Genomic DNA, 115,343 nt, shown 5'->3' on the forward strand with positions numbered 1-115,343 from the left:
TCAAAGTTTCAATTTGTCTTCTCATATTGGTATTCCGGTTAATGGAATTATAGGTCATAAATTCTTTAGAAATAATTTAGTCGAAATCAATTATCAAAAAAAGCGAATTATTGTCCATTCTAAAAATGCTAAATTTCAAGGAAAATTAGATAAGAAATTTAAAATGGTTCCGATAACTATAGAAAGATCAAAGCCTTATATTGTAACTACTGCAACGGTTAATAATGAGAAGATTGAGGCAAAACTTTTAATAGATATTGGTAATAGTGATGCTTTCTGGATTTTTGAAAACGACAAAATCAAACTTCCAGATAAAAATTTTCCCGATTTTTTAGGAAAAGGATTTAGCGGAGATATTGAAGGACATCGTGCTAAAATTGATCAGTTCTCTATTGACGAATTTGATTTCAAAAAACCTATTGTTTCTTTTCCCGATTCACTTTCTATTAGAAATGTTAAGATGGTTCCAGGACGTATAGGTTCTGTTGGGGGAGAAGTACTTAAAAGGTTTACACTGGTTATAAATTATAAGGATAAAGAACTCTATTTGAGAAAAAACTCCAAATTCAGTGAGCCATTCACCTATAATAAAAGTGGAATCTCTATTCAACATAACGGACTGCAGTGGGTGCAAGAAACTGTTCATTTGGAAACAGTTAGAGTTGCCAATACTATGGACGAACTTCAAGATAAAAATAATAACAATTTTAAGTACAAATTTGCTCTCAAGCCTGTTTATGAAATTGTAAATGTTCGCAGAAATTCAGCTGCAGAAAAATGTGGACTTCGTAAGGGGGATATTATTGTGAGTATTAATAAAATCCAGCCTTACCGATATACTTTGCAGCAAATAAACAATCTTTTGAAATCTGAAGATGATGTATGGATTAATCTGGAAGTGGAAAGAAATAGTGTTGTTTTAAAATTCAGATTTAAACTAGAAGATGAGCTTTAGTGACTAGATTATAAATTGTCTTGATTGAAAACTGTTTTTATTGTTAGATTTTATCTCGTTTTTTGTTTTTGTGAAAAAATGTTTGTTAAAAATATTCATATCCTTAGATATTTTATTATGTTTAACAAAAATTTAATCTATGGCCAAAAACTACTTTAATTTCTTACATTTTGTACTGTTTTTTATTTTTTTTACCATTCTTCCTACCCAAATCAACGCACAATGTGCAGGAACAGATGCACAAAAAATAATTTGTGATATTGAAAATCCTGCAAACGAAACTTTGTCTTTGTTTTCTTTACTTGGTGGTTCTCCAACACCTGGAGGAACGTGGTCGGGTGAAAGTAACTTGAAAATTTTGGATCCTACTACAGGAATTTTACATCCTCAACTTATCACTAGAGGAGGAACTTATCGTTATACATATACGGTTCCTGCCACATCAGGTTGTACAAATAATAAAGCCGTTGTAACACTTACAATTGGTGCCTTCCAAGGTGTTGGATCGCAGGCTACTGTTTGTAATGATAGTAATTTTTTTAATCTTTTTACTGCATTTGATAGCAACTCAATGAGTCCACATTCCAACGGAAGATGGACAGATGTTAATGGAAGAACTCTTACTAATCCGTCTATATATATAGGTGATATCACTGAAAAAACAACACTTCAATACACCTATACTGTTCCTCCGGTTTTGGCATGTTCTACAGCAGAAAAATCTACGACTGTATTTGTTACGATTCTTATAGCACCTAAACCAGGAACTCCTGAAAATTTAGATTTGTGTGGAACAACTGATTTGGCAGGATATACAAATTTAGATTTAGATGGCCAACTTACTGATCAAGACAAAGGTGGAATTTGGACAGGTCCAGGTTTAACCTCAGATACAGATCACAATGTCAATCTTAAAGAATTATTTGACATATCAGGACCAGGAGAATATACTTTTACTTATAAAGTTTTGGCTGTCCCTGATAACTATATATGTAAAGATAAAAGTTCAGATGTAGTAATCACGCTCGAAAAGAGAATTGATTTTACAGGTTCTAAAATCGTAGCCACTAAAGATATATGTGAATCAGAGATTTCTACTGCAACATATTCTGCTAAAATAACAGAAGGTCCAGACGGTATTCCAAATGGAGAATACATAGTTACTTTTAATGTAAATGGCCCTGTTTCAGGATCCGAAGACGTAAGGGTGATTTGTGTCAATGGAGAACTCAATTTTCATATAAGATCGGCATATTTTCAGCAAGTAGGCAAATCTACTATAACTGTTACTAATATCGTTCAAGTTGCAGGGAAGAAATTATGTACCAATATATTTAGTCCATTTTCGACCGATTTGAACGTTTATCCATTACCACGATTAAATGGAGCAACTATAACATCAACTCCCACCTGTCAGAACAAAGCTGGGTTAATGCAAATTAATGCGCCACAATTACTTGACGGAAATTACCGAATTACATATAATATTAATGGAGATAATATTGCAACAGGTGAAACGGCAATTATAAAGGCAGAATCAGGAAAAGCATCTTTTGAGGTTCCAAGAAATTTAAATGTAAAAAGCGGATTATCAGTGATAACAATTCTTAATATAGTTAACATAACAAATCCATCACCGCAGTGTAGTAATACGGCAAATGTAGCTGGAAATCTAATCATAAATCCTCTTCCAAATGCCACAACGGTAAGTGTTGCAGTTAATAATTATTGTTTGAATGACCCTGTTTCGGTTGCAGTTTCTGGACTAGGCAATTTGACAAATGTTAAGATTTCTTATACACTTTCAGATAGTAATTCCGCTGCATTACAAACTGTTACTCAGGTAGTAACAAACGGAAGAATCGATTTTATAATTCCAGCGGGCTTACTTTTAAATTCTGGAAATACAAAAATTACTTTGTTGAACTTAACGAATATGGTAACAGATTGTGATAGCGATCTAATTAATGTATCGGATGATTTCATCATTAACCCTATTCCGGTAGCGCCAATTGCTACTGATCAGAAATTTTGTAAAGTAGACGAGGCAGCGATTGCTAATTTAGAACCAAAAGGATCTCAATATAAATGGTATAACTCTGCGACTTCAACAACGCCACTTGCAGCTACTTATATCTTAAAAACAGAAGATTATTATCTAAGAGAAACTTCTGCGGCAGGATGTATTTCAGAAGCAACAAAAATTTCTGTAATAGTATATGATACTGCTGCACCAGTTATGAATGATACTCCAGATTTCTGCGGATTAGCAAATCCGACAGTTCAGGATTTATCAAACAAAACCAATGTTGCTGGAACAGTCGCGTGGTATGATGCTGTAAATGGTAATTTGCTCCCATCGAGCACTCCTTTAGTTCATCATGTAACGTATTATGGATACGATTTAGATGGAAATACCAATTGTCTTTCTGTAAATCATATTGAAGTGGTGGTGTCATTGCAAGATTGTGATACATCGCAATATGATTTCTTTGTTCCAGATGGTTTTTCACCAAACGGAGATAATGTGAATGATACTTTTAGAATTCCTGATATTGAATTTCTATACCCTAACTATACGCTTGAAATTTATAATAGATATGGAAATGGTATGTATAAAGGAGATAAAAACAAACCAGCCTGGGATGGTATGAACTATGAACAGAGCGGAATTGCCGGTGGAATAGCACCCAACGGAGTTTATTTTTATGTACTTCATTTTAATAAAGACAACAAACCTCCTCAACAAGGACGTCTTTACTTAAATCGATAAATCTCTTTTTATATTTTTAATATAATTTCTAATGAAAAAAATACTACTCTTTATAAATTTCCTTTTCTATTTATCAGCCTTTGCTCAGCAAGATCCGGAGTATACACATTATATGTATAATATGAGCGTTGTGAATCCAGCGTATGCGACAGGAGTACCTGCGATGATGAATTTTGGAGGATTGTACAGAACACAATGGGTTGGAGCTTACGGTGCTCCAAAGACCTTTACATTTTTTGGACATAGTGCCATTTCAGAAAAAATAGAAGCAGGAATCTCATTTATCTCAGACGATATTGGAGATGGTGCAAAAAAAGAAAATAATGTCTACGCTGATTTTGCCTACGTTTTAAAATTAGGAGGAAAAAACAAACTTTCACTTGGTTTAAAAGCAGGTTTTTCTTCGATGCAGACTAATTTCAACGGATTTCGTTTTACAGATCCGCAAACTGATATCGCTTTTTCAGAAAATATAAATGCTACAAAACCAAACATTGGAGTTGGAGCTTACTATTTTAGAGATAATCTTTATGTTGGATTGTCGGCTCCTAATTTACTTAAATCAAAATATATTGAAGAAAAGTCTGGGGTAAATGCTTTTGGATCTGAAGAAATCCATACATTTTTAACAGCAGGTTACGTTTTTCAAGTAAATGATAGGTTGAAATTAAAACCTGCATTTATGTCAAAATTCGTAAAAGGTGCGCCCATAACTTTAGATGTAACAGCAAATGTTTTGTACAACGAAAAATTTGAATTAGGTGCTGCCTACAGAATAGACGATTCTGTAAGTGCTATGTTTAACATCAATGTTACACCTACTTTGAGAGTTGGGTATGCATACGATTATACACTTACAAACTTCGGACAGTTTAATTCTGGAACACATGAGATTATGCTGTTGTTCGATTTAGACCTATTAGGAAAAGGATTTGATAAATCACCAAGATTCTTCTAAGATGAAAAATATGAAAAAACTACTTGTTATTATATTCGTATTTTCAATACAGTTTATAAATGCTCAAGATCAGGAATTGATACGAGCAAAGAAATTTTTTGACAGAACTTATTATACTGAAGCTATAATTTTATACCAAAAATTGGCAGACGAAAGACCTTCGCAAGAAGTCATTAAAAACTTAGCCGATTCGTATTATTACACTAATGATTTAATAAAAGCACAGCGCTACTATCGTCTTTTGGTAAAAAACTACAGTAATAATCTAGATAGCGAATATTATTTCAGATATGCGCAGACTTTAAAAGCGACTAATAGTTATGACGATGCAAATGCTGTTTTAAAAGAATATTATTCAAAATCAGCAAATACTGAAGCTGTTGTTAATTTTGAAAAAGACGTTAAAACGTTAGAAAATGTTTCAGCAATTGGAAAACGTTTCGAAATTAAAAACTTGGCTATCAATACTCCAAACTCTGAATTTGGTGCTGTAAAATACAATGATAATTTAGTTTTTGCAGGAGTAAAATTAAAACCAGGATTATTTGATAAAAAGTACAAATGGGATAATGAGACCTATTTGAATTTGGTGTCAATTCCATTAAAAAATATTAATTCAGGAGATTCTATTGTGAATTATTTTGCCAAAGAATTAAAAACGGGAATGCACGAATCGAATGCGGTTTTTACCAAAGACGGTAAAACGATTTATTTTACAAGAAACAATTCAAAAAACGGAAAGAAAAAGAAAGACGAAAAGAAAATATCCAATCTTCAAATCTTTAAAGCAGAGCTGGTAAATGGAAAATGGACCAATATTACATCACTTCCATTCAATAGTCCGAACTATTCTGTAGAGCATCCAGCTTTAAGTGCCGACGAAAAAGTATTGTATTTTGCTTCTGATATGCCGGGTTCATTAGGTTCTTTTGATATCTATTCGGTTAATATTAATAAAGGAGCATTTGATAATCCGAAGAATTTGGGGCCAAATATCAATACTGATAAAAGAGAACAGTTTCCTTTTGTCTCTTCAGATAATAAACTTTATTTTTCTTCAGATGGTCATTTAGGATATGGTTCTTTAGATGTTTTTGTTTCCGAAATCAATGGTTCAGAGTTTGGAAAAGCAGTAAATGTCGGATTGCCTCTAAACTCCAATTTAGATGATTTTGCCTTTAATATAGATTCCAAAACCAAAGAAGGATTTTTTGCATCTAATAGAGAAGGAGGAAAGGGAAGCGACGATATTTATCAATTTAAAGAAATAAAAGATCTGATTGTCGAAGATTGCAAACAATTTATTGCAGGAACAATTACAGATATTGATACCAAATTGGTTCTGGAAAATGCAACAGTTATGGTGCAAGATTCGGATAAAAAAACTTTAAATACAGTTACAACTGGAGTTGACGGAAAATTTAGTTTTACAGTTCCTTGTGAAGCTTCGTATAAGATTTCGGCTTTTAAAGAAAATTACACAAATGCTTCTAAAACGTTGACTTTAGGCAAAACAAGAGATGCTGTAAATGACGGTTCTTTAGAATTGAAATCTTTGGAAGCTATTAGACAAGAAGAGAAAATACTTGCCGAAAATAAAAGAAAGCAGGAGATTATTATAGAAGAAAATAATAAGAAGAAAGAAGCTTTGGCTGCAATCGAATTGAAAGAAAAAGAAAAGAAAGCCAAAGAAGCTGCCATTGTTGCTGCTGAAGTTAGAAAAAATGAAAAAGTAAAAGAGATTCTAGCGCAAGAAAAAGATGTTGTAAAAGACAAAGATCGATTGATCATTAAAACAGATCCGATTTACTTTGATTACAATATGTGGTATATCCGTAAGGAATCGAAAGTGGTTTTAGGAAGGGTTGTGGAGTTGATGAAGAAATATCCTGAAATGAAAATCGAAATAGGTTCGCATACCGATTCTAGAGGAAATGCTAAGTTCAATGAAGATTTGTCACAGAAAAGAGCCAATTCTACCAGAGAATTTATCATTCAGTCCGGGATTGATGCTAAACGTGTGACAGCAAAAGGTTATGGAGAATCTGTGCCAATCATCAAATGCAAAACAGACGAATCTTGTTCTGAGGAAGAACATGAGCTCAATAGAAGATCCGAATTTGTAATCAAAAATTTGTAAAATTATTTAAGAAAGAAAACCTTTTTATTTAACTTTATAAGATATCAACGAAATAAAAATAATTATGAGAAATCTAACCTTATCTTGTTTGCTTTTATCCTTTATCGGATTGCATAGTTGTAAAAATGAAGAAAAACAAAAAGCTGATGAAGCTGCAAAAGCAGAAGGAGAGAAAGTTGTAAGTACTGCATGTTACAAGGCGATTTATGAGAAAGATACCCTAGATTTAAAATTAAATACTTTAAAAAACGGAAAATTATCTGGAGACATGATCATGAGAGTTGCTCCATCTACAGTGAGAACTGGTGAAGTTGCCGGCGAATTTCATGGTGATACTTTATTTGTGGACTATACTTTTAAAGACAATGTAAATAAAGACAAGACATTCAAAAATCCGATGGCACTTCTAAAACGAAATAATCAGCTTATTTTAGGAAACGGAGTTATGCAGACCACAATGGGAGTAACGTATTTAGTAAAAGACCAGCCAATAGATTTTGAAACGGTAAAATATAAATTTGATACGGCAGAATGTGCTGAGTAGAAATAAAAGAAAAAAGATTGGAGAAGCAAGATTGCTTCTTGTTAAAAAAACAAAGCCGTTTCTAAATTTAGAAACGGCTTTTATTATTTTAGAAATTTAATCCTTATTGAACTTCTCCCTTAATTTTAAGAGCAACTCGTCCGTCAGGATAGTTTACTGCATTGGTTTCAACAGTAATGGTTTTACGAATAGGTCCTGCGACCATATTATATTTTACATCGATTTTTCCTTTTTTGCCCGGCTGAATTGCTGCCGCTGGTTTGGTTACAATGATAGAGCTTACTGTAGATTCGGCACCTGTAATTAATAAAGGAGCGTCTCCGGTGTTTGTAAACTCAAAGGAACGAAGTCCGTTGTCACCTTTAGAAATTTTTCCATAATCAATTGTATTGTCTGGGGCTGCAAATTCAATTTTTGGGCCATTTTGTGCAAAACCTATTGCGCTAAACAATAAGATTGCAATAAAAGAGGCTGCATTTTTCATATGAAATTAGTTTTTAATTGTAAGTAAATATACATTCTTTTAATTAACACACAAATTATTAATTCGCTTTTTATAGTCTACTTAATTATTTACTTTTGCTGTGAGTTATAATTACAAAAATTGAACCAAAGTTTCGTTTATTTGTTTAACTGTTTAATCGTTTAATCGATCTGCCTGAATGCATTTCAAAAAAATAAAACGATTAAACGACTTAACGATTAAACGAATAAACAAAAAAATAAACGATTAAACATATATAAATGACAATTCCAGCACAATTTGACGCTAAGACGATTGAGAGTAAATGGTATGATTACTGGATGAAAAACAACTATTTTCATTCAGAACCAGATCATAGAACACCGTACACTATTGTAATCCCTCCGCCAAACGTCACTGGAGTCCTTCACATGGGACATATGTTGAATAATACGATTCAGGATGTTTTAATTCGTCGCGCGCGTCTTAAAGGATTCAACGCTTGTTGGGTTCCTGGAACAGACCATGCATCTATTGCTACTGAAGCAAAAGTTGTGGCAAAATTAAAAGCTGAAGGAATCAACAAAAACGATTTGACTCGCGAAGAATTCCTAAAACATGCTTGGGAATGGACAGATAAATACGGTGGAACAATCTTAGAACAGCTTAAGAAATTAGGTGCTTCTTGCGATTGGGAACGTACTAAATTTACAATGGATCCAGATATGTCTGCTTCTGTAATTAAATCGTTTGTAGACTTATACAACAAAGGATTAATCTACAGAGGATACCGAATGGTAAACTGGGATCCAGAAGCAAAAACGACTTTGTCTGACGAAGAAGTAATTTACGAAGAACAACAAGGAAAATTATTTTTCTTAAAATATAAAATCGAAGGTTCAGAAGATTTCTTGACTATTGCTACAACACGTCCTGAAACTATCTTTGGAGATACTGCCATCTGTATCAATCCGAATGATGAGCGTTTTACACATTTAAAAGGTAAAAAAGCGATCGTTCCAATTTGTGGCAGAGTAATTCCGATTATCGAAGACGAATATGTAGATGTAGAATTCGGAACAGGATGTTTGAAAGTAACGCCTGCGCACGATATGAACGATAAAACGCTGGGTGAAAAACACAACTTAGAAATCGTTGATATTTTTAATGAAGATGCAACTCTAAACAGTTTCGGTTTACATTATCAAGGAAAAGATCGTTTTGTAGTTCGTACGGAAATTGAAAAAGAACTTGAAGAAATTGGCGCTTTAGCAAAAACAGAAGTGCACTTAAATAAAGTAGGAACTTCTGAAAGAACAAAAGCGGTAATCGAACCAAGATTATCAGACCAATGGTTCTTGAAAATGGAAGAATTAGTAAAACCAGCAATTAAGTCGGTTTTAGAAACTGGAGATATTAAATTACATCCAAAACGTTTCGAAAACACTTATGCGCACTGGTTAAACAACATTCGCGATTGGAATATTTCTCGTCAATTATGGTGGGGACAACAAATTCCGGCGTACTATTATGGAGACGGAAAAGAAGATTTCGTAGTTGCTGAAAACATTGAAGATGCATTAAAATTAGCACAAGAAAAAACTAACAATTCACAATTAACCATTAACAATTTAACTCAAGATGTTGATGCATTAGATACTTGGTTTTCATCTTGGTTATGGCCAATGTCAGTTTTTGGTGGAATTATGGATCCAGAAAGTCCAGATTTTAAATACTATTATCCAACAAATGATTTAGTAACGGGTCCGGATATTTTATTCTTCTGGGTAGCGAGAATGATCATTGCAGGTTATGAATATGCAGGCGAAAAACCATTTACAAATGTATATTTGACTGGTTTGGTTCGTGATAAACAACGTCGTAAAATGTCTAAATCATTAGGAAACTCTCCTGATCCTTTAGATTTGATCGATAAATTCAGTGCAGACGGAGTTCGTGTAGGATTGCTTTTAAGTGCTTCTGCAGGAAACGATATCATGTTTGACGAAGAATTATGCAGTCAAGGAAAAGCGTTCTCAAACAAAATTTGGAATGCCTTCAAATTGATTAAAGGTTGGGAAGTTTCAGAAACTATTCCGCAACCAGAATCATCAAAAGTGGCGATCGAATGGTACGAAGCGAAATTGCAACAGACATTAGTTGATATTGAAGATAATTTCGAGAAATACAGAATTTCTGATTCTCTTATGGCCATCTATAAATTGGTTTGGGATGATTTCTGTTCTTGGTTTTTAGAAATGATCAAACCAGCGTACCAACAGCCAATTGACAGCGTAACTTTCGCGAAAGCGATCGAAATGTTAGAAAACAACTTGAAATTACTTCATCCATTTATGCCTTTCTTGACAGAGGAAATTTGGCAGTTAATTGCTGAAAGAACTCCAGAAGAAGCTTTAATTGTTTCAACTTGGCCAGAAGTAAAACCATTTGATGCAAAATTAATTGCTGATTTTGAAAATTCAATTGAAGTAATTTCTGGAATTAGAACGATTCGTAAAGACAAAAATATTCCGTTTAAAGATGCAATCGAATTAAAAGGAATTAACAGCGAAAATGTTTCGACTTATTTTGATTCAATCATAACAAAATTAGGAAACGTTTCTGCTTTCGAATATGTTTCTGAAAAAGTAGACGGTGCCTTGTCTTTCCGTGTAAAATCAAATGAATATTTCATTCCGATTACAGGAAACATCGACGTTGAAGCTGAAATCGCAAAACTAACAGAAGAATTGAATTACACAAAAGGATTCTTGAAATCTGTAGAAGCAAAACTTTCAAACGAGAAATTCGTAAACGGAGCTCCAGAGAAAGTTCTTAATTTAGAAAAACAAAAACAAGCCGATGCATTAGCAAAAATCGCTACAATCGAGCAAAGTTTAGCAGGTTTGAAATAAGAAATCAAACTTAGTATTACAAAACCCGACAGATTTTTAAAATTTGTCGGGTTTTATTTTGCATTAAAATAAGCTGATTTTTAGCAAAAAAATATATGTGCCTTTTATGATTTTGTATTTTAAAATGATATAAATTTAATACGATTTTACACTATCTAAATTTTGTTTTTCTAATGAAAAAAATTTTGTTTTCCGCCTTTATTTTTTGCCTGTTTCTGTCCTGTTCCGATAAAGTTGAAAAGGTTGAAAAATCCGTTTATTACTGGAAAAGTAATAGGTGGGAATTGAATTTAGAAGAAAATAATATTTTAAATGATTTAAAAATTAGAAAGCTTTACATTAAGTTTTTTGAGATAGATCATAATGAGGTATATGGAGATTTTCCTATCTCTAAAACATCTTTACGTATTTATCAACAGGACAGTCTTGATATTGTTCCGACCGTATATATTAAAAATGAGGTTTTTAAAAATACAAGCAGAGAAAGATTAGATACACTTGCTAATAATGTTGCTTTTTTGATTGATAAATATGCCAAAGACAGATTTGCAAGAGTCAATCCGATTAAGGAATATCAGATGGATTGCGATTGGACTTTGACAACAAAAGATAATTATTTTTACTTTTTGAAAAAATTAAAATTAATTTCAGTAAAAACAATCAGTTGTACCTTAAGACTTTATCCGTACAAATATCCTGAAAAAATGGGCATTCCTCCAGTTGATAAAGCGACTTTAATGTGTTATAACTTGATAAATCCGTTAGAAAATCATTCCAAGAACTCTATTTTGGATATTGAGGAATTAAAGTTGTATCTCAATAAAAAACGAAAATATCCATTACATTTAGATATTGCGCTACCTACTTATTCTTGGATGCAGGTCTATAAAAATGATCACTTTTATAAAGTAATTTATGATGGACAGGAAAAGATTGCCAAATCTTTAAAAGAAATAAAACCACTATGGTATGAGGTTACAAAAGATACTGTAGTTGACAACTTTTATCTAAGAATTGGAGACAAGATTAAATATGAAAATTTAACTGCTGCAAAAATTAATGAAGCAATAGAAGTCATCAAAAAAAATGTTGATTTTGATGCCAATACTACCGTTACATTATTCCATTTAGACGACGAACAATTAAGCAATTATAGTAATGAAGAACTTTCTGGTTTTTATCGCAATTTTAGCAAGTAATAGCTTTTTTGCCTGCGGGTTTTATCCGTTTGGGGAAGAAATTAGATATTCATTTTTAAATCCGCTCAACTTTAATTATTATTCTTATTCTGAATTTAATTATTCGTACAATTCGTTTTATCCAAATGGAAAAGGAGTGTATCCGCAAGGCACAATTGACGAAAATGAAAGCCTTTGGGTAAAATATTGTCACAATAAAGTTCCTGTAGAAGCAATTAGAAATGTTCTGTATGACTTTAAAGAAGAAGATATTAATGAAAAATCTTCGAATGAAATGCTTCTGTATTTTTATAAAACTAAAAATACTGATGCTATAAATTATTTAAAATTTGCTAAAATCTGCGAATTTTTTAACGGAATTTATGATGATCCTTGGGAAAGAAATCAAAGTGCAACAATGCCTAAAAGAAGAAATCTTATCGATAAAGCCATTGCGATTTCAAACAAAACCAAAGATAAGGAAATCCAACTTCGATATACATTTTTAGCTATTAGATTGGCATATTATAATAGTGATTTTGAAGAAATTAAATCCTTGTACGATACTGTTTTTAAAATTCAAAACAAGAAAAATATTTTAAATTATTGGAGTTTGTATTTTCGAACTTTAGCAGAGACAGATAAGGCTTTGGCTAATTTTTATGCTGCACAAGTTTTTGTAAATGCGCCAGATAAGCGTTTTATGATTTCGCAGCGATTTGATTCTACAATTTCTTTGGATGCTGTTTTAAAATACGCCAAAAGTAATGAGGAAAGAGCCAATGTTTATTTTTTGGCTGGAATAAAAAAAAGTGATCAAGCCCTATTTTATTTGGAAAAAGTATACCAATACAATCCACAATTTGAAGGTCTTTCATTTTTGTTATTGAGAGAAATCAATAAAATTGAAGACTGGGTTTTTACGCCTTACTATTCTTTGTTTAATCCAGCTGTTTCAAAATATGATTATTGGTCAGATGAGAAAAATTCAATAAAAGATATTTTAAATAGAGTAGAAAATGATAGGGTTTATGCTGGTAAGGTATTGCAGTTTGTAAATAACGTAAAACTTAAAAAAACGAATGATCCTCTTTTATGGAAAATAGGGAAGTTTTATTTGTCATTTATAACAAAAGATAATCAAAGCTGTTTGAATGAAATTGCGCTTCTAGAGAGGGAAATTCCTAAAAAAGATTCTCTTTACAATCAAATTGAAATTATAAAAGCATTGGCGTTGACTGCAAATCAGGAAAAAGGAAAAGCTGTGATTTTGGAGAAAGTGAAGCCAATTCTTCTTCAAAATCAAAAAAATAGGAAGTTTATTTTCGCTATTGGAAGAGAATTAGAATACAAAGAGAATAGGACTGAAGCTGCTTTTTTATATTCAAAGCTTAATAGTGTAGAAACAACATACAGCAGTGTTAATGATTATGAGTACAATTATGTTACTTGGAAAAGCCTTAAAAATAAAAGTAATTCGTACAGAGATTATTTTTCTGATTATTTCGATTATATAGATGTGAGCTATTCTCCAGAGCAAGTTCAAAAGATAGTTGAAGAAGTAGAAAATGTAAAAAGCAATTTAGATTCTTTTTCTAAATGGAAGCAAAGTTATATTAAATCCCAAATTCCGAGATTGTATGACTTGATAGGAACAAAATACATTCGCCAAAATAAGCTAAAAATGGCTGCAGAGTATTTTAAAAAACTTGATGTTGATGAGTTTGCGAATTATACAGATTGTTTGTGGGAAAAGCCAAATTGTGAGGGTAAAGACAAGTATAATTCAAATCCGTTTTTTGTTCTTAAATATACGCCTGAGTTTATAAAACAGGAAAAACTTTTTAAATTGAATAAAAGAAGTATTACGGAACATTTGATTTTATATCTGAAAAAAGCTTCTAACCCGAAAGAACAAAATAAGGATTATTACTATTTTTTAGTAGCCAACGCTTATTATAATATGACACAAAATGGAAACTCCTGGATGATGCGTCGTTACGACTGGCATAGTTATGCGAGTGATGCACCTTTTGAAGATGAAAAAGAATATTACGAAAGTAATTTGGCACAGAAGTATTATTTGTTGTCACTAAAAAACGCAAAAACAGACCAATTTAAAGCTTTATGTTTACGAATGATTGGTCGATGTGAAAAAAATAAGCTGGAATATCAACATCCAAATGATTACAATAATAGAATTGAGAACTATGATGCTTTTCTGTGGAGTAAAAATAAATACTACCAAGACTTGAAATCTAAGTATTCAGACGATTATGAAAATTTAATGTCTGATTGCAGTTCTTTTGAAGAATATTTTAAAGCGAGAAGATAATCGTTTTTTTTACTAATTATAAACCCGACAGGTTTCAAAAGCTTGTCAGGTTTGTTATTTTTTTTTCGCCACGAATTCACAAATTTTAATTTTCACAATCTATATGTGTAGCAATTCACGAATTATTTGTTTTGCTCAAAGATTGGAAATAAAAAATTCGTGGCTATCTTTTCTTCTTCAAAACCAAAAACAAAGGATAAGAGACAATCGTAATTCCAACAATAGTTGCAAAACCAATAGGATCGCTGTAAATAAACCCTAATAATAATCCAACAGAAACAATGATGGCAATTATAGTGCTCCACGGATACCAAAAAGAACGATATGGTCTTGTCATATCAGGTTCTGATTTTCTTAATTTTATAAGAGAATAATAGGCAAGTCCCCAGACAATAATAGAAATAAAGGCAGCAAAAGAAAATAAAACCTCAAATGAACCCACAAATATTATTAAAAGCAAACTAAAAAGCGATGATATTAAAAGTGCCACGATTGGTGTTCCGCCTTTATTTACAGTTGTTCCTTTTTCAATAAAAAATCCATCACGGCTAAGTCCATAAAGAATTCTTGGCGGAATCATCATAAAAGCATTCAAAATACTGATTAAAGAAAAAATTGAAATTACGGTTACGATTTTTGCGCCGCTTTCGCCGAAAAGAATTTTGGCAACATCGGCAGCAGCCAAATTTGATTTAGCTAAGGTTTCAATAGGTAAAACATGAAAAAAGGCCGCATTTACCAAAATATAAATTGCAACAACGAGCAAAACTCCGCTGTATAAAGATTTCGGAATATTTTTACTCGGATTGTCATTTTCTTCAGCAAAAAAGCAAACAGCATTCCAGCCATTATAAGTTCCGATGATAAGTTGTAGTGACTTAAAAAATCCAAAAATAAGTCCGATTTGAAAGATAGAATTGTCTGTTTTTATTGGCGGAACTTCAACTCCAGAATACAAAAAACAAGCTAAAACTAAAGCCACGAAACAAATTACTTTAAGAAAACTGGTAATCTGCTGGATTACGCTTCCGTTTTTGACACCGCTTAAATGAAGTAAAACAAATGCAATCAATAAAGAAATTGAAATTACAGTTGAATAATTGGCTAATTGCGGAAATAAAATAATAGTGTATTCGCTGATAACAATACAGTAAAACGCTGGAGGAATAGCATTAACAATATAATCATACCAGCCAGATAAAAATCCTGCATATTCGCCCAAAGCTCTTTTTATGTAATTATAAGAACCTCCCGCTTTTGGAAGCATTGTTGCCAATTCTGAATAAGAATTAGCACCAAGCAAAACATACAAACCGCCAAATAACCAGCAGGCAAGAATAAGCCAGTAATTGTTAAGCATTTCGGCGATAGTGCCCGGAGTTCTTAAAATACCAACTCCAATTGTTCCTCCGATGAGTACGGCAATATTAAAGCTAAGTCCTAAAGTTTTTTTTAATTGGTTTTTTGTAGAATCTGACATATTTAGAATGTAGGTTTAAAATGCTATTTGATGACAAAAGTACTTATAATAAGAGATATTTTAGCAAAATAAAAAACCTCACCTTTTGCAAGATGAGGTTTGATTTTCCGAATACTTCGAAAAAATAAAACTAATTCATTTTTTTTAGAATTTATAACGTAAGCTTGTCATAACCTGACGAGGCGCGATTGGGTTTACACTATAATTTTCGTGAACGGTATAATTTAATTCGTTTGTAATGTTTGATAATCTACACAAGATCGAGAACTTTCTCCATTCATAACCAAGAGAAGCGTCTACAGTTACATATCCTTCTAATGGAATATCACGATCTCTGATAGTAATAATGTAAGCTGGATCTGGTTTTGGATTAGTTGGAGTTGGAGTAACTGCTGTCCAAAGATAATCATCATTCCAGCCACCAGTACGATCACCAATATAATTTCCGATTGCTCCAAAAGTTACTCCTTTAAAGAAACCACTTGGTAATTTATAGAAAAAACTCAAATTGGCAGTATTTCTAGGTGTTCTTGCCAGAACATCTCCAACAACAAGACTTCCATTTGTTCCTGATGATTTTGATACTTTGGTTTCGTTAAAACTATAACCAGCCATTATGTTAAGCCCTTCAACAGGATAAGCAGTAATATCAATTTCTACACCTTTTCCTTTAGTTGCTCCAACTAATTCTTTAATCGAAGTGTTGGCATTTTGTGTAACACCGTCTGCTAAAAAAGGAGCGGTTTGAGCTAAATTATTATTTGTAATTTGATAAACCGTAACGTTTGTACTCAAAAGACCTCCCCAGAAATCTTTCTTTACACCCGCTTCATATTGATCTATAATAGATGGATCTAAAGGTTTTGAATCGACTGTTGTTCCTGTGTTTGGAGAAAACGAGTTAGAATAACTTGCAAACAATGATAAATCTTTAGTAGGCTGTACAACCAATCCAGCTTTAGGCGAAAAAGCTTTATTTATTGCTTTTGCTCCGTCTACTGTTTCTGCATTTTCAAGCGAAGTAGTGATAACTCCTTGTTTTACAGTTTCTTTTGCAGTTGCAACATAACTTTCTTGCCATGACCAGCGTAATCCTGCTAAAACTTTGATATGTTTTGTAACTGAAATCAAATCCTGAGCATAAGCACCAAAACGCTGTGTATTGGTAGTGGCTAATTGTGTTGCTCTGGTTGGGTATGGAATATCACGACTTTGCGTGCTGTAATCGTACGTATAAAGATTTATTGCCGTAGCTTCTGTTGTAATAGCAGTTGTACCATTTGGCGTTGCATAAAAACCATAAGTATAATTAGGAGCAATAGAGTTCTCATAATCTACTCCAGTAAATATCTGATGTTTTATTTTTCCAGTATTGAAAGTTCCCTGTAAACTTAACTGATCGCCAAAAATGTTCTCAGCAGCATCGGCTTTTGTTAAGCCACGTTTCCAGTTTCCATAAGCATCAATTGTACTTAATTGTGCAGTTGAAGTTTGTGTTCTTCTATAATATTGATAAGAAGAATTGAAGTTTAATTTCCAGTTTTTGTTGAAATCATGGTTAAATAACATCGAAGCGCTCGAAGATTTAGTATTTGCAGTTGACCAAAGTGCTCCGAAGAACTCGTTGCGAGGCAGGTCTAAAATTGTTTTTCCATAAATTCCGGTACCAAAATCAGGAGTCCAATCGGCACTTAAATAATCTCCCTGCAAGGTAATTTGAGTTTTATCTGATAGATGAAACAAAAGAGAAGGATTAACATAAATACGTTCGTTTTTTACAAAATCCCTGAAGCTTTCAGAGTTTTCATAAGACCCTGTAATACGGTAAGCAATAGATTTATTTAAAGGACCGTAAAAATCAATAGCAGGTTTGTAGTAAGAATAACTACCAATTTGCATCGATACTTCACCACCTTTAGTGAATTTAGGCGTTTTGGTAACTAAATTCATAATTCCACCTGGCGCAACATTTCCGTACAATAAAGCCGAACCCCCTTTTAAGAATTCTACTTTTTCTAAAGAAGAAACTTCTGGAATAGAACCCGCATTATAACGAAAACCATTTTTAAACATATTGTTGGCACTCATATCATAACCTCTCGAAAAGAAAGATTCTTGTGCACCACCACGAGCAGATCCGACATAAACCCCGTTTAGGTTCTTTACTACTTCACTCAATCTTATTGCTTGTTGCTGTTCTATAATTTCATTGCCAACAATTTGAACACTTTGTGGTAAGTCCATTACTTTAATTCCTGAACGAGCGGCTTCAACTGGTTTTTTAGGTTTATTTGTTGTGACTAAAACTTCATTCAGAATTTCGCCTTTTTTATTTTTTACAGTGTCGTTAACTGTAGAGGTACTTTCGTTGCTTGAATAGTCTTGCCCATAAGATGCAAAACTTAATAATCCTAGTGCAAATAGTAAATTGTATTTCATGGTCTTTATTTAGATTCAATAAAAATTATTGAGTGCAAATATAAATACACATGTTCTTTAACATGAAATTATGACGTGGTTTTCTTACTTAAAACTTGCTTAGTTCTTTCTTAAGATTTGCTTAAGATTTTTCTAATGTTATTTTAATTTTGTATTAATGTTGCCTTTCAAGAATAAAAAAACCTCGCTGTAAAAGCGAGGTTTTCTCAATTGAAATTAAATCTAAGAATGAAGTCTTCTAAAATTATTTTACTGTAATTTGGTATGTAGCCATTTTCCAGATTTCATCGTATTTTTTACCGTTATGTTCTCCGGCTGCTTTTTCTGTATGAGCATATTCAACCATGTAATTTCCAGACCAGATAGGAGTAAAAGAGAATTCACCTTTATCATTTGTCCACAATTCTTTTTCCCAGCCGTTTGGAGCAATAACTTTAATTTTTGCTTCTTTTGCAGAAACACCATCGTATAAAGCAAATCCAGTTATTTTAGCATCTTTTTTTGCTACGTCGGCATTTTCAGAAAATAAACCAATTTGATTCTTATTTGCTGTAGCATAATTTCCAGCTGTTTTATTCCCAACAACTACAGTTGCGCTTGAGTTGTAATCTAATACCATAGTTCCGTAAACATCTTTTACTTTATGGTGCATTACTACAGTATAAACACCATCTTCATCTGGAGTAAAAAAAGCTTGATATTTATTGTCTAAAGCTTTAGAAGTTAATTTGGTTTCTTTTTTAGAAGGAGAGATTAATACTAAAGAAAAATCTTTTAAGTCAGAGAACCATTTGTCCGCTTTTGTGATGTCGTTATCAGAGAATTCTCCAAAGTAAATAGAAATTTCCTGTGGCTTTCCTTTTGTACCAGTTGCTTTTGTATCTATCCAAAGCGCATGAGCAAAGATTTGGGGAGCAGCAAAAAGCATTAAAAATAAAAAAGATAATGTTTTTAAAGTATTTGATTTCATAAGATCAAGTTTAAAATTGTTAGAACGATATTTTTTACAAACATAAGGCTTATTTAGAATAATTAAAAATTAAAAACAATAAAAAAGCCTCGAAATCCCATATTTTAATGGACTTTCGAGACTTTTATAATCTGTTTTAACTAATGTTAGAATTTGTAAGCAAAACTTGCTACAACATTTCTAGGCTTTTGCGGATTTACGGTTGACCATCCTCCATTAAAATAATCTTTATTCGCAATATTATTTACATTTAAACTTACGCGATATTTTGTAGTGTTGTAAAATAACGCACCATTGATAACAGTGTAGGCAGGTAGAATAAATTTACCAGTTACATCACTATCTAAAATTGCATTATCACTAGCATAATTTCCTCCAAAGCCAATACCGAAATTTTCTAATGCTCCTTGGTCAAATTTATAAGTTGCCCAAAGGTTTACTAAGTTTTTAGGTCCAGCCCAAAAAGGTCTTTTTCCTTGATCTAACCAAACATTAGCTTCATCTCCTTTTGTAATTTTACTATCATTGTAACTATATCCAGCAATAATACTTAAACCTTTTAACGGTGCAGCATTCAAATCAAATTCGAAACCTTTGCTTCTTGCTTCTCCACCTTGAGAGCTATACATTGGATTGCTTGTAACTAGATTGGCAACATTAATGTCATAATAACTCATAGTTGCGGTTAGTTTGTCTGAAAACAAATTTGCTTTAATTCCAGTTTCTAATTGGTTAGCATGTTCAGGCTCAAAAGTTTGAGAACCTACAAAATCGCCATTATTGTCATAAATTGCAGTTGGAGCAATGTTTCTAAAACCGTTCATGTAATTTGCAAAAACAGATAATTGATCTTCAATTGGCTGATAAACAACTCCAAATTTTGGAGAAAATGCTGTCTGTGTGTAATTATCATCATCGGTTTTAATGTTTCCTTCAGTGTCAAAATAATCAACTCTTAAACTTGCCATTACCAATAATTTTCGTGTAATGTTCAATACGTCAGAAGCATATGCACTGTAAGTAGCATCTTTAGAATTGTAATTTGGACCAGGTTCTGAAGCTAATAGCTTATCTACAGAAGTTTGTGTTAGATTGTATGGATTTGCTGGATCTAATTGTCTTACATCTCCTTGCGCTGTAACGTTATACAAATGACCATAACCAGAACCTCCAAACATCACATTTCTTTCAAAATAATCTAGACCAACTACAAGACGATTTCTCATTTTTCCAATTTTAAAATCTCCTATGAAATTTTGCTGAATATCTGTTGTACTGGTTTGAGAATTTTCTTTTGTGATCCATAAAGCGAAATCACGATTTCCGTCTTCATTATCGTAGATATAAGAATAATATCCTTTTGATTTTGATGAAGTTCTTGATAAAACCGTTTGAGAAGTCCACTGATCTGAAATTTTATACATCATTTGTCCCTGCAAATTAAATCTCGGATTTTTCATTGGAAGATCGTTGCTGTAAAAAGACAAGTCTGTTTTATAATTTAAGTCGGCTAAATCGGTAAATTGTAGTGGAGTATCTCTTCCTAAGAATAACATAGATGGCGTTGTTTTTTCTTCTGCCATGAATTCGGTGTTAATTAAGAAAGATAATTTTTCGTTTACTTTATAAGAAAGGGAAGGAGCAACGAAGATCGAAGTACGGAATCCGGCATCCTGAAAACTGTTTTCTGTTTGGTAAGCCGCATTGATTCTGAAAGCTACATTATCAGCATCATCCAAAGGAGTGTTGATGTCGGCTGTTACTCTGTTCAAGCCAAAGCTTCCCGCAAGGTACGATACTTCGCCGCCAAAACCACTATAAGGTTTTTTAGTAACAGTATTAATTAGTCCACCGTAACTTACTAAACTACTTCCGAACAAAGTTCCTGATGGTCCTTTAATAACTTCTACACGTTCGATATTTGCAGGATCTAAAGTACCGCTTGTTACGCCAGGTAATCCGTTAACAATATTAGCCTGAACTTCAAAACCACGTAGCGAATAATAAGAGCCACCGTCGCCGCCGCGACCTGTAGATTCCCATAATTTCTGAATTCCAGGAACATTTTTTAATGCATCTTCGTAATTCGTAATCGCTTGTTCTTTCATTAATTCTGAAGAAACGATATTATAAACCTGTGGATTTTCAATATTTTTAAGAGGCATTTTAGAAACATATGTACTTTGTTTCGGGAATGCTTTTCCTCTGTTATTGGTTATGATTACCTCTTTTAATTGTTTATTTGAAACTGTCAATTGCAAACTAAGAGTAGTAATCTCATTAGCCGTAACTGTTACTTGTTGTTCTAATGTTTCATAACCTGATAAAGAAACCTGTAATGTGTAAGTATTTGGTTTTACTCTATTAAATTCAAAAGCACCGTCTTCATTACTTATTGTGCCATATTTTGAACTTTTTAGGATAATGTTGACTCCAACAGCCAGTTCTCCGTCGGAGGTTGTAATGGTTCCTTTAATTTTTCCGAAGTTTTGCTGAGCAAAGAGATTGCCGCAGAATAAGAATAGCAGGCAGAATATGGTACTTATCTGCTTAATGCTATGATTTGAATAATTCATGGTAATTTTTTTTTGGATTAATTTTGCTTTATTATTTAGAATAATTAAAAACAAGGCAAAAATATAAATTATAATTTCCTTAACAAAAAAATAGACCACTAGAAACGTTATTAAATTAAAAAGAAACCAATTGTCATTAAACTGGTTTCGATGTTGTTTTCTTCTTTTTATTTCTTCCCCACCAAATTAGAAAGCCTGTAATGGGTAAACTGGCGGCTACTAGACTGGCAAAAAAGGCCAAAACTTTTCCGGGAAAACCAAGAATGCTTCCAACGTGTAAATCATAATTTATGAATCGAAATTTCTCGCCATTATTTTGATCTTGATATCTGGTGACTTTCAGGTTTTTTCCAGTGTATCGGTCAAATTCCATGGAAATATCATTAAAACGATTTTCATATCGAATGAAGGTTCGAAAAGTGGCTAAAGAATCTTTTTCTTCTGGTAAAAATAAAAAATAGCTTTTAGCTTCAGGATTAGCTTTTAGAGTTGCTGTATATATTTTATCTGTAGCTATAGTTTTGGTGTAATGAGTTGTATCTGAAACAATTCTTTTTTCTTCGGGAAATGTTTTTCCTCCATTAAAAAGTGCTTGAACTCCTTTGTCATACCATTGAAAAGCCCAAACCAATCCCGTTAAAGCAATTATTAAAGTAAAAAGCATCGTATAAAATCCTATAATATTATGCAAATCATAGTTTTTGCGTTTCCATTTTGTGGTGTTTTTCCATTGAAACCAAAAACGTTGTTTGGCAGCGCTTTTGTTTTTCGGCCACCAAAGTATTAAACCCGTAAGTAACGAAATAATAAATATTATGGTTGCAGTTCCTGTAATCGGATCGCCAATTTCACTTTTAAAACAAAGCGTCTGATGCAGCGCTCGCACAAACACAAAAAACTCAAAATTATAGTCTTCTATTTTTGTAACTTTTCCTGTGTATGGATCGACATAGACATAATTGGTTTTATATTGATTCCAGTACCAAATCGCATCTTTATCAGCTTCTTCATAAAACCAGGTTTCAATGGTACGTTTATCATCCTTGAATGTTTTACATCCAGAGAATTCTTGTTTTGGAGCCACTTTTTTATTGGCTTCTTTTGCAATTTTAATCAATTGACTGATAGGTAGTTTTTTGTCTTTGACTTGCTCGACATAATAATAGTCATGAATTATGGGACGTAACTCTTCTTCAAAAGCATACAAACAGCCTGTAATTCCGAGTATAACCACGATTAAACCAGAAGCTAATCCTAGCCATAAGTGTACTTTTTTTATAAAATTTTTAAATGTCATCTTTAAAAAGCTCCTTGTTATCAAAAAAGCACCTCATGATTTTTTATAGAGGTGCTTTTTATATTTAATGTTGAATTTTTAGTCTTAGAATTTGATTGTCAAATTAGCAAGAATGTTTGTAGGAGCTTGAGATGTTCCCCAGAAATCCCAGTATTTTTCGTTTGTTATATTGTTGAATTTTAAACCGATTCTCCATGAAGAATGATCATAATATACCGATGCGTTATAGGTAGTGTAAGAAGGCATGTAAAAAGTATTATCTGCGGTAAAATAATTGTCATCAATATAATTAGCACCAAAACCTAATCCTAAACCTTTTAGTTTATTTTGGAAAGTATATGAAGTCCAGAAGTTAACAACATTTTCAGGCGAACTTGTAGCTTTGTTTCCTTCAATAGTAGCATCAGTAGCTTTTACGATTCTATTATCATTGTAACCATAACCAGCCACAATATTTAATCCGTTGATTGGATTTGCAATTAATTCAAAATCAAATCCTTTACTCACTTGTTTTCCATCTTGTTCTGTAAATCCAGTAGCATTCAATCTTGTAGCATTGTCAATTGTAATATTGTAATAACTTACCGAACCGCTTAATTTTTTATTAAAAGCATCAGCTTTGATTCCAAATTCATATTGCGAAGCATAAATAGGATCTAAAACTAAGATTGAAGCGTCAGGTTGTGTAACCGGCTGCATATTTTGGAAACCATTCATGTAATTTCCAAATACCGAAACCTGATCTTTAACTAATTCGTAAACTAATCCAAGTTTTGGAGCCAATGCATTTTGGTGATATCCTTCTACAGTACCTACTTTTTCACGATCAAAATTGTCAAAACGTAAACTCAGCATAGCCGAAAGACGATCCGTAAAATTGATTACATCACATGCATAAGCGCTGAATGTTTTTTGATCTGCAACTGGAGATGTTGTAAGTACAAGACCAGCATCAACCGCTTTTCTTCTAATAGGAGCGAAGTTGGTCGTAACATCAATATTATCAAGAGTAAAAGTAGTTCCTCCAGAAAATGCAGAGCTATAAAGTCTGTAGTTGATACCCGCTAAAAATTTATGTTTGATGCTTCCAGTTGAGAATTTTCCGTTAAGGTTTTCCTGAATGTTAGTATAGTTATTGTAGATAGGTCCCCAAAGTCCAACTCTTCTGGCAACTTGAGTTGGTGAACTCCAAACGGCATAACTTTGATAACTGCGTTCTACATCTTCGCCAACAAATGAAAATACGGTTGTCGATTTCCAGTTTTCTGATATTTCATATTCTGCTTGCGCGAAAAACTTAGTAGCAGAGGTTTTAGCATCATTGTCATCATGGAACATCGATTTTCTGTAATCAATTTTTAAATCATTTGGATTTGTAATTCCAGAAGTTGCAGCATAAGTATTGTAAGTACGTCTTGTATTATTAACGTTATAAAGCTCAGCATCAAAGTTAAAAGTAAGTTTGTCAGACGCTTTGTAAGTAAGACTTGGTGCAAAAAGTAATGCATTATTAAAACCGTAGTTTAGGAAGCTTTTTTCTCTGTTAACAGCCATGTTTATTCTAAACAATACCGTTTTATCTTTGTTTAAAGGCGTATTTACATCTGCAGTAAGTCTGTTTAAACTGTAGCTACCACCAGTGTACGAAATCTCAGCAGCAGTGGTTTCGTGAGGTTTTTTAGTTACTAAATTGACAACTCCACCAAATGATGAAACAGATGAACCAAATAAAGTTCCAGAAGGCCCTTTCATAATTTCAATTCTTTCCACATTTCCAAGATCTACAGAAGAACGTCCAGAAGCAGTTTCCATTCCGTTTCTAGCATTTACACCTACAGAAAATCCTCTGAAAATGACACCAACTCCTCCTGATGGATAGCTGATAGAAACAACTCCAGGAGAATTTTGTACCGCACTTCTAATATCTACAGCAACTTGTTCCTGTAAAAGTTCTTTTTGAATAACGCTGTAAACTTGCGGATTTTCCAGATTTTTAAGTGGCATTCTGGCAACGTAGTCTGTTTTTTTAGAAAGAATGCTTTTTTTACCGCTAATTACCACTTCTTTTAATTCTTTATTCGAAACTTTAAGTTGCAAATTAAGTGTAGTAGTTTCATTTTCTGTAACGGTAACTTGGGTTTCTAAAGTTTCGTAACCCGTTAAAGAGATTTGAAGCGTATAAGAATTCGCTCTTACTCTGTTAAAATCAAAAGTACCATCGTCGTTTGAAACGGTACCGTATTTAGTGTTTTTAAGAATAATATTTACTCCCGCTGCTGCGTCGCCGTCAGAAGTGGTAATGGTTCCTTTAATTTTTCCGTTATTCTGTTGTGCAAAAATGGATAAGAACGAAAATAAAAAACTGACTGAAAATAGAAAACGAAGCGTTTTCTGGTTGTGGTAATTCATTGTATTTTTTTTATTGGTTTGTAAATTGTTTTTATTTAGAATTAATAAAAACAGTGCAAATGTAAAAATTAATTTTTCTTTGACAAACATTATCTTAAGGATTTATTTAGCTAATTTTAAGATTGTTTTAAGAAAGTAAGAGCTTTCGTATTTGAACTATTTGAAAATAAATTCGAGTTTTTGTGAAAAAAGTAGAAACAAACCTGCTTACCCTAAAAAAAGCCGTAATTTTGCAGTCTGAAAAACAACTTCATGATTTTATCTTTCTTTAAAAAAATTCAAAATACTCCTAGAGGTTATCGAATAGCCAATACAGTTTTCTTTTTTCTTTCAGGTTTTGGTTATTCTTCTTGGGTATCAAGAATTCCACATATACAAGCACAATTACATTTAAGTGAAGCACAGTTTGGAGCTGTTTTATTTGCTTTTCCGATTGGTTTAATGCTGACAATGCCGTTTACAGGAAAATTGTTAAATAAATACAGCAGCCGATATATCATGCTTTTAGGAGCTATTATGTTTAATATTGTGCTGTCTCTGCCTGGTTTAGTAGCATTTGTTTGGCAATTAGTTTGCGTACTTTTGGTCTTTGGAGCGTCTCGTAATATCTTCAATTTGTCAATTAATGCACAGTCTCTGGAAGTGCAAAAATTATATCCAAAATCAATTATAACGCGTTTTCATGCGGTTTGGAGTATTGCGGTTTTTTCTGGAGCTGGTTTAGGATATGTTATGGTGACACAAAAAATTGCGCCATCTCACCATTTACTTGGAGTAAGTGTTTTTATGCTGGCGCTGACGGCTTGTTTTTATCCAATGAGTATTCATAACGAACCTGTTCCTGTTAAAAAGAAGTTTTTCTCGATGCCCGAAAAAAACTTGGTAAAATTTGCCTTGATTTGTTTCGTTTCTATGGCTTGCGAAAATACGATGTACGATTGGAGCGGAATTTACTTTGAAAATATCTTAAAAGCTTCTCCAAAATTAACCAGTGCCGCGTTTGTATTCTTCGCATCTGCAGTTACTTTAGGACGTATTTTTGGTGATTATGGGGTAATGAAATTTGGAACTAAAAAAATATTACTTTACAGTGGTATATTGATTACACTTGGTTTCGGAATCTGTTTTATCTTGCCTTATGCATATCCAACTATTTTCGGCTATGTTTTAATCGGATTTGGAGTTTCTTGTGTCGTTCCGTTGGTGTTTAGTATTGCTGGAAGATCTTCTAAATTGAGCAGTGGTTCTGCTTTAACTTCTATCTCAACAATTGGTTATTTAGGATTTTTATTGGTTCCGCCAATGGTTGGTTTTATCTCTGAATATTTAAGTATGAAATGGGCGTTTTTGGTAATGGCGATTTTGGGAATACTGATGATTTTTATGGTGAATAAAATAGGGGAGAATGAGTAGGTTTTTTAATGATATCTAGGGCTCTAAGATTTTTTATTCAAAACAACTTATCATTTTAGTTATCTTTTTTCAGTGTTAATCCTTTTAGATTAATTTTTCTTTTTTTATCCTTATGTAAATCGTATGATTCAAGGAAAAAATTATTTGTATCTGGAAAATTATCTACTAATAGATGAATCTCATTTAAATTCATTAGTTCTTTCGTACTATCGCGCTCAGTAATTTGATATAATATGCCATTTAACTTTTCATTTTTATAATTTTTAAATTCAAAATTTAATGTACTGGCATTTTTTGAGGTAATATAATTTATATATAGACTATCTTTATTGAGATTACAATAACCAAACTCTATTGTACGCCTGTTGTTCTTATTTAGTTTTAAATTTTCATATTTGCTATGAAGTGTTATTGTTCCAGAATAAAAATTAGGTTTATCTGTTTTAGATATTTTTAAATCATAATAGCAACTTTCAATAGTATCTAATTTATTGTTTTTTAAAACTTTAATTTGATTTGAAATAGTATCGTTTTTTTTGATAACATATATTTCTATTTCTTCCGTTCGATCTTTAAAATTAAGTCTCATAATACTTCTCAAATATCTTTTACTATTATCTAATTTTTTAGAATCGGATTTTTTTGAGACGTATTTTTTTTCTTCCTTTTGACAAGAAATAGAAAAAAAACAGATTGTAAAGATTAAAAGTAAATTTCTCATGTTACTTCTTCGTCATGACAAACTTCTCAGAACTTGGTTTTCCATTCAAATTCCCTGAAATTTCAGCAGTTAAAGTATTGTTTGCACCTTTTGTATAGGTAATTTTTTGAGGATAATCGTGTTTTGCATTTTCAAAAACCAATTGCTGATCTGTTTCTGAAGTAGAAGGGAAGAAGACCGGTTTATCGTCGTTTTGACCTTTTACAGTTGCTTTATACGTCAATGTTTCGCCTAATTGCGCCAAAACAATTGTTTCAAAATGAAGCGTGTCTTTTCCTTTTATAAAATAAGAAGAAGCGCTAAAAGTACTGTCGTTTAATTTTTGCCAGTTTTCAGATAATATGCCTTCTGGAGAAGTGTTTTCCCAATTTCCAATTAACCAGTCGGCTAATTTGATTTTATCTTTCTCAACCGTTTCTTTTTTCTGGCAAGAAACGAAAGCTATTATAAGTGCAATAAGAGTAATTTTCTGAAACATATTTATGAGATTTTGGGTTCGTAATAGAGTACTAAAGTATGAAATTTTTTTTCTCCACGAATTCACGAATTTTTTATTGATAAACGGGGTGTTTAGTTTGCCATTAATTACACGAATTATTTATTGAAATATTTTGCCACAGATTTAATGGATTAAAAATGATTTTATTTCACGCAGATTGTACAGATCTGAGCAGATTTATTTTGATTTGTTTAAATAAAATCTGCGAATATCAGCTTAAATCATTTTAAATCTGCGTCAAACAAATATAAATTCGTGAAAATTCGTGCAATTTGTGGCGGAAAAAAAACTTAAACGCTGGTACTCAAAATCGAATAAACCAATTCTTTGGTAGGTTTTTGATCTTGAAGTTTTGCGCGAACTTCATCAAAAGTTACTTTAAAATCACAGCCCGATTTATATTCGGTGCAACCATAAGCGGTTTTGCCTTTTAAAATTGTTCCTTTTTTACATTTTGGACAAACCAAAGCATCCGAACTTTCTTCTTTAGGAGCAGTCTTTTTATCTGTTTTTTTAGGTTCTAATTTCAATTTGTAATTTTCTTCAAAACGAATCAAACCTTCTACGGTTCCAGAATCTGTTTTGAAACCTTTTATATTGACAGTTGAACCTTTCTGAACCAATCGCAAATACTGACTTTCCGTGATTTTTTTATCATGAAAAACAAAAGGTAAAACAAAATCACAGCCTGATTTGTATTCGCTACAGCCAAAAGCTGATTTTCCTTTTATTAGATTTCCTTTTTGACATTTGGGACAAGTTTCTGCCGTAATTCCAGAGGCTTTCTTTTTCTCTTTTTCTGCTTTTACAACTGGTTTCTGAATTGAAGCGGCATGCGAAATATTAGCGTGTTTGGTTTCGCTTCGAACTTCATAAACCAAAGCTTCCACCATGCTTTTCATGTTTCTAATGAATGCTGCAGCGGTAAAAGTTCCCTTTTCGATGTCTTTCAGTTGTTTTTCCCAAGTTCCAGTAAGTTCTGCCGATTTGACCAATTCGTTCTGAATCGTATCAATCAACTGAATTCCAGTTAAAGTGGGTAAAACCTGTTTTTTGTTTCGAACAATATATTGGCGTTTGAAAAGTGTTTCAATAATATTCGCACGAGTAGAAGGACGACCGATTCCGTTTTCTTTCATCAATTCACGTAAATCCTCGTCATCGACCTGTTTTCCTGCGGTCTCCATCGCACGCAACAAAGTAGCTTCCGTAAACTGATTCGGCGGTTTAGTTTCTTTTTGAAGAAACGAAGGCTCGTGCGGACCTTTTTCACCCACAGTAAAACTTGGCAGTAAATCGGGTTCTTTTTCCTTAGCGTTTGGATCTTCAAAAACAACACGAAAACCTTTTTTCAAGATTTCTTTTCCGGTTGCTTTAAAAGTAACGTCGGCAGCTTTTCCGATAACTGTGGTATTGGCAACCAAACAATCATCATAAAAAACAGCAATAAAACGTCTGGTAATAATATCGTAAACCTGCTGTTGATTGAACGGCAGATTATTTTGAACTCCAGTTGGAATAATCGCATGGTGATCGGTTACTTTTTTATCGTTGAAAACCTTTGGCGATTTCTTGATTTTTTTCTCCAAAATAGGCTGCGTCAATTCGGCATAATTGCTTAATTTCTGTAGAATTCCAGGTACTTTGGGGTAAATATCTCCAGGTAAAAATGTGGTGTCAACTCTGGGATACGTAATGACTTTTTGTTCGTATAATGTCTGTGCAATCTTCAATGTTTCTTCTGCCGAAAAGCCAAATTTTTGGTTGCAATAAACTTGTAAACCTGTTAAGTCGAAAAGCTTTGGAGCGTATTCGTTTCCGTTCTTTTTCTCAACAGAAACAATTTCGAAATCACTTTCTTTTACTTTTGCAGCTACAATTTCTCCATCTTCTTTGTTTAAGAAACGACCTTCTTCATAACTAAAAAGTGTTTCTCTGTATAAAGTCTGTAATTCCCAATACGGTTGAGGTTTAAAGTTTTCGATTTCTCTGAAACGATCTACAACCATCGCCAAAGTTGGCGTCTGCACACGACCAATAGACAAAACTTGTTTGTAACCGCCATGTTTTACGGTGTACAAACGAGTTGCATTCATTCCTAGAAGCCAATCTCCAATCGCTCTCGAAAATCCAGCGTAAAATAAATTATCGTAATTAGAAGAGGGTTTTAAGTTTTCAAAACCTTCTTTAATCGCTTCTGTAGTCAAAGATGAAATCCATAAACGCTGAATTTCTCCTTTATAATGCGCTTCATTCATCACCCAACGCTGAATCAATTCTCCTTCTTGTCCAGCATCCCCGCAGTTGATGACCACTTCGGCTTTGTCAAAAAGACTTTTTATGATTTTAAACTGTTTCTGGATTCCCGAATTTTGAACCACTTTGGTTTCAAACTTTTCAGGAAGCATCGGGAGATTGTTCAAATCCCAACTTTTCCAGTGCGGACGGTAATCGTTGGGTTCTTTTAAAGTGCATAAATGCCCGAAAGTGTAGGTTACTGCATAGCCATTGCCTTCATAATAACCATCGTGTTTGGTATTGGCACCCAAAACAGATGCTATTTCTCGTGCTACACTTGGTTTCTCGGCAATACAGACCTTCATTTTCTCCTTTCTTGATTAATAAGCGAAATTAGGGAATTTTCTTTGAAGAGGCAAAGAAGCAAAGGTTCAGAGTTACAAAGGTTTTTTGTTTAGCTCTCGCAAAGTCACAAAGACGCAAAGTTTTTGTTTTTATGATTATTTATAAAACCTACTAATTATTCCGGAATTATTTTTCCCTCAACAAATTCTTTTTTTTCTGTAAGCTTTCCATTTTCATCGTACGATTTGAAAACGCCATTTTCAACATCATTTTTATAAAATCCTTCGGCTTGAAGTTTTCCATTTTCATGATATTTCACTGCTTTTCCATTTTTTTTGCCAAAAGAAAAATTCATTTCGGCTCTTAAATTGCCATTAGGATGCCATAGTATGTAAATTCCATCTATTAAATCTGATTTATAAAAATGAATACCTTTTTTCTGTCCATTGTTATACCAAGATTCGCTTTTACCTTCGGCTTTGCCATTAATCCAGTTTGTTCTTTCTTCAGGTTTACCATTTTCGTAGAAAGATTCATAAAGCCCATTTTGTTTTCCATTAGACCAGTTTGATATTTCTTTTCTTTGTCCATTTTTATACCAGCTTTCATTTTTACCATCTAATTTATCTTTAATATATTCTGTAACGTGAGATAATTGACCGTTTTCAAAATACCATTGTTTTATGCCAGTTCCATTAATTAGATTATTATCCCATTCTATATTTCCATTGCCATAATATCTTGTCCATTGACCATTAATTTTATGATTTTTCACAACTGCTTTTTCAAAGATTTTTCCATCTTGAAAATATGAAATATAAGGTCCATCATTAACATAATATTGAATAAATTTATCAGACTTAACTAAGGCATAATGTATTAGTTTTTCATTTTGATCGTACCAGTAAATTGTGTCGATATTTTTGCCGTTTTTTAGTTTTCCTTTTTCGTAAACGCTGCCTGCAGAATAAAATGAAGTGTATTTTCCATCTTTTACTGTAGTTTGGTCACTTACTGGAATCCATGATGATTTACCAGTTTCTGAATCTTGCCAGTATACCCAATTTTCATTTCTTTTTTCTTTATTATTTATATCAGCGTTACAACTATAAATTAGTATCAAAAGAAATGGTATTAGTTTTTTAGCCATATTAATGTATTTGATTTGGAAAGAAATTGTATAAAAAAGTAAGGTCTATTTCGGCTATTGATCATGAGAATTGGTATTAACAGAAAAATTGCTTTTATCAATAAGCGCTCTCGGCGAATGTCCGAATAATTTTTTAAAAGCAAACGAAAAATGCGAAAAGTTCTCAAAACCTAAATCCAAATAAATGTCAGATGGTTTCTTATTCTTTTTATCAATTAAATGGTACGCTTCTTCGAGACGTTTTTGCACTAACCAATGACTTGGAGTGGCGTTGAATATCTTTTCAAAATCTCTTTTAAAAGCAGATAAACTTCTTCCTGTCAAATAGGCAAAACGTTCGATGCTGACATTAAATCTGAAATTACGAATCATGAAAGCTTCTAAATCTATTTTTTCAGGATTACTAAAATCAAATAAAATATTGGCGAGTTCAGGATTTACTTTCAATAAGATCAAAAGTAATTCGGTTCGTTTTACATTTAGAAATTGTTCTTCGATAGTTCCTTTTTCGGTAAAATAGGGCGTAAGCGACTGAATGAAGTTTTTAACCAACACATTTTTATTCAATTCAATAATACCGCCTGTTGTTTTTTTATTTTCTATTTTAAAATGATACGTTTCATTAAAAGTCCTTAAAAAATCCTGTTCAAATAAAATATAGATTTTTTTAAATTCGCCGTTTTCAGGTTGTTTGGTATATTTTGCCAAATGATTTCGTCTTGCAATGCCGTAATCTCCGGGTTTAATTTTATATTCTTTATTCCCATCATAACCCAGCATTGAACCTTTAATTAAATACATAAAACAATGGTCTGGCACGAATTGTTCCGCATTAAGAGAAGGCGTTACATAACAGGCAGATATAGCAGTTTCTTTCATTTTATGAGTGCGTTATTGTTTTGCCAATTCTTCAATATCATCGACTTCCAGAATTTGTTTTGGATAACCTTTCAAAACAGCATTAATCATCGCAAGTCCGACTTGTTTGAGCGTTAGTGTTTTTTGAGGAAAAAAAGGTGCAATCAGCGGGCCTAATATTTTATAAATTGTTTTTACATTGACTTGACCTTTAGTTCCTTTCATGATTGCTGGACGAAAATTGTATTGGTTTTTACCAAATAATTTCATCAAAGCATTTTCTGTTCGGCCTTTTACTCTGGCCCACATCACTTTTCCGTTTTCCGAACTATCGGTTCTGTTTCCCGAAACAAAATTGAAAACCAAATCAGGATTCAACTGCAATAGTTTTTCTGCAAAAGCAATTGTTGTATCGTAAGTTATAAACGAATATTGCTCTTCTTTCATGCCAACAGAACTAATTCCAGCGCAATAAAAACAAGCGTCGTAGCCTTTTAGCTGTTCGGTGAAATCTTCTAATTGGAGAAAATTTGGGACAAGAAGTTCTTTTAATTTCGGGTGAGTCAGTTCGTAATGTTTGCGGTTTACAATTAGCACTTGGCTCACATTTTTGTTTTCTAAACATTCCAATAAAACGCCTTCGCCTACCATTCCTGTAGCTCCTGTTATAATAACTTTCATGTTTTTATTTTTTTATTAGACCTAATTTGAATAAACTTTCTGCCGTTGCCACAATCGAATCTTCATTAGAACGAGGATACCAATTTAATGATTTTTTTGCTTTTTCTCCGCTTGCCTGCATGTATTGTCCAATCAAAGTAGCAATCATTCTAAGCGACGGATTTTTTAAAGCACTCAATTTTAAGATCCAGTTAGGCAGTTCTCTAGTGGGTACTTTTAATGCTTTATTGCCTAATCTTCGTTTTAAAATTTTAGCGACATCAAGCATAGATAAAACATTTCCTGTTGTGGCTAAAAATCGTTCTCCGTTTGCATTTGGATGTGTCATGGCCAATAAATGTAAATCGGCTACATCGCGTACGTCTATATAGCAGGAATAGATTTTCGGACAAGCTTTGATTTCGCCTTCCAGCATCTGTTTGATCATTCTGTGGGAATGCGAAAAATCGGCACCTAAAATTGGCCCCATAACGGCTACCGGATTTATAGCTGAAAGTTCAAGATTGCCACCTTCATTTTTAATGAATTCCCAAGCGGTTTGTTCTGCAATGGTTTTCGATTTTTGATACGCATGGATGTTGCTGTCAATATTCGTCCAGTCTTCTTCGGTATAAGGTGTTCTACGATTTTTATGTCCCATGCCGACTGCGCCGAAAGCAGAAGTTAAAACGACTCTTTTTACGTTAGCATCTCTAGAAGCTTTTAAAACACGTAAAACTCCTTCTTTGGCAGGATTAATCAATTCATCTTCATGAGTAAACTGAATCGCTGGAGTAGGCGAGGCCACGTGCAATACATATTCGCAACCTTTAACGGCTTCATCCCAATTGTTGTCGCTGGAAAGATTGGCTTCGATAAACGAAAGTTTTTCAAACGAATTAAAGCCGCCTACTTTAAGCATTTGCTGTACTTCTTCTTTTCTGCTTAACGAACGAAGTGTTGTTCGAACCGAATAGCCTTCTTGTAATAATTTTAAAATACAATGCACGGCAATAAAACCTGAACCTCCTGTAACTAAAACTGTTTTGTCTTTTGAATTTGTCATTTCTTTTAAATTTTAATACTGCAAAGTTCAGTTTAAAAGCAATGACTCATTTTGTTGTAAAGTCCAAATTTGCTGTGTTGAAAAGTCCAGATTTTTTAATCAAAAAACAATAGAATATCCCAAAAGAGTTATAATGGAATACGTTGTAAAAGCTATTCCGACTAAAAATAAAATAATAAAGAGGAAATAGTACGATTTGCCTTTTATTATAAAAATTTCAGGACTTTCAGCATTGTAAAGTATTTTAATTTTAGTGTTTATTTTATTGTTATAAGATCGAAATTTATCTAAATCAGAAGAGGCATGGATAAACGGTTGTCCTATAAAATTCTTTCCCTCAGAAGTAGTAAATTCAATAACGGGTGTTTTATGACCGTGTTCATCTGATTTGTAAGAAACAATTTTGCCAAAAACTTCGATTCCGTTAGTATTTATTTTATCTAATAATACCAATGCAACGGTTGAAAAAATGGATAATACAAATCCAAATAATGATAAAGAAATCATTGCATTGTAAAACATTGAAACGACAAATGCAACAACGAAGAGACCAAAAAAATAGAGGCCATATTTTTTATAAAATAGCAATTGAAATAATTTTAGTTAAAGATGTAATTTCCAGTTTTCATTGACTTTAAAACCATATTCAGGTTTAGCATATTGTTTTACTTCTTTTCCTTCTTTTATATTCGAGGCAAATAAAGTAAGTTGTTTTTGTTTTATATAATCGATTTTACTACCGTTTATTTGATCGTTCCATGGCACATTTTGGCATACAAGGCAATGGTTTTCTTTTACAGCAACAATACCGCAAATATCGCAAGGCTGTAGGCTTTTCATGAAATCGGATACATAATCAAAATCGAAATTTGTGAATTTTGAAGGAACGTTTTGAATAAATTCATACCAACCCATAAAATTGTTTTTTAAAACAAACTCTTTCTTTAAACTTTGAATGATGACTTGTTTTTTGTCTTCCGAAAAATATACGTTTTCTACATTTTTCCAATCTAAGATTATTGGTTTTACACCGAAAGGTTCTTGCATAGAAAAACCATTTTCAAGAAGATTGATTTCAGTAAGTTCTGAAGTCAGGTTTTTATAAAATACTTTACGCATTAAAAAAGATACGATCATGGCTAGCCTATTCTAATTATTAATCATAGGATTCAAATTACCATCCTTATTTCTCAAATCCAACCCGCCTTCGTAAACCGATTTAAGATTGGTCATATAAAAATGCCAACCATTAGAACAACCTAATCTAATGTATTGTTTAGAAGAATCATCAGTTGGAATATTATGATGACGAAGTTCGACAATCGTATAATCGCCTTTTTCGCTTAGATTGATATCTACGAGACAGTTTCCTTCAAAAGTAAATTGGAGATAGTCTTTTCCATTGGCAGAATTAATTTTTCCAGACATTGAATCTTTATATAAAAACCAAAGCCATTCATAAGTATTTCTTTCTGAGACATTTTCATCTTTGCTTAAAGGTTCTTGATTAGCATCAAAAAAAGACACTTTTTCTAGAAACCATTTTTCCAGTTCACTGGCTTTTGTCCAAGCATTGTAAATATCTGCAAGTTCAGCTTTGACGGCTATTTTTTTTGTGAATGAAGTCCAATCGAAATTTTCCATTTTATATTTTTTATAACTAAAAGCAGTAAACTGGTTTTAATAAACTTAAAGTTTTTTTTAAAAGTAATGCATTGTAAACTCAAAAAACGTAATGTAAATATATTTATTTAAAATGATATTTATTGTTTTGTGATTAAGTTACTTAGCTTTTGTTAATTGTCAAAAATGCTTGAGTTTTTCAGCTAATTACAATTGTGTTTTTGTAGAAAAAATACTATATTTGCGTCGCAATAAGAATTATAAAAATGGTAACTGCAAATTTTTACTTACTAAACAGCTGTTTGATGTGCCTGATGTACACCTTATTGTATTTGCATGATGATACTTTCTTAAGAAACTCAAAAGAGTTTATTCCATTTGCCCTGTCACAACTCTAGACAGGGATTTATCCATTTTATTGCTCATTTATTAATCTTCAATTTTCATTCAGGATAAGATATCATTGAATCAGTTTGGAGCTGCTAGATATTCAGTGAAGAGTTATATGTCGTATTGGATGTAAAATGAAGCAAACAAGAAAGTCATGTCACAAAATATTATTTTAACAACAGGAATATACGATTTAATTAAAGATCACGTAAGAAGAAAAAAAGTAACGATACAAGAAGAAGAATTATTACTAAACCAATTGAAACATGCCACTCAGGTATTGAGAAAAAATCTGCCTGAAGATATTGTTTCAATCAACAAAAGGGTAACATACAAAGATCATTTCAATGATGTGGAGAAAACAATTCTTTTGGTTGGTCCAGAAAAAGTTAAAGTAAGCAAAAACAGAATCTCGGTTCTTTCAGACGAAGGAATTGCAATGGTAGGGTATAAAGAAGGCGATATTGTAGAATGGCCTGCTAAAAAAGGAAATCTAAAACTAGAGATTCTAAAAGTAGAAGAAGTAGCTTAAATATTAGCCCCTGCACGCATTACGCTCATGTTGGCAGGATTTGTTTTTTTCGTAAAAAGTAAAAAAGCCGTAAGATTGGTTTCTTACGGCTTTTATGTAAAGAGTGTTTGTCTTAAAAATTTTGTGATAAAGGCAAATTCTCTGTACTTGTCGTAATTTAGAATTTGCTTTTAGCGTTATACAAATCTTTTGGGATTTTGGACATTATTTGAAACCCATAGTCTTTGTCTTGAATATTATATTTTTTGATCAACTCTTCTTTAGGGATAAATTGTATCGATTTGAAGATTTTGTCATCAATCGTTGCTAAATCTCCAGCAGATTTGTCGGTTAAAACTCTGTCATTTATAATATATTGAACGTTTGTGTCCTGCTCAGGCGAACTAACCAGTTCTTTATATTTAGAAGATTTTGAAGTAAAATATTTCCAATATCTTTTTTTACAAAATAAGGTAGTTTCAATATAAACGGCACCATCTTTTCCATCTTCGCCAAGCAATTCTACAGCTTCTTTTCCTTTAAAAACAGTTACAGAACTAATGTCTTCTGGAGCATATTTTTCTAGATCGCTTCTTTGTACACTTACACTATCAATAAAAAATACAGGGTCGCTCCCTAATTTTTTTATTACTTGCTTCGGAGATTGTGCGAATGAAATAGATAAAGTAAAAAAAGTAAATAATAGGTATTTCATATTTTGTTTCTTAAGTTAATTATTTTAAAAATGGTTCTCTTGAAGAATGTATCAATCCCAAGGTCAAGATAAAAAGTCTATAACACATTTTCGTTAGTTTAGTACAAAACAAAAGTCTTGCTGCAAACGCGTTTATTGTCTATGAAAATATTCATTTCCCAATTGCCTTTAACCATTTCGTAAGGTTCATCTAAACTGTAAGACGACGCTGATACAATATTAGTTGGTCTTTTTGTAGTATAACGAATACTTTTAAATTTTTCGCCTTTATCGTTTGTTATTTTGGAAGGATAAATCCATTCGATATCAATATTAATGTCAACCGTATCTTTGGCAGTTACGATATAAACCAGACCAAAATTTGCCTTTTTTACTGCCTGAACCGAATCTGTTTTTTTTATGATTTGAAAATCTTCCAACCAACCTTGAGTTCCTGTTGGAGAGCTGCTAAGTGCTAGAGTTTCCCCGCTTTTGACTTTTGCCTGGCCATAAGTCAGTTCTTTAAAAACTAAATCTCCGTAGGCTTTAGATTTAATAGTTGTTTGAGAAAATAGAGTTTGTAAAATAAAAAAGGAAAGAAAAGTGTAAAGGATTTTCATGTTCTAATGGGTTGGTTATGGTTAATAATTATTTTTGGTCTGTATAAAATTGTTTCTTTTTTAACAAAAAGAATGAACGTTATTGATGTTCCCAATTGACATCAAATTTTTCCTCTTTTAAATGCGGGAGAGTAATTTTAGAATGAAGCATTGGAGGATTGTCAATTACTGTTTTTAAATAATCGGGATCTAGTTTGCTTTTAAGAAAATATCTAATATCAATAATTGTTCTGTCTTTTTCAGATTTATAAACATACAAATTGATGTCATGTATCAAATCGTAAATTTCTTTTAGATCAGCAATGGCTTCCTTAAAGCTTTTGGGGGTTTTATTCGCATTGATTTTATTCCTATTGAGTTGTTGCGTAAAAAAATCGTCGCCTTTTACTTCTGAAATATTAGATAAAATAAAAACTAGATTTTTCGAAATTGTATTCCAACATTTTAGATTTACCAATTCTAGTAATTGTGTGGTTTGATTTTCTATTTCATTTTCAATACTCTTTTTCATTTTATCTGAATTTTGAAGGTTTTTAAACTTAAGGAATGTTTTGATTCAGATAATCAGACAGCATTTTATAATCTTTAGAATCTTTTTCAAATAGACTGATTTTATTTCCATCAGATGTTTTTAAAACTATTTGTCGTTTAGTTTTTATTCCAAACAACTCATATTGATTTTCGTTCCAATCGACAACAGTTTTTAGATTAAGTTGCTTTTGTTTCGATACGATTCGATTTATAATCAAGCTATCACCAAGCAAAGTGTAATACATAACTCTGTTGGAGTTTGTAATAGCTAATAGTATCGTAGCCATAACGACAAATAGGAAAGTTGGTTTTTCCCAGGATTCTTCCAGTTTGTCAAAATAATAAAAAGCTAATAATCCAATACATAAGATGTAAGCAAGGAGCAATATTTTGTTTTTGGTTATTGGTTTCATAAAAATTGCTTTTTATTTTAATGGGTTAGGCTTTCGATTTAATCGCTTTTATTAGCTTTCTGTTACGTTTATCGGCTCTTGCATTCTGTAGCGAAATAACAGCCCAAATTGCAGCCGGAATCCAACCTATTAAAGTGATTTGCAAAATGAGACAAAGAATCGAAGTCAATATTTTTCCTCTCAAAAAGAAAGAAACACAAGGAAAGAAAATTGCAATTAGTGTCATCATCTTGATTTGTTTTTGGGTTTTGATTTGGACTAAAGTAAATCCTATTTGAGATTTATATAATTTGTATGTGTTTTATTCTTAATGTTACATTTTTGATTGAATATACTTTTTCATGATTTAATCTAGATATTCATCGCTAGCGCTAGCGTCCCGCTCGTGAACGCAACGTTAGTAAAGCGTTTCGTACCAGCAGATTATTTATTTAATTCATATAAACTTTCTAAAAACATTACCTTTTTGGCTTCATCCCAAATATTGGTGTAAACAAGTAAATTTAGGAAATTATCTTTCGCTGAACCGAATAGAAATACATTGTCAAGTTTGCCGTCATTGTATTTCCAGATGATATATTCTGATTTAGAATTTTCTTTAATCTTGTCTATTTTTAATTTATTTTCTTTCATATAATCAGAATCCCATGCGTAGAATAATTTTACGTTTTCGAAATCTGATTTATTGCTTTTGAAAAAAGAATATGCTTTTTTAGGATTTTGAGCAATGGCAATTATTACACCTTCACTATTTTTTAAATACGTCTGACCAGAGTCGTTCTCTGTATTTAATTGTTGCCAGTTTCCTGGAATTTTCACATCACCAGTTTGTGTTTTTACACTTGAAAATTCTGAAGTAGTTTGAGCATTTGTATTTATAATAAATGCAATACAAAGTAAAAATATAATTTTTTTAATCATTGTTTTGTCTGAGATTTGGTTTTAAAAAGGATTGGTCTATTATGTGTAAATATAAAGAAGTTAGATTGTTTTTGTAGGTTTTTTGTGTTGATTTGTATTGTATTTCATTGTTGCGCGCACGGATTGCAAATCCACGCTATCGGGTTTTATAAAGTTCTTCTACACAGTTTGTCATTTCGAGGAACGAGAAATCTTCGCGAGTAGCTCCACAAAGATTAGACGCTTGCGCCAGCAAAGGATTACTATTGTAAGCAATAATCCGTAAATGAAGAATGTCAAGAAGAAAATTAAAAAGAAGTCCCATTCTATTTTTCTCTGAAATAAATTGATTAGAATTACAATTACACTAAAAAATAAGGTAAAGAAAAGACTATTAGCCAAGAGCATTGCAAAGCTGTTTTTACATTGTTTAAAAATAAAATTTCCAACAAGAATTTGATAAAAACTACAAAAAACGATGAGAATCAATGCAGAGACCAAATAAGTTGTATTGCTTAGCTGATACGTTTCGCAAGAGATATCGGGTTCTATAAAAAGAAGTTGATCAATGAAAAAATAACCAATAAAAATAAAAGTTACAATCGTTATTGGAAGAATAGTTTCTAGTAAAACTCTCGAGATTTTCATTAATTTTCTATTATTGGTTACAAATCTTTTATTAATTAACTCTGATGAATTTTTAAAGCTTACGTAATTCAAGCAAAATTTTCGGTTTTATGCGCTACTTTATCTCTGATGGCAACAATAAGTTCCGGATAATTCTCAAAATGATCAGGACTAATTAATATTTCTTCACCATTTTCAAGATATATTGTGCTTTCAAAATATCCTGTACTTATTTGTCCTCCACGTGAATAAGATCCTTGAATACGTGCTATTTCAACTCTTAAAATAGAAGAATAAGCGATAAATTCTACTTTAGACGAAGCTAAAGTTGTTCTTTTTATTCCTTTTTCTGAAACAATAATTTCATTAACCGAACTAAGTTTATTAATATGAAAAAAGATACTCACTGCTAAAAAGACAACTGATGCTAAAGCTATTTTATAGTCCTCAGTACGAAAACTACCAAAAAACTTAGATAAACAAAAGAAATCAAATAGGATAAAAAGTATGTTTATTCTAATCAAATATAAGGTTCGAAATTTTGAATGTATTTTCATTTTGGCCAACGGCTTTATTTATAATAAAATCAGGATTATGACTTACTAGCTTTCATAGCCTTTACTTTCTTAGTTTTGTTATCATTAAGAAAATTTTGGTATTGTTCAGTCTCCATTCCAAAAATAGCTATTTTTCCATTTTGGTCGTTATGAATTCCAAAACCATAGGTTTTGGAAAGAGGTGAAGCACGCAAACAAGCTTGTCCTTTCGAGAAAAATTGTTCTCTGGACTTTTCATATTCATTTTGAGTTAAATCATTACGATCCGCAAAAACCTGAAAAAGAACATCATCAGAAGTATATTTGTACGGATTTTTAGCAATTAGTTCGTATTGCATTTCAGCAACTGTTTTTTTGTCTTTGCTAGGCGGTTTTGTTCCTTGATTTATTTTAGTGTCCTCTGCAACTTCTATAAAAGTATTAAAGTAGTTTGTAGTATGTGTTTTCATTTTTTTAAATTTCGAAATCTAAATATAATGATTTTTGTGTTATTTGGTTGGTTTTTAATTGTATAGAGTTTTGCTGAAAATGAAAAAAGCTACAAGACTTATTGTAGCTTTTGTGTTGATTTTTATTGGGTTTAATTGTTGTGAGCTCGAATTGTAAATTTGCGCTAACGGGTGGATACGCTCGCTTTTGAGAAACAAAATACTAATATATTTAATTAAATTTTTTTCATTAAATTAGATAATAAATCTTTAATAATTCCAGTCTCTTCCTTAGATAAATTTAGTTGATCATCGTTATCTTCGAATTTATATAGATCTATAAATTTTTGTATTACTATTTTTCGCTCATCATTATTCTTATCAGTATTTTTTAATCCGATATAAAATTTTCTGACGCCTAACTCATCATTTTCAGTTTGAACCATTAAATTATAGTTATTAGTATAAAGTTTACTGGTGTATCTTAAAATAGCTAAGAAAAAAGAAATTATAACAATACTTAAAATAAGACGTTTTAGTAATTCATGTAATTCATTTTGAGGTTTAGCTAATTCATTTTCAATTTTTGGAATCAATCTTAACATGTTATTTGCCGAAGATCTATAATTTGCATCAGCGAATCTTGTTGAGTTAGCAAATTCAATAATTTGTGGTTTCAATTTTGAAATTAAACTAATATACTTTATATCCCCATTTTCATTTATGGAATCATATTTATTATTGAAACTTGTGTAGAAATCTTCAAAGTTTTTATCTATCGAAAATGAAATATAGCTTTTTTTTAAAGATTCTAAATTTTTATAATTCAAATCGTTTTTCTTTAATTGAACTCGTTCAATTTTTTGAAATTCAGTTTCTTTATTAAAAGCATCTAAAAGATCAACTGCTTTAATAATTTGAAAATTTGCATTTGCTTGTCGGATTTCAGTTTTTAAATCTGAAATATTTTTTGAAATTCCCGCAGAAGAATCATTAAGTAATATATAGCCAAAATAAATAACAATTGCTATAAACGAAATGCCCAATACTAATGTTGCAGTTAAGAATCTATCTGAGTAAAGTTTAAATCTTTTTCTTCTCTTTTCTAAACTCAAAAGTATAAAAGGAATATAGTCTAAACCAAGCTTTTTGTCATCTTTACCTACAGGTAAACGAGTTGAGAAGGCAGTAGCGAAATCCTCGCTTGTCAAAACTTTTTCTATGAAATCTTCAACTTTTTCTTCTGGATTAAAATTTAGATTATTTTTACTTGAAATAATTTTATAAAGAATATATGAACAAGTAAAAACAGGTAGTAAAACTTGAATGATTGAAACTATACCCATAGCAACAGCAGGATCTATAAAATATGCACGACTATTTCTATACAGTATTTCTTCATTATTTAAATTTAATAAAATGCTAATAGTTAAAAGAAAAAGTGTAATTGTTAGCTCCTTAGGATTCAAATATTTTTTTCTATTAATTTTAAAGATTAATAGTCCAAGACATCCGATCGATAATATCAAGCCTATTAATATAATTAACAATTGATAAATTGAATAAATTTGGTACGTCATATTTAATTGTTTAATTATTGGTTTTATTGGGGTTTCATGATTTAATTAATAGTATAAATAACTAGTGGCTTTTTCGATGTAAATGCTACAATACTTTTGTAGCTTTTATATCTTGAAGATTTGTATTGTGTCTAGTTTGCGGGCACGGATTGCAAATCCGCGCTAACGTTGCGAAGATATATCTTTGCGATCGGGTTTTTTGGACAAAAAAGTTTGGACTAGAAATAAATCTTTTTTATTATAATAAATACATCATTTATATATTCGAAAATAAATTTATTTTACCAAATGTATTATTAGAATCAATAATATTTTGATAGATAGTCTCTGAGAATTGAATTTCCCTTAGGTCAAATTTAGGATGGAAAAAAAATATTTCGGATGTAGGTTTAGGATAGGCGACAACATGAAATAACTTATCATATGGATCGTTGATATCTGATTTGTCAAAACTTACAAAACCCTTACGGGCTTTATCTACAAAGTCTTCAATATAAAGTTGACGATGAAAAGATGATTTAAAAAACTTTATTTCATCTAAATTTGGATTTATTATATATTCAAATTGTTGTTTGTAAGATCTAAATTGTTTTGCATTATAGTTTAGTATTTTGTCTAAGTTCATAAGCTTTTCAGGTAAAACCCCACCTGCAGTAGCTACATGTAATCTAAATAAACCGTTACATGGAAAAAAAATATCCATGTCTGAGCATAGTTGTTCTTCAATAGTAAATGCCATCAATTAAAAACGTTTTGACAATTTAGACAAGTCTCAATTATTTCTGATGTTCTTGGTCTATAAGGATTAGTAAAATTTATTTCAGAAAGGTTAGCCTTTTTTCGTAATAACAAATAATTTGAAGAATTTACTTCAGCGCATTTTCCCACAACATTTATGCCGTTATGTTTCCCAATTTTTCCAATTGTATTTAGTTTCGCTTCCAGTTTTTTTGCAATTGGATCTTCCAAATAACGAGTAACGTCTATCTTGAATTTATTGCCTAAAACTGCACCAATAATTACAGGAGGTAACAGCATTGCTTCCTTATCGGAAATATTGTTTTTTTTTATAAAACTTTTTATTGGCTTACAACGTAAAAAGAGTTCTCTATCAAGAGTTTTTATGTTACGAAATTTTTTTATTAAAATTGCTCGTCGCAATAATTTGTTAAGATTTTTCATTTCCAATTTAATATAGTAGAAGTAATTTTTTTAAATTCATTATTAAATATAACTTTTTCAGATTTTGGAAATTCTTTTATTAAATAATCTAAAGCTTCTAAAAATTTATCATTAACAATATTTTTTCTTACCATTACAAGTAGCTCGATTCCTTGTAGCCTGCCAATTTCTCTGCTTAGTTTCTGTTGGACTTCTAATCTCATCAATTCTACTAGAAGATGGGGAATAAGCTCTTCTCCTAAAATAGTAAAGAATTGATCATAATATGGTTTTCCTCCTTGGGATATACCATTGTCATATTTCATTCCTTTACCAATTCGACACATCAATATGCTTTTAATAAGTTTGCTTGCTACTTCTTTTGGAATGTCTGATGATTTTTCTATGTAAGTTGAAATTTTTTCAATTATTGGGACTTCGTGGTAAAAGTTATCCCATGCATAATGAGCATCGCGAAGTCTATCTGCTAAATGGTCTAATGCAGCTACACGCTCTGATGTAGTTCTGAAATTGTTTCCTTTGACGGTGTTAAAAAATTCCTCGCCTAGTGTATATTTTATTTTATGTAAATTATTATTATAACCTAAAAGGATAACTCCTAATCTATATTTTTCATCATCAGCACAACAATTCCAGACTATAGGAGAAATTAATGAAATATTTTTTCTTACCACTTGTTCTGTATCAGGAGTTACATAGATGCCAAAAATAGTCCTGATTATGCTGTCGCAGTGATGTGTTGCTAAACTTTCAATTTGTGGCTTAATATTATTAATTGTAGTTTGGTCTAAAGTATCAGAATTTGTTTTCAGATTGTCAATAAATGCTTTAACTTGTATTGCAGACGGGGAGGGCTGGTCTTTTAAAACATCCTGAATACAAGTTTGGAGCCAGCCTAGTAATTCAAAAGCATTAATACTGTAATTTGTAGGATGAGAAATTCCTATGTCATTTCTCATATCCAAAATATGTGCAAGTTTTCGGTAGGTTGTATCAGATATTAATTCTAATTTTGCACAAGTAGTGAGTAATACGGTATCTTTTAATCCTGCTAAATCTTCTTCTTTTTTGTAGGCACTTCTTAATGCACCACCAATTGCTTTGTCAAAAAATATTTCAATTCCGTAAGTAATTGCTTTTTGTCGTAAAGATATAACAACCTCATTCCATATAGAATTTAGAGCATAATCAAAAAGTCCAAATCCCGCTCCAACCACAAATTTTGATAAATACCTTGCATCACGTCTCAATTCCTCAGGTAAACCAAAAATATATTGGGGCAAATTTTTTCCAATAATATCTCTTTCAGAAGTATCAGCAAGAATATTATCGGATGGTAGACCAATTATATTTAGAAATTCCGTTATCTTTTGGACTTGACTTTCAATAAGATGACCGTCCTCATATTTTTTTAGTTCTTGTGACATATACTTTGTTTTATAGTTTTAAAAATATCTTTTTCATTATAAATTTTATTAAGTACTGAAACTGTGTGTAAATTCATAAAAGAGCTAAAATTGCCTAAATAATTTTTAACTAAATTGAGAATGCAGATTTAAAAACAAACATCGTCTTTAATTTAAACTAACAACCAAGTAAAAACACCTGATTATTTGAAAGTAAAAAAAATTATTTAATCTCTTTCAACATCTTAAGCAATTCAGGAATTTTACCTACTTGCGTTTCTGTCCAGAAATAATGTTCATTATCAGTCACTCCATTATCTTTAAGATAAATTGATATTCTTCGAGAACTTTTTTCAATATGAAAACTAAATGTTATTTCTCTAGAGTTGAAAATATATGTCACTGATTGATTTTTTTCAGTTTTGTCTTTAAGATTTGGAATAACATATTGTTCAATAAATAATATAAATTCATCAACTTCGCTTAAATCAATCCATGAAGATTTAAAATAACTCTCACCTTTTCCTAAGAATTGAGGTGTGACAGTCATGTCCATTTGTAATGATTTTATTTTATTGTTTGATTTCAAATCAATTGCTTCTACAGGAAAGAAGGAAACTATTTCGCCAATTCCAGATTTAAATTCTGCTCTTACATTCCAGTCTTTGTTTATTTGAGTTATATCTGCATTATCAATAAACTGCCTAGTTTCAGAATTCTTATTTTGAGAATAATTAATTGTGACTACAAGAAGCAATAAAAAGGTAGTAAGTTGTTTTTTCATTATTATTACAATGGTTATTAGTTAGTTATTTTTCAAAAATAGGAGCTTAAAATCAAAAAGCATTACGGAAAACCGTAAATCGCATTATGAAAACCAAAACCCCTAGCCCTGATAGCAGCGGCATCCTTTTTAGGCAAACGAAAACTTCTTAATTAAAACCGAGACTTTCTGCCTAAAAAGATATAGCGGATAGCAGGAAATAGCTCCTAAAAACAACCCTAATTCCACTAAATTTCCTCCTCAAAAAACACAAAAAATCAATTATAGAATTTTCCACAAAATTTTTGTAATTTTGCAGTCCAAATAAAGGAAAAAGAAAATGTTAGATAGACTTCAATATGTAAAGCAGCGTTTTGATGAGATTTCGGATTTGATTATTCAGCCGGATGTTATTGCAGATCAGAAACGTTATGTGCAGCTTAACCAGGAATACAAAAGTATTAAAGCGCTGGTTGATAAGAGAGAAGAATACATTCTTGTTTTAGCCAATATTGACGAGGCCAACGAAATTATTGCAGACGGAAGCGATGCAGATATGGTGGAAATGGCTAAAATGCAATTGGATGAAGCAAAAGAACGTTTGCCGCAACTGGAGGAGGAAATCAAATTTATGTTGATTCCTAAAGATCCTGAAGATGCTAAAAACGTAATGGTGGAGATTCGCGCGGGAACGGGTGGAGACGAAGCGAGTATTTTTGCAGGTGACTTATTCAGAATGTATACCAAATATTGCGAATCGCAAGGTTGGAGAACGTCTGTTGTAGATATGAACGAAGGAACTTCTGGAGGTTTCAAAGAGGTTATTTTTGAGGTTTCGGGAGAAGATGTATACGGAACGTTGAAGTTTGAAGCGGGTGTTCACCGTGTACAACGTGTTCCGCAAACAGAAACGCAAGGTCGTGTGCATACATCGGCTGCAACGGTTATGGTTTTACCAGAAGCAGAAGAGTTTGATGTTCAAATCGATATGAACGAAGTTCGTGTAGATTTCTTCTGTTCGTCTGGACCTGGTGGACAATCGGTAAATACTACGAAATCGGCTGTACGTTTAACGCACATTCCAACTGGATTGGTGGCGCAATGTCAGGATCAGAAATCGCAGCATAAAAATAAAGACAAAGCCTTAATCGTATTACGTTCTCGTTTGTACGAAATGGAATTGGCGAAAAAACAAGAAGAAGATGCTTCTAAACGTAGTTCACAAGTTAGTTCTGGTGACCGTTCGGCTAAAATTCGTACGTACAACTACGCTCAAGGTCGTGTAACCGATCACAGAGTTGGTTTAACACTTTACGATTTAGGAAACATCATGAATGGTGATATTCAGAAAATTGTTGCCGAGCTTCAGTTGGTGAATAATATGGAGAAATTGAAAGAAGCTTCGGAGGTGTACTAATTCTACGTAGGTTCAAACGGACAAAGTAACAAAGTGACAAAGGTTTCTTTACTTTGTCTTAAAAAAATAAAAAAGCCGAACTTTTGTTCGGCTTTTTTGTTTGTATCACATTAGAAATAAATCTTCGTCTTTTGTATCTAAAAAAGTAACGTAAGAAAGTCTTTGCACATTTAAATAAATATAGACAAAGTAAAGAAACCTTTGTCCCTTTGTCCCTCTGTACCTTTGTATCTTTCAAAAAAAAACTTAACGAATTCATAATTCGTTAAGTTTTTTTTTGGTTTTTTTTAACGCATATTTGCATGCCTTTAAAACCCAAAAAGGGCTATACCAACCAATAAAATTAATCTATGAAGAAAACTTTACTTTTACTTTGCTTCTTTGGAAGCTTTTTTTATGCGCGATCGCAATCTTATTTTGGATTTAGAGATGACAATTATGCCGGAATCCAGTCGGCTTTGTTTAATCCGTCTGTGATTGTAGATTCGAAGTACAGAGCCGATGTGACGCTTTTTTCTGCAAGTGGAACAGGACAAAACGATTTGTACGGCGTTAATTTTGCCAGTATTTTTGATGGTGGTTACGATTTTGAAACAGAAGCCAACAAAAACATTAAATCGAACAACAGAGGGAATTTCAATGTAGATATTTTAGGACCTTCTGTAATGTTGAATATTACGCCTGTGCACAGTGTGGCGCTTTTTACGCGTGTAAGAAGTGTGACTAATATTGTCGATGTAAACGGACAACTTGTAGATGAGGTGAACAAAGACACTGATTTCTCGAGCAGCTTTATGATTCAGGGCGGAAACCCGAATGGTGTTACCAATTCATGGGCAGAGATCGGAGCAAGTTATGCAACGGTTTTATTAGATCGCGACGATCATTTTGTTAAAGGAGGTATCACCGTAAAATACTTAATGGCGGGAGTAAACGGATATCTTACCGGAAATGATATTTCAGTAGTTTTCAATAGAAATAATGTAAATCCGGAATTGAGCGAATATTATTCAACTGGAACTTTGCGCACTGCGGCTAGTTATGATTACGATAATGGCGAAGATCCGAAATTTGATGCGGGTTCTGCCGGTGTTGGTGTTGATTTAGGTTTTACGTATGAATATCGTACCAACTGCCACACTTGCATCGGAAACCGTTATAAATTTAAAGCTGCGGCTTCTATTACAGACATCGGAAAACTGAATTATAAAAATGTGGTAGAAAACACGTATAATTTAAATGGAAGAGTAACACAAGAAGATATTAAAGATGCAGATAATATCTTCGAATTCTTCAATTCATATTACACGAAAGTGTCGTCAAGAAAAGGAATCCAGGCCAATCTTCCAACGGCTGTACATACCAATTTTGACTGGAACATCAATCAGAAATTTTACTTGAATTTAAGCACCGATTTCAGTTTGGTAGATGCAAAGAAAGTAAACGGAACAGCTATTGCAAATTCGGTAACTTTTACGCCTAGATACGAAACCAGACAATTCAGTTTCTACGTTCCTGTTACTTACATGCAATACAGCGGAACACAAATAGGAGCGGGCTTCAGAGCTGGCCCATTATTTATCGGTTCAGGAACTCTTTTTACTAATTTGTTTTCGAATACTTCAAAAGGCTGTAATATCTACGCAGGTTTGAAAATTCCGATTTATCAAAATTATAATTAGGAGAGGGACAAAGAGACAGAGGAACAGAGGGACAGAGGGACAGAGGTACAAAGGTTTTTGAATGCGTGAATCCCAATATGTAAAAAAGCTTTATTTACTGAAAGTAAATAAAGCTTTTTTCTTTAAAATTTAAAATTGAAAAAGATTCGAAGAATCTAAAAAAAACTTTGTCCCTTTGTCCCTCTGTAACTTTGTCCCTAAAAAAAAAGCAGAACCATACCAAAGGTATATTCTGCTTTTTTTGTGAAATATAGTGAAGGTCTTATCTTCATTAACCGTTTCCCCAAAAACGTATAATGAAAGTTAGATACCTAGAAATACTCTCGTATATTCAAAACATTTATATAGATTAGAGTAAACGTATACACCATTTTTTAATACTATTTCGCTTAACTTTTCCATAATACTTATTTTAAGTTTGACAAATTACTCTTTAGACGTTTAATATTGAGATGATTCTTCTTCTTCGGAATCATCGTGAGAAGATTCGTTTTGTGGTTTAGAAACCAGATTGGTAACGATAAGTTGAACGATAGATCCTAAGATGCCTTTGAACATCGAATCGCCTTTTCCAACAATAAATCGTTTTGCGATATAACCAATTCCGATACTAATGGCAGATTGTGCCAGATGGCTTTTAAAACCAACCGTTTCGTTGATTTCTTCGACCGTATTTCGAATCAGATTAATAGGCTTTAGATTTTCTTTAATTTCGTCAACATGATCTTTGATGGCGCACCATTCGTTATCTTGACGAACTTCTAATTCCTTAATTTTTTGATTTAATTGATCAATAGTATATATAGCTTCCATAGGGTAGTTTTTTTGATATTAATAAATTAAATCTTAGTTATTTAGTTTCTTTTAAAATACTAGATATAAGAGAATTACCAATAGGTGTTTTTATGATTTTATGGTGTGATTTTACCACAATAATAGCAACAAGTAAATAAAACAATGCCATTATAAAGAAACCATAATAATATTCTCCAAGTTGCTGACCAACCCATAAACTGATTCCGATATTTAGAAATAAGGTAAAAAATGCAACAACAATGCCGATTGCAATCTTTGATGCCAATGATGAAACACCATCAGCCACTGAACATACTGTTTTCAGTTTTAATAATTCTAAACTTGTTTTTGCGTAGTTTTCAGCTTTTTCGTAAAGATTTAGATCTTCGTTTGTTGTTGCATTTGGTTCCATGATATACGGTTTTATGGTTTGAAAATTTTACTAATTAATACCTACGATTAATAGTTTGATTTTACTGTTTTAACGTCGTCTTTAAGAGTGTTGTAATCTTCTTTAACTTGGTTTAGTTTAGATTTTCCTTCTTCGATAATTTCTTTACCGTTTGAAGTGATTGTGTTTACAACATTATCAAATTTCGTTTTAATGTTATCGCTGTAATCTTTCGATTTATCTTTGATTTTTTTTCTTGTGTTTGATCCTTTGTCTGGTGCAAACAATACTCCTATAAATGCTCCCGCCGCTGCGGCTCCTAAAATTCCTAAAATTGTGCTACTTGCTTTCATAATAATTGATTTAGTGATTAATATTAATAATTTGTTGATTTAATAATTGTGATTTTTAAATTTCTCGACCTTTAATAAGTCGAAGTAATATGGCAATAATGGCAATAACTAACAGTATGTGGATAATGCTTCCGAAACTGTAAACAAAGAACCCTAAAGCCCAAAGTATTACCAGAATCACTGCGATTGTATATAATAAATTTGACATGGCTTTTATTTTACTGGTTAATAATTAATTCTTTCTTTTTAGTTCAACTTATACGAAAGGTATAATGTTAAGTTGCTATTTTTTGCGTCAGGAATCGTATAGGTTGTTCCTCCAACAGTTCTTTCTTTTCCAACAGTTGTTAAACCGTAGTTGTAACGTACACCGATACTGATTGGGTCAAAATCAACTCCAACACCTGCAGCGATACCCGCATCAAATTTTGCAAGATCATCTCTGTCGATTTCCTGATCAAAATCGAAAGCTCCGTCTCCTGTTATTTTAGAGCTTACTAGGTACGATGCATATCCACCCGCGTGAATATTAAAGTTCTTCGTAACATTTACTCTAACTAGTAAAGGAACTTCAATGTAATTCAGTTTAAATTTTGTGTTTCCACTTGCAAAGGCATTATTGTATTCAAATTCTGCTCCTTTTGTAGTGAACAAAACCTCTGGCTGAATGGCTACGAAATCTGAAATTGGAAGTGTAGCGTAAACCCCGGCATTAAAACCGTACAAAATATTGTTGTCATCTACATCATCTCCACTTCCGTATAAGTTCGACATGTTGAATCCTCCTTTTACACCGAATTCGGTATTTACATTAGTGTCCTGAGCGTGCAGCATTCCAAATGAAGCTGATAAAAAAAGTGTTAAGGCGCATAAAAAATTGGCTTGTAATTTCATAGTTAAAAATTTAGTTAATAGATAGATAATAGGCGTTTATACATTTTGTTTTTTCACTCTCTCGGTTTCCCTTAAAAGCTTGTATTGTTCAGGCAGGTATCGTAAGATCAATTCCAGGATTCTTTTATCGTTAGTTTCTCTAGAAATCGATTCAAATAATTCGATTTGGTTGTTCAAAGCTTCTTTCGTGGCGTCTAAATAAATATCGTCAAATTCATTTCCTTTTGCGTCTGAGAGGTTGTACAGGTCTCTTTTGTGCGTGGCGTTGATTTCAGTAATTACTATGAGCTTTAAAGTGGCCATTCTCGTTATTTCTTCCAACAATTGGTTTTCTTTGAATTCTATTCGTTGACTCAATTGCTGTATGATAACATCTGAACTTTTTTGTTTTGCAATTTGACTTTTGGAAATAATGGATTTACTTAAATTCGCCGCTCTTGTAAAAAAATAAACTTCTGTTTCTTCTCTTTCATTTTTTGCAAAAGATTGTGTCTTTAAAGAATTTTCTATTGGATTTACTCGTTTGCAAAACGTGTTGCATAATACGATTGCCAATAAGAAAAAGACTTTAAAAAACGTGACCTTTAATGGGCGAATTGTTTTCATTATTTACTTCCTCAAGTATTACATTACAAAGATGCTAACGAATGCAAGAATTTACTTTACAGCATAAAAAAGAAACGTTATATAATTCCCATAGAGGCTTTATATAACGTTTTTTATGTGTTTTTTTAAGTGAAGTTTAATCGGGTAGAAACACCGTAAATACTGAGCCTTTGCCCAAAGTACTGTCGGCAATAATATGACCTTTATGGTTTTCGACAATTTTTTTGCAAATGGCTAAACCAATTCCGGTTCCGGGATAATCTGTTTTGGAATGAAGACGTTGAAAAAGAACAAATATAGTCTCTTTGAATTGTGGGTCAAATCCCATTCCGTTATCTGTAAAAGTTATTTTATGAAATTTCTTTACCGATTGATCTACAATTTCAGGATAATCACAGGCACTTACTTTTTCGCTTGTAATCGAAATTTGAGGCTCGACATCTGGACGGCTGTATTTTAATGAATTTCCAATTAAATTGATAAACAGTTGTTCGATCTGATACGGAATTACCGATAACTTCGGAAGCTTGCTGTTTCTTACAATGGAAGCTTTCTTTTCTTCTATAGCTTCTGCCAGTTCCGATTCTGCATTGTCCAAAAGTTCATTAAGATTCATTTTAATGAATTCCTTTTTGGTGGTATTCGTTCGCGAGAACAAAAGAAGATCATCAATTAATACTCGCATTCTTTTGGCAGAACTTTCAATTTTGGTAATATAATTTTTTCCACTTTCAGACATGACTTCTTTATCTGCATCAGAAACCCTGGAGATAAAAGTCTGGATTTTTCTCAAAGGTTCTTGTAAATCGTGACTTGCTACGTGGTTGAAAGAGGCTAATTCCTTATTACTTTTTTCAAGTTCCTTATTTCGTTCCTGAAGTTCAATATTTAGTAAATGTTCGTCTGTAATGTCAAAATTAATTCCCAGTAAAATTTTGCTTCCTTGTTGATCGGTTACCAATTTTCCAGTTGTCTTGAAATAACGCACTTCAAAATCGGGTCTAATAATTTTATAATAAATAAATGGAACTTGCTTGTTTTCGATAATTCCATCAATAGATTTTGCAACCGATTCTTTATCATCAGGATGTACGAACTTCAAAAGGGTTTCTTTGCTTGGAACAAAAGAATTAGGCTCAAAACCCAACAATCGAAATTGGTTTTCAGAATAATCAATTTTATCGGCATCCAAATCCCATTGCCAAGTGCTGAAATTTCCGATGCTTTCAGATTCAGCAATTAGGCCGCTGGAGATTAATAGTCTTTTATTGAAAATTTTCAAGCGTTCAAAATCACGACTAATTTGTCTGTAAGCCAATAAAATAAAACTTAACGCAACTAGAAATAATGAAATCGAAAAAAGCGGACTTAAAGAAATCTCCGCATCATAAATTTTAAGTCTTGTTTTGAGGTAAGTCTTTTCAATATCGTTCATTTCGTCTACCTTGAAACGAATGTTTTCCATTAAGATTCGTCCGCCAAACATATGATTGTCTAGTTTTCTTTTGTCATATGTTTTTGGATCACTGTATTTTAGACAGTTTTCGAAAGAAACAAATCGAAGTGTAATGAGTTTGAACAGATTTTGAAGATTTTCCTGCTGCTGCGGATTATCGCCAGTCAATTTTTTTAAAGTTATAAAAGACGTATTTACCTTGTCTCTAGAGTAGATATAAGGAGTTAAAAAACGGGCATTGCGAGTAATGATATAACCTCGCTGGCCCGTTTCTGCATCTTTTATAGCCGACATTAAGCGTTCGAGCTGAATGTTTATTTCGTAGGTATGCATAACCAGTTTGCTTGATTCATTCAAATCCTGATTATGTTTGTAAGCAATTGAAGACAGAAATAACAGAATGAAAACTGCGATTACAAAAATAACTCTCAAAGAGTTTGAAGAATTAAAATTTGGTATCCATTTCATTGGTACTCTTATTTTAGTCGAAGCAAGAAATTATCACGGTTTAACCCTGAGGTATGATAGTGCCAGTTTACGGTCACGACTTCATTAATAATTTTTTTAAGCGTATTGAAATCGCTTGGCTTTTTGATGTAAATATTAGCACCCTGGATAAAGGTATCTTCAATGTCTTCTTCAGAAGAAGAAGTAGAGTAAATGGCAATGATTATATCTCTTAGACGATCCGTTTTTTTGATTTCAATTAAACATTCCTTACCTGTTTTTTTAGGCATGTTCAAATCCAGAAACAAAATATCCGGAAGCTTATTGTCTGTATTGTGTAGATGATCCATCAATTGCATCCCGTCATGAACAAAACTTACGTTTGTTTGTATTTTTATTTCTTCAAAGGCATCTTTAAAGAAAAGACGGTCATCTTCATCATCATCGGCAAGTAAAATGTGTAATGCGTTTTTCTGCATTTTGATCGTGGTATTTGGGTTTTATTTTAAATTTTCTCTTCGTTTCTTAATAATTCGCTGAAAAGCAGATGGCGTAATTCCGGTTGTGTTTTTAAACTGTGTACTCAAATGGGCAACACTAGAGTAATTTAGTAAAAAAGCAATTTCGGTCAAACTCATTTCGTTAATAATTATTAACTGTTTCGCTCTTTCGATTTTCTGCAAAATAATAAAGTTTTCTATAGAAGAGTATGTTACTTCTGAGAAAACATTAGACAAATATCCATAACTGTGATTTAGCTTTTCAGCTAAAAACACCGAACTTTTATAATTATTACTGTCGTCCATAAACACAAGCTCAATAATGGCGTCTTTTATTTTTTGGACTAATACACTTTTTTGATTTTCAACAACTTCAAAGCCACAAGGGGTCAATTTGTTTTTTAAATTTTCAAGTGCTTCAGCATCAAAATTGTCTTCAATTTCGATTTCGCCAAAACCTAGCGTTGTAAAATTCACATTGTTTTGCTCTAAATTTAATTTTAGATATTGGGAGCAAATCGTGTTAATGTCGAACTTTATAAATAGTTTCATTTTATAGAAATTTGGTTAAAGATACTTATTTTATTTTTGGTTACCGCTTTTATATAGCGTAGAATTGTTAGAAGAATGTGTTTTTTTAAAATTGAACCCTCAAAAAAATACCGTCTAATACTTAAATTTACTAGACGGTATTTCCTGATTGAGTCGTAAGGATTTACAAATCAGACAAGATTTTATGAAATTCTTCTTTAGTCTTTCCTAATTTTTGCTGAAGTCTTCCGTACATTTCGTCTTCTTTTCCTTCGGCAAACATCAAGTCGTCATCTGTTATTTCAGCATATTTTTGCTTCAATTTTCCTTTTAACTCATTCCAGTTTCCTTTTATCTCTGTAGTATTCATGACGTTTTCTGTTTGTTGTTATTACTAATGTAAAATTCCGATTTATAAATCAGGTTCTTGTTACATTTATTTTAGCGACTGTTGTATAATTTTCATTTTTATACCTGATATCTTCTCAGGATCCAAGCCATCTTTTCGTGTTCTTGAAGTAAACCTGTAACAAAATCAGCAGAACCGACATCTTTGGTTTCTTCTTCAAAAATCGGAATATAGCTTCTAAATTCGGTAACCAATTGTTCATGGTTTTCAAGAAGTTCAGACAACATGTGCTTTTGAGAAGCATATTCTTTTGGAGATTCCTTCAAAGTAGAATTTTCGATAAACTCCTTCATGGTTCCAATCGTTTTTTCTCCCAATTGATTGATGCGTTCTGCAACTTCGTCGATTTGTGCTTCTAGAATTCTATATTGCTCTTCAAATAATTTATGTAATTCCATGAAACTGTTTCCTGAAATATTCCAGTGAAATTTTCTGGTTTTTACATATAATGTCATTTCATTAGATAAGATTGTGCCAAGTATTGAAGCACTCTTTTTAAGATTTGCAGGTGTAATTCCGATATTTGGGCTCATGATGGTCTTTTTATGTGTTTTTCCAAAGATATAGGGGAGGATCTTGTTTTTCTTTACACAATTTTGGAGGTATGTTACAGGAATTCAATGTTCATTAGATAATTGGAAAACTTGGCAATTAGATAATTACAAAATTAGATGCTTCCAATAACCATTTATCATTTACAATTAACCATTTACAATTCACAATTATATTCGTAATTTTGCCGCACAAGCAAAACACAATATGACAACACAACAATTACACGAACAAATTCTTCAAAAAAAATCATTTTTATGCGTAGGCTTAGATCCAGATTTGGACAAAATGCCACAACATTTATTAGAAACAGAAGATCCAATTTTCGAATTTAATAAGGCAATAATTGATGCAACACATGATTTGACGGTTGGTTACAAACCAAACACCGCTTTTTTTGAGGCATATGGAATTAAAGGCTGGATGTCTCTTCAAAAAACAATCAATTACATCAACGAAAATTATCCTGAAATTTTTACCATTGCCGATGCAAAACGAGGAGATATCGGAAATACTTCTAGTATGTACGCAAAAGCATTTTTCGAAGATTTGAATTTTGACAGTGTAACCGTTGCTCCCTATATGGGAAAAGATTCTGTGGAGCCTTTTTTAGCTTTTGAAAATAAACATACCATCATGTTGGCCTTAACATCTAATGAAGGCGCTTTCGATTTCCAGACTTTAAATGCTGGTGGAAAGGAATTGTACAAACAAGTTCTAGAAACTTCTAAAACTTGGAAAAACAGCGAAAACCTAATGTACGTTGTTGGTGCCACAAAAGCAGAATATTTTACAGAAATTAGAAAAATTGTTCCGGATAGTTTCTTGTTGGTTCCTGGAATCGGCGCTCAAGGCGGAAGTTTATCTGAAGTTTGTAAATACGGAATGAATGATAAAGTTGGACTTTTAGTAAACTCTGCAAGAGCTATTATCTATGCTTCAAAAGGAACTGATTTTGCTGAAAAAGCGAGAGAAGAAGCTTTGAAGGTGCAAAAGGAAATGGAAGAGATTATTGATTTGAAGTTTCAGGTTTAAAGTTTCAGGTTGATATACTTTGAACATATTTTTAAACGCAATGTTCGCAAAGGTTTACGCTATGAACGCAAAGTTATTTTTCTTTGCGAACCCTGCGAAAAATCCTTGCGAACTTTGCGGTTTAATACACTCCAATAAACTTGAAACAAAAAAGACTTGAAACATGAAACAATTAACGGATCAAATAGGAACAATTCACTCTTTCGAAACTACTCCAAAACGTATTATTTCCCTTGTTCCTTCGCAAACCGAATTATTATATGATTTAGGTTTAGAAGAAGAAATAATTGGAATTACGAAGTTCTGTGTGCATCCGTTTCATTTTAAATCGACCAAAAAGATTGTTGGCGGAACAAAGAAAATTCACTTCGAAAAAATAAAACTCCTTGAACCGGATATTATTATTTGCAATAAAGAAGAAAATACTCAGGAAATAGTAGAGCAATTAAGAACAATATGCCCGGTTTGGGTAACAAATATTGTTGCTATTGAAGACAATTTTCAAATGATTTCAGATTTCGGACAATTGTTCAATTATAGAACAGAAGCCCAAAAATGGAATAACAAATTGGTATTCGCCTTGAGCGATTTCAAAAATTATATAAAAGATATCAAAGAGAAAAAAGCAGCTTATTTTATTTGGAAAGATCCTTATATGGTTGCCGGAAATGATACCTATATAAATGAATTACTAAAACTGAATCATTTCAAAAATATATACGAAGACAAAGGCCGTTATCCTGAAATCGAATTAAAGAAAATGCGTTTAGAAGGCGATCCGGATTTGGTTTTTCTTTCTTCAGAACCCTATCCTTTTAAAGAAGAAGATGCTTTCGAAATAGGAAGATTTACGCATCACGCCAAAACCGTTTTTGTAGACGGCGAAATGTTCTCTTGGCACGGAAGCAGATTGTTAAAAGCGTTCTCTTATTTTAAATTACTTCACGAAAGGTTGAAGAATTAGTTTTGTTTCAAGTTTCAGGTTTCAAGTTTTTGGAACGTTAATTAACCGCAAAGGCGCAAAGATAACCGCAAAGTTTTTTACACAAAGCTTTGCGAACTTTGCGTTTATATTCATAAAGCTTGGCAAAAAAATCTAGCGTGCTTTGCGGTTAAATTATGTTCAAAGTAAAGCAACGTGAAACTTGAAACCTGAAACGTGAAACTTGAAAGAAATCAAACCAATTTACTAGAAAAAAAAGAATGCCGGCATCTCGAAGACGCCGGCATTTATTTAACTAACCAAAACCAAAATAATAAATAACCAGTTTATTACATTACAAAGGTCAGACATAAATCGATATTATGATGTTAATGTCTTGTTATTACTTTGTTGGATATAAGTTAATGTCTAAATTTAAAAAATTCCAATATTTTAAAATTCCAATTTTACAATTGTTTTTTTTGTTTCAAGTTTCAGGTTTCAAGTTGTTTACTAATATTAACCGCAAAGTTCGCAAAGTTTTTTACACAAAGCTTTGCGAACTTTGCGTTTATATTCATAAAGCTTGGTAAAAAATCTTAGCGTGCTTTGCGGTTAAATTATGTTCAAAGTAAAGCAACGTGAAACCTGAAACGTGAAACAAATCAAACCAATTTAGTAGAAAAAAAGAATGCCGGCATCTCGAAGACGCCGGCATCATTTAACTAACCAAAACCAAAATAATAAATAACCAGTTTATTACATTACAAAGGTCAGACATAAATCGACGTTATGCTGTTAAGGTTTTGTTATTACTTTGTTGGTCATAAGTTAAGATTTAGTAATTTAATGTTTTGAGCATTCTACAGCGTTAAATAATTTTTGATTATTAAAATATAATAACAATCAATTTTGTTTATGAATATGCTAAAGATAAGTTTGTATATTTGGTAAAACATTAAAAATCAGCAAAATGGAAGAAAAGAAAAAATTAACAACTGCTACAGGAACTCCAGTTCCAGACAATCAAAACATTCAAACAGCTGGCCCTCGTGGACCCGTTTTATTACAAGATTTTTGGTTTTTAGAGAAGATGGCGCATTTTGACCGTGAAGTTATTCCGGAGCGAAGAATGCATGCTAAAGGTTCTGGTGCGTACGGAACTTTTACAGTAACGCATGATATTACCAAATATTCAAAAGCCGATTTGTTTTCGGAAATTGGTAAGAAAACGGAAATGTTTGTACGTTTTTCAACTGTTGCAGGAGAAAGAGGTGCTGCTGATGCCGAAAGAGACATTCGTGGTTTTGCCATGAAATTTTATACGAATGAAGGAAATTGGGACTTGGTAGGAAATAATACTCCGGTTTTCTTTTTCCGTGATCCGATGAAATTTCCTGACTTGAACCATGCTGTAAAACGTGATCCAAAAACCAATTTAAGAAGTGCTGATAACAATTGGGATTTTTGGACATTATTGCCAGAGGCATTGCATCAAGTTACAATTGTAATGAGTGACAGAGGAATCCCGAGATCGTACAGAGAAATGCATGGTTTTGGAAGCCATACTTTTAGTTTTATTAATGCACAAAACGAAAGACACTGGGTAAAATTCCATTTAGTTTCTCAACAAGGAATTGAAAACCTTTCTGATGAAGAAGCGGCTTCATTGGTAGGAAGAGACAGAGAAAGTCATCAAAGAGATTTATTTGATGCTATTGAAGAAGGAAATTTTCCAAAATGGAAAATGTTTGTTCAAATTATGTCAGAAGAACAAGCAAAAACATACCGTTTCCATCCGTTCGATTTAACGAAAGTTTGGTTAAAAGGTGATTTCCCATTAATTCCGGTTGGAGAATTCGAATTAAATAAAAATCCTGAAAACTATTTTGCAGAAGTAGAGCAAGCAGCGTTTAATCCTGCGCATGTTGTTCCTGGAATTGGTTTCTCTCCAGATAAAATGCTTCAAGGGCGTTTGTTCTCTTATGGAGATGCACATCGTTATCGCTTAGGTGTAAACAATTATCAAATTCCGGTAAACTCTTCAAGATGCCCTTACAACAGTTTCCATAGAGATGGAGCGATGCGTGTAGATGGTAACTACGGAGGAAGAAAACACTACGAACCAAATAGTTTTGGTGAATGGCAGGAGCAACCAGAACATAAAGAACCACCATTGGCAATTTATGGTGATGCTTATGCGCACAATTTTAGAGAAGACGATAGTGATTATTTTACCCAACCTGGACTTTTGTTCAATTTATTGACACCAGAGAAAAAACAACTTTTGTTCAAAAATACTGCTGGACAAGTAGGAGGGGCGCAGAAATTCATTCAGGTTCGTCACATCAGAAACTGCTATCAAGCAGATCCTGCTTACGGAGAAGGTGTTGCCAATGCATTAGGAATGACAATGGATGAAGTGAATAATTTTGATGATCCTAGATTAGCTATTAAAGCGAGATAATTGGAAAGGTTCTGAGATGCTAAGCTTCTAAGTTTTTTGAACTTTATCTAAAAATAAACCCGACAGTTTTTTAAAATCTGTCGGGTTTACTGTTTTTATAAATAAATTGATTCTCATAAACTGGACTGAAGTCCAGCTCTACAATATCATTTGTTCCTTCGGAACTTACCTTATGTTCAAACCTGGGAAACTTAGAATCTTAGTATCTTAGTATCTCAGCATCTTAGCACCTTTTAAGAAAAAACCACAGTTTTATTACTGTAAACCATAGTTTTTCTTTCGGAATGTAATTTTATTGCTCTTGCTAAAACAATACGTTCCAGATCGCGTCCTTTCATAATAAAATCTTCAACAGAATGAATGTGGGAAACTCGTGCAATATCTTGTTCGATAATCGGACCTTCGTCTAATTCTTCGGTAACATAATGACTTGTTGCTCCAATAATTTTTACACCGCGTTTAAATGCTGAATGATATGGTTTTGCACCTGGAAAAGCAGGTAAAAACGAATGATGAATATTGATAATCCTGTTTTCGTAAAGCTCGATTAATTTTGGTGTGATAATTTGCATGTAACGAGCTAGAACGATAAAATTGATTCCGTATCTTTTTAAAAGTTCGATCTGTTTTGCTTCTCCTTCTTCTTTGTTGTCTTTTGTAAAAGGAACATAGTGAAACGGAATATCAAAACGCTCTGCAATAGCTCTTAAATCGTTGTGATTACTAATGATTACCGGAATCTCAACATTCAATTCATCTGCACTATAACGCCCTAAAATATCAAAAAGGCAATGGTCATATTTAGAAACAAACAAGGCCATTTTTGGTTTTTGTTCCTGACTGTATAAGTCCCAAGACATATCGAATTTAGAGGCAAGTGTCTGATCAAAATCTTCTTTAAAACTTTCAATTGTAATTTGAGTCTGAGTAAACTCACATTCCAAACGCATAAAAAATACATTTTGTTCTACATCAACATGCTGATCGATGTATGTAATATTTCCACCTACTTTAGCAATAAAAGTAGTGACAGAGGCAATAATATTTTTTTGATCTTTACAGTGGATGAGTATGGTTATTTTTTGCATTGGTTTCTGTTTTTGGTTGAATCAGTTCATTTTTGTTTAAATGCTTAATCGTAATTTTGTTTAACCGTATGAAAGAAGCTGTAAAACCTTCTGTATTTACAGCTGTTCTTTAAATTCAAAAGATTATTTTCCGTCTTGTAGAGCAAAAACACTTTTTAACAAAGGCGTTGTTCTAGCAGAAATATTGTTTCTAATTTCTTTTTCTTCCACAGCAATCATTTTGAAAACTCCAGACAAAGCTTGAGTCGTAGTATAATCAGTTAAATCAGGATTTACTTTTTTGACTAATGGAATGGTATTGTATTTTGTGATAATATTTTTCCAGACTACATCGGCACCCACTTTTTCAAAAGAACTTTTAATTACAGGATTGAATTTTCCGTACAAGGCTGTTGTTGTGCTTCCTTGTAAGTAAGTAGTTGCAGCGCTGTCATTTCCTAACAGAATATTTTTTGCATCAGTAAACGACATATTTTTAACAGCAGTAACAAAAATTGGAGTTGCTTCTTTTACAGCATCTTCTGCAGCACGATTTAGCATTTTAATTCCCTCGTCTGCAAGAGAGCTTAATCCCACTTTTCTTAAAGTGGCGTCTACTTTTTGCAATTCTTCTGGCATTAAGATTTTTACAGCTTCATTTTTATAAAACCCATCTACAGCAGTTAATTTGCTTACTTGTTGTGTAATTCCTTTATTCAAGGCTTCTTTTAAACCAGAAGCGATATCAACATTGCCCGCAGGAAGCTGAGATGCAATTTGTGGCAGCTGATTTAAAGTTTGTTGTACTTGTGCACAAGAAGTTAGAGAAAAGGCAAGGGCTAATAAGATAATCTTTTTCATTATGGAGTTTTATTTAAGTTTCAAAAATACTACTTATTCAAAAACAAAGCCACAATTTTATTAAGGGAGAAGAAAGATTTTGTTGGATAAATAACAGAAGTTGTAATTGTTTAAAAACAGAATAGAAGGAAGAGCTAAAAATGTATTTTAGTCATTTTTTACGCTGTTTTTCCATTGAAAAAGTAAATCCTTAAAAAAAGATTTTATTTCCGATTTTTCGCCATCAACATAAACGTTAAAAATGCTTTTGTCTTTTTTGGTAATAGTCGTATAAGGACAATAAGTTGCGCCTACAAAATGAATAGTATCAATTTTTATAATATCATGATAAAAAGCAAAATAGATTTCATTTCTTTTGGGGTTTCTTTTATCGATCCAATACGAGGCAATTCTTTTGTTTGTAAAAAAATTACCGGCAGTTCTTTTAGTGTTTTGACTATAAAATTTGTGGATTATTTCATCTTTATCAAGTAGATGCAGGCTTTTTATAAAAGCCAAATCTTCCTTTTTTAAAGTTTGTTGTGTTTCAATTTTGTTGCATGAGATGAAGAAAATTAAAAACAATATAAAAGAATATTTATGCATAAGCCGAGTTGGAAGTCAAACGTTATTTAACAAAGCTAAAATACATAAAAATTATGTTTTTAATTTTATGAGATGATTTTAGGGAAAGTTTTTAAGACTTTACTAATGTGATAAAAAGCAAAAAGCAATTTGTTTGTAAAAGTTGTAGGTTGAATTGCTCTTTGCTTTAAATTATGTTTGGGACAAAAAAGGCTTAAACGTATTCCAAGCAATATAAATTTGGGTTATAAATTGGATTGATTTGATTTAAATCGGCCAATATATTTTGCGTATAATCTTTACCACCTATTGCCATATAGAATAAAGATTTTGAAATATAAAATGGTCTCAAAGGAAAGCTACGCCAACCTTGAGATAAATTTTTGATGAAATGTTTTAAAACATATTTGGATGTTTTTTCTTCAGGACGAACAAAATAAATGCTTTTAAGCTTAGACATTATATTAGGAAACATTATAAATCTTCCTCCTTGTTGTATCAATAGATTAATTTCAAAAAGTGTTAATCCTTCAATATTTTCAGTTTTCATGATTAATAAAATTTGTGGTATTAATATGAGGCAAATTTCGGGAGCAATTGAAAATGTTTTTAGACCTAAAAGTTTTAAAAACAATAAATTAAGATTTTTTTTACGGGCAAAAAAAAATCGGAAACCCAACGAATTGAGTCTCCGATTTTAATATTAATTTTAAATAGAATTAATTCACAGTAACCGATGTTTCTGTATTGGTTAATTCAGCATCTTTTTCATAAACATCTTGAAAGAAACCAATTTCACCATTTTCATTTACCAATGAAGTAAAATAAGTAATATAGATTGGTACTTTTTTAGTCAACTTAAAACTATTTTCTGTTTTACCAGCCATAGCTTTATCGATTTTTGCCGGAGTCCATTCAGGATAATCTTGTAACATTGCTACGGCTAATTCTTTAGCCATTTTTAAGTTGATACATCCATGGCTGAAAGTTCTTTTCTCAAAATCAAACAGCGTTTTAGACGGAGTATCGTGCATATAAATGTCTTCTGAGTTCGGAAACATAAATTTTACCAAACCTAAAGAGTTATCAGGTCCTGGTTTTTGTCTAACCTGGCCATTTACAATTTCCATGTTTTTCTCAGCTAGATAATTAGGATCTGCAGCAATTTTAGATTTTAACTCATTCTGTACAATACTTTGTGGTACCGTCCAATACGGACTGAAAACGATTCTATCAATTTCTCCATTAAAAATGGTCGTTTTTGTTAGAGGTGCGCCAACAAAAACAGGAGAGGTCAATTGTACTTTTCCGTTTTTAACGTAAACCATTTCATAAGATGGAACATTTACCAGAACATACTCGTCGCTAGCCGCAATTTGAGCAGCAATCGCACGGCATCTTTCCATATTAAGCTTCAAAGTCGCTACTTTATTTTCCAGCGGAATATTCATTTCGTTGATATGTTCTTCGGCCAAAATATAGTTTGGTTTGAATCCGTTACGAACTTTGTATTTCATTACGGCATCCATTAATTCACGATCATAAACATCGCTTTTAGAATCACTTTTTAAATCTCCATATAAATACAAACGAGTTCTCACTTGTGCAATCGTACTAGAAACCGCATCTGGTCGCAACTCTTTGTATGGAACTTCTGCTGGAACAATTGGTTTCCATTTGCTAGATTTTTCTAATCTTTTGTATTTTTTTAGAACATCTTGCAATTTGTAATATTGATCGTATTCTACTTTTACATCAGCATCAGCAACAGTGCTGGTTTCTTCTAAGGTGCTGTAGTTTAAGAAATCTTTTAGCATGGCATCATAAGCAATTCTTTTCTTGTCTGCATTACTTTTTTTAGTGTACACTACATACAAAGAACTTAAAAGCATATCTGCATCTGTTTGAGACAGCGTGCTTTTGTCTGATGACGAACTAAATAATTGATCAATTTCTTTTTGGTAAGGAATAATTAAATCATTTGTTTTCTTTGCTTTTTCATACAATACAGAACCGAATTCGCTAATTTCACCTTCGTCGAACCAAATGGTTCCAAGAGATCTGGTTTTGTATAAGGACATTACATCAGATTTGTATTTTTTTAAATCAGAATATCTTTTAAAGAAGTCATTTGAAATTTCACTGTTAGCATCTGACTCATTGTTGTTAACAGTTTTATAGGTGTCATTTAAATTTTTGTTTTCTTTAGTTTTTTTATCTTCATATTTATTGAAAGAAACCAAACTAAAGCTAATAGCTATAATTAAGCTTAGTGGAGTTAAAGTTTTCATTTTCATTTAATTTTTACGTTATACTTAGATTTAAAGTTTTTTGGGTAAAAATTTGGGGTCGTTTCTACATTGTAAAATTACTTTAGGTTGTTGAGAATGAGTTGTTTTATTTAAATTAGATTTTTCAAAATTGCCACATAGTAGGTTTATATAATATAAATCAGCTAGTTAGAAAATTTGTTACCCTTGGATTCCGAAAACGTTATATTTTTTTTTTAACATAAAGCTATGGTAACGATCAAATATTAAAATAATTTGTAAATTGCCTCCGTAAAATTATCATATTCATAAAATGGAACAACAAATACCATATATTCCTAAAAATAAAGTAAGAATTGTTACTGCTGCTTCGCTTTTTGACGGACATGACGCTGCCATTAACATTATGCGTCGTATTATTCAGTCAACGGGAGTTGAGGTGATTCACTTAGGGCACGACAGAAGTGTTGAAGAAGTGGTAAACACCGCCATTCAAGAAGATGCAAACGCTATTGCGATGACTTCTTATCAAGGCGGGCACAACGAATACTTTAAATATATGTATGATTTGCTTCGCGAAAAAGGAGCAGGCCACATTAAAATCTTCGGCGGCGGAGGTGGAGTAATTCTGCCAAGCGAAATCGAAGAATTACACGAATATGGTATTACCAGAATTTATTCTCCAGACGACGGTCGTTCTTTAGGACTTCAAGGAATGATTAATGATTTGGTTCAAAGAGCCGATTTTCCTATTGGAGATAAATTGAACGGAGAAATTGATCACATCGAAAATAAAGTTCCAACGGCAATTGCACGTTTGATTTCGGCAGCAGAGAATTTCCCAGAAATAGCAAAATCGGCTTTTGATAAAATTCACGAAATAAATTCAACTTCTAAAATTCCAGTTTTAGGAATTACAGGAACGGGTGGTGCAGGAAAATCTTCTTTGGTAGATGAATTAGTTCGCCGTTTTTTAATTGATTTTCCAGAAAAAACAATCGGATTGGTTTCTGTTGATCCTTCAAAAAGAAAAACGGGAGGAGCGCTTTTAGGAGACAGAATCCGTATGAATGCGATTAATAATCCAAGAGTTTATATGCGTTCGCTGGCGACGCGTCAGTCGAATTTGGCTTTATCTAAATATGTAGCCGAAGCGATTCAGGTTTTGAAAGCCGCAAAATACGATTTGATTATTTTGGAAACTTCAGGAATCGGACAGTCTGATACCGAAATTATGGATCATTCAGACGTTTCTTTATATGTAATGACACCAGAATTTGGAGCGGCAACGCAATTGGAGAAAATCGACATGCTTGATTTTGCCGATTTAGTAGCTTTAAACAAATTTGATAAACGTGGCGCGCTTGATGCATTACGCGATGTAAAAAAACAATACCAGCGCAATCATAATCTTTGGGATAAAAATCCTGATGAAATGCCCGTTTTCGGAACTATTGCTTCGCAGTTTAACGATCCGGGAATGAATACGCTTTATAAAGCGATTATGGATAAAGTATCAGAAAAGACGAATTCTGACTTGAAATCGACTTTTGAAATCACTAAAGAAATGAGCGAGAAAATATTCGTGATTCCGCCAGGAAGAACACGTTATTTATCTGAAATTGCCGAGAATAATAGAACTTATGATGAAACGGCAATTGCACAGCAAAAAGTAGCTCAAAAATTATACGGAATTTTCAAAACGATAGAATCTGTTTCTGGAAAAATTCCTCAAATTACAAAAGCAGGAATCGAAGATTCAACCGTTTTACCAAGCGGAATCGCAGAACACGACGAAAACAGAATCTTCTTAAACCTATTACTAAATCAATTTGATAAAGTAAAAATGGATTTAGATCCGTACAATTGGGAAATTATCCTGAATTGGGCTGATAAAGTAGCGAAATACAAAAATCCAGTTTACAGTTTTAAGGTTCGTGATAAAGAAATTAAAATCGCAACACATTCTGAAAGTTTATCGCATTTGCAAATTCCAAAAATTGCTTTGCCTAAATATGAAGGTTGGGGCGATATTTTGCGTTGGAATTTACAGGAAAATGTTCCTGGAGAATTTCCTTTCGCTTCTGGATTGTATCCGTTTAAACGTGAAGGAGAAGATCCGTCGAGGATGTTTGCGGGCGAGGGCGGACCAGAAAGAACCAACAAACGTTTTCATTATGTAAGTGCGGGAATGCCTGCAAAACGTCTTTCTACGGCTTTTGATAGTGTGACTTTGTACGGAAACGATCCAGATTTGCGTCCGGATATTTACGGAAAAATTGGAAATGCGGGAGTTTCAATCTGCTGTTTGGATGATGCCAAAAAATTATATTCAGGTTTCGATTTGGTTCATGCTTTGACTTCGGTAAGTATGACGATCAACGGACCTGCGCCAATGCTTTTAGGTTTCTTTATGAATGCGGCAATCGATCAGCAATGTGAGATTTACATTAAAGAAAATGGTTTAGAAAAAGAAGTTGAAGCAAAAATCAACAAATTATATAAAGAAAAAGAAATCGAAAGACCGAAATATCAAGGCGAACTTCCAACAGGAAACAACGGTTTGGGATTAACGCTTTTGGGTGTTACGGGAGATCAGGTTTTGCCTTTGGAGGTTTATAACGAAATAAAAGTAAAAACCTTAGCTCAAGTTCGTGGAACGGTTCAGGCCGATATTTTAAAAGAAGATCAGGCGCAGAATACTTGTATTTTCTCAACTGAATTTGCGTTGCGATTAATGGGAGATGTTCAGGAATATTTTATTACTAAAAACGTTCGTAATTTCTATTCGGTTTCGATTTCAGGATATCATATTGCTGAGGCGGGAGCAAACCCAATTACGCAATTGGCGTTTACGCTTTCAAATGGTTTCACTTACGTGGAATATTATTTGAGCCGTGGCATGAACATCAACGATTTTGGGCCAAACTTATCGTTCTTCTTCTCCAACGGAGTAGATCCAGAATATTCAGTCATTGGTCGTGTGGCGCGTAAGATTTGGGCAAAAGCCATGAAATTGAAATACGGAGCCAACGAAAGAGCACAAATGTTGAAATATCATATTCAGACTTCTGGACGTTCGTTACACGCACAGGAAATTGATTTCAACGATATCAGAACGACTTTGCAAGCTTTGTATGCGATTTACGATAACTGTAATTCATTGCACACCAATGCTTACGACGAAGCCATTACAACGCCAACAGAAGAATCGGTACGTCGTGCGATGGCGATTCAGTTGATTATTAATAAAGAATTAGGTTTAGCGAAAAACGAAAACCCAATTCAAGGTTCGTTCATTATCGAAGAATTAACCGATTTAGTAGAAGAAGCCGTTTTACAAGAATTCGACCGAATTACTGAAAGAGGAGGCGTTCTAGGTGCAATGGAAACGATGTACCAGCGTTCTAAAATTCAGGAAGAAAGTTTGTATTACGAAACCTTAAAACACAACGGAGATTTCCCAATTGTGGGTGTAAATACTTTCTTGAGTTCAAAAGGATCACCAACTGTAATTCCGGCTGAGGTAATTCGTGCCACAGAAGAAGAAAAACAATACCAGATTACCATGCTGGACAACCTGCATAATTTCCACGAAGCAAAAGTAAACGAGCATTTAAGCCAGTTACAAGAAGCAGCAATTAAAAACGAAAACTTATTCGATTATTTAATGGAAGCTACAAAAGTTTGTTCTTTAGGTCAGATTACTGCGGCGTTGTTTGAAGTTGGTGGGCAGTATAGAAGGAATATGTAATTATTTGCTTTTTATAGATTTATAAAAGGGATTTAATTGGTTAACGACTAATTAAAATCCCTTTTTTTGTTAAAAATGGTATTTTGTCGAGAAAAAAAATCATTAGTCGAATATTTTTTCTATGTAAATATAAAAATATTAATTTTCTGAATAAAACATTAAAAGAGTTTAAAAATCAAATTAGAATATTAAGAATTTTATGGTAATATTATTTTTCAAATTATTACAAATTAGATTCCAAGCAATATTAGATAACACAATTAAGGAGCTTCAAGATTGCTTTAACTGTAAGCTTAAATGTATTTAATTTATGGCAGACGAAAATATTATTCAAGAAGTTGATCAAGGATGGATTGATTATAGAAATTCTGTTATTGAAAATAAAAGCAAAAGTCAAGATGATTTTGAAAAATATATTAACCTTTTGGCTTCAGGAGGAATTGTTCTTTCTGTAACTTTCTTAGAAAAAATTGTTTCTCTAGAAGAGGCAATATGTAAATCATTAATTATAATTGGAATGTATCTGATGGTTTTTACTTTGCTTTCTAATCTTTATTCACATTACAAATCAATCTTGGATTCTGATGCTACTATTAAAGATATTGATGAAAAAAAATTTAAAAAAATTTTTAAGAAAATTGAAAAAAGAAATAAAGTAATCAATGTTTTAAATATGATCTCTATTTGGTCATTAATAATTGGTGTTTTTTTATTAGTAACTTTTGCAACAATTAATATATATAATATGAGTGATAAACAGAAAACTATTCCTTCACCAAAACCGGCTACAGAAGAAAAAGGAAGAACAATAACTCCGCCAGCATTTAGACCCTCAAATACACCGCCTAAAAAATAAGTTATGAGTAAGAAAATAAGCAAAACTTTAAATGATTCAATGCAATCTGTTACAAAAGTTAGTATAGGTGATAAAATTACAGATGGAAGAACCATTCAAACACCTTCGAGTACATTAAAACCAATAATAAAACCCAAAGAAAAAAAATAAATTTTCTTAGTAGCTCAACTGTTCTACTTGTGAATAATTCTCAAAAAGGGTGGCTTGTAAAAGCTGGGAGGAATGGAAATTTATTAATAATGATAAAAAGCTTACAGATATAATTATGTTTTCTAATTAGTTTTGACAAAATGCTTTAATATATTGGAGCATTACTTAAATTTTTTTTGAGATGATTGGAGAGTTTTTAAAAAATTATGGAGAGTTGATTTCAATCACATTAATTCCATTTATAATTTGGATACTTGGAGCTTATTTCCAAGACAGAAAATCTAAAAAAGATGCAAAAATGAGTTTATTCTTAAAGTTAATGGCTACAAGAAAAGCTAATCCTATTAGTAAAGAATGGGTGGATAGTCTTAATCAGATTGATGTTGTATTTCAAGATAGTCCAAAAGTTCGGTTGGCATGGAGACAATTTTTTGATGCTCTTCATCCAAGATCAGCTCATTTTGATAGCCAAAACTCTTTTCATTTAGACTTATTATCTGAAATGGCGAATAATCTTGGCTATAAAGATTTAAAACAGACAGAAATTGATCGCTATTATAATCCTCAATTATTTGGAAATTTACAGAAAAGTCAAGATCTTATTGCGAGAGAAACTTTAAGAGTTTTATCAAATTCAAAAGCTTATGGGGTAGCATTCTCTCCAGAAGAATTTGATGCTCACACACAGCAATTGTATAGCTCAAATGATTAAAAAAATAGTTTAATTCTTTCACCGCTAGTGGGAGCATCCCATCCCCGTGGACACAAAGTTTATCCTCTCCAGTTTGTCATTTCGACCGAAGGGAGAAATCACATGAGTATTTCTACAAAGATTGACGATTTACATTGTCGATTCCCGAGTGTGATTTCTCCCTTCGGTCGAAATGACAATATTGCGGTTATTTCTCAACGGATTGTTATAAAAAGTTCCGAAGGAACGAATCATATTGTAGGGATGGATTTTAATCCATTCAACGCATAGTTTGTCGATTTTTTTGCGAAGATCCTTGATGACAAGATTGGGTATAATTAATGTAACTTTATGTCCTTATTAAAGAATCATGACAATCCAACAATATATAGAACAAATCAGCAATTCAAAAAATCTAGTTTTAGATCAAAATACTGATTTGGAAAATAACGTTGCTAAAATCGAAGGTTTAGAATTCCAGTTTGAAGATCTTTTTCAAAATCAAAACCTAAACTCAGCACTTCTTTCTAAAATAGAAAAAATGCTTAATCTAATTTTTATAAAAGAAGAATTAGAATTTAATGTTTGTTTTGCCAATAATGATGAGGTAAGACCGGAATACAAACAAAGTTTCAGATTACTAGATTTGTTGGATTATATTTATGCGTTTAAGTATTCTTCAAAATTTGCAACGACTCAAAAAATAATCCTTTCGCCAGAAGTTGAGGTTTTTTGGAAACTGGTAAAAATAGGTTCCGTTTTACGAAATGATATAAAATAAAAAAGCAGCTCCTGGTACGGGCTGCTTTTTCGTAATTCTTAGAAAAAAATTAACGACGGAAAGATGGACTCTGATTAACAGATTTATCCAATTTTACAGTCTTAACTTTTTTAGCAACAACTTTAATTTCGTGTTTCGCAACTTTGTCGTTTGCTTTCACTTCAAGAACGTAAGTTCCTGCAGGAAAATCTTCTAAACTAATTGTTTTAGAAACCTCTAAATTGTCTGCTGCAGCGTCTCCTGCATAAAGTAAGTTGTGATTCTCGTCAAAGATTGAGAAAGATGAATTTTGAACAGTGTCTAAAGTAAAGCTAACTACTTTTCCGTTTCCTGTCTTAATGTTTAATATATAGTCACCTTTTCCTTCAATGGCATAGGTAAACACAGTCGCTAAAAAAAAGGCAGCAACTAAACCAGCTTTGGTAAATTTTGTCATGTTTTTTTTTAATTGTTAATTACTAAATGTGGAACGCGTAAAACTACAAATACAAATTTAATTTTTAGCAAAAAATCAGCATTTTTAAATGCTTAACTTGTTGAATTGGAATTATTTCTGTGCTTTGTTTGAACTATGTACGGATTTAAAGGACTCACGGTTTTTTGTTTTTGAAAATTTTTTCGATTTTTTTTACCGCCTAAAAAACAACCGATTGAATTAATAAGAATATATTTTCAGAAACACTATTTTGTGTAAAATATACATTTAATATAAAAGAAAAAAACAGCTCCGTAACCAACAAAGAGCTGTTTCTTCAACAATAAAATTTCAAATTTTTAATTTTTTCTAACCTCATTTTTACACTATTATAGAAGTATAAAATTAACGAGCAGCGACATTCGAATTTTTTGCAAAACCAGATTTGTAAACCGAAGAAATTGCGTTTTTAGAAAGTAAAGCATTCTCTTTTATTGTAATCTCGTATTTTGCTCTTTTTACGTTGTCTTCTACTTCTAAGAAATAAGTTCCTTCTGGAAATTCTTCTAGACTGAAAGTTCTTAAAATTCCGTCTTTGCCTGTTGCATTTTCAGAATAAATAAGAGTTCCGTCTTTGTCATAAATTGCTAAGTTGGCTTTCTGTACTTTGTTAAGAGCGAAAGTGATCAATTTTCCATTAGTTTTCAATACGTGAAGGTTAAACTCCGACGTTCCATCAATTGCGTAAGTGCTAATTCCTGTGAAAAGCAACGCTACTACTAAACTCATTTTTGCAATCTTTTTCATGGGACTTGTTTTTTAAATTATTAGTTCTAATTCTCTGATGCTAAATTACTTATGTAATACGTGGAAATGCGCAACTGTATTTTCTTATTTCTATGCTATATTCTCATTTACGAAACCGTTATAGGTTAAAATGTAAATTATTTGTATCGTTTTCGTTAATTCAATGATTATTTTTTAAAGTTTTGATTGGTTTTAAGTTTGCGATGGGTTAAGGATTTCTTTACAAAATAGGGTGTGGATTTAACCGCAAAGTGCGCAAAGATTTACGCAAAGCACGCCAAGTTTCTTTTAAGTATATTCTATAAAAAAGTTCGCAAAGCTTATGGATAAAGCTTTGCGAACTTTGTGTTTATATATGTGAAGTAAGAAAAAAAACCTTGCGTTCTTTGCGTTAAAAATTGCGGTTAAATTAAACGCAAAAAAAAACAGCTCTATAACCACAAAGAGCTGTTTTTAAAACTTTAAAAGTTTTTAAACTTTACTAACTATCTAACCTCACTTTTTATACTGTATGAGAGTATAAAACTTTTTTAGCGTGTTGCCACACTTGTATTTTTAGCAAAACCTGGTTTGTAAACTGAAGAAATTGCGTTTTTAGATAAAACAGTTGCTTCGTCAGTTACTTTAATTTCATATTTTGCTTTTTTTGTATTGTCTTCAACTTCTAAGAAGTAAGTTCCTTCTGGAAATTCTTCTAAACTGAATGTTCTTAAAATACCATCTTTGCCAGAAGCAGTTTCAGAGTAAATCAAAGTTCCTTCATTATCATATATTGCTAAGTTGGCTTTTTGTGTTTGGTTAAGACCGAACGTGATCAATTTACCATTAGCTTTCAACACGTGAAGATTAAACTCCGACGTTCCATCAATTGCGTAAGTGCTAATTCCTGTGAAAAGCAACGCTACTACTAAACTCATTTTTGCAATCTTTTTCATGGGACTTGATTTTTAAATTAATAGTTCTAATTCTCTGATGCTAAATTACTTCAGTTGTCAGAATAATTTATATTCTATTTTTTCCTATTTCGATGCTATATTCTCATTTACGAAACCGTTATAGGTTAAAATTTGAATTATTTTTATCGTTTTTGCTAAAACGCCTATTATTTTTCAACGTTTTTGTTAGTTTTTAATTTACAATGAAGTAAAGATTTCTTTAAAAATTGTAGGAATAGTTTAATTGAAAGTTACTAAGATTCTGAGATCCTAAGATTCTAAGTTTTTTCTTTTGCAGAATTACATAAAGTGGGGTAATTGTAGTGTGCTTCAAATTTTGTTTTACAAGAATAAGTCTTTAAAAAACCGATGTCTTTAATTTATTAAGTCTCTGATGCCTAAAAAAACTTAGAATCTTAGTGTCTTAGAATCTCAGAATCTTAAAAAAAAGTATAGAGCAAAAAAAAACAGCTCAGTAACCACAAAGAGCTGTTTTTAAAACTTTTGAAAGTTTTTAACTTACTAACTATCTAACCTCACTTTTTATACTGTATTAGAGTATAAAATTTTTAAGTGCCGTGAAGTAACACTTAACTTTAATATTTTCTTAGTAAACTGAAGAAACTCCTTTTGAAGACAAAACTGAGTTTTTAGAATCTACTGTGATATCGTATTTTACTTTTTTGTAATTATCAGCAACTTCTAAGAAATATTTTCCTTGTGGAAATTCTTCTAAACTGAAAGTTCTTAAAATTCCTTCTTTACCAGAAGCGTTTTCAGTATATAATAAAGTACCATTAGTATCATAGATGCTGATAGTAGCTTTTTGAAGTTGATTAATTCCAAAAGCAATAACCTTGCCATTTCCTTTTAATACATGAAGATTTAATGCCTCATTACCATCAATTGCATAAGTACTCATTCCTGTTAGAAGTACTGCAACTACTAAACTTAATTTCATTATCTTTTTCATATTCTGTAGTATTAATTTTTTTAGTTCATTTCTCTGAGGCAAAGTTATAGCAGCATGTGTGTTATTTTAACAACTGTATTTTCCAATTTATATGCTATATTCTCATTTACGAAACCGTTATAGGTTAAAATTTGCGTTTAATGTTATGTTTCTGTTAATTTGGTTGTTATTTTTCAAAGTTTATTCAAAATTTGATTCTTCCTAAAATTTCCTTCTTTCCTACAAAAAATACTATATTGGTATAAAATCAGGTCTTAAAATATGATTTCTCAAAAAAAAATCCGAAGAAAAAAACGAGACCCTAAAAAAAAGTGCATTTTGATGTAAAATCAGCAATGGAAAATATTGGTTTTTTATGCAAAATTCTCATTTGCGAAACCGTTATAGGTTAAAATTTGATTTTTTTTAGGCTTTTTTGTTAATTTTGCTATTATTTTTTAAAGGAATTATCATGAAGACAATAGCCCCAGCTCTTGAAGTGATAACTAACTCATACGGAAGTTCTTTTACTTACGCCAAACACGCCGAGAAGACCAATAGTAAAGCTCATTTATGGCATTATCATCCTGAAATTGAGTTGGTTTATATAAATGGTGGGGCGGGGAAGAGACAAATAGGAAGCCATGTTTCTTATTATACCAATGGTAGTTTACTTTTAATAGGAGCTAATTTGCCGCATTGCGGTTTTACAAATGAACAAACAGGAAATACAACAGAAACGGTTGTTCATATAAAACCTGAATTTTTGGGAAGCGATTTTTTAGCCGCTCCAGAAATGAGGAAAATCCAAAATATTCTGAATCAGGCCAAAGGCGGAATTGCTTTTGGTGGTGAAACAAAGAAACGTTTGGGAAATAGAATTGAAATGATGGAGAACGAACCTCCGTTTCAACGTCTGATGACGCTTTTGAGTGTTTTGGACGAATTGGAATCGGCTGAGGATTATACCATCTTAAATGCGGATGGATTCTCATTAGAATTGCAAACTCAAGATAACGATCGTATTAATGTTGTTTTTAATTTTGTGAAGGATCATTTTCAGGAATCTATTTCGATAGACGAGGTTTCGAGTCTGGTAAGTATGACAACGCCTTCGTTCTGTCGTTATTTTAAAAAGATTTCTAATAAAACATTTACAGAATTTGTAAATGAATACCGTTTGGTGCACGCTTCAAAACTTTTGGCAGAACAGCCAATGAGTATTAACGAGGTTTGTTACGAAAGTGGTTTTAATAATTTCAGTCACTTTAGTAAATCGTTCAAACAATATACAGGTAAAAGCGCTTCGCAATACCGTCACGAACATAAGATTATAATTAGCTAGTTTTTTGTTTTGCCACGAATTTCACGAATTGGCACGAATTAAATTTTATAATTTGTAAAAAGGATATCTAATCCGATCAGTTTAAAACTGGTCGGATTTTTTTATTTAGTGATTGTTTTTATTTTGCTTTTAAGTAAAATTAATTAGTGAAAATTTGTGTAATTCGTGGCATCAATAACGGGTGAGATTTTTCATATGTTCTATTCTGAAAAAAGTTATATTTACAATCCCTAATCAGAAAAAAAGAATACAATGAAAAAAATCAAAATGTTGTTATCTGCATTTTTGCTTTGTCTTACCACCATGACATACGCAGCAAAAGTAGATACTTTGCAAGTTGCGAGTGCCGCTATGGGAAAAACCTACAAAGCAGCGGTAGTTTTACCAAATTCTTATGCTAAAAGCAAAACGACTTTTCCGGTAATGTATTTGTTACATGGTGCGTACGGGCATTTTAGCGATTGGCTTAAAAATACGCCGAACAAAAAACTGGTACACAATCTTGCAGATCAATACAATATGATTATCGTAATGCCGGAAGGAGAAACATTTAGTTTTTATTTGGATAGTCCGGTAAATAAAGAAAGTCAGTTTGAGACTTTTATTACACAAGAAGTCATTCAAAAAGTAGACAAGACATATAAGACAATTGCAAATAGAAACGGAAGAGTAATTACAGGGCTTTCAATGGGCGGACATGGGGCTTTGTATTTATCGGCCAGACATCCTGATTTGTTCTGTGCTGCAGGAAGTATGAGTGGTGCTGTAGATATGAGTACAATGCTCAATAGAGATTCTTCTGCTCAAATTGTCAAATTAATGCAGCCTGTTTTTGGAGATAAAAGCGGTAATACAGAATTGTACGAACAGAATTCTGTTCTAAGAATGGCTGATAAAATCAAATCGAATAAACTCCCTTTGGTTATTGATTGTGGTGTAGATGATTTTTTAATTGAACCGAATCGAGAATTACATAGAAGATTAGTATATAATAAGGTAGATCACGATTATACCGAGCGTCCAGGTGCTCACACTTGGGATTATTGGGAAAATTCATTGCCCTATCACGCACTATTTTTTAGTAAAATACTAACTAAGAATCAGCTTACTGCAAAAAAATAAAGGCATTTTTATTGCAAAATAAGCCAAATCACTTTTTTTGGTTTAATTTTTGGAATACCTTTATAGTATAATCCTTAAAAAAAAATAATTATGAAAAAGATACTTACACTATTCGCTGTTGTTGGAATGATGGCGTTTTCGAGTTGTTCGAGTGATAATAATGATAATGTTGATTATGATACGATAGCAACAGTTTATGAAAATGTAGCTCCTAATTATTATAACTTTAATCCAAGTTCTGATCCGCTTAAAAATTTTAGAGTTAGTTTTGTTTTTCCACAACGAATTTTTGATTCAGATGTGGTCTTAGTGTATCGATATGCAGGTGTAGATAGTGGTAGAGATGTTTGGGAGTTTTTGCCTGAAACTCATTACTTTGATGATGGCACTAGAAACTTTTCTTATGATTTTACATTCAGTGATTCTTTTGTAGATATTTATTTAAATGGTAATAATCTTACTGATCCCGAACTTAATGCTTTTAGATTTAATCAGATTTTTAGAATTGTTGTAGTTCCTGCTGATTTTGCTAAATCTGTTAATAAAAGTAATTACCTAGAGGTGATGAAAGCAGCTAATTTAACTGAAAGTCAAGTGCAAAAAATAAAACTTTAATATTTTTGATAAAGATATAAAAAAAAGGAAATCTTTCGATTTCCTTTTTTTATAACTAAAAATTATCGACGACCACCACCGCCTTCGTTAGTTTTAATTTCAAAATTAATACTTGGGTCAAATGGTTTTTCTGTTATTTTTATAAGTGGTAAAACCATAGTGTAATTGTTTTTTGGAATTACACCGGTGTTTGCTCCACGACCCGCAGGATGTAGAGATATTAGTAGAGCATTTTTGTTATCCATCGGTGAAAAGTAGAAAGATATATCTTTTGTTGTTGCTGCAATTGTGTTTGGTGAATATGTTCTTGTATAGTTATCGTTACTGTAAAGTCCAATCCCGCTGTATCTACCTATATCGTTTAACGATGTTCCTTCGCAAGCATCTTCCCTTGTTTCTCTCAAGTTTGGCAAAGTTATGATGCCGTCATCTTTTAATTGTATATGCAATATAGGAAAAGCACTACTGTGTGTTTTTTCTGTCAAATATCGATTGTCATAAAATGTGGTTCTAATTGTTATTTCATAGGTTTTGTTCTTACTGAATGGGTATTCTATTGACATTGCAGAAGCTTTTAAATCATCTATACTTCGTGTTGTGCCTTTTTCGTCGGTTCTTTTTAATTCTTTATTGCTTGCTTGTAGTATTAAGCAATTGTAATAATAGTTATGATGTGGTTTGCCATAGCCTCTAATTAGATGTTCATTTGTGGCCTCGTTATAAGGATAGGGATTGTAGCCGTATACGCCACGATTTGGATAATACGTTCCAGATGAATTTGAATAAATATCAACCGTGCAACCGCTATTGGTATTGGGGGCTATTCCGTATGAAAAGTCAAAAATGAAAGTTCCATCCGATGACTTATTGGTTGATTTATTATTAACTGTTTTTTCAGGAATATCATATATAAATATAGGCTCTTTGGGCTTTGACCCATCAGTAATTTCGGCTTCATATACAATGTCTCCATTTATAATATAAGTTTGAGTCGGATTATTGAGGGTTTGATTTTTTGATGGTATTTCATCTTTGCTGTCGCATCCTGTAAAAAGGAAAGGGGCTAATAAATAAAAACAGATCTTTTTCATAATATATTTTGTTTAAAGGTTTATAATGAGATAAATATATTTAAAATAAAGAATAATCTTGCTTTTTAAATGTTAAAAATGTAGGTTTTTATTTACTATATTTAAGATTGTTTAAATAAAAAAAGGAAATCTTTACGATTTCCTCTTCTTTTATCTGTATTTTTTAGTGATTATTCTTTGTCAGAATCCGTCAACACTTTTTCTTCTCCAAACTTCAAAGAAACCAAAACTCCAACTAAAAGAGATAAAGCGATAAATCCTAAAGAAGCCCATTCTGGAACTTCGATATAATCGTGAAGTAGCATTTTTAATCCTACGAAAGCTAAAATCGCTACCAAGCTGTATTCCAAATAACTGAATTTTGCCAGCATATTTGCTAGGAAAAAATACATAGAACGTAATCCTAAAATAGCGAATATATTAGAACTGAATACTAAAAAAGGATCTTTTGTAATGGCTAAGATGGCAGGAACGCTATCTACTGCAAACAATACATCCATAACTTCGATTACAATTAAAGCTACAAATAATGGTGTTGCGGCTTTCTTTGCAGTATTGGTTGAGATAAAGAATTTTTCGCCATCCATTTCTGAAGTAATCGGGATTACTTTTCCTAATGTTTTGTATACAAAAGAGTCTTTCGGGTGAAAATCTTCATCTTCTCCAGAAAAAAGCATTTTTGCCGCTGTAAAAAGCAAGAACAATCCGAATACGTAAGTAGTCCAGGTAAATTTGCTAATTAACATTACTCCAAAGAAAATCATTAAACCACGGAAAACAATGGCTCCAAGGATTCCCCAGAATAAAACGCGGTGTTGATATTTTTGAGGAATTTTAAATGAAGCAAAAATGATGGCAATAACAAATATGTTATCTACACTTAACGAAAGTTCAATTAAATAACCTGTTATAAACTTCATCGCAGCAACTGCAGGTTTTAGTTTGTCAGGATTATCAATATAATCTGTTGTATAAAGCCAATAGATTACTCCCGAAAATAAAAAAGATAAAGTAACCCAAATCAGGGTCCATTTACTGGCTTCTTTAGTGCTGATAATATGCGGTGTTTTGTTGAAGACTCCTAAGTCTAAAGCAAGAATAAAAATTACAGCAAGTAAGAAAAGGGACCAGACTATCATAATGATTTTGTTTAAATGATTTACAAAGATAAGTTTTGAAGTTTAACTTAAAAATTAAATTTAGTACTAAAATTAAGTAATATTTGTTATTTGTAAAATGTTAAGTGTTATAAAGTTATAGGCTTTCATGAACAAAAAAAAGTGCCAACAAATAAATGTGGCACTTTTAGAATATAATGTAAGCTTTGAATTATAGCGCTGATTTAACAGTTTTGATAATTCTAGCAGCAATTTTGTATGGGTCTCCGTTTGAAGCTGGTCTTCTGTCTTCCAACCATCCTTTCCATCCTTTTTGAACTGTCATCAAAGGAATTCTGATAGAACATCCTCTGTCAGAAACTCCATAAGAGAAATCGTGGATAGAAGCAGTTTCGTGCTTACCAGTTAAACGTTGGTCGTTGTAAGCTCCGTAAACAGCAATGTGCTCAGCAGTTACAGGACGGAAAGCCTCGCAAATTCTTTCGTAAGTTGCTTGGTCTCCACACGTTCTTAATACTTCGTTAGAGAAGTTAGCGTGCATTCCAGAACCATTCCAGTCTGTATCTCCTAGAGGTTTTGGGTGATATTCGATATAGTAACCATATTTCTCAGTCAAACGATCTAATAGGTAACGAGCAACCCAGATTTCGTCTCCAGCTTTTTTAGCACCTTTAGCGAATAATTGGAATTCCCATTGTCCACAAGCAACCTCTTGATTGATTCCTTCGAAGTTGATACCAGCAGCGATACATAAATCAGCATGCTCTTCAACTAATTTTCTTCCGTGTGTGTTTTTTCCACCTACTGAACAGTAGTACATCCCTTGTGGAGCAGGGTATCCTCCAACTGGGAAACCAAGTGGAAGTTGAGTTTTAGTATCCATGATGAAATACTCTTGTTCGAAACCAAACCAAAAATCGTCATTATCATCATCAATTGTAGCTCTACCGTTAGAAGGGTGTGGAGTTCCGTCAGCATACATAACTTCTGACATTACCAACCATCCGTTGATACGAGTTGGATCTGGATAAATTGCAACAGGTACTAAAAGACAGTCAGAAGAACCACCTTCAGCTTGTTTAGTTGACGAACCATCAAATGACCAGTTTCCAAGTTCTTCTAATGTTCCTTTGAAGTTTTCGTGCTCTTCAACTTTAGTTTTACTTCTAAGATTTTGAGTTGGTTCATATCCATCTAACCAAATGTACTCTAACTTAATTTTAGCCATAATAATATAAATTAATTTTTTTGTTTTTTTTCGTTGGGTCAAATATAGATTTATTTTTTTAGTCCTAAAAATTAGGGGGCTATTTTGTTGAGTGAACTATAATTTTTTGGATAAGCGCAATTTTGGGAGGGGTATATTTTAAAAAAAGCAATTTTATTAACCTTAAAAAAATAAATTCGTAATAATTACGGCAGTTTTTTGAGTTCTTGAGTTAAGAAATTATGAAAAAATGTTTATTTAATCAATATAACCGTACAGTTTTGTTATATTTCTGCGGATTGAATTCATTATTCTTTGAAAAAAGCATTTTATGTTGAGAAATTGTAGTTCAAAAATCTAAAAATTATATTCCAAACAGGCTTAATTATTGTTTATCTTTGTTCCTCATTTTTTTAATGAAAATTAGTACGAATTTAAAATATATAACCAATGTCAACATTACGTTTCCAAGCTTTACGAGAAGCTTCAAACAGAAAGCCTGTGCATTTTGAAGAAATAGACAGAAAATCAAATCTCTTCGGGGCAAATGTATTTAATGAAAAAGCAATGAAGCAGTATTTAACTTCAGATGCTTTAAAAGGAGTAAGAGATGCAATCCAGCACGGAACTAAAATTGACAGGAAACTGGCAGATTATATTGCGATGGGAATGAAAGAATGGGCGTTGGCCAAAGGTGTTACGCATTATACACACTGGTTTCAGCCTCTTACAGGAACAACTGCAGAAAAGCACGATGCTTTTTTTGATATGTCTTATGATGGAAGCGATACCGTAGAGAAATTCGGCGGTGCACAATTGGTACAACAAGAACCAGATGCATCAAGTTTCCCGAACGGTGGAATCAGAAATACATTTGAAGCGAGAGGTTACACAGCTTGGGATCCAACTTCTCCAGCCTTTATATATGGTACAACCTTATGTATTCCAACTGTATTTATTGCGTACACGGGTGAAGCTTTAGATAATAAAATACCTTTATTAAGAGCATTATCTGCTATTGATGAAGCGGCGACAGAAGTCTGTAGATATTTTGACAAAAACGTAAAGAAAGTTACGGCTACTTTGGGTTGGGAGCAAGAGTATTTTTTAATTGATAAAGCGTTAGCGAATTCACGTCCTGACTTAATGATGACAGGAAGAACCTTATTAGGACACACTTCTGCAAAAGGACAACAGTTAGACGATCATTATTTTGGATCTATCCCAACCAGAGCTCTTACTTATATGAGAGATTTGGAGCAGGAATGTATGTTGTTAGGTATTCCGGTAAAAACACGTCATAATGAGGTAGCGCCAAATCAGTTTGAATTAGCGCCAATTTTTGAAGAAACTAATTTAGCGGTTGATCATAACTCTTTATTAATGGATGTGATGCAGAGAGTGGCAGAGCGTCATGACTTTAAAGTGTTATTTCACGAAAAGCCATTTAAAGGTGTAAACGGTTCTGGAAAGCACAACAACTGGTCGTTGGCTACAGATACAGGTGTAAACTTGTTAAGTCCGAGTAAAACGCCAATGAGTAATTTGCAGTTTTTGACATTCTTTATTAATACGATAAAAGCGGTAAACGATAACGAAACTTTATTAAGAGCATCTATTGCAACGGCAAGTAACGATCATAGGTTAGGTGCAAATGAGGCGCCACCAGCAATTATGTCTGTTTTCATTGGAGCACAATTAACAAAAGTTTTATCTGAGTTGGAAAGTGTTACAACTGGAAAGCTTTCGCCAGAAGAAAAAACAGATTTGAAATTGAACGTGGTCGGAAAAATTCCAGACGTATTATTGGATAATACAGACAGAAATAGAACTTCTCCTTTTGCTTTTACAGGAAACAAATGGGAATTTAGAGCGGTGGGTTCAAATTCTAACTGTTCAAATGCTATGACAACCTTAAATGCAATTGTGGCCAAACAGCTAATTGACTTTAAAAATGAAGTAGAGAACTTGATCGATTCTAAAGACATGAAAAAAGATGATGCGATCTTTAATGTTTTAAGAGAATACATCAAACAATCTAAAAAAATCCTTTTTGAAGGTGATGGTTATAGCGAAGCATGGGAAAAAGAAGCTGCAAAAAGAGGGTTGAGCAACTTTAAAACTACTCCGGAAGCTATTAAAGCAAAAGTTTCAAAACAAGCTTTAGATTTATTTGCTGAACTTGGAATCTTTAATCATGTTGAAGCAGAAGCACGTTACGAAATTGAATTAGAAGAATATACAAAGAAAATCCAGATTGAAGGAAGAGTTTTGGGCGATATTGCAAGAAACCACGTAATTCCGACTGCAATTCGCTATCAGAATACTTTGATTGAAAATGTAAAAGGTTTAAAAGAAATCTTTGGAAAAGAATTTGAAACCATTGCAAAAGAGCAAATTACTTTGATTAAAGAAATTTCAGGTCATATTGAAGGAATTAATTCTAAAGTACTGGCAATGACTAACGAAAGAAAAAAAGCCAATCAATTGACTGATGCCCAAAAAATGGCAGAAGCGTATTGTAATAAAGTAAAACCTTATTTTGATGAAATTCGTAATCACTGTGATAAATTAGAATTATTAGTAGATGACGAAAGTTGGACATTAACTAAATACAGAGAATTGCTTTTTACAAAATAAAGTAAATAAAACTGTTAAAGCCTGTTTTTTAAAACAGGCTTTTTTATGCCCTGAAATCAAAGTAATTCAAGAATAAGTAAATTTTTTCTTGTAAAATTAACGGAGGGGAAATGCATTTTATCGAAATAATACGCGCTTTGTCGATAATATTGTAATGTTTTGAAAAATAATGACTTGTGTTTTGTTAAGGAATGATTAAGTTTTCTAATTTAGTCTAGAAATTAAGAAAGCACACAATAGAGATACCACAATAACCAACATAATTTAATCTGTGAAAAATCGGCGATATTCCAATCTGCCGATTTTTTTTTAATCAAATATTCGAATAAGTAAAAGAATTAAAAAAAGGGATTATCTTTGCACCACATCAACACAAACTAATTTTCATGAGTTCAGATTCTAGCAAAAGGTACGCACAAAGAGGTGTTTCGGCATCAAAAGAAGACGTACACAACGCCATAAAAAACATTGACAAAGGTTTATTTCCGCAGGCATTCTGTAAAATTGTTCCGGATTATTTAACTCAGGACAACGAACACTGCCTTATCATGCATGCCGACGGAGCGGGTACAAAGTCGTCTTTGGCTTATATGTATTGGAAAGAAACCGGAGATCTTTCTGTTTGGAAAGGAATTGCTCAGGATGCATTAATCATGAATATTGATGATTTATTATGCGTTGGTGCAACCGATAATATTTTACTTTCTTCTACAATTGGAAGGAATAAAAACTTAATTCCGGCCGAGGTTATCTCAGCAATCATCAACGGAACAGAAGAATTAATCAACGAATTGAAATCTTTCGGAGTAACAATTCATTCAACTGGTGGAGAAACGGCAGACGTTGGAGATGTTGTTCGTACTATTATTGTAGATTCTACAGTAACAGCACGTATGAAACGTTCTGATGTTGTAGATAACGCAAACATCAAAGCAGGAGATGTAATTGTTGGTTTGGCTTCTTTTGGTCTGGCAACTTACGAAAAAGGATATAACGGCGGAATGGGAAGTAACGGATTGACTTCTGCTCGCCATGACGTTTTCGGAAAATATTTAGCAAAAAAATACCCAGAAAGTTATGATGCGGCGGTTCCAGAAGAATTAATCTATTCTGGACAAGTTAATTTAACAGATGAAGTAGAGAATAGTCCAATCAATGCTGGACAATTAGTGCTTTCTCCAACGAGAACTTACGCGCCAATTATCAAGAAAATTTTAGATAAATACACTCCAGAAGATATTCACGGAATGGTACACTGCAGTGGTGGTGCACAGACTAAAATTTTACATTTCGTGAAAGATTTACATGTTATAAAAGACAACTTGTTTCCAGTTCCTCCATTGTTCAAATTAATTCAAGAACAATCGAAAACAGATTGGAAAGAAATGTATCAGGTTTTCAACTGTGGACACAGAATGGAGCTTTATGTTCCAGAAAACATTGCACAAGATATTATTGAAATTTCAAAATCATTCAATGTAGATGCGCAAATCGTTGGTAGAGTAGAAGCTTCAGAAGAAAAGAAACTGACTATCACAAGCGAATACGGAACATTTACTTACTAAAAATATTTAAACCATATAAGTTATATAAGTTCATTTTAATTTGATAGATTAGATTTGTCAGACTGAGCGAAGTCGAAGCCTTATTTTTTACTGTCTTCCATTTTTTCAGAAAGAATTTATATTTACTTATATAACTTATATGGTTTCAAAACTACACCGATTATGTACGAATTACTTTTTTGGAAATATTTAGACGAAATCTACCTTAATAATCAAGAAGTTTATGAAGCATTACTTGAAAAAGAAGAAGTAGAAGGTCTTGCCGTTCTCCAAGTTGAAGTAATCATAAATAGAATTAATTCTGTTTTTTCAGACTGGGAAAGAGTCGATGAAAACAGCTGGAAAAATCCAAAAGGAAAAGGAGCTTTTCAAGTTGTTACCACACCTCAAAGCATAAAAATTGATTGCTACGGAACCGAAGGAAAAACCATGAACAAATTGGTTGACATCATGGAAGAATTCAAATGCCCGCTTTACGATCCGCAAGTTCCGGAACGTTATGATGAGATGAGTGAGTAGGTTTTTTGTTTCAGGTTTCAGGTTTCAGGTTTCAGGTTTTTTTGTTTCAAGTTTCAGGTTTCGAGTTCCTGAAAAGTTTGGCAACTAACAATTCACCATTAACAATTTACAATTAAATCTACCCGTCTTTCAAAAGTAAATTCTGTTCTTTTCTCAATTTCTCTGTCAATTGATCGACATAACTTTTTATTTTCTGTGGAAGTGTATTCCAATTTTGATCCTTTTTAAAACTTCTGCAATGGTCTAGATCACATTCAACGGCACGAATTGCATATTTTTTGTTTTTGTAGAGCGTTATGATTTTTACACGTCTTATTTCACCATATTCCGTTTTTGAACCATAAACAATTACAGGGTCGACATAACCATCCCCATCCAAATCCTTTGTGCTGCAATATTTTGTCCAAAACCAAATCGTAGTTTCTTTCGGAATATAATCTTCAAGTAAATCATTAATTCTCCATTTTTCTAAAAAACCTCCGTGATCATTCATCACACAAATTGCCTGAATTTTGGTGTTTAAGGTGTCTTTTTTAGAAATAGTTTTTTGATTTTCGGTGAAAACCAAATCATAAACACCGCTTTTGTCGCTAAATTCAATTGCTTTATAAATTGGAAAATCTGAAATTTCGTTAAGCTCTCTTTGATTGATTTCCTCTTTAGTTAATGCAAAACTTTCTGTTTTTTGAGAATAACCACACAATGAATGAATTAAAAAAAGCAGTGAAAAAATCTTTTTCATAAGGCATTTATTTTTTTAGAATTTCAAAGATATTCAAATGGATGTAGTTTAAAAATTTAAATTTTGTTGTAATTTTCTAAACTAAAAAATAATTAAAAAACATTTTCACAATTATGTTGCAAAAAACTGTTTTTCGTTTTACAATTGGAGCTTTGTTGCTTGTTTTTACTGCTAATATGAATGCGCAAAAAAAGACAAACGTACCTAAAAATCTAATACAATATGTTGATCCGATGATCGGAACAGCAAAAATGGGACATACATATCCAGGTGCAACTGTACCTTTTGGGAGCGTACAATTGAGCCCCGAAACCGATACGATTGCTTACGGTTTAAACGGGAAATATAATGGAGAAGTCTATAAATATTGCGCAGGATACCAATACGAAGACAAAACGATTGTAGGTTTTAGCCATACGCATTTTAGTGGTACAGGACATTCTGACCTGGGTGATTTCTTAATTATGCCTACAACTGGAAAATTACAATTAAATCCTGGGGTGGCTTCAAAACCTTTATCAGGTTATAGATCGGCATTTTCTCATGCAACAGAAAAAGCAGAACCAGCATATTATAGTGTTTTTCTGGAAGATCATAAAATTAAAGCAGAACTTACGGCAACTACGAGAGTGGGAATGCATCAATATACTTTTCCAAAATCAGATGAAGCACATATTATTTTAGATCTGACTTCCGGAATTTACAATTACGATAAAAAGAACGTCTGGACTTTTGTTCGAATTGAAAATGATACTTTGATTACAGGATATCGTCAAACGAACGGATGGGCGAGAACGAGAACAGTTTATTTTGCTATGTCATTCAATAAACCAATAAAAAGTTACGGACAAGCTCCATTAGAAAAAAGCGTTTACAGAGGTTTTTGGGGAAGATTCGACCAAACAAAAAACTTCCCGGAAATGGCAGGACAAAACTTAAAATTGTTCTTTGATTTTGATACCAACGAAGGGGAAAAAATTAAAATAAAAATGGCATTATCGCCTGTGAGTTCTGCGGGCGCTTTGGAAAACATGAAAAAAGAAGTTCCGGGTTGGGATTTCGAAAAAGTAAAAAAACAAAGTCAGGAAATCTGGAATAAAGAACTAAATAAAGTTCAGGTTGAAACGATTCAGAAAGAAGATTTAGTGAATTTCTACACTGCGATGTACCATGCTTTTTTAGGTCCAACGGAATACATGGATTTGGATCGAAATTATAAAGGTCTGGATATGAATGTACACCAAGCAGAAAACTTTACCAATTATACCAGTTATTCACTTTGGGACACCTATCGTGCTTTGCATCCGTTATTTAATATTGTCCAACCAAAAAGAAATGCCGATATGGTAAGTTCAATGTTGGCGCATTCGGATCAGAGTGTTCATAAAATGCTTCCTATCTGGTCACATTATGCCAATGAAAATTGGTGTATGATTGGGTATCATTCTGTTTCTGTAGTTGCAGATGCAATCGTAAAAGGCAATATTAGTTTTGATGCCGAAAAAGCGCTTCAAGCGTGTGTAAATACTGCAAAAGTACCCTATTACGACGGTTTGGAGTTTTATATGAGTAAAGGTTATGTACCTGAAGATAAAAACGGCGCATCGGTTTCTAAAACTTTAGAATACGCTTATGATGACTGGGCAATTGCACAAGCGGCAAAGAAATTAGGAAAAACAGATATTTACAATGAATTCATCAATAGATCTAAAAATTATAAAAATGTTTATGACGAGAAAACGGGTTTCATGCGCCCAAAATTGAATGATGGAACTTTCAAAAAAGAATTTGATCCGTTAGACACACACGGGCAAGGCTTTATTGAAGGAAATTCTTGGAATTACAGTTTATACGTTCCGCAAGATCCTGCCAGTATGATTCAATTAATGGGAGGAAATGAGAAATTTAAAGTTCGTTTAGATTCTTTGTTCAATATGCATCTTCCTGATAAATATTTTGAAAATACTGAAGACATTACAAGAGATGGAATTATTGGAAATTATGTTCACGGCAACGAGCCTTCTCATCACGTAGTTTATTTGTACAATTGGACAGATTCTCCTTGGAAATCACAAGACAAGATTAGAATGATTTTGAAGAAAATGTACAGAAACGGCGCCGATGGTTTAGGAGGGAATGACGATTTCGGACAAATGAGTGCTTGGTATATTTTCAGTAGTTTAGGATTTTATCCAGTTGCTCCAGGTTCTGACGAATATGCTTTAGGGAGTCCGTTATTAAAAAATGCCATTTTAAATTTAGAAAACGGAAAAACTTTTGAGGTTGCAACAGTCAATCAATCCGATAAAAATGTGTTTGTTTCAAAAGTACTTTTAAATGGAAAAGAACTTTCTAGCCCTTTCTTAAAACATGAAGATGTTATAAATGGAGGGAAAATTACTTTTTATATGAGCAGTAAGCCAAATAAAAAGAATTTTAAAAATTAAGCGACTGTCAGGCCTAGCGAAGTCGAAGAGCTTTGTACCGAAAGGACTTCGACTTCGTTCGGCCTGACAAATAAGAAATATTAAAATTCGAGAAAATTTGTGCAATTCGTGGCGAAACAACGAAAAACTTCACGAAATTTGCACTTCAAATAAAGAAAACGAAATATGAAAATAAATCTAAAATCAGGAATTGATAAATTGCTTTTCGGAATGAAGCAGAATGATGTAACAGCAGCTTTAGGAAAGCCTGATAAAAATTATAAAGACGAAGATGATAATGTTATTTTTGTTTATAATGCACTAAAAATCAGATTGACATTTTATCAAGAAGAAGACTTGAAATTAGGTTATTTAGTAGCTTCAAGCGGCGATTTAGAAGTTTTCGGATATAAATTGATCGGAAGAAAAATTGCTGATGTAAAGAAAGATTTAGCAACAAAAGGAATTACAAAATACAATCAGGAAACTTTTGACACTTTCGAAAATTACTTCAATGAAGACAATTGGTTTATTCTTCAAACAGAATTTGATGAAGTGGTAAAGTTTGAAATAGGTGCCATCATCAACGACAAAGACGAATTTGACTGGAAGTTTCCGGTGAAGAAATAGAAATTAAAGGCAAAGTCATTGCGAGGAACGAAGCAATCTCACTAATATAAGTAAGTTTTGTATATATGGACATTCTATATGTGATTGCTTCGTTCCTCGCAATGACATAAAAAAAACCGCCTCGTTTTATTAACGAGACGGTTTTTTTATGTTTTAAAAAGAAATTATCCTTTTAACCAAGCATTTTTAAGTTTGTCTTTTGAAGCATCAGTCGCTTTAAAAGTTTCTGCCTCTTCGTATGGAAGCTTTACAGTTCCTTTAATAGTTTCTTCTTTAGCACCACGTTTAATTTTAACAGTGATTGGATCATTTTCTTTCCAGTTTTCACTTTCTGTAATCAAATCGTAGATATTATCTAAATTGTATGATTTGTTGTTTACAGCTAAAATTTTATCGCCACCTTTTAAATTTAAGCTTTTGAAGAATTCATTTTCAACATCAGGACGAACGATAATTTCTTTTGTTGCTTTATCAATCGTGATATATGGCGTTTGTCCTTTAAGGAAAGGATTTCCAGCTTTTTTCTCTGTCGATTTTGTGACACCAACTTTTGCTAAATAAAAATCGTAAGGAATTGGAGTTGTTCCAGCTACATATTTATTTAAGAATTCTCCAACTTCAGGATAAGTTAACGAAGTGATTTTAGCAAATAATTCATCATCATTGAATGGTTTTTCAACACCATATTCGTCTGATAATTTATGCATTAAATCCAGAATTCCTCTTTCTCCATTGCTTTTTTCTCTAATGATAATATCGATACACATTCCGATTAAAGCTCCTTTTTGATATACATTTAAGTATTGATCTTTATAAGGTTGTTCCAATACATTTTTACTCATCACAGTAAATGACATCGTATCATTTAAACCTTTAGCCTGTTCTATTTTATCTGCAATACGAGTATAGAATTCTGCTTCATCAATTAAACCTTGGTTGATTTGAAAAAGATTTGCAAAATATTCGGTTACACCTTCGTACATCCATAAATGTTCAGACATTTTTGGCGCATTATAGTCAAAATACTGAATTTCTTTTGAGTGGATGGTCAATGGAGTCACGATATGGAAAAACTCGTGAGAAACCACATCTTTCATCGATTCAACCAATTTTTCTTTTGACAATGATTCTGGTAAAACCACAGTAGTAGCTGTTGGATGTTCTAATGCACCAAAACCGTGTGCATCATCTTTTGCCATGCTTGACAAGTATAGCAAAACAGTATATTTTTTAGTAGAATTTACTTTTCCTAAAAAGTTTTTCTGTGCTGTCATCATCGTTTTCATTTCCGGTGTGATGCTTTCTGCAGTAAATTTTCCAGTTGGAGAGTATACAGCAATTAAGATGTCCATTCCGTTCACATTAAAAGTAGTGTAATCCGGTTTAGAGTACATAATCGGATTTTCTACTAAAATTGCATAACGAGAAGTTTTAAATACATCAGCAGTATTGCTTGCATCTTCATCTGTCATAGAAGTTGCTCCCCAAAGTGTTTCAGGGTGTGTAATGGTAACTTTGTAAGGAACTTCTAATTTATCCTGAAAATATCCAACAAAACCATGAGTATTTATCATGAAATTTTTTCCTGCGTCAATATTGGTTCCTGCTGGAGAGAAAACATCATCATTACCAAATCCAGTTCCTTTTTCAGTATCAAAAGTATCGTTTACTAAATAAGTTATTTTCTTTAAAGTCTTTGCGTTTGAAATGGACCAACTGTTGTCGTCAATTCTTTTTACGGTAAGTGCAGTTCCTTTTGCATCAAATGCTTTAAAATCTTCAGCATATTTTCCGTAATTATCTGTAGAATAAGTTCCAGGAACCGTTTTAGGAATACTATAAACTATTTCATCGGTTTTAATTGCTGGTGGAGTTACCGTTACCAGTACTTTATCATCTTTAACGTCTGTCAGATTGATGTTAACTTCTACCATATTGCTTTTTGCGGCTCCAGTGCTACCTGTTTTACAGCTCCAAAATGTAACCGCTAGAGCTAAGGTGTAAAGTATTTTTTTCATTTGTATATATTTAGTTAATAGTATTTGTCACAAAAAGTACCTGAAAGTTACTTAAAAATAACAATAAATTTAAAATAAAAAAAAACTCCTGAAAAACAGGAGCTTAAAAGTTTAATCTAGTTTATTTTTTATATAATATTTTCCATCCAAATCTTCATCAAAATCATCTATTTTTACTGGTTTTGGTTTAGGTTTGTTCGCAATTGCCTTCTTTTTCCACATCTCAAACTTCTCAAGAGGCATTTTCTTTTTCATGATTTCCAGAACTTCTTTTTCTGCTAATCCATATTCTTTTTTTATAATTTCAAATGGATTTTTTTCTTCTAAAGCTAACGAAACAAGTTTTTCGGTTTGCTCCCAAGTCAATTCTTTGCGGCTACTCTTTTTCATCACGTGAAAATTAATTCAAAATAGGTTTTAATTATTAATAGATTGATTCTCAATTTATGTATCAATATTAAAAAAAAAAATAATAAGTTGTTTCGGAAGAGTATATTTTTTTTAATGTTTTTAACTGTTTTTAAAGGATCGTGATTTTTCAAATGGAATTTTTAGCAGATTCTTCAACCTATTGTTTTCTTCTGGACTCATGTGCGTATCAACGCCATAAATTAATTGCTCTTTTGGAAGATAGGTAAAAGTTCCAAAAAGCCTGTCCCAAACTGAAAATATATTACCATAATTACTATCGGTATAAGGCAAAACATAATGATGATGTACTTTATGCATATTAGGAGAAACAATAAAATAACTCAAGAAAATATCCAGTTTTTCTGGCAGCGAAATATTGGCATGATTAAATTGCGATGCTACCACGGATAGAGATTGATATAGAAAAACCATCCACATAGGAGCACCAACGATAAAAACGCCTAAAGTGGTAAAAATAAATCGTATTACGCTTTCGCCTGGATGATGCCGATTAGCGGTCGTAGTGTCTATCCAAGTATCGGTATGATGTACTAAATGAAATTGCCAGAGAAACTTGAATTTATGTTGAACAAAATGTGCTAAATAAGCACCAATTAAATCCAAAAGCAATAAACCGATTATTGTATATAACCAAACTGGTATTTTTGGAAGCCATTGTAAAATGCCAAAATGATTTTCTATTGTCCAGCTTGCTGTTTTTATTAAAATGAAAGCTAAAATAAAATTGACAACAATGGTGGTGAAAGTAAAAAAGAAATTTATTCCGGCATGTGGCCATTTCTTATATTGCATTCGGAATAGTGGAAATGTATTTTCAATAAGCCAAAAAATAGTAATTCCGCCAACAAGAATCAGGCTTCTATGTGAAGATGGAATGGTACTGAAGTAAGAAATAATTTCGTTCATAATACTAAATATTTGAGTTGAAATATGGTTTTCCTGTTCGATTTTATCCAAAAAAAAGAGAAAATCAAACCTAAATATATTTGATTTTCTCTTATGAAATTAATTAGATGCTAATTTATAATTATTATGCGCTAATTTTTACAATACAATTTTGTCTGGTTCACCGTGTTGTTGTAATAGATTTTTGTAGATAAAACCAGCTGCTATTGCACCCAAAATAGGAGCCGCCCAGAAAAGCCAGACCTGAGCTAGTGGTTCGCCTCCTGTAAAAACGGCCTGAGAAAGTGATCTTGCTGGATTTACAGAAGTATTGGTAATTGGTATACTAACCAAATGGATTACAGTCAGTGTTAAACCGATTGCAATACCACAAAAATTACTATTGGCAAATTTGTCTGTCGCCCCCAAAATAATTAAAAGAAAGAACATGGTAAGAACAAATTCTGTTATAAAAGCAGCTTGTAAAGAATAACCGTCCGGAGAAAAAGCTCCAAAGCCGTTTGAAGCAAATGCTCCTGCTTTAGTGTTGTCAATTGCAAAACCGGCTTTTCCAGATGCAATGGTGTACAATGTTCCGGCCGCAGCTATAGCGCCAATACATTGAGCAATGATGTAAGGAATAAGATCTTTAATCGGGAATTTTCCTCCTGCCCATAAACCGAAAGAAACTGCTGGATTAAAATGTCCACCAGAAATGTGTCCAACAGCATAAGCCATTGCTACTACTGTTAGACCAAATGCAAGTGCAACGCCTGCAAATCCGATTCCTAGTTCTGGAAATCCTGCAGCGAAAAGTGCACTTCCGCAACCTCCAAAAACAAGCCAGTAAGTTCCGAAGAACTCAGCAAATAATTTTTTCATAATAAAATAATTTAATTAATGGTTAATGTTAGAATACATATTGGGCTGCCCAATAAATCAAAATAATTTGTAAGGGCAAACGTACAAATAAAATCCATCTTGGTAAACCAAAACCTGCTTTTTTATTTTGAAACATATAAACATTTGCAGGAAATACAGCAATTAGTAATGCTATAATTCCCCAAGCTGCAATACGAGTTGTAAAAGGCAGGGTTAGGAGGATGCCTAGAATTATTTCGGCACCACCACTTAAAATATTTATTAATTTGGGGTTCTTAAATGCGGGAGGAATGATTTTGATATACATTCCGGGCTTTCTAAAATGATTAATTCCAGCAAGTATATAAAGAGAAGCCATTAAATATAAATGCCAAGGTAGAATCATGATATCTTATTGTTTATCACGAATTTATGAAAAAAATTAACAATTATTGCGCTACAGAAGATCTTTTTTTAGGTATGTTTTTTTTATTTACTTTTTAGACTTGAAATTTACATTCATAATAATTATGGCAAGTATGATCAAAACAATTCCAATCCATTGAGATAGGATTACTTTTTCATTTAATAATACAAATGCCATCATAACAGATACTGGCAATTCAAGTGCAGAAACAATACTTCCTAGTCCAATACCAGTTAGAGGAAAACCAGCGTTCATAAGCAATGGCGGAATTATAGTTCCAAATAAAGACAATACGATTCCCCATTTTAGAAAAATTTCAAGATTAAAAGGGGCAACCTGTGTCGCAAAAGCAAAAGAGAATACGATAATAGATCCGCCCAAAAGCATATAAAGACTTCTTTGTGCTGAAGATATTTCTGTAGCAACACGGTTTGCAGTAAACATAGTTGTGGTAAAAGAAGCTGCTGCCATAATTCCCCAAGCCAAACCTCTCCAATCTAATTTGATATCATTGTTGATGATATTTGTTGCGAGAACAGTTCCAAAAAGCACAATAAGTACAGCAATGATTTTTTGCTTGGAAGGAAGCTTTTTTTCTAGAATCATTTCAAGTAATACACCCATCCAAACGGTCTGCATTAATAAAACGATTCCAATAGAAACAGGAATGTATTTTACTGCCAAATAGTAAAACAAACTAGTCATTCCTAAAGAAGTTCCTGCCAGCATTAAGCTAAAAATGTTTTTAGGAGTTGCCTTAACGGTCTGATTTTTATTTTTAATTCTTTGAAAAAGATTGATTAAAAGAATTCCTGTAATTCCGTAAATAAATTGTGAGGTGGTAACTTCTGCGGTTGTGTATCCTTCAGAATAAGCTATTTTGACAAAAGTAGCCAACATTCCATATGTAGTTGCACCTAAAGCAACTAGAAAAACACCTTTTAATACATTGTTTTGCGACGTCATAATTTATCTGTTTTAAAAAATTCAGCCGGCAAAGATAAGCTATTTTATTTAGGATTTTATCGTACTATGTTGAGAATACTGACTTAATAACAATAAAAAGGAATTTAGAAGTCTTGAATTATGAATTGTTCAAAAAAACGAAACCTTTTATAAAAGAAAAACCATCAGAGAAGTCCTGATGGTTTTTATATAAATAAAGAACAAATTTTTGTCTTAATTATTTAGGCTGATTTTGGTATGTTTCGATTTCAAAAATCAAAGTAGCATTTGGCGGAATAACACCTCCTGCACCTTTTTCGCCATACGCTAAGTTAGAAGGCAAGAAGAAGATTGCTTTTTCTCCATCTGTCATCATATCAAGTGCTTCAAGAAAACCTGGAATCATTCCGTCTTTTTTACCCACCGTAAACGGAAAAGCTTTGTAACCGCCTTGAGCATCTCTATTAGCATCATATTTTCCATAAACTTTTGCTACCGAAGCCATACTGCTGTCAAATAAAGTACCATCTTCAAAATATCCAGCGTAGTGAAAGTAGATTGTAGAACCTTCTGCACCTTTAACGCCTGTTCCTTTTTGAGTGATTACATATTTTAAACCAGAAGCCGTTGCAGTTGCTTTAGCTTTTGTGTCTTTAAAATACGCAGCTTTTGCCGCTACCACTTTTTTAGCCTCTTCTTTTTTAGCGGCTTCTTTTTTTACATCATCGCTTAAAACTTTTAAAGCATCAAATTTCTTTGGCGCAGCACCTTTGCGAGTAATAACAATTTTTGTCATTACATCATCCTGAACAATTTTATTTACGACATCCATTCCAGAAACCACATGACCGAAAATGGTATGTTTTCCGTTTAACCAAGGAGTATCTTTGTGTGTAATGAAAAATTGGCTTCCATTTGTTGCTGGACCAGAATTTGCCATTGCTAGAACACCGCCTTTTTCAAATTTCAAATCGTCTACAAATTCATCTTTAAAAGAATATCCAGGGCCTCCAGAACCGTTTCCGTCAGGATCACCACCTTGAATCATAAAATCATTAATAACTCTGTGGAATTTTAATCCGTTATAAAATGGTTTTCCTTTAAGAGATGCTTTAACGTTAGGATTTGTACCTTCAGCCAAAGTAATAAAGTTTGCTACAGTAACAGGCGCTTTTACATATTCTAAAGAAAGAACAATATCTCCTTTTGTTGTAGAGATTGTGGCAAAGATACCTTCTTCAGTACTTGGCTTCACAGCAGGTTTTGCTGCTGTTGTTGTTGCTTTTGTTGCAGGTTTTGCTGCCGGCTTTTTAGTTTGTGCCTGAATATTTACTATTGCAAGGCAAAATAAAAATAAAAATTTAAACTTCATTTCTTTCAGATTTAAGTCTGTAAATAAACTTTTTTATGGTTTTTCTGTTATTTGAATTTCGAAAATAATATTGGCATTAGGTGGAATTACGCCTCCAGCTCCAGTTTCTCCATAAGCTAAATGAGATGGAATAAAAATAACTGCTTTATCGCCTAATGAAAGTTGTTCAACACCTTCAATAAAACCAGGGATTAAACCTTCTTTTTTACCTGCCTGAAATTGAATTGGCTGATATGCTTTTGCTTCTGCTCTTGCAGGATCAAATTTTCCGAATTGTTTTGCAACACTTTCAATACTAGTGTCAAATAAGGTTCCGTCTTCAAGAAAACCAGCATAATGAATGTATATCTGACTTCCTACAGCAGGTTTTTTTCCAGTTCCTTTTTCAATGATCACGTATTCTAAGCCACTTGCAGTTTTAGTTGCTTTTGCTTTTAAAGCAACATAAGAAGCCACTTTTTCTTTTTGTACTCCTGCGTATTTGCTTTGTTCTTTTGCAATATCAGCAAAATAGTCGTGAAATACTTTTACGGCATCAAATTTCTTTGCTGCCTCACCATTTCTGATAATAGTTACAGAAACGATATTGTCGCCCTGAACTACTTTATTTACTACTTCCTGATCTTTAGCATCTACAACATGACCAAAGATAGTATGCTTATTGTCTAACCAAGGAGTTTCAACATGAGTAATAAAAAATTGACTGCTGTTGGTTCCAGGACCATTATTGGCCATTGCTAAAACACCAGCTTTATCGAATTTTAAATCTGAGAATTCATCTTTAAATTTATAACCTGTATCTCCAGAACCTGTTCCTAAAGGATCTCCAGTTTGAATCATGAAATTTTCAATAACTCTATGGAATTTTAAACCATCAAAAAAAGGTTTCTTTTTTAGGTTTTCGTGTGTTACAAATTCATTTTTACCTTCAGCCAAGGTTACAAAATTTGCAACTGTAATTGGTGCTTTTTTATAGTCAAGTTCTACAATGATATGACCTTTATTTGTTTCGATATCGGCATATAAACCATCTGGTAGATTGCTATGATCGTCTTTACAAGAATAAAATGAGCTAACGGCTATTAGTAATAATAAAATACTTTTTTTCATTTTAAGATGTTGTTTTTTATGGAGTTAATGTATCTTTTTTTGCTGGTGCTGCAGGTTTTGAAACTGCAGGTTTAGGTGTGGTCGTTTTTGGAGCTACAGCGGTTTGAGCAGCTGGATCTGGAACAAAATTTCGTAGTGTCACGGTAACCATTAAAGGTTCGTTGGTTCCGATTTTTTTATTATCTCCATGATAGCCATAAGCCATATGCGATGGAAACAAGAAAGTAATTGTTTCGCTTTTATGCATTCTTTTAATTCCGTCACGTAAACCCATCATGATATCTTGCTTGTCTACATAATATGTTTGAGGACCAAGATCAGATTCTGAATAAATAATTTTACCTTCAAGATCTTTTACTTCCATGTTGAAGTAAGCAATATCTCCTTTTCTCGGGGCAGCGGTTTCCGTAGGGCTTTTTTCGTCGTAATTAAACCAATAGCCTTTAGGAGTAGCATAATATTTTACTTTCGGATTGCTTTTGATTATTTTTTTGATAACATCTTCTTCGCTGGCCACTAATTTTTTATTTCGATCTGCAGATGTTTTCATGAATGTTCCTGAAGCACTGGAAATAGGTCTTCTGGCTTCTTCATGGTGCTTACAGCTGATTAACAAAGCAGCAAAAAGCAAACTATAAATACTCAGTTTTAGGTTATTCATTGATTGGGCTATAAGGTTAGTTTCTTTACTAAATCTTCAAATTTCTGAACTGTTTCTTCCATCGAAACCTCAGACCTTCCGCCGGCTGCGTTACTGTGTCCGCCTCCGTTAAAATGATCTCTGGCAAACTGATTCACATCAAAACCACCTTGCGAACGGAAAGAAATCTTGATAATTCCTTCTTCTTTATTTTCGATAAAAATAGCAGTAAAAACAATATCTTTTATACTTAAACCATAATTAACAATTCCTTCTGTATCACCTTTAACATAATTGAAAGAATCTAATTCTTCTTGTGTTAACGTCATATAAGAGGTTTTATGTTCTTCGAATATCTTCATATTTTGCAAAGCACGTCCTAATAACTGTAATCTGCTGAATGAACTATTATCAAATAATAAAACGGGAATCTCAGTGTTTTCAACACCTAAATCAATTAATTCGGCTATAATTCGGTGTGTGTTTCCAGTAGTTCCTGGAAAACGGAAAGAACCAGAATCGGTTAAAATTCCTGTGTAAATACAAGTTGCAATGTTCTTATCAATATCTTCTCTTTTGTTTAAGAAATCGATAAAATTATAAATCATTTCACAAGTAGATCCAAATGAGGTGTCTGAATAAGTGTAGGTTGCATAATCATCAGGTTTTTGATGATGATCGATCATAATGAAAGTACCTTTTAGCTTGGCCAAAGTATGTTCCATTTCACCCGTTCGATGAAAAGCATTAAAATCAAGTGTGAAAATGATATCAGCTTCCTCTAAAATTTGGGTGCATATCTGAGTTTCTCTTTCAAATATTTTTACGGTTTCTGAACCGGGAAGCCACGCTAAAAAATTAGGGAAATCATTTGGAGCAATTACTGTTGCCTGATGATTGTTTTTTATTAAAAAATGGTACAAACCTAATGTTGCCCCCATTGCATCACCATCTGGTCCTCTATGTGGAATAATGGCAATTTTCTTTGGGCTTGCGAGTAATAATTGAATCGCTTGAATATCTTGTATTTTCATAGTTTGCGAATTTACATTTTTTTAATGTAATGCTGAAAATAATTTTAGTTTTCAGTCGCAGTCTCAGTCTCGGTCTCGGTCTCGGTCTCAGTCACAGTCTCGGTCTCAGTATTCTGTTTTGTGATCAATCAATTCAATTTGGAATTTGGAATTTTTTAATTTGGAATTTCTTTTAAAGATTCTGAAGTTCTTTTTTATGAAACTTTTGATACAACTTATATTTTGCTCCTTTTACAATCTGAGATTTATAAATTCCGACAGAACCAGAAGAGAAATAAGCAATTATACAACCTATGGCAATAAAAATTCCAGGAGCAATTCCAAATAATTCCATTCCCATGATTGTACAGGCGATAGGAGTATGGGTTGCGCCAGAAAAAACAGCAACAAATCCGACTCCTGCTAAAAGAGCAATCGGCATCGGAATAATGGTGGATAAAGCACTTCCTAATGTTGCTCCGACAAAAAATAACGGAGTAACTTCTCCACCTTTAAAGCCAGCTCCCAAAGTGAATCCGGTGAATAATATTTTAAGTAAAAAATCGTACCATTGATTCGGATCGGAAAATGAATCTAAGATTACAGGAACTCCTAAACCTGAGAATTTTGTAAAACCTAGACCAGCAAATGCAACCGCTAGAACAATTCCGCCAATTACAGGACGAAGTGGTGGGTATTTTATATTTTTCGAAAAAAGAGAACTCCAGAAATGAGTGCTTCTTGCAAATAATAAAGCTGCAAATCCGGATAAAACGCCAACAATTATAACGTATAAAATGTTGTTTAGAGAAAGTTCAGGAATTTCAGGAATACTATAATGTGTATGTTTTATTTCCCAAAATTCTACTGTAAAATAAGCGGCGTAAGCAACTAAAAAAGAAAGTAAAATGCTTTTGAAGTTGATTTTACTAAAATACAAAACTTCCAAAGCAAAGATTGCACCAGCTAAAGGTGTTCCAAAAACAGAGGCAAAACCTGCGCTGATTCCTAAGATTATTAAAATCTTACGTTCAGCATTATTGAGTTTGAAAATTTTGGTAAATTGATCGGCAATAGCACCGCCCATTTGTACTGCTGTACCTTCACGACCTGCCGAACCTCCGAATAGATGAGTAAGCAAAGTTCCCAAAAGTACTAAAGGCGCCATTTTAAAAGGAATCACTTTCTTCGGACTTTCATATTCTTCCAAAAGCAAATTGTTTCCTTTTGTAACCGATTCTCCCCAATAGTAGTAACTCAAACCAACCAGCAATCCGCCGAAAGGCAAAAGCCAAATAATCCAATCGTGCTGAATTCTAAATTTTGTAACCCATTCTAAAGAAACTAAGAAAAATGCTGATGCTGATCCTGATAGAATACCGATTAAGGCACAAACTATAATCCATTTAGGAATATCGAGAAGTATTTGTTTTGGATTTTGGGAAGTCATTAATTAAGGAGAAAAAAATTATAGCCACGAATTTCGCTAATTTTCACGAATTAAAAGAAAAAATTAGTGTCAATTAGTGAAATTTGTGGCTATAAAAAAATATTACTGAACAACAGCAGTAAATTCGATTTCAACCAAATATTCAGGAGCGACTAATTGATTGATGCCATAAAAACCAGTGGTTGGTTTTACGTCTTTAAAGAATGCTGCGTGTGCTCTTGCCACTTCTTCAAAAGTAGAAACGTCTGTTGTAAAAATTCTCGTTCTGATTACATCTTTAATTCCAACATTCAAATCTTCTAAAACTTTTTCAACACGTTCAATTATATTATAAGTCTGAGCATAAGCGTCGTCTGCTTTTACTTTGTCACCATCAACAATGGCAACAGTTCCAGAAACTTCAATGATATTTCCAATTCTTACGGCGCGGCAGTATCCCATTTTGTCTTCCCACGGAGATCCAGTTAAGATGTTTTCTCTTTTCATTTTGTATAATTTGCGAATTTGTTTGTTGAGTTTTAAAAGCAAATTCAGGTTAATTAATAGGTCGCAATTTAAGAATTAGGATTCTGAAAGGGACTAAAAAAAGCTTGAAATCAAATCGGAAATCAAGCTTTTTTGTGATATTAAATCGTTATTCTGTTTCTTTTTCTTCATAAAGGCGAAGCTTATTTTGTATGGTATTTATATTTTTTTGTAAAGATTCAATCTTACTTAAAAGATTGGCGATTACATCAATACCTTCGAGATTAATTTTAAGGTCATAATGCATTCGAATCATTTTTTCTACCGTTGGAAGTTGTTCTGGTTCCAAATATTGATCATTTTCTTGCATAATAATATGAATTAGTCCGTAATTATGAAGTTCGGTTATAAAAGTGTTTTCAATTTCGTGATACAAACAAAACTGCTTTATCTGGATTAGATTTTTATTTTTCATCTTTTTTAAGTTTTGCTAATTCTTCAAATAATTCTTTTTCTTTATCCGACAATTTTGTTGGGATTTTTATGGTGTAAGTGATGTATAAATCGCCAAACTGATTCTCTTTTTTATAAATAGGAAAGCCTTTTCCTTTTAATTTCACTTTCGTTCCAGGCTGTGTTTCTGCGGGAACTTTAATTTTTACTATTCCATCAAAAGTATTAATGTACGTTTCACCGCCTAAAATAGCGGTGTACAAATCCAAAGGAGCGTCTGTATATAAATTATTGCCCTCGCGTTTAAAATCTGAATTATTGGCAATAGAAAAAGTGATGAACAAATCGCCATTTGGTCCGCCATTTACCCCAGGTCCGCCATGATTTGGAATTTTGATAATTTGACCATTTTCGACACCTGCAGGAATTGTAATTCGGATGTTTTTTCCATTTACGGTCAAGCTTTGTTTGTGTGTGGTGTAAGCTGAGGCAAGATCCAATTCCAATTCAGCATTAAAATCCTGACCTCTATATTTCGATTGCGATCTGCTTCTTCCTCCGCCATACATCGAATTGAAGAAGTCAGAGAAATCACTTCCAGAAAAATCACCTCCGCCAAAACCCGAAAAATCTCCTCCAGAATATTGAGAACCGCTTTGTTGTCTGCTTTGCTGCTGATTTGGATCGTAACCTGCTTTTTCGAATTCGTCGGCATGTTTCCAGTCTTTTCCGTACTTGTCGTATTTTTTACGATTTTCTGGATTGCTCAGAACTTCATTAGCTTCATTGATTTCCTTGAACTTTTTTTCTGCTTCTTTATCATTCGGATTTAAATCAGGATGATATTTTCGAGCCAGTTTTCGATATGCTTTTTTGATTTCTGCTTCAGTTGCAGATTTTGTAACATCTAATGCCTTGTAGTAATCGATATAATCCATTTTTTGTAAGATTTAATAAATGGTATAATAAAGTATTGAAGTTAAGAATAAGTTGTTAGAAATCAAAATAATGAACGTGTTTTAAGATTAAATAAAAGCATTAAAAAGATTAAGTTTTTGGATTTTGAGGTTTTTTAAATTGAAGTTTGTTTTTTATGAAATAAAAAAAAATGGCAGGTTTTTTGATTCCAAAAATTAGCTTAATTTATTGTTATAAAACTCCTAAAGTTGCCGAGCCTAATTAAATTATACTATTTTTGTGATGCTGGACTTTTGATTTTGTATTAATTATAAAAGCCGATTCGATAAAACTATTTCAATGAAGCACATTTTATTATTCATATTGTTTTTTACTGCGATGTCAGTATCAGCCCAAGGTGAATTTAATTCTAAATTCAAAGCTATTCCGGCACCTAAGTTTAGTGCAAAACCAAAGAAAACTCCGATTCCGGAAGTAAAAGATCCTCAGGCAGACGTTAGTGATATTCCGGCTATTAAAACACCGAATGTTTTTGAAAATACCACTATAACTCCAAAATCAAAATTTCAGATTGGAGAAGAAAAAAGCAAATTTACAATGTCTACAGAAACCGATTTTGCCAACCCTGGCGATCGTTATGTGGCGAAAATGGAAAAAGACCTGAACAAAGCATTAAAAGATGCAGGATTGAGGGAAGGACGTGGTGTATTAGTGAAAAAGAATATTTCACTGGGAGATTTTAAAACTAAATCAGAATATTTTATTGTAAAATTCCGTGATTTTGGAGCAATTGATGGCGATTTAGTGAAAGTGTCTTCAAATGATGTTGTGGTTAGGGACCGAATTTTATTAGATTCCAATTTTCAACAAGTCAAAATTAATCTTACACCAGGTTTCAATAAATTAGATTTCGAAGCTTTAAATATAGGTACACTTGGAGGAAATACTGCAGAAATACAAGTATACGATGACAAAGGAGCATTGGTTACCAATGATTATTGGGACAATCTTGCAGCAGGATTTAAAGCATCTATAGTGGTAACGAAAGAGTAGAGCGCTTTCAGTGCTAGTAGCAAAGTGTCAAAGGTTCAAAGAAACAAAGTTTTAAAACTTCGTTTCTTTGAACCTTTGTTACTCTGTCACTTTGTTACTTTGTTACTTTGATCAAAATGGATCCGCAGTAACTCTAAACTTCATATCTGCTTTTACAGTTACATCTTTAGTTAATGTTTCTTTCAATGTTACTTGAGTTCTTATTTTGTAACTGTCTGCTTTAATGTATTGATCCAGTTTTTTATCTGTACAGATCAAATCTATTGTGTTGCTGGATACGTTGATATTATCGGCATAAGCCAATTCAATTTCGTCAGAATTTGTTGTTGAGATGTACAAATGAACCGATTTTAAAAACGTAAAAGTTTTATCAGACGGATCGGAGATAGATAATTTCAGCGATCTGATTTTTACATCTTTCACCAAACTTGCTTTTGTTTTATTGTTCTCAAATTCAGCAGAAGAATTAGTTGTAACTTCTGGTGTAATAATTTCTGATGGTAAATTAATGGGAGATGAACTTTTGATTTTAATTGAAGTTGCATTCGAAATATTGAATGATAATAAATCATCTACAGCATCACAAGAAGTTAAGAAAAGAGATAAACAAATGGTTAAGGCAATAAATTTTGATTTCATAGTTAATTTAAAATTGGATTTTTCGTTAGATACGAGTTTTTTCTGGAAAAGGTTTTTCTTTAGAGTGACAAAGTTACAAAGTTACAAAGGTGCAAAGGTGCAAAGGTGCAAAGTTAAATAGGTTGACACCTTTAAGTCAACCTCTGAACCTTTGTCACTTTGTCACTTTGTAGCTAAAATCGGAACGTTGAAAAAAAATATTTTTTTTCAACGTTCCGATTTTTCATTTTCAAATATAAAAAGTACTTTTGCGCATGCAACACAACGTACTTATTTTAGATTTCGGATCGCAATATACTCAGCTTATTGCGCGTAGAGTTCGCGAATTAAATATATTCTGCGAAATTTTTCCTTACAATCACATTCCAAGTGATTTATCAAGTTATAAAGCCGTAATTTTAGGAGGAAGCCCATTCTCTGTTAGAGGAGAAGATGCACCACATCCTGATTTATCGCAAATTAGAGGTAAAATGCCTTTGCTTGCTGTTTGTTACGGAGCACAATATTTAGCACACTTTAGTGGTGGAGAAGTTGCTGCTTCAAACACAAGAGAATACGGAAGAGCTAACTTGTCTTATATTAAAGAAAATGAAACTTTCTTTGACGGAGTTTCACCAAACAGCCAAGTTTGGATGAGTCATAGCGATAGTATCAAAGCACTTCCAACAAATGCTGTAAAATTAGCAAGCACACATGACGTAGAATTCGCAGCTTACAAAATTGAAGGTGAAACTACTTATGCAATTCAATACCATCCAGAAGTTTACCATTCTACAGAAGGAGCAAAAATGTTAGAGAACTTTTTAGTAAAAATTGCTGAAGTTCCTCAAAACTTTACTCCAAATGCTTTCGTGGAAGAAATGGTAGCAGAATTGAAAGAAAAATTAGGAAACGACAAAGTAGTTCTTGGTTTATCTGGAGGAGTAGATTCTACCGTAGCAGCAGTTTTATTAAACAAAGCAATCGGACAAAATTTATATTGCATCTTCGTTAACAACGGACTTTTGCGTAAAAACGAATTCCAAAATGTATTAGATCAATACAAAGGAATGGGATTAAATGTAAAAGGTGTAGATGCAGGAGATCGTTTCCTTGGCGAATTAGCAGGAATCAGTGATCCTGAAACAAAACGTAAAACAATCGGTCGTGTATTTATCGAAGTTTTTGATGATGAATCACACTTGTTAGAAGACGTAAAATGGTTGGCACAAGGAACAATTTACCCAGACGTAATCGAATCTGTTTCGGTAAAAGGACCATCTGCAACTATTAAATCGCACCACAACGTTGGTGGATTGCCAGATTATATGAAATTGAAAATTGTTGAACCACTTAGAATGCTTTTCAAAGATGAAGTAAGAAGAGTTGGTGCTTCATTAGGAATAGATCCAGAATTATTAGGAAGACATCCTTTTCCAGGACCTGGATTATCAATTAGAATTTTAGGAGATATTACTCCAGAGAAAGTTAGAATTTTACAAGATGTAGATTCTGTTTTTATTGAAGGATTAAAATCTTGGGAATTATACGATAAAGTTTGGCAGGCTGGAGCAATTTTGCTTCCTGTAAACTCTGTTGGTGTGATGGGTGATGAGCGTACTTACGAAAAAGTAGTAGCGCTTAGAGCTGTTGAATCTACTGATGGTATGACTGCTGACTGGGTTCACTTGCCTTACGATTTCTTGATGAAAGTCTCAAACGACATCATCAATAAAGTAAAAGGCGTGAATCGTGTAGTTTACGATATTAGTTCAAAACCACCTGCAACAATTGAGTGGGAATAAGTCTTAGTCATTAGAATAAAATAAAAAAATGCCCATATTTTTATGGGCATTTTTTGTTTATAGGCGCAATTAAAGAAAAATGTTATAAGTTGTAACAAACATATCAATAAGAATAGTGCTGTTTTTAAAATTAAGTTACATTTGTAATGCCTTAATTTTTTATAACCTACTATTTATGAGAGAACTTTTAACGATTTCTCTTGTCTTTGTTTTGTCTTTTAACAAAATAACTGCGCAAGATTCAATTATTGAACACCAAATTCAAAAAGGAGAAACTGCTTATTTTATAGCCCAAAAATATAAGGTTTCTATCGATGAGATTTACAAACTGAATCCAGAATCTCAGAACGGAATCAAAGACAATCAAATTATTAAGATTCCAGTTCACCCGTCAGAAATTACAAGTTCAAAACAACAGACTCATATTGTTGCGCCAAAAGAGACATTATTTGGCTTGTCTAAACAATATCATGTTTCGGTTGAATCTATTCAAAATGCCAATAAGGATATTTTGATAAACGGACTTCAGGTTGGTCAAGAATTAATTATTCCTCAAAATTCAGATATCTCTAAATCAGAAGTTGCTGTTTCTTCAAAAATGACACATCAGGTTGTGGCTAAAGAATCTCTGTTTAGCATTGCCAGACAATACAATGTTTCGGTCCAGGATTTAGAAAATTTAAACAAAGACATCTTAATTAACGGATTGCAGATTGGTCAGACGATTTCAATCCCAAACAAAAGAAAAACGTTAGACGGAAGAGTTCGTGTTATTAATCAGGAAACTGTTTTTCATGTTGTTGAGCCTAAAGAAACTAAGTTTTCGATTGCTAAGAAATACGGAATTTCAATAGATCAATTAGAATCTCAAAACCCAGAAATCGTAAACGGACTAGTTGTTGGGAACAAATTGGCGATTAATACCGCAGCAATAAAACCAGCCAACGAAAGCGAAGAATTGATGTTGGCTCTGGCTGAAAAACAAGTTGTGGTTGAGAAAACAAAAGCCAAAACAGTTGAAATTGAAGATTTGAAAGATCGTTTGGTTGTTCAGAAAGAAATGAATCAGAAAATTATAAAGATTAATGATTTGAAAGTGAATCTGAACGACATGAACGGTTCTAAAGAAAACTCGGTAGAAAAATTACGTTTGGTTTTGGAAGCCAATAAAAATGTTCAGGATATTTTGATGGCAAAATTAGATTCGCTTGTTGTTGCCATGAATAATGATTTGAAAGAGTTAAAGCGAATGGATATCTTAAATATTGAAGAATCTAAAAGATTAGAAAAACAATCTTCTGATGGTATCAATAAAACAAATGAATTATCCTCTCAGCTGAAAAAAGAATTAGCAGAAAACAGAAAGGTTTATGCTGGTTTAATGAATAAAGTAGAAAAAATTGCTGTTGAGGAAAATCAGGAGTACAAGAAGAAAATCCGCGAAAGCGAAAAATACAATAACACAACTTCTTTGCAGCAACGTTTGTCTTTGGAAGAAATAAAAAAGTACAAAGTTGAGCAGGAGCAGGGAGATAAGCAAAATCAGCTTTTAATTGCGAAAATAGATTCCTTAGACAATCAGAAAAAAATCGAAGTAAAAAGACATATCAGCAAAGCTTCCTATTATAGTATGGAGGCGAGAAAGTTTGATGATAAATTGGCATTGATTAAACTAAAAAAATATCAGGACGAAGCGGTTAAAAAACAGAAAAAAAATGATACGGAGGAAAAATCAAAAATAATTTCATTGGAAGAAATGAAACAAGAATTGAAAGACAATCCGTTAAGAGGCGACAAAACAGTAAAAGTGGAAGTTTATGATAATCTTAGAGAAGTTTCAAACGGGTATTACTTAGTTTTAGGTATATTTACAGACGCAGTTGACCGAGATAAGTTTATTATGAAACTCATTGATTCTGGCGATTTTAATGCTAGTTTCTTTTTTAATATTAACAGCCTTTCCTACTATGTTTATAGTGATAAATTCGAAAACATGGAAGAAGTGCTTTATCAATGCAAGAAAAAAGAAGAAGATGAGTTATATAAAGATATTATGATTGCCAAAGTTGAGATCGATTTGAGGTGATTTTTTATCGGAATAAACAAACGGCGCGAATTTTGCATTTGGTGAAATTGTCACTTATTTTAGAATTAGAAATTAAATTGTTTTAAGCCATATTATGAAATATTATTTAACATTATTGTCTCTTGTATTTTTTATCTCTTCAAGCGCATTTTCGCAAGAAAAAGTGGTGAAGTATAAAGTATCAAGTGGCGAAACTATTAATCAGATTGCTCAGAAATTTAAGGTAACACCTTATGATATCTACCAGTTGAATCCAGATGCGAGAAAAGGGGTAACGCCTAACTCTGTATTGTTGATTCCGACGAAGACAGGAGAAGCAAAAAAAGAAGTTTCTGAAACGAAAACCGCTACAACTTCTGGAAAAGAGATTATTCACGAAGTGCAGCCAAAAGAAACTTTTTACAGCATTGAGCATAAGTACGGAATTTCAGATGAAGCTTTAAAAGCGGCAAATCCATTTTTGGAAAAAACAGGTGTTCAAATCGGACAGAAATTGGTGATTCCAGCAAAAGGTTCTGCGCCAAAAACAGCTTCAAAGCCAGCAAAAGAAAAAGTTGCCGAAAAATACGTTTATCATGATGTACAGCCAAAGGAAACTAAATTTGGCATTGCGAAACAATACAATATGACTGTTGACGAATTGGAAAAACGTAATCCAGATATAGTTAACAATTTGCCTGTTGGTTATAGATTAACCATAAAAGGAAAAGCTCCAAAAACAGAATCTGCTCCTGTAGAAACTGCAAAAGCTGTAGAAACTAAAAAAACTGCTGAAACCTCAAAGAAAGCAGTGACTTACATGGAGTATCAAGTAAAACCAAAAGAGACTTTTTATAGTTTAGGAAGAGTTTTCCATTTGTCTCAAGACGAATTAGTGGCTTTAAATCCGTCTCTTTCTGAGGGGGTAAAAGAAGGAATGGTTTTGAAAGTTCCAACTGGATATGTAGCCCCAGCTCCAATCGTTACGGCTCAAATACCAGACAAACCAGCTGATTCTTCAGTAAGCAAGCCGGTTGAAAATACAGGTAGTGGAATCAAAATTGTTGATAAAGTAAAATCGACTGAAAACGATAATGTAGAAATTGTAGAATTAAGTAAAAAGAGAGGAGCAAACGAACGTAAGAAAGTAGTTTTATTGTTGCCTTTTAATATGTCGAAAATTCAAAGTGATACTACTGGAACGGGTAATAGAATTAAAAATGACAAATTCTTAAACATGACTTTAGATTTTTATGCTGGAGCCATGATGGCAATTGATTCTGCTAAAACATTGAAATTGCCAATTGATGTTGCTATATATGATTCTCAGGAAACAAAGACGACTTCAAATGTTTCAGGTCTGATTTCTAAACTTCAGGATGCAGATGCGGTTGTAGGGCCTTTTTATCAAAGCAATGCTGAAGCAACGGCAAATACACTTCGTATGTATAATGTTCCTGTTATTTCGCCTTTGTCAAAAGATAGTGCTAATCCGATTGAAAACTTATATCAATCTATACCAGCTAGTGATGTGATTAAAAATGCCATGTTTGATTATATGCGTTCTAAAAACGGAAATATTGTGGCGGTTGTGGACAAGAAAAAAGAGTCGATTATTAATTATATAAAACAAAACCAAAGAGGAGTTGCATTTGCGTCTCTTACAGAAACAGGAGGTTTGGATGCGGCTAGTTTGAAAAGCTTGCTGATGCCAAATCGAATGAATTATGTTGTTATGGAAACGGGAAATACTGCAATGGTTAAAGCAACAATCAAAGCAATGATCGATTCTCAAAAAACTTGCCAAGTGCAATTGGTGATTTTAGAGCCAAACAGTACATTGGATACTGATGAAATCAGTTTTGAAAATTTGGTAAAACTGAAATTGATGTATCCATCTGTAACACGTGAAAGTGATGAACAATCGGTTTTAATTTTTGAAAAAGAATACCGTTTGAAAAACAAAGCAAATCCAACAACGTATGCAACAAGAGGATTTGACGTAACCTTTGATACAATGATGCGTTTGGTGCAAGGGAAAACATTTCAAGAAACAGCTGATTTAATGACGACTCAGCAAGTAGATAATAAGTTTCAATATTATAGAAAAGAAGATGGCGGACACGCTAATAAAGGAGTGTACATCTTATATTACGACAGTGATTTAACTTTAAAAGTAGCAAATTAATGACATCAAAAGTAACCTATTTAGGAGATTTAAGAACAAGTTCAATCCATGTGCAATCAGGAAGCGAAATAATTTCTGATGCACCATTAGATAATAACGGAAAAGGAGAAGCATTTTCTCCAACAGATACAGTTGCGAATGCACTGGCAAGTTGCATGATAACCATTATGGGGATTAAAGCCCGTGATTTGGAAGTAGATTTTGTAGGTTCTACTGCAGAAGTAACAAAAATAATGAATGCAGAGCCAAGAAGAATTGGCGCAATCGAAATTGTTTTTGAAATGCAAGGAGTTGCTGATGAAAAAAGCAGAACCATTTTAGAACGTGCTGCCATGACTTGTCCTGTGTTTCTTAGTTTGAGCAGTGAAATTGAAAAAAGGATTACTTTTAACTGGAAGTAATATTTTCTTCGAATATAAAGCAAAAGCCATCTGATTTTTCTTCAGATGGCTTTTTTGTTTTTAGGTCTCTTAATTTTTTATATGTTTTTTAAAGAGCAAATTTCGTCTTTTTTGCAGGTTAGTCGATTTGTTTGCAAAAAAAATGAAGTTAGATTTAAAATGTATTTCGTAGAAAAGAATCCATATAAATACTGAAATGCAAATAATTAACAAAAATTTCATAACTTAATTGACAATTGACAAAATTTAATATATTACTTTTGTTTTGCAAAAAAAATGCAGATATTTGCATAAATTGCGCACAGAGGAATTGAATAGAAGTTTTATAACGGTAATGTTTAAGGCTTTGGGAGAAAATTTCAATAGTTGCAAAAAATATATTTATAGGAGCGTTTAAATTGCTTTCTAGTTTATGATGTTTTTTTAATGTTGAATCACAAAATAAAAAATAATATATCATGTTAAAAAGTAAAATCGACAAGGCAACAGGTTTCGAAAAACGATTCGAAAACATCAATACAGTTGTTTTTGAAAACTCAACAGAAGCTTCAAAAGAAGTAGCGCAAGAAATTGCAGCTTTAATCAAAGAAAAACAAAAAGAAGGTAAACCTTGTATTTTAGGTTTGGCAACAGGATCTTCTCCAAAAGGACTTTACGCTGAATTAGTGCGTTTGCATAAAGAAGAAGGTTTGAGTTTTAAAAACGTAATCAGTTTTAACTTGGATGAATACTATCCAATGGAACCAAATTCAATCAACAGTTATGTTCGTTTCATGAAAGAACTTTTGTTTGATCATGTCGATATTTTACCTGAAAATGCTCACGTTCCAGACGGACTTTTGACAAAAGAACAAATTGCAGATTACTGCCACGATTACGAAGCAAAAATCGAAGCTTTAGGCGGAATTGATCTTCAGATTCTTGGAATTGGAGGTAACGGACATATTGGGTTTAACGAATCAGGTTCGCTTCAAAACTCTAAAACACGTTTAGTGGCTCTAGATCATATTACAAGAGTTGCGGCTAGTAAAGATTTTTATGGTTTGAATAATACGCCAAGAACTGCAATTACACTTGGGGTTAAAAAAATCATGGAAGCAAAAAGAGTAATCTTATTAGCTTGGGGAGAAGGAAAAGCAAATATTGTAAAAAAATCTGTTGAAGATGAAGTTACAAATAGAGTTCCTGCTTCATTCTTGCAAGAACACAATAATGCGGTTTTTATTTTAGATAAAGAAGCTTCTTCAAAATTAACGAGAATTAACAAACCTTGGTTAGTTGAAAAAATCGTTTGGACAGATAAATTGACTCGTAAAGCCGTTTTAGGATTGGCATTAGATCTTAAAAAACCAATTTTGATGCTTACAGATGCAGATTATATCGAAAACGGTATGAGTGATTTGTTGGCAGATTCAGGTCCAGCTTACGATACAAATATTAAAATTTTCAATAAATTACAAAATACAATTACAGGTTGGCCAGGCGGAAAACCAAATGCAGACGATTCAAACCGTCCGGAAAGAGCGGAGCCAGCTAAAAAACGTGTATTGATTTTTTCTCCACACCCTGATGATGATATTATTAGTATGGGAGGAACTTTTATGCGTTTGCAAGAGCAAGGACATGAAGTGCATGTTGCTTACCAAACTTCTGGAAACATTGCAGTTGCAGATGATGAAGCGTTACGTTTTGCAAGATTCGTAATTGATTACAACGAGAAATTCGGAATCAAAAGTGCAGAAGCAGATGATATTTATAAAAAAGCAGAAGCTTTCTTGAAGAATAAAAAGAACAGTGAAATTGATATTCCAGAAGTTCGTTATATTAAAGGTTTAATTAGAAAAGGAGAGGCGAGAGCAACAAGTCATTTTGTTGGTTTGCCGGATTCTCAAATTCATTTTATGGAATTGCCTTTCTATGAAACTGGAACAATCGAGAAAAAACCAATCGGAGCAGAAGATATTCAGTTGACAGTTGATTTAATTGAAAAAATTAAACCACACCAGATTTATGCAGCTGGAGATTTAGCAGATCCACACGGAACACACAAAGTTTGTTTGGATGCTATTTTTGAAGCGGTAAAAGTTTTAAAACCAAAAGAATTTATGAACGATTGTTGGTTATGGTTGTACCGTGGTGCTTGGCAAGAATGGGGAATTGACGAAGTTGAAATGGCAGTTCCAATGAGTCCTGATCAAGTTTTATCAAAACGTCATGGAATTTTCAAACACCAATCTCAAAAAGATGGAGTTGTTTTTCAAGGAACAGATGCAAGAGAGTTCTGGCAAAGAGCAGAAGACAGAAACCGCGAAACAGCAGCTTTGTATCACCAATTAGGTTTAGCAACTTATGCGGCTATGGAAGCTTTCGTGAGATGGCACTACTAGAAAGTGACAAAGGCTCAAAGTGACAAAGGGACAGAGGTTTCTAATCTTTGGGTAAATTAAATCATATTTTTGAAGCAGGGAGAGGGAACGGGTATAAGTTCTTTTTTCTTGCTTCTTTTTTTAGGTTATAAGGTACTGAGGCTTTGAGGTTCTAAGTTTTTTAATCTGTGTGAATCCTTTTAATCTGTAGCAAAAGAAAAAATAAATGTTAGTTTTGCATGAAGCTGAAGTAAGCGGAAAGGCGAATAAGTCTTTCATCTTGCTTCTTTCCTCTTTAAAAATCTATGGACCAAGACAAAAAACAACTCATAAAACTAGCCCACACCAAAATGCCTTTCGGGAAATATGAAGGACGATATTTAATTGATCTTCCAGAATATTACGTCGTTTGGTATCATAATAAAGGATTTCCAAAGGGAGAATTGGGACAGCAGTTGCAACTTATTTATGAATTGAAGCTAAATGGTTTGGAAGAATTGATTCGAAATATTAAGAAGCAATATCCGAAACCTTAAAGTATCATGGCTCAGTCTTAGAGCGCTTTAGTCTTATTTTGTTGTTTTTTTTGCTTTTAAAGGCTATTTATTTCTTGTCATATAATTATTCTTGTTTAAAAGGATTTGTATGAAGAGTTTGAAAAAAATCACATTTTTGTTTTTCTGTATTGCTCAAGTTTCTTTTTCCCAACGTCAAGATGTAAATCAATTATTGATAGATGGAGAAAAAGCATATTTAGAAAACAATTTTTTATTAGCAAAAGATATTTATTTAAAAGCAGTAAGTCTTGGTAAAGAAAATAAGGACTGTTGGTTTAATCTGGCAACATCAGAACTAAAATTAGAAGAATATGAAAATGCGTGTGAGCATTTTTATCAAGCTTATCTATTGGATGATGTTGAAGCTTTGAAAGTGATAAAAGAAAACTGTCCTGACTTTAGAAATGGATCAATAATGTCTCTTAATGATGTTGAGGAAAAGCCTAAGTTTATATATGGAAAAAAGGAATACTTACTTATAATAGGTAATGCTTTAAATCCCAAATATACAAGTATTTTAAGGAGTAGATTTAAATGGTCAGGAATTATGTCGAAATACAAAGGAAGTGTTTTTGTTCAATTTAAAGTTAATAAACATGATGGTTTAGATGTAAAAGTATTAAGGGTTAGTGGAAATCAAAAAGAAGCTGAAATTATAAAAAAAGAAATGTTGTCAATTTTAAAAGACTTAGTAGTCTATGTTTCGGCTAAACAGAATGGGGTTAATGTTGATTTATGGGATAAATGGTCGATGACATTCAATTTTTTAATGCTTGGCAAATAAAGCAAAACCTTTTAAATTGAACTGAAATAATTCAATTTGGAAATTAAACTTTAATTTGAAAAAAAAGAAGAGATTCGGGAATTCTTCAATAAGAATCTTATTTTAAACTTAAAATTATTGATTATAAAAACAACTATTCAATCTATTTAAAAAAATACAAATTATCTCATTCTGGAATTGATAAATTGTCTAATTAAATTTGTACTTTTGCCAAGTTTTTTACACAACTACTTACAAACAAACAACAGAATGAATCAAACAAAATATATTTTTGTTACAGGAGGTGTGACCTCTTCATTGGGAAAAGGGATTATCGCGGCATCTTTGGCA

The 115,343-nt window shown here is 32.6% G+C and carries 106 protein-coding genes (2 of these 106 only partly in view); 37 read left to right on the forward strand and 69 right to left on the reverse strand.

Annotation, left to right across the window (positions count from 1 at the left end):
• The 5 genes from K6T82_RS06780 to K6T82_RS06800 form a co-directional block, all read left to right on the forward strand.
• Positions 1 to 955, forward strand: partial view of a PDZ domain-containing protein gene (locus tag K6T82_RS06780; RefSeq protein ID WP_223705177.1) — the 3' portion only. 365 nt of this gene lie to the left of the window's left edge; the window shows 955 of its 1,320 coding nt (coding positions 366–1,320); the start codon falls outside the window, past its left edge; the stop codon is at positions 953 to 955.
• A gap of 139 nt (positions 956 to 1,094) precedes the next feature.
• Entirely contained in the window at positions 1,095 to 3,728 is a 2,634-nt protein-coding gene (locus K6T82_RS06785) for a gliding motility-associated C-terminal domain-containing protein (protein ID WP_223705178.1), read from the forward strand.
• Between the two features lie 31 nt (positions 3,729 to 3,759).
• Positions 3,760 to 4,686 (forward strand): PorP/SprF family type IX secretion system membrane protein, encoded by a 927-nt coding sequence (locus K6T82_RS06790; protein WP_223705179.1) that lies wholly within the window; start codon positions 3,760 to 3,762, stop codon positions 4,684 to 4,686.
• Between the two features lie 10 nt (positions 4,687 to 4,696).
• Positions 4,697 to 6,826 carry an OmpA family protein gene (locus tag K6T82_RS06795; protein WP_223705180.1) on the forward strand — a complete coding sequence of 710 codons (2,130 nt, stop codon included), beginning with the start codon at positions 4,697 to 4,699 and terminating at the stop codon, positions 6,824 to 6,826.
• A gap of 64 nt (positions 6,827 to 6,890) precedes the next feature.
• Positions 6,891 to 7,370, forward strand: coding sequence for a hypothetical protein (locus K6T82_RS06800; protein ID WP_223705181.1), 480 nt, complete (start codon positions 6,891 to 6,893; stop codon positions 7,368 to 7,370).
• 103 nt (positions 7,371 to 7,473) lie between these two features.
• Here the strand turns inward: K6T82_RS06800 and K6T82_RS06805 are convergent, their stop codons facing one another.
• Positions 7,474 to 7,854, reverse strand: coding sequence for a DUF1573 domain-containing protein (locus K6T82_RS06805; RefSeq protein ID WP_223705182.1), 381 nt, complete (start codon positions 7,852 to 7,854; stop codon positions 7,474 to 7,476).
• A gap of 260 nt (positions 7,855 to 8,114) precedes the next feature.
• Here K6T82_RS06805 and K6T82_RS06810 point away from each other — a divergent pair, with 260 nt between their 5' ends.
• The 3 genes from K6T82_RS06810 to K6T82_RS06820 all read left to right on the forward strand — a co-directional run bounded on the left by K6T82_RS06810 (position 8,115) and on the right by K6T82_RS06820 (position 14,261).
• The gene (locus K6T82_RS06810; RefSeq protein ID WP_223705183.1) at positions 8,115 to 10,748 is read left to right on the forward strand and encodes a valine--tRNA ligase; all 2,634 of its coding nucleotides are present in this window, start codon (positions 8,115 to 8,117) and stop codon (positions 10,746 to 10,748) included.
• 284 nt (positions 10,749 to 11,032) lie between these two features.
• Entirely contained in the window at positions 11,033 to 11,947 is a 915-nt protein-coding gene (locus K6T82_RS06815) for a hypothetical protein (RefSeq protein WP_223705184.1), read from the forward strand.
• Complete coding sequence (locus tag K6T82_RS06820) at positions 11,907 to 14,261, forward strand: hypothetical protein (RefSeq protein WP_223705185.1); 2,355 nt, start codon at positions 11,907 to 11,909, stop codon at positions 14,259 to 14,261. Before K6T82_RS06815 ends, K6T82_RS06820 begins: the two co-directional genes overlap by 41 nt.
• Positions 14,262 to 14,424: 163 nt before the next feature.
• Here K6T82_RS06820 and K6T82_RS06825 read toward each other — a convergent pair whose 3' ends face one another.
• The 6 genes from K6T82_RS06825 to K6T82_RS06850 form a co-directional block, all read right to left on the reverse strand.
• Positions 14,425 to 15,741 carry an APC family permease gene (locus K6T82_RS06825; RefSeq protein ID WP_223705186.1) on the reverse strand — a complete coding sequence of 439 codons (1,317 nt, stop codon included), beginning with the start codon at positions 15,739 to 15,741 and terminating at the stop codon, positions 14,425 to 14,427.
• 144 nt (positions 15,742 to 15,885) lie between these two features.
• On the reverse strand, positions 15,886 to 18,180 hold the full coding sequence (locus K6T82_RS06830; protein WP_223705187.1) for a TonB-dependent siderophore receptor: 2,295 nt from the start codon (positions 18,178 to 18,180) through the stop codon (positions 15,886 to 15,888).
• Between the two features lie 244 nt (positions 18,181 to 18,424).
• On the reverse strand, positions 18,425 to 19,150 hold the full coding sequence (locus tag K6T82_RS06835) for a DUF4198 domain-containing protein (RefSeq protein WP_223705188.1): 726 nt from the start codon (positions 19,148 to 19,150) through the stop codon (positions 18,425 to 18,427).
• Between the two features lie 146 nt (positions 19,151 to 19,296).
• Positions 19,297 to 21,726 carry a TonB-dependent receptor gene (locus K6T82_RS06840; protein ID WP_223705189.1) on the reverse strand — a complete coding sequence of 810 codons (2,430 nt, stop codon included), beginning with the start codon at positions 21,724 to 21,726 and terminating at the stop codon, positions 19,297 to 19,299.
• A gap of 136 nt (positions 21,727 to 21,862) precedes the next feature.
• Positions 21,863 to 23,023 (reverse strand): PepSY-associated TM helix domain-containing protein, encoded by a 1,161-nt coding sequence (locus K6T82_RS06845; RefSeq protein WP_223705190.1) that lies wholly within the window; start codon positions 23,021 to 23,023, stop codon positions 21,863 to 21,865.
• Between the two features lie 84 nt (positions 23,024 to 23,107).
• Positions 23,108 to 25,432, reverse strand: a complete 2,325-nt coding sequence (locus K6T82_RS06850; RefSeq protein ID WP_223705191.1) for a TonB-dependent receptor — start codon at positions 25,430 to 25,432, stop codon at positions 23,108 to 23,110.
• A 252-nt stretch (positions 25,433 to 25,684) separates the two neighbouring features.
• On the opposite strand from K6T82_RS06850, the gene K6T82_RS06855 reads away from it, so the two are divergent.
• On the forward strand, positions 25,685 to 26,845 hold the full coding sequence (locus K6T82_RS06855; protein WP_223705192.1) for an MFS transporter: 1,161 nt from the start codon (positions 25,685 to 25,687) through the stop codon (positions 26,843 to 26,845).
• A 55-nt stretch (positions 26,846 to 26,900) separates the two neighbouring features.
• Here the strand turns inward: K6T82_RS06855 and K6T82_RS06860 are convergent, their stop codons facing one another.
• The 10 genes from K6T82_RS06860 to K6T82_RS06905 all read right to left on the reverse strand — a co-directional run bounded on the left by K6T82_RS06860 (position 26,901) and on the right by K6T82_RS06905 (position 36,026).
• A complete protein-coding gene (locus tag K6T82_RS06860) occupies positions 26,901 to 27,566 on the reverse strand; it encodes a hypothetical protein (RefSeq protein ID WP_223705193.1) in 666 nt (221 codons plus the stop codon).
• Position 27,567: 1 nt separating this feature from the next.
• Entirely contained in the window at positions 27,568 to 28,044 is a 477-nt protein-coding gene (locus K6T82_RS06865) for a DUF6265 family protein (RefSeq protein WP_223705194.1), read from the reverse strand.
• Positions 28,045 to 28,355: 311 nt separating this feature from the next.
• Positions 28,356 to 30,668: a type IA DNA topoisomerase gene (locus tag K6T82_RS06870; protein ID WP_223705195.1), complete on the reverse strand. Its 2,313-nt coding sequence runs from the start codon at positions 30,666 to 30,668 to the stop codon at positions 28,356 to 28,358.
• Between the two features lie 155 nt (positions 30,669 to 30,823).
• A complete protein-coding gene (locus K6T82_RS06875) occupies positions 30,824 to 31,798 on the reverse strand; it encodes a toxin-antitoxin system YwqK family antitoxin (RefSeq protein WP_223705196.1) in 975 nt (324 codons plus the stop codon).
• A 54-nt stretch (positions 31,799 to 31,852) separates the two neighbouring features.
• Positions 31,853 to 32,677 carry a helix-turn-helix domain-containing protein gene (locus K6T82_RS06880; RefSeq protein WP_223705197.1) on the reverse strand — a complete coding sequence of 275 codons (825 nt, stop codon included), beginning with the start codon at positions 32,675 to 32,677 and terminating at the stop codon, positions 31,853 to 31,855.
• Between the two features lie 12 nt (positions 32,678 to 32,689).
• Positions 32,690 to 33,337: an NAD-dependent epimerase/dehydratase family protein gene (locus K6T82_RS06885; RefSeq protein ID WP_223705198.1), complete on the reverse strand. Its 648-nt coding sequence runs from the start codon at positions 33,335 to 33,337 to the stop codon at positions 32,690 to 32,692.
• Positions 33,338 to 33,341: 4 nt separating this feature from the next.
• Entirely contained in the window at positions 33,342 to 34,382 is a 1,041-nt protein-coding gene (locus K6T82_RS06890; RefSeq protein ID WP_223705199.1) for an SDR family oxidoreductase, read from the reverse strand.
• A gap of 99 nt (positions 34,383 to 34,481) precedes the next feature.
• Positions 34,482 to 34,889: a DUF3592 domain-containing protein gene (locus K6T82_RS06895; protein ID WP_338083346.1), complete on the reverse strand. Its 408-nt coding sequence runs from the start codon at positions 34,887 to 34,889 to the stop codon at positions 34,482 to 34,484.
• A gap of 96 nt (positions 34,890 to 34,985) precedes the next feature.
• Entirely contained in the window at positions 34,986 to 35,519 is a 534-nt protein-coding gene (locus K6T82_RS06900) for a hypothetical protein (RefSeq protein WP_223705201.1), read from the reverse strand.
• Between the two features lie 12 nt (positions 35,520 to 35,531).
• On the reverse strand, positions 35,532 to 36,026 hold the full coding sequence (locus K6T82_RS06905) for an SRPBCC family protein (protein ID WP_223705202.1): 495 nt from the start codon (positions 36,024 to 36,026) through the stop codon (positions 35,532 to 35,534).
• Between the two features lie 523 nt (positions 36,027 to 36,549).
• On the opposite strand from K6T82_RS06905, the gene K6T82_RS06910 reads away from it, so the two are divergent.
• Positions 36,550 to 36,927, forward strand: a complete 378-nt coding sequence (locus K6T82_RS06910) for a GreA/GreB family elongation factor (RefSeq protein ID WP_223705203.1) — start codon at positions 36,550 to 36,552, stop codon at positions 36,925 to 36,927.
• 157 nt (positions 36,928 to 37,084) lie between these two features.
• On the opposite strand, the gene K6T82_RS06915 is transcribed toward K6T82_RS06910, so the two are convergent.
• The 13 genes from K6T82_RS06915 to K6T82_RS06975 all read right to left on the reverse strand — a co-directional run bounded on the left by K6T82_RS06915 (position 37,085) and on the right by K6T82_RS06975 (position 46,628).
• On the reverse strand, positions 37,085 to 37,621 hold the full coding sequence (locus K6T82_RS06915) for a hypothetical protein (RefSeq protein ID WP_223705204.1): 537 nt from the start codon (positions 37,619 to 37,621) through the stop codon (positions 37,085 to 37,087).
• Positions 37,622 to 37,719: 98 nt separating this feature from the next.
• Positions 37,720 to 38,220: a DUF3859 domain-containing protein gene (locus K6T82_RS06920; RefSeq protein WP_223705205.1), complete on the reverse strand. Its 501-nt coding sequence runs from the start codon at positions 38,218 to 38,220 to the stop codon at positions 37,720 to 37,722.
• Between the two features lie 79 nt (positions 38,221 to 38,299).
• Positions 38,300 to 38,731, reverse strand: a complete 432-nt coding sequence (locus tag K6T82_RS06925) for a hypothetical protein (RefSeq protein WP_223705206.1) — start codon at positions 38,729 to 38,731, stop codon at positions 38,300 to 38,302.
• A 28-nt stretch (positions 38,732 to 38,759) separates the two neighbouring features.
• Entirely contained in the window at positions 38,760 to 39,164 is a 405-nt protein-coding gene (locus tag K6T82_RS06930) for a hypothetical protein (RefSeq protein ID WP_223705207.1), read from the reverse strand.
• Between the two features lie 25 nt (positions 39,165 to 39,189).
• A complete protein-coding gene (locus tag K6T82_RS06935) occupies positions 39,190 to 39,393 on the reverse strand; it encodes a YqaE/Pmp3 family membrane protein (RefSeq protein WP_223705208.1) in 204 nt (67 codons plus the stop codon).
• Between the two features lie 194 nt (positions 39,394 to 39,587).
• Complete coding sequence (locus K6T82_RS06940; RefSeq protein WP_223705209.1) at positions 39,588 to 40,085, reverse strand: hypothetical protein; 498 nt, start codon at positions 40,083 to 40,085, stop codon at positions 39,588 to 39,590.
• A 695-nt stretch (positions 40,086 to 40,780) separates the two neighbouring features.
• Positions 40,781 to 41,248, reverse strand: a complete 468-nt coding sequence (locus K6T82_RS06945; protein ID WP_223705210.1) for a DUF6585 family protein — start codon at positions 41,246 to 41,248, stop codon at positions 40,781 to 40,783.
• 35 nt (positions 41,249 to 41,283) lie between these two features.
• Positions 41,284 to 41,697, reverse strand: a complete 414-nt coding sequence (locus tag K6T82_RS06950) for a DUF6157 family protein (RefSeq protein WP_223705211.1) — start codon at positions 41,695 to 41,697, stop codon at positions 41,284 to 41,286.
• A 215-nt stretch (positions 41,698 to 41,912) separates the two neighbouring features.
• Positions 41,913 to 43,256, reverse strand: a complete 1,344-nt coding sequence (locus K6T82_RS06955) for a hypothetical protein (protein WP_223705212.1) — start codon at positions 43,254 to 43,256, stop codon at positions 41,913 to 41,915.
• A 256-nt stretch (positions 43,257 to 43,512) separates the two neighbouring features.
• Positions 43,513 to 43,995 (reverse strand): hypothetical protein, encoded by a 483-nt coding sequence (locus tag K6T82_RS06960; protein ID WP_223705213.1) that lies wholly within the window; start codon positions 43,993 to 43,995, stop codon positions 43,513 to 43,515.
• On the reverse strand, positions 43,995 to 44,438 hold the full coding sequence (locus tag K6T82_RS06965) for a hypothetical protein (protein WP_223705214.1): 444 nt from the start codon (positions 44,436 to 44,438) through the stop codon (positions 43,995 to 43,997). Before K6T82_RS06965 ends, K6T82_RS06960 begins: the two co-directional genes overlap by 1 nt.
• A complete protein-coding gene (locus tag K6T82_RS06970; protein ID WP_223705215.1) occupies positions 44,435 to 45,865 on the reverse strand; it encodes a hypothetical protein in 1,431 nt (476 codons plus the stop codon). Before K6T82_RS06970 ends, K6T82_RS06965 begins: the two co-directional genes overlap by 4 nt.
• A 202-nt stretch (positions 45,866 to 46,067) precedes the next feature.
• Positions 46,068 to 46,628, reverse strand: a complete 561-nt coding sequence (locus K6T82_RS06975) for a hypothetical protein (RefSeq protein ID WP_223705216.1) — start codon at positions 46,626 to 46,628, stop codon at positions 46,068 to 46,070.
• Positions 46,629 to 46,947: 319 nt separating this feature from the next.
• Here K6T82_RS06975 and prfA point away from each other — a divergent pair, with 319 nt between their 5' ends.
• Complete coding sequence (gene prfA / locus K6T82_RS06980) at positions 46,948 to 48,024, forward strand: peptide chain release factor 1 (RefSeq protein ID WP_223705217.1); 1,077 nt, start codon at positions 46,948 to 46,950, stop codon at positions 48,022 to 48,024.
• 350 nt (positions 48,025 to 48,374) lie between these two features.
• The gene (locus K6T82_RS06985) at positions 48,375 to 49,706 is read left to right on the forward strand and encodes a DUF5723 family protein (protein WP_223705218.1); all 1,332 of its coding nucleotides are present in this window, start codon (positions 48,375 to 48,377) and stop codon (positions 49,704 to 49,706) included.
• Between the two features lie 441 nt (positions 49,707 to 50,147).
• On the opposite strand, the gene K6T82_RS06990 is transcribed toward K6T82_RS06985, so the two are convergent.
• The 11 genes from K6T82_RS06990 to K6T82_RS07040 form a co-directional block, all read right to left on the reverse strand.
• On the reverse strand, positions 50,148 to 50,519 hold the full coding sequence (locus tag K6T82_RS06990; protein ID WP_223705219.1) for a hypothetical protein: 372 nt from the start codon (positions 50,517 to 50,519) through the stop codon (positions 50,148 to 50,150).
• A gap of 37 nt (positions 50,520 to 50,556) precedes the next feature.
• Entirely contained in the window at positions 50,557 to 50,913 is a 357-nt protein-coding gene (locus tag K6T82_RS06995) for a hypothetical protein (protein WP_223705220.1), read from the reverse strand.
• Positions 50,914 to 50,960: 47 nt separating this feature from the next.
• A complete protein-coding gene (locus K6T82_RS07000) occupies positions 50,961 to 51,245 on the reverse strand; it encodes a YtxH domain-containing protein (protein ID WP_223705221.1) in 285 nt (94 codons plus the stop codon).
• Positions 51,246 to 51,300: 55 nt separating this feature from the next.
• Positions 51,301 to 51,453: a lmo0937 family membrane protein gene (locus K6T82_RS07005; RefSeq protein WP_143102046.1), complete on the reverse strand. Its 153-nt coding sequence runs from the start codon at positions 51,451 to 51,453 to the stop codon at positions 51,301 to 51,303.
• A 38-nt stretch (positions 51,454 to 51,491) separates the two neighbouring features.
• Complete coding sequence (locus K6T82_RS07010) at positions 51,492 to 52,139, reverse strand: porin family protein (protein WP_223705222.1); 648 nt, start codon at positions 52,137 to 52,139, stop codon at positions 51,492 to 51,494.
• 36 nt (positions 52,140 to 52,175) lie between these two features.
• Entirely contained in the window at positions 52,176 to 52,745 is a 570-nt protein-coding gene (locus K6T82_RS07015) for a DUF4142 domain-containing protein (RefSeq protein ID WP_223705223.1), read from the reverse strand.
• A 136-nt stretch (positions 52,746 to 52,881) separates the two neighbouring features.
• Positions 52,882 to 54,669 carry a CHASE3 domain-containing protein gene (locus K6T82_RS07020; RefSeq protein WP_223705224.1) on the reverse strand — a complete coding sequence of 596 codons (1,788 nt, stop codon included), beginning with the start codon at positions 54,667 to 54,669 and terminating at the stop codon, positions 52,882 to 52,884.
• An 8-nt stretch (positions 54,670 to 54,677) separates the two neighbouring features.
• Complete coding sequence (locus K6T82_RS07025; protein WP_223705225.1) at positions 54,678 to 55,127, reverse strand: response regulator; 450 nt, start codon at positions 55,125 to 55,127, stop codon at positions 54,678 to 54,680.
• 21 nt (positions 55,128 to 55,148) lie between these two features.
• Positions 55,149 to 55,700, reverse strand: coding sequence for a helix-turn-helix domain-containing protein (locus K6T82_RS07030; RefSeq protein WP_223705226.1), 552 nt, complete (start codon positions 55,698 to 55,700; stop codon positions 55,149 to 55,151).
• 163 nt (positions 55,701 to 55,863) lie between these two features.
• Entirely contained in the window at positions 55,864 to 56,049 is a 186-nt protein-coding gene (locus tag K6T82_RS07035; protein ID WP_223705227.1) for a CsbD family protein, read from the reverse strand.
• A gap of 98 nt (positions 56,050 to 56,147) precedes the next feature.
• Entirely contained in the window at positions 56,148 to 56,621 is a 474-nt protein-coding gene (locus K6T82_RS07040) for a Dps family protein (RefSeq protein ID WP_223705228.1), read from the reverse strand.
• A 226-nt stretch (positions 56,622 to 56,847) separates the two neighbouring features.
• On the opposite strand from K6T82_RS07040, the gene pyrF reads away from it, so the two are divergent.
• The 3 genes from pyrF to K6T82_RS07055 all read left to right on the forward strand — a co-directional run bounded on the left by pyrF (position 56,848) and on the right by K6T82_RS07055 (position 61,064).
• Entirely contained in the window at positions 56,848 to 57,675 is an 828-nt protein-coding gene (gene pyrF / locus K6T82_RS07045; RefSeq protein ID WP_223705229.1) for an orotidine-5'-phosphate decarboxylase, read from the forward strand.
• A gap of 163 nt (positions 57,676 to 57,838) precedes the next feature.
• A complete protein-coding gene (locus K6T82_RS07050) occupies positions 57,839 to 58,639 on the forward strand; it encodes an ABC transporter substrate-binding protein (RefSeq protein WP_223705230.1) in 801 nt (266 codons plus the stop codon).
• A 931-nt stretch (positions 58,640 to 59,570) separates the two neighbouring features.
• Entirely contained in the window at positions 59,571 to 61,064 is a 1,494-nt protein-coding gene (locus tag K6T82_RS07055) for a catalase (RefSeq protein ID WP_223705231.1), read from the forward strand.
• A gap of 233 nt (positions 61,065 to 61,297) precedes the next feature.
• Here the strand turns inward: K6T82_RS07055 and purU are convergent, their stop codons facing one another.
• The 5 genes from purU to K6T82_RS07080 form a co-directional block, all read right to left on the reverse strand.
• On the reverse strand, positions 61,298 to 62,152 hold the full coding sequence (gene purU / locus K6T82_RS07060; protein ID WP_223705232.1) for a formyltetrahydrofolate deformylase: 855 nt from the start codon (positions 62,150 to 62,152) through the stop codon (positions 61,298 to 61,300).
• A 123-nt stretch (positions 62,153 to 62,275) separates the two neighbouring features.
• Positions 62,276 to 62,992 (reverse strand): DUF4197 domain-containing protein, encoded by a 717-nt coding sequence (locus K6T82_RS07065; protein ID WP_223705233.1) that lies wholly within the window; start codon positions 62,990 to 62,992, stop codon positions 62,276 to 62,278.
• Positions 62,993 to 63,139: 147 nt separating this feature from the next.
• Entirely contained in the window at positions 63,140 to 63,490 is a 351-nt protein-coding gene (locus tag K6T82_RS07070) for a hypothetical protein (protein WP_223705234.1), read from the reverse strand.
• A 280-nt stretch (positions 63,491 to 63,770) separates the two neighbouring features.
• Complete coding sequence (locus tag K6T82_RS07075) at positions 63,771 to 64,106, reverse strand: hypothetical protein (RefSeq protein ID WP_223705235.1); 336 nt, start codon at positions 64,104 to 64,106, stop codon at positions 63,771 to 63,773.
• A 169-nt stretch (positions 64,107 to 64,275) separates the two neighbouring features.
• On the reverse strand, positions 64,276 to 65,847 hold the full coding sequence (locus K6T82_RS07080; protein WP_223705236.1) for a L,D-transpeptidase family protein: 1,572 nt from the start codon (positions 65,845 to 65,847) through the stop codon (positions 64,276 to 64,278).
• A 292-nt stretch (positions 65,848 to 66,139) separates the two neighbouring features.
• Here K6T82_RS07080 and K6T82_RS07085 point away from each other — a divergent pair, with 292 nt between their 5' ends.
• The 5 genes from K6T82_RS07085 to K6T82_RS07105 all read left to right on the forward strand — a co-directional run bounded on the left by K6T82_RS07085 (position 66,140) and on the right by K6T82_RS07105 (position 72,058).
• The gene (locus K6T82_RS07085) at positions 66,140 to 69,580 is read left to right on the forward strand and encodes a methylmalonyl-CoA mutase family protein (RefSeq protein ID WP_223705237.1); all 3,441 of its coding nucleotides are present in this window, start codon (positions 66,140 to 66,142) and stop codon (positions 69,578 to 69,580) included.
• Between the two features lie 310 nt (positions 69,581 to 69,890).
• Positions 69,891 to 70,436: a hypothetical protein gene (locus tag K6T82_RS07090; RefSeq protein ID WP_223705238.1), complete on the forward strand. Its 546-nt coding sequence runs from the start codon at positions 69,891 to 69,893 to the stop codon at positions 70,434 to 70,436.
• A gap of 3 nt (positions 70,437 to 70,439) precedes the next feature.
• Positions 70,440 to 70,586, forward strand: coding sequence for a hypothetical protein (locus K6T82_RS07095; RefSeq protein WP_223705239.1), 147 nt, complete (start codon positions 70,440 to 70,442; stop codon positions 70,584 to 70,586).
• Between the two features lie 181 nt (positions 70,587 to 70,767).
• Complete coding sequence (locus tag K6T82_RS07100; RefSeq protein WP_223705240.1) at positions 70,768 to 71,298, forward strand: DUF6680 family protein; 531 nt, start codon at positions 70,768 to 70,770, stop codon at positions 71,296 to 71,298.
• Positions 71,299 to 71,647: 349 nt separating this feature from the next.
• On the forward strand, positions 71,648 to 72,058 hold the full coding sequence (locus K6T82_RS07105) for a hypothetical protein (protein ID WP_223705241.1): 411 nt from the start codon (positions 71,648 to 71,650) through the stop codon (positions 72,056 to 72,058).
• Between the two features lie 49 nt (positions 72,059 to 72,107).
• Here the strand turns inward: K6T82_RS07105 and K6T82_RS07110 are convergent, their stop codons facing one another.
• The 4 genes from K6T82_RS07110 to K6T82_RS07125 all read right to left on the reverse strand — a co-directional run bounded on the left by K6T82_RS07110 (position 72,108) and on the right by K6T82_RS07125 (position 75,188).
• On the reverse strand, positions 72,108 to 72,494 hold the full coding sequence (locus K6T82_RS07110; RefSeq protein WP_223705242.1) for a secretion protein: 387 nt from the start codon (positions 72,492 to 72,494) through the stop codon (positions 72,108 to 72,110).
• Between the two features lie 384 nt (positions 72,495 to 72,878).
• Positions 72,879 to 73,280 carry a T9SS type A sorting domain-containing protein gene (locus K6T82_RS07115; protein WP_223705243.1) on the reverse strand — a complete coding sequence of 134 codons (402 nt, stop codon included), beginning with the start codon at positions 73,278 to 73,280 and terminating at the stop codon, positions 72,879 to 72,881.
• A 530-nt stretch (positions 73,281 to 73,810) separates the two neighbouring features.
• Positions 73,811 to 74,215, reverse strand: coding sequence for a T9SS type A sorting domain-containing protein (locus K6T82_RS07120; RefSeq protein ID WP_223705244.1), 405 nt, complete (start codon positions 74,213 to 74,215; stop codon positions 73,811 to 73,813).
• A 607-nt stretch (positions 74,216 to 74,822) separates the two neighbouring features.
• Positions 74,823 to 75,188 carry a T9SS type A sorting domain-containing protein gene (locus K6T82_RS07125; protein ID WP_223705245.1) on the reverse strand — a complete coding sequence of 122 codons (366 nt, stop codon included), beginning with the start codon at positions 75,186 to 75,188 and terminating at the stop codon, positions 74,823 to 74,825.
• A gap of 451 nt (positions 75,189 to 75,639) precedes the next feature.
• Here K6T82_RS07125 and K6T82_RS07130 point away from each other — a divergent pair, with 451 nt between their 5' ends.
• The 3 genes from K6T82_RS07130 to K6T82_RS07140 all read left to right on the forward strand — a co-directional run bounded on the left by K6T82_RS07130 (position 75,640) and on the right by K6T82_RS07140 (position 78,249).
• The gene (locus K6T82_RS07130) at positions 75,640 to 76,512 is read left to right on the forward strand and encodes an AraC family transcriptional regulator (RefSeq protein ID WP_223705246.1); all 873 of its coding nucleotides are present in this window, start codon (positions 75,640 to 75,642) and stop codon (positions 76,510 to 76,512) included.
• Between the two features lie 252 nt (positions 76,513 to 76,764).
• Positions 76,765 to 77,634, forward strand: coding sequence for an alpha/beta hydrolase (locus K6T82_RS07135; protein ID WP_223705247.1), 870 nt, complete (start codon positions 76,765 to 76,767; stop codon positions 77,632 to 77,634).
• 90 nt (positions 77,635 to 77,724) lie between these two features.
• Entirely contained in the window at positions 77,725 to 78,249 is a 525-nt protein-coding gene (locus K6T82_RS07140) for a hypothetical protein (RefSeq protein ID WP_223705248.1), read from the forward strand.
• A 62-nt stretch (positions 78,250 to 78,311) separates the two neighbouring features.
• Here the strand turns inward: K6T82_RS07140 and K6T82_RS07145 are convergent, their stop codons facing one another.
• The 3 genes from K6T82_RS07145 to K6T82_RS07155 all read right to left on the reverse strand — a co-directional run bounded on the left by K6T82_RS07145 (position 78,312) and on the right by K6T82_RS07155 (position 81,686).
• Complete coding sequence (locus K6T82_RS07145) at positions 78,312 to 79,340, reverse strand: hypothetical protein (RefSeq protein WP_223705249.1); 1,029 nt, start codon at positions 79,338 to 79,340, stop codon at positions 78,312 to 78,314.
• Between the two features lie 170 nt (positions 79,341 to 79,510).
• Positions 79,511 to 80,479 carry a TerC family protein gene (locus K6T82_RS07150; protein ID WP_223705250.1) on the reverse strand — a complete coding sequence of 323 codons (969 nt, stop codon included), beginning with the start codon at positions 80,477 to 80,479 and terminating at the stop codon, positions 79,511 to 79,513.
• A gap of 190 nt (positions 80,480 to 80,669) precedes the next feature.
• Positions 80,670 to 81,686 carry a glutamine synthetase beta-grasp domain-containing protein gene (locus K6T82_RS07155; RefSeq protein WP_012024410.1) on the reverse strand — a complete coding sequence of 339 codons (1,017 nt, stop codon included), beginning with the start codon at positions 81,684 to 81,686 and terminating at the stop codon, positions 80,670 to 80,672.
• Between the two features lie 429 nt (positions 81,687 to 82,115).
• Between K6T82_RS07155 and K6T82_RS07160 the strand changes: the two genes are divergently transcribed.
• From K6T82_RS07160 to K6T82_RS07170, 3 genes are all read left to right on the forward strand, one after another.
• Entirely contained in the window at positions 82,116 to 84,305 is a 2,190-nt protein-coding gene (locus K6T82_RS07160; RefSeq protein ID WP_223705251.1) for a glutamine synthetase III family protein, read from the forward strand.
• 386 nt (positions 84,306 to 84,691) lie between these two features.
• Positions 84,692 to 85,870 carry an AIR synthase related protein gene (locus K6T82_RS07165; protein ID WP_223705252.1) on the forward strand — a complete coding sequence of 393 codons (1,179 nt, stop codon included), beginning with the start codon at positions 84,692 to 84,694 and terminating at the stop codon, positions 85,868 to 85,870.
• Positions 85,871 to 86,032: 162 nt separating this feature from the next.
• Positions 86,033 to 86,389, forward strand: a complete 357-nt coding sequence (locus K6T82_RS07170) for a hypothetical protein (protein ID WP_223705253.1) — start codon at positions 86,033 to 86,035, stop codon at positions 86,387 to 86,389.
• A 118-nt stretch (positions 86,390 to 86,507) separates the two neighbouring features.
• Here K6T82_RS07170 and K6T82_RS07175 read toward each other — a convergent pair whose 3' ends face one another.
• Positions 86,508 to 87,131, reverse strand: a complete 624-nt coding sequence (locus K6T82_RS07175; RefSeq protein ID WP_223705254.1) for a M949_RS01915 family surface polysaccharide biosynthesis protein — start codon at positions 87,129 to 87,131, stop codon at positions 86,508 to 86,510.
• A gap of 113 nt (positions 87,132 to 87,244) precedes the next feature.
• Between K6T82_RS07175 and K6T82_RS07180 the strand changes: the two genes are divergently transcribed.
• Positions 87,245 to 89,578 carry a GH92 family glycosyl hydrolase gene (locus tag K6T82_RS07180; RefSeq protein ID WP_223705255.1) on the forward strand — a complete coding sequence of 778 codons (2,334 nt, stop codon included), beginning with the start codon at positions 87,245 to 87,247 and terminating at the stop codon, positions 89,576 to 89,578.
• Between the two features lie 165 nt (positions 89,579 to 89,743).
• Entirely contained in the window at positions 89,744 to 90,187 is a 444-nt protein-coding gene (locus K6T82_RS07185; protein ID WP_223705256.1) for a hypothetical protein, read from the forward strand.
• A gap of 164 nt (positions 90,188 to 90,351) precedes the next feature.
• Here the strand turns inward: K6T82_RS07185 and K6T82_RS07190 are convergent, their stop codons facing one another.
• The 14 genes from K6T82_RS07190 to K6T82_RS07255 form a co-directional block, all read right to left on the reverse strand.
• A complete protein-coding gene (locus K6T82_RS07190; protein ID WP_223705257.1) occupies positions 90,352 to 92,205 on the reverse strand; it encodes a M61 family metallopeptidase in 1,854 nt (617 codons plus the stop codon).
• A gap of 111 nt (positions 92,206 to 92,316) precedes the next feature.
• The gene (locus K6T82_RS07195) at positions 92,317 to 92,595 is read right to left on the reverse strand and encodes a DUF2805 domain-containing protein (RefSeq protein WP_223705258.1); all 279 of its coding nucleotides are present in this window, start codon (positions 92,593 to 92,595) and stop codon (positions 92,317 to 92,319) included.
• 120 nt (positions 92,596 to 92,715) lie between these two features.
• Entirely contained in the window at positions 92,716 to 93,543 is an 828-nt protein-coding gene (locus K6T82_RS07200; RefSeq protein ID WP_223705259.1) for a sterol desaturase family protein, read from the reverse strand.
• A gap of 138 nt (positions 93,544 to 93,681) precedes the next feature.
• Positions 93,682 to 94,404, reverse strand: a complete 723-nt coding sequence (gene aqpZ / locus K6T82_RS07205; protein ID WP_223705260.1) for an aquaporin Z — start codon at positions 94,402 to 94,404, stop codon at positions 93,682 to 93,684.
• A 28-nt stretch (positions 94,405 to 94,432) separates the two neighbouring features.
• Positions 94,433 to 94,789 carry a DoxX family protein gene (locus K6T82_RS07210; protein WP_223705261.1) on the reverse strand — a complete coding sequence of 119 codons (357 nt, stop codon included), beginning with the start codon at positions 94,787 to 94,789 and terminating at the stop codon, positions 94,433 to 94,435.
• Positions 94,790 to 94,876: 87 nt separating this feature from the next.
• Positions 94,877 to 95,776: an EamA family transporter gene (locus tag K6T82_RS07215; RefSeq protein ID WP_223705262.1), complete on the reverse strand. Its 900-nt coding sequence runs from the start codon at positions 95,774 to 95,776 to the stop codon at positions 94,877 to 94,879.
• A gap of 217 nt (positions 95,777 to 95,993) precedes the next feature.
• Positions 95,994 to 97,127 (reverse strand): peptidylprolyl isomerase, encoded by a 1,134-nt coding sequence (locus K6T82_RS07220; RefSeq protein ID WP_223705263.1) that lies wholly within the window; start codon positions 97,125 to 97,127, stop codon positions 95,994 to 95,996.
• Positions 97,128 to 97,160: 33 nt separating this feature from the next.
• Positions 97,161 to 98,237 (reverse strand): peptidylprolyl isomerase, encoded by a 1,077-nt coding sequence (locus K6T82_RS07225; RefSeq protein ID WP_223705264.1) that lies wholly within the window; start codon positions 98,235 to 98,237, stop codon positions 97,161 to 97,163.
• 16 nt (positions 98,238 to 98,253) lie between these two features.
• Entirely contained in the window at positions 98,254 to 98,898 is a 645-nt protein-coding gene (gene gldI / locus K6T82_RS07230; RefSeq protein WP_223705265.1) for a gliding motility-associated peptidyl-prolyl isomerase GldI, read from the reverse strand.
• Positions 98,899 to 98,906: 8 nt separating this feature from the next.
• A complete protein-coding gene (locus K6T82_RS07235; protein WP_223705266.1) occupies positions 98,907 to 99,911 on the reverse strand; it encodes a DHH family phosphoesterase in 1,005 nt (334 codons plus the stop codon).
• Between the two features lie 172 nt (positions 99,912 to 100,083).
• The gene (locus K6T82_RS07240; protein WP_223705267.1) at positions 100,084 to 101,340 is read right to left on the reverse strand and encodes a voltage-gated chloride channel family protein; all 1,257 of its coding nucleotides are present in this window, start codon (positions 101,338 to 101,340) and stop codon (positions 100,084 to 100,086) included.
• Between the two features lie 102 nt (positions 101,341 to 101,442).
• Positions 101,443 to 101,826, reverse strand: a complete 384-nt coding sequence (locus K6T82_RS07245; protein WP_184164127.1) for a RidA family protein — start codon at positions 101,824 to 101,826, stop codon at positions 101,443 to 101,445.
• Between the two features lie 148 nt (positions 101,827 to 101,974).
• Complete coding sequence (locus K6T82_RS07250; protein WP_223705268.1) at positions 101,975 to 102,280, reverse strand: chaperone modulator CbpM; 306 nt, start codon at positions 102,278 to 102,280, stop codon at positions 101,975 to 101,977.
• Positions 102,270 to 103,196, reverse strand: coding sequence for a DnaJ C-terminal domain-containing protein (locus K6T82_RS07255; protein ID WP_223705269.1), 927 nt, complete (start codon positions 103,194 to 103,196; stop codon positions 102,270 to 102,272). The genes K6T82_RS07250 and K6T82_RS07255 overlap by 11 nt, the downstream gene beginning before the upstream one ends.
• A gap of 319 nt (positions 103,197 to 103,515) precedes the next feature.
• On the opposite strand from K6T82_RS07255, the gene K6T82_RS07260 reads away from it, so the two are divergent.
• Entirely contained in the window at positions 103,516 to 104,229 is a 714-nt protein-coding gene (locus K6T82_RS07260) for a hypothetical protein (RefSeq protein ID WP_223705270.1), read from the forward strand.
• A 111-nt stretch (positions 104,230 to 104,340) separates the two neighbouring features.
• Here K6T82_RS07260 and K6T82_RS07265 read toward each other — a convergent pair whose 3' ends face one another.
• Positions 104,341 to 104,868, reverse strand: a complete 528-nt coding sequence (locus tag K6T82_RS07265; protein ID WP_223705271.1) for a hypothetical protein — start codon at positions 104,866 to 104,868, stop codon at positions 104,341 to 104,343.
• A gap of 254 nt (positions 104,869 to 105,122) precedes the next feature.
• On the opposite strand from K6T82_RS07265, the gene guaA reads away from it, so the two are divergent.
• The 8 genes from guaA to K6T82_RS07305 all read left to right on the forward strand — a co-directional run.
• Entirely contained in the window at positions 105,123 to 106,652 is a 1,530-nt protein-coding gene (gene guaA, locus K6T82_RS07270) for a glutamine-hydrolyzing GMP synthase (protein WP_223705272.1), read from the forward strand.
• A 175-nt stretch (positions 106,653 to 106,827) separates the two neighbouring features.
• Positions 106,828 to 108,738 carry a LysM peptidoglycan-binding domain-containing protein gene (locus tag K6T82_RS07275; RefSeq protein ID WP_223705273.1) on the forward strand — a complete coding sequence of 637 codons (1,911 nt, stop codon included), beginning with the start codon at positions 106,828 to 106,830 and terminating at the stop codon, positions 108,736 to 108,738.
• Between the two features lie 94 nt (positions 108,739 to 108,832).
• Positions 108,833 to 110,905 (forward strand): PBP1 and LysM peptidoglycan-binding domain-containing protein, encoded by a 2,073-nt coding sequence (locus tag K6T82_RS07280; protein WP_223705274.1) that lies wholly within the window; start codon positions 108,833 to 108,835, stop codon positions 110,903 to 110,905.
• Complete coding sequence (locus tag K6T82_RS07285; RefSeq protein ID WP_223705275.1) at positions 110,905 to 111,306, forward strand: OsmC family protein; 402 nt, start codon at positions 110,905 to 110,907, stop codon at positions 111,304 to 111,306. Before K6T82_RS07280 ends, K6T82_RS07285 begins: the two co-directional genes overlap by 1 nt.
• A 458-nt stretch (positions 111,307 to 111,764) precedes the next feature.
• A complete protein-coding gene (gene nagB, locus K6T82_RS07290; protein ID WP_223705276.1) occupies positions 111,765 to 113,693 on the forward strand; it encodes a glucosamine-6-phosphate deaminase in 1,929 nt (642 codons plus the stop codon).
• A gap of 284 nt (positions 113,694 to 113,977) precedes the next feature.
• Positions 113,978 to 114,208: a DUF3820 family protein gene (locus tag K6T82_RS07295; RefSeq protein ID WP_111286778.1), complete on the forward strand. Its 231-nt coding sequence runs from the start codon at positions 113,978 to 113,980 to the stop codon at positions 114,206 to 114,208.
• Positions 114,209 to 114,317: 109 nt separating this feature from the next.
• Positions 114,318 to 115,013 (forward strand): tetratricopeptide repeat protein, encoded by a 696-nt coding sequence (locus tag K6T82_RS07300; RefSeq protein ID WP_223705277.1) that lies wholly within the window; start codon positions 114,318 to 114,320, stop codon positions 115,011 to 115,013.
• Between the two features lie 249 nt (positions 115,014 to 115,262).
• Positions 115,263 to 115,343 carry the beginning of a CTP synthase gene (locus K6T82_RS07305; protein WP_223705278.1) on the forward strand. 1,533 nt of this gene lie beyond the right edge of the window, so only the first 81 of its 1,614 coding nucleotides appear in the window; its start codon is at positions 115,263 to 115,265; the stop codon falls past the right edge of the window.

This window comes from Flavobacterium potami (assembly GCF_020026915.1).
In the GTDB taxonomy this organism is placed as follows: domain Bacteria; phylum Bacteroidota; class Bacteroidia; order Flavobacteriales; family Flavobacteriaceae; genus Flavobacterium; species Flavobacterium potami.

What these genes read in the sequence shown, in the direction of transcription:
- K6T82_RS06785 (WP_223705178.1), top strand. Translation starts at nt 1,095, where the DNA reads ATGGCCAAAAACTACTTTAATTTCTTACATTTTGTACTGTTTTTTATT.
- K6T82_RS06790 (WP_223705179.1), top strand. Translation starts at nt 3,760, where the DNA reads ATGAAAAAAATACTACTCTTTATAAATTTCCTTTTCTATTTATCAGCC.
- K6T82_RS06795 (WP_223705180.1), top strand. Translation starts at nt 4,697, where the DNA reads ATGAAAAAACTACTTGTTATTATATTCGTATTTTCAATACAGTTTATA.
- K6T82_RS06800 (WP_223705181.1), top strand. Translation starts at nt 6,891, where the DNA reads ATGAGAAATCTAACCTTATCTTGTTTGCTTTTATCCTTTATCGGATTG.
- K6T82_RS06805 (WP_223705182.1), bottom strand. Translation starts at nt 7,854, where the DNA reads ATGAAAAATGCAGCCTCTTTTATTGCAATCTTATTGTTTAGCGCAATA.
- K6T82_RS06810 (WP_223705183.1), top strand. Translation starts at nt 8,115, where the DNA reads ATGACAATTCCAGCACAATTTGACGCTAAGACGATTGAGAGTAAATGG.
- K6T82_RS06820 (WP_223705185.1), top strand. Translation starts at nt 11,907, where the DNA reads ATGAAGAACTTTCTGGTTTTTATCGCAATTTTAGCAAGTAATAGCTTT.
- K6T82_RS06825 (WP_223705186.1), bottom strand. Translation starts at nt 15,741, where the DNA reads ATGTCAGATTCTACAAAAAACCAATTAAAAAAAACTTTAGGACTTAGC.
- K6T82_RS06830 (WP_223705187.1), bottom strand. Translation starts at nt 18,180, where the DNA reads ATGAAATACAATTTACTATTTGCACTAGGATTATTAAGTTTTGCATCT.
- K6T82_RS06835 (WP_223705188.1), bottom strand. Translation starts at nt 19,150, where the DNA reads ATGAAATCAAATACTTTAAAAACATTATCTTTTTTATTTTTAATGCTT.
- K6T82_RS06840 (WP_223705189.1), bottom strand. Translation starts at nt 21,726, where the DNA reads ATGAATTATTCAAATCATAGCATTAAGCAGATAAGTACCATATTCTGC.
- K6T82_RS06845 (WP_223705190.1), bottom strand. Translation starts at nt 23,023, where the DNA reads ATGACATTTAAAAATTTTATAAAAAAAGTACACTTATGGCTAGGATTA.
- K6T82_RS06850 (WP_223705191.1), bottom strand. Translation starts at nt 25,432, where the DNA reads ATGAATTACCACAACCAGAAAACGCTTCGTTTTCTATTTTCAGTCAGT.
- K6T82_RS06855 (WP_223705192.1), top strand. Translation starts at nt 25,685, where the DNA reads ATGATTTTATCTTTCTTTAAAAAAATTCAAAATACTCCTAGAGGTTAT.
- K6T82_RS06860 (WP_223705193.1), bottom strand. Translation starts at nt 27,566, where the DNA reads ATGAGAAATTTACTTTTAATCTTTACAATCTGTTTTTTTTCTATTTCT.
- K6T82_RS06865 (WP_223705194.1), bottom strand. Translation starts at nt 28,044, where the DNA reads ATGTTTCAGAAAATTACTCTTATTGCACTTATAATAGCTTTCGTTTCT.
- K6T82_RS06870 (WP_223705195.1), bottom strand. Translation starts at nt 30,668, where the DNA reads ATGAAGGTCTGTATTGCCGAGAAACCAAGTGTAGCACGAGAAATAGCA.
- K6T82_RS06875 (WP_223705196.1), bottom strand. Translation starts at nt 31,798, where the DNA reads ATGGCTAAAAAACTAATACCATTTCTTTTGATACTAATTTATAGTTGT.
- K6T82_RS06880 (WP_223705197.1), bottom strand. Translation starts at nt 32,677, where the DNA reads ATGAAAGAAACTGCTATATCTGCCTGTTATGTAACGCCTTCTCTTAAT.
- K6T82_RS06885 (WP_223705198.1), bottom strand. Translation starts at nt 33,337, where the DNA reads ATGAAAGTTATTATAACAGGAGCTACAGGAATGGTAGGCGAAGGCGTT.
- K6T82_RS06890 (WP_223705199.1), bottom strand. Translation starts at nt 34,382, where the DNA reads ATGACAAATTCAAAAGACAAAACAGTTTTAGTTACAGGAGGTTCAGGT.
- K6T82_RS06895 (WP_338083346.1), bottom strand. Translation starts at nt 34,889, where the DNA reads ATGATTTCTTTATCATTATTTGGATTTGTATTATCCATTTTTTCAACC.
- K6T82_RS06900 (WP_223705201.1), bottom strand. Translation starts at nt 35,519, where the DNA reads ATGATCGTATCTTTTTTAATGCGTAAAGTATTTTATAAAAACCTGACT.
- K6T82_RS06905 (WP_223705202.1), bottom strand. Translation starts at nt 36,026, where the DNA reads ATGGAAAATTTCGATTGGACTTCATTCACAAAAAAAATAGCCGTCAAA.
- K6T82_RS06910 (WP_223705203.1), top strand. Translation starts at nt 36,550, where the DNA reads ATGTCACAAAATATTATTTTAACAACAGGAATATACGATTTAATTAAA.
- K6T82_RS06915 (WP_223705204.1), bottom strand. Translation starts at nt 37,621, where the DNA reads ATGAAATACCTATTATTTACTTTTTTTACTTTATCTATTTCATTCGCA.
- K6T82_RS06920 (WP_223705205.1), bottom strand. Translation starts at nt 38,220, where the DNA reads ATGAAAATCCTTTACACTTTTCTTTCCTTTTTTATTTTACAAACTCTA.
- K6T82_RS06925 (WP_223705206.1), bottom strand. Translation starts at nt 38,731, where the DNA reads ATGAAAAAGAGTATTGAAAATGAAATAGAAAATCAAACCACACAATTA.
- K6T82_RS06930 (WP_223705207.1), bottom strand. Translation starts at nt 39,164, where the DNA reads ATGAAACCAATAACCAAAAACAAAATATTGCTCCTTGCTTACATCTTA.
- K6T82_RS06935 (WP_223705208.1), bottom strand. Translation starts at nt 39,393, where the DNA reads ATGATGACACTAATTGCAATTTTCTTTCCTTGTGTTTCTTTCTTTTTG.
- K6T82_RS06940 (WP_223705209.1), bottom strand. Translation starts at nt 40,085, where the DNA reads ATGATTAAAAAAATTATATTTTTACTTTGTATTGCATTTATTATAAAT.
- K6T82_RS06945 (WP_223705210.1), bottom strand. Translation starts at nt 41,248, where the DNA reads ATGAAAATACATTCAAAATTTCGAACCTTATATTTGATTAGAATAAAC.
- K6T82_RS06950 (WP_223705211.1), bottom strand. Translation starts at nt 41,697, where the DNA reads ATGAAAACACATACTACAAACTACTTTAATACTTTTATAGAAGTTGCA.
- K6T82_RS06955 (WP_223705212.1), bottom strand. Translation starts at nt 43,256, where the DNA reads ATGACGTACCAAATTTATTCAATTTATCAATTGTTAATTATATTAATA.
- K6T82_RS06960 (WP_223705213.1), bottom strand. Translation starts at nt 43,995, where the DNA reads ATGGCATTTACTATTGAAGAACAACTATGCTCAGACATGGATATTTTT.
- K6T82_RS06965 (WP_223705214.1), bottom strand. Translation starts at nt 44,438, where the DNA reads ATGAAAAATCTTAACAAATTATTGCGACGAGCAATTTTAATAAAAAAA.
- K6T82_RS06970 (WP_223705215.1), bottom strand. Translation starts at nt 45,865, where the DNA reads ATGTCACAAGAACTAAAAAAATATGAGGACGGTCATCTTATTGAAAGT.
- K6T82_RS06975 (WP_223705216.1), bottom strand. Translation starts at nt 46,628, where the DNA reads ATGAAAAAACAACTTACTACCTTTTTATTGCTTCTTGTAGTCACAATT.
- prfA (WP_223705217.1), top strand. Translation starts at nt 46,948, where the DNA reads ATGTTAGATAGACTTCAATATGTAAAGCAGCGTTTTGATGAGATTTCG.
- K6T82_RS06985 (WP_223705218.1), top strand. Translation starts at nt 48,375, where the DNA reads ATGAAGAAAACTTTACTTTTACTTTGCTTCTTTGGAAGCTTTTTTTAT.
- K6T82_RS06990 (WP_223705219.1), bottom strand. Translation starts at nt 50,519, where the DNA reads ATGGAAGCTATATATACTATTGATCAATTAAATCAAAAAATTAAGGAA.
- K6T82_RS06995 (WP_223705220.1), bottom strand. Translation starts at nt 50,913, where the DNA reads ATGGAACCAAATGCAACAACAAACGAAGATCTAAATCTTTACGAAAAA.
- K6T82_RS07000 (WP_223705221.1), bottom strand. Translation starts at nt 51,245, where the DNA reads ATGAAAGCAAGTAGCACAATTTTAGGAATTTTAGGAGCCGCAGCGGCG.
- K6T82_RS07005 (WP_143102046.1), bottom strand. Translation starts at nt 51,453, where the DNA reads ATGTCAAATTTATTATATACAATCGCAGTGATTCTGGTAATACTTTGG.
- K6T82_RS07010 (WP_223705222.1), bottom strand. Translation starts at nt 52,139, where the DNA reads ATGAAATTACAAGCCAATTTTTTATGCGCCTTAACACTTTTTTTATCA.
- K6T82_RS07015 (WP_223705223.1), bottom strand. Translation starts at nt 52,745, where the DNA reads ATGAAAACAATTCGCCCATTAAAGGTCACGTTTTTTAAAGTCTTTTTC.
- K6T82_RS07020 (WP_223705224.1), bottom strand. Translation starts at nt 54,669, where the DNA reads ATGAAATGGATACCAAATTTTAATTCTTCAAACTCTTTGAGAGTTATT.
- K6T82_RS07025 (WP_223705225.1), bottom strand. Translation starts at nt 55,127, where the DNA reads ATGCAGAAAAACGCATTACACATTTTACTTGCCGATGATGATGAAGAT.
- K6T82_RS07030 (WP_223705226.1), bottom strand. Translation starts at nt 55,700, where the DNA reads ATGAAACTATTTATAAAGTTCGACATTAACACGATTTGCTCCCAATAT.
- K6T82_RS07035 (WP_223705227.1), bottom strand. Translation starts at nt 56,049, where the DNA reads ATGAATACTACAGAGATAAAAGGAAACTGGAATGAGTTAAAAGGAAAA.
- K6T82_RS07040 (WP_223705228.1), bottom strand. Translation starts at nt 56,621, where the DNA reads ATGAGCCCAAATATCGGAATTACACCTGCAAATCTTAAAAAGAGTGCT.
- pyrF (WP_223705229.1), top strand. Translation starts at nt 56,848, where the DNA reads ATGACAACACAACAATTACACGAACAAATTCTTCAAAAAAAATCATTT.
- K6T82_RS07050 (WP_223705230.1), top strand. Translation starts at nt 57,839, where the DNA reads ATGAAACAATTAACGGATCAAATAGGAACAATTCACTCTTTCGAAACT.
- K6T82_RS07055 (WP_223705231.1), top strand. Translation starts at nt 59,571, where the DNA reads ATGGAAGAAAAGAAAAAATTAACAACTGCTACAGGAACTCCAGTTCCA.
- purU (WP_223705232.1), bottom strand. Translation starts at nt 62,152, where the DNA reads ATGCAAAAAATAACCATACTCATCCACTGTAAAGATCAAAAAAATATT.
- K6T82_RS07065 (WP_223705233.1), bottom strand. Translation starts at nt 62,992, where the DNA reads ATGAAAAAGATTATCTTATTAGCCCTTGCCTTTTCTCTAACTTCTTGT.
- K6T82_RS07075 (WP_223705235.1), bottom strand. Translation starts at nt 64,106, where the DNA reads ATGAAAACTGAAAATATTGAAGGATTAACACTTTTTGAAATTAATCTA.
- K6T82_RS07080 (WP_223705236.1), bottom strand. Translation starts at nt 65,847, where the DNA reads ATGAAAACTTTAACTCCACTAAGCTTAATTATAGCTATTAGCTTTAGT.
- K6T82_RS07085 (WP_223705237.1), top strand. Translation starts at nt 66,140, where the DNA reads ATGGAACAACAAATACCATATATTCCTAAAAATAAAGTAAGAATTGTT.
- K6T82_RS07090 (WP_223705238.1), top strand. Translation starts at nt 69,891, where the DNA reads ATGGCAGACGAAAATATTATTCAAGAAGTTGATCAAGGATGGATTGAT.
- K6T82_RS07095 (WP_223705239.1), top strand. Translation starts at nt 70,440, where the DNA reads ATGAGTAAGAAAATAAGCAAAACTTTAAATGATTCAATGCAATCTGTT.
- K6T82_RS07100 (WP_223705240.1), top strand. Translation starts at nt 70,768, where the DNA reads ATGATTGGAGAGTTTTTAAAAAATTATGGAGAGTTGATTTCAATCACA.
- K6T82_RS07105 (WP_223705241.1), top strand. Translation starts at nt 71,648, where the DNA reads ATGACAATCCAACAATATATAGAACAAATCAGCAATTCAAAAAATCTA.
- K6T82_RS07110 (WP_223705242.1), bottom strand. Translation starts at nt 72,494, where the DNA reads ATGACAAAATTTACCAAAGCTGGTTTAGTTGCTGCCTTTTTTTTAGCG.
- K6T82_RS07115 (WP_223705243.1), bottom strand. Translation starts at nt 73,280, where the DNA reads ATGAAAAAGATTGCAAAAATGAGTTTAGTAGTAGCGTTGCTTTTCACA.
- K6T82_RS07120 (WP_223705244.1), bottom strand. Translation starts at nt 74,215, where the DNA reads ATGAAAAAGATTGCAAAAATGAGTTTAGTAGTAGCGTTGCTTTTCACA.
- K6T82_RS07125 (WP_223705245.1), bottom strand. Translation starts at nt 75,188, where the DNA reads ATGAAAAAGATAATGAAATTAAGTTTAGTAGTTGCAGTACTTCTAACA.
- K6T82_RS07130 (WP_223705246.1), top strand. Translation starts at nt 75,640, where the DNA reads ATGAAGACAATAGCCCCAGCTCTTGAAGTGATAACTAACTCATACGGA.
- K6T82_RS07135 (WP_223705247.1), top strand. Translation starts at nt 76,765, where the DNA reads ATGAAAAAAATCAAAATGTTGTTATCTGCATTTTTGCTTTGTCTTACC.
- K6T82_RS07140 (WP_223705248.1), top strand. Translation starts at nt 77,725, where the DNA reads ATGAAAAAGATACTTACACTATTCGCTGTTGTTGGAATGATGGCGTTT.
- K6T82_RS07145 (WP_223705249.1), bottom strand. Translation starts at nt 79,340, where the DNA reads ATGAAAAAGATCTGTTTTTATTTATTAGCCCCTTTCCTTTTTACAGGA.
- K6T82_RS07150 (WP_223705250.1), bottom strand. Translation starts at nt 80,479, where the DNA reads ATGATAGTCTGGTCCCTTTTCTTACTTGCTGTAATTTTTATTCTTGCT.
- K6T82_RS07155 (WP_012024410.1), bottom strand. Translation starts at nt 81,686, where the DNA reads ATGGCTAAAATTAAGTTAGAGTACATTTGGTTAGATGGATATGAACCA.
- K6T82_RS07160 (WP_223705251.1), top strand. Translation starts at nt 82,116, where the DNA reads ATGTCAACATTACGTTTCCAAGCTTTACGAGAAGCTTCAAACAGAAAG.
- K6T82_RS07165 (WP_223705252.1), top strand. Translation starts at nt 84,692, where the DNA reads ATGAGTTCAGATTCTAGCAAAAGGTACGCACAAAGAGGTGTTTCGGCA.
- K6T82_RS07170 (WP_223705253.1), top strand. Translation starts at nt 86,033, where the DNA reads ATGTACGAATTACTTTTTTGGAAATATTTAGACGAAATCTACCTTAAT.
- K6T82_RS07175 (WP_223705254.1), bottom strand. Translation starts at nt 87,131, where the DNA reads ATGAAAAAGATTTTTTCACTGCTTTTTTTAATTCATTCATTGTGTGGT.
- K6T82_RS07180 (WP_223705255.1), top strand. Translation starts at nt 87,245, where the DNA reads ATGTTGCAAAAAACTGTTTTTCGTTTTACAATTGGAGCTTTGTTGCTT.
- K6T82_RS07185 (WP_223705256.1), top strand. Translation starts at nt 89,744, where the DNA reads ATGAAAATAAATCTAAAATCAGGAATTGATAAATTGCTTTTCGGAATG.
- K6T82_RS07190 (WP_223705257.1), bottom strand. Translation starts at nt 92,205, where the DNA reads ATGAAAAAAATACTTTACACCTTAGCTCTAGCGGTTACATTTTGGAGC.
- K6T82_RS07195 (WP_223705258.1), bottom strand. Translation starts at nt 92,595, where the DNA reads ATGAAAAAGAGTAGCCGCAAAGAATTGACTTGGGAGCAAACCGAAAAA.
- K6T82_RS07200 (WP_223705259.1), bottom strand. Translation starts at nt 93,543, where the DNA reads ATGAACGAAATTATTTCTTACTTCAGTACCATTCCATCTTCACATAGA.
- aqpZ (WP_223705260.1), bottom strand. Translation starts at nt 94,404, where the DNA reads ATGAAAAAATTATTTGCTGAGTTCTTCGGAACTTACTGGCTTGTTTTT.
- K6T82_RS07210 (WP_223705261.1), bottom strand. Translation starts at nt 94,789, where the DNA reads ATGATTCTACCTTGGCATTTATATTTAATGGCTTCTCTTTATATACTT.
- K6T82_RS07215 (WP_223705262.1), bottom strand. Translation starts at nt 95,776, where the DNA reads ATGACGTCGCAAAACAATGTATTAAAAGGTGTTTTTCTAGTTGCTTTA.
- K6T82_RS07220 (WP_223705263.1), bottom strand. Translation starts at nt 97,127, where the DNA reads ATGAAGTTTAAATTTTTATTTTTATTTTGCCTTGCAATAGTAAATATT.
- K6T82_RS07225 (WP_223705264.1), bottom strand. Translation starts at nt 98,237, where the DNA reads ATGAAAAAAAGTATTTTATTATTACTAATAGCCGTTAGCTCATTTTAT.
- gldI (WP_223705265.1), bottom strand. Translation starts at nt 98,898, where the DNA reads ATGAATAACCTAAAACTGAGTATTTATAGTTTGCTTTTTGCTGCTTTG.
- K6T82_RS07235 (WP_223705266.1), bottom strand. Translation starts at nt 99,911, where the DNA reads ATGAAAATACAAGATATTCAAGCGATTCAATTATTACTCGCAAGCCCA.
- K6T82_RS07240 (WP_223705267.1), bottom strand. Translation starts at nt 101,340, where the DNA reads ATGACTTCCCAAAATCCAAAACAAATACTTCTCGATATTCCTAAATGG.
- K6T82_RS07245 (WP_184164127.1), bottom strand. Translation starts at nt 101,826, where the DNA reads ATGAAAAGAGAAAACATCTTAACTGGATCTCCGTGGGAAGACAAAATG.
- K6T82_RS07250 (WP_223705268.1), bottom strand. Translation starts at nt 102,280, where the DNA reads ATGAAAAATAAAAATCTAATCCAGATAAAGCAGTTTTGTTTGTATCAC.
- K6T82_RS07255 (WP_223705269.1), bottom strand. Translation starts at nt 103,196, where the DNA reads ATGGATTATATCGATTACTACAAGGCATTAGATGTTACAAAATCTGCA.
- K6T82_RS07260 (WP_223705270.1), top strand. Translation starts at nt 103,516, where the DNA reads ATGAAGCACATTTTATTATTCATATTGTTTTTTACTGCGATGTCAGTA.
- K6T82_RS07265 (WP_223705271.1), bottom strand. Translation starts at nt 104,868, where the DNA reads ATGAAATCAAAATTTATTGCCTTAACCATTTGTTTATCTCTTTTCTTA.
- guaA (WP_223705272.1), top strand. Translation starts at nt 105,123, where the DNA reads ATGCAACACAACGTACTTATTTTAGATTTCGGATCGCAATATACTCAG.
- K6T82_RS07275 (WP_223705273.1), top strand. Translation starts at nt 106,828, where the DNA reads ATGAGAGAACTTTTAACGATTTCTCTTGTCTTTGTTTTGTCTTTTAAC.
- K6T82_RS07280 (WP_223705274.1), top strand. Translation starts at nt 108,833, where the DNA reads ATGAAATATTATTTAACATTATTGTCTCTTGTATTTTTTATCTCTTCA.
- K6T82_RS07285 (WP_223705275.1), top strand. Translation starts at nt 110,905, where the DNA reads ATGACATCAAAAGTAACCTATTTAGGAGATTTAAGAACAAGTTCAATC.
- nagB (WP_223705276.1), top strand. Translation starts at nt 111,765, where the DNA reads ATGTTAAAAAGTAAAATCGACAAGGCAACAGGTTTCGAAAAACGATTC.
- K6T82_RS07295 (WP_111286778.1), top strand. Translation starts at nt 113,978, where the DNA reads ATGGACCAAGACAAAAAACAACTCATAAAACTAGCCCACACCAAAATG.
- K6T82_RS07300 (WP_223705277.1), top strand. Translation starts at nt 114,318, where the DNA reads ATGAAGAGTTTGAAAAAAATCACATTTTTGTTTTTCTGTATTGCTCAA.